Origin of the sequence: Phenylobacterium soli (assembly GCF_003254475.1) — a bacterium.
Taxonomy (GTDB): domain Bacteria; phylum Pseudomonadota; class Alphaproteobacteria; order Caulobacterales; family Caulobacteraceae; genus Phenylobacterium; species Phenylobacterium soli.
The window spans coordinates 3,414,104-3,517,688 of sequence record NZ_QFYQ01000001.1 but is presented as its reverse complement, the minus strand read 5'-3'; the positions used below and the strand labels follow the sequence as shown (position 1 = coordinate 3,517,688).

Sequence of the window (103,585 nt, the reverse complement as noted above, 5' to 3'; positions counted from 1 at the left end):
CCACGTCGACACCCATGGCATCGGCGTCTCCGGCGCGATCACCGTCTTCAACGACGAAGGCGCGGGGAACGACACCCTCGACGGCGGCGCCGGCAATGACCTGATCAAGGGCGAGGCCGGCGACGACAAGCTGATCAGCGGCAGCGGCAACGACACCCTGGACGGCGGCACCGGCGCCGACACGATCACGGCGCAGGCCGGGGTTGGCGAAGTCGACCGGGTGACGCTCGGCGGGGGCGTCGACAAGCTGGTGCTCGACTCCGCCTTCGGCGGCTCGCTCACCGTCACGGACTTCCAGGCCGGGGCCAGTGGCGACGTGCTGGACCTCTCAGGCTATCTCACCGCCAAGCTCAGCGGCTGGAACGGCTCGGACAACCCGTTCACCGGCGGGTTCCTGCGCCTCCTGCAGGACGGCGCCTCGACCCTGGTGCAGATCGACGCCAACGGCGGCGGCGACAGCTTCGCCACCGTGGCCACCCTGCAGAACACCTCGAGCCTGCTGCTGACCAGCGCCAACCTCGGCTACACCCCGGCGCCGATGGTGATCGGCGGTCCCAACCCGAACACCTTCACCTACGAGCCGGGCAGCGCAGTCTCCACCGTGCTGGGCGGGTCGGCCTCCGACGTGCTCAACATCACCGCGCCGGCGCCGGCCGTCGGCCATTCGGCCACCATCGCGCCCAGCCCCGACGGCTCGGCCCTGCTGTTCGACCTGGACGGCGACGGGACGACCGATCTGACCGTGAGCAACGTCGAGGACATCGTCCTCAACGGCCAGCGGGTGGTGATCAGCGGCGACCTCTCCGGCACCGGCCTGGCGCCGCACACCATCCACTACACCGGGACCAGCGCCGGGGACGTGCTCGACGCCAGCGGCCTGACCTCGCTGGAGAGCGTGCGCGCCCAGGGCCTGGGCGGCAACGACACCCTGACCAGCGCCGGCAGCGACGACACCGTCGACGGCGGCGATGGCGACGACCTGCTGTCGAGCCTAGCCGGACCCGACCTGCTGATCGGCGGGGCCGGCAACGACACCCTGAGCGGCGGGACCGGCAATGATGTCGCCGAGTTCTCTGGCCTGCATTCCGACTACACGATCACCGACCTCGGCGGCGGCGACCTGCAGGTCTCCGGCCCCGATGGCACGGACAAGCTGAGCGGCATCGAGCAGCTGCAGTTCGACGACGGCCTCTTCGGCCAGAACCATGCGCCGGACGGAACCGATCGGACGCTGTCCATCTACATCTCGTCCGCCCGGACCCTTTCGGCCTCCGACTTCGGCTTCACCGATCCCGACGGCGACAGCCTGGGGGCGGTCAAGATCGCCACCCTGCCGGGCAGCGGCTCGCTGACCAACAGCGGCGTGGCGGTCACCGCCGGCCAGGTGGTCACCGCCGCCGATATCGCGGCCGGCCACCTCGTCTACACCCCCGCGGCCCTGGGCCAGGCGACCTTCACCTTCCAGGTGCAGGACGCGGGCCTGGTCGGCTGGGGGACGAACCTCGACGCGACGCCGAACACGCTCACCCTGAGCGTCTCCAACGCGCCGCCGCCCTCGCCGCCGCCGCCGCCCACCGTGATCACCAGCGGGACGTCGGGCACCGGCGGCAACGACACGGCCAATCTCGGCGACGCCGGCAACCACTTCGCCGCCGGCGACGGCTTCGACTCGGTCACCAGCGGCTCGGGTGACGACTACCTGCAGGGCAACGCCGGCGACGACACCATCTTCGGCGGCGCCGGCAATGACGTGATCCTCGGCGGTCGCGACAACGACAGGCTGTCCGGCGACGACGGAAACGACTGGGTCTCCGGCGATCTCGGCGACGACACCCTGGCCGGCGGGATCGGCAACGACACCCTGATGGGCGGGGCCGGCAACGACAGCCTCGACGGCGGCACGGGCGACAGCTACCTGCGCGGCGGCGAGGGCGACGACCAGATCCTCGGCGGCTCGGCCTTCGACAACATCAACGGCAACCAGGGCGCCGACACGGTGGCCGCCGGCGGTGGCAACGACTGGGTGAGCGGCGGCCAGAACGAGGACAAGATCGACGGCCAGGACGGCGACGACCTCGTCTTCGGCAACATGGGGGCGGACACCTGCGACGGCGGGGCCGGCGACGACGTGGTGCGCGGCGGACAGGACAACGACCTGGTGCGCGGTGGCGACGGCAAGGACTGGCTTTCGGGCGACCGCGGCGACGACACCCTCGTCGGCGGGGCCGGCGCGGACACCTTCTTCACCTTCGATGGAGCGGGGGTCGATCGCGTGACCGACTTCAACGCGGCCGAGGGCGACCGCGTGCAGGTCGATCCGGGGAGCCACTACACGGTCAGCCAGGTCGGCTCCGACACGGTCATCGACCTGGGCGGCGGCACGCAGATGATCCTCGTCGGCGTCCAGTCGGCGACCCTTCCGGCTGGCTGGATCGTCGGGGCGTAGCCGGCGTCGACGCCTCAGCGCCGGCGGTAGGGCTCGCAGGCGACGCCATCGTGGTCGCCGTCCAGGTGCGGCGAATAGCCGGGCTGGCCACGGTAGAGCGGCGCGGCGCCTGCCGCCCGCGCCTGGGCGCAACTGCGGAAGGCGCGCGGGGCCGACCCGCCTGCCGTCGCGCCGGAGAGGGTTCGGGCGCTTGCCTGGTAGGCGCCCGCTACCGCGTCCGACAAGGACCGGGAAGCTGACGACCGGCGTGGCGCGGCCAGTCCGCGGCCGCCGCTGGGCGCACCGGCGGTCCTCAGCAGACGGCCGATCGGCGTTCCGCCGATGCGGCAGGCGGCGACGACGCGGTCGTAGGACTGGCTCCCCGCCCGGCAGTCCGCGACCTGTCCCAAGGCCACCCGCGACAGGGCGGAACGGCCGGACGGACCGGCCGCCTCGGAGAGCTCCGGGGCGTAGAAGTCCGCCAGGCGGACCTCCACCCACTCGCTCGGCGCGCCGAGCGCGACGCAGAGGCTGTCGCCGTCGATGACCTGGACCACGCGGCCGGAGAAGTGCGCCCCGTTCGCCAGATAGGCGGGCAGCGGCCCGTGGTCGGGAATGGCCTTGCAGGGATCGGCCAGGGCGAGCCCGGGCGCGAGGAAGAGAAGGCAGGCCGCGGCGGCGGACAGGGTCGAGCGCATGGGCGTGGAGCCTCCATGCCGGTTGGCGAGGGGTGCTGGGAAAACCTCGGCGCGCCTGAAACGGGCGAGCGGCCGAAACAAAAAGGCCGACCTCCTCGCCGGCTCGCGCGTGGGGAGGTCGGCTTCTCGGCGACGTCGAGCGCGGCTGGCCTCAGCCGTCCCGCGCCCGACCCGCGCCCGTCAGACGGCCAGTCCGTTGAACAGGCCGTCGTGGTTGCCGTCGATGTAGACCTTGAACGTCGAGGTCGCCGGATCCAGGTCGCCGTCCTTGATCTGGGCGGTGAAGTCGAGCTCCTGGTCGGGCGTCACCTGGGCCTGCTCGAGACCGAAGCCGCCGATGTCGAACTTGCCCGCGAGATCGTGGACCAACACCTGGTTGTGGGTCCCGTTGGTGTCCCAGGCCACCTTGTAGCCGGCCTGCAGGCCCGAGACCGTGGCGATGCCGTTGACGATGCTGACCTCGATGTTCGGGTCGTTCGGCGCGGCCGTTCCGCTCGTTCCCTGCTCCTCGAGCAAGGTTCCGGTGCTCGAGTAGACGCGCACATCGGTGATATCGACGTGCGTCCCGTTGCCCAGGTTGCTCGTGAAGTTGCGGGCCTGATAGGCCGTGGACCAGTCGAAGGCGCTGATCTCGGCGGTGCCGCCGGTATTGCCCTGCACCTGGGAGACCACGAAGAAGGCGCCGTTCTCCTCCTTCAGCGAGCCGTAGAGGATGTTGTCGGCGTCGTCGGCCTCGTTCTGGGTCAGGCCGCCGCTGACGCCCGAAAGATATCGCGCGTCGATGTTCTGCACGTAGGTGAAGTAGGCGCCGTCGCCGACGTCGAACATCTGGTTGTCGACGCCGATGGTGGTCGGGCCGCCGCCCTTGGATGTGTTGATCGTGTCGCTGGTGTTGGAATAGGTGCCGTCGGCGTTCAGCACGGGCAGTTCGCCGATGACGATGATGCCCGGCGCCGTCGAGCTGGCGGCCACGGTCCCGAACAGGTTCTGGCCGGACGGCAGGCTGTCGAAGCCGAACGTCAGCGGCGGGGCCGCTGGCGCGTTGTTGACGGTGAAGGTGTAGGCGCCGGCGCCGGTCTGATCGAGCGAGAGGGTGTAGTAGAGCGTGTCGACGCCGGGGTCGTAGGTCCCGGCCGTGCCGCCCGTCTCGTCGTGGAAATAGTACACCGTGGTCCCGGTGTTCTGGCCCACGAGGCTGACCCCGTTCACCGTCAGGGAGGTGGTGAACGAGGTGATGCGGTAGACCGCGCTCCCGTCCGTGTTGGCGTCGCCATTCAAGGTCACCGCGGGGTTGGTCGTCGCGCCCGCCGCATAGTCGACAAGGCTGTTGGCGATCGGGCCGATCGTCGGGCCGTCGTCGTCCACCAGGACCTTGCCGGTGAGGGCCTTGGTGCTGACGTCCGCCTCGTTCACACCGAAGCGCCCGACGTCGAACTTGCCCTCGAGGTCATGGATCAGGGTCTGGTTGTGATTGCCGTCGGTGTCCCACTCGACCCGATAGCCGGCCTGCAGGCCCGAGACGGTGGCGACCCCGCCACTGTAGGTCACCGCGATGCCCGCCGTGTCGGTCGAGGGCGCGCCGCCGCCGGCGGCCTGTTCCTCAAGAAGCACGCCGGTGCTCGACAGGACGCGCACGTCGGTGATGTTCACCGCCGTCCCGTCGCCGAGGTGGCTGACGAAGTTGCGGCCCGTGTAGGCGGTCGACCATTCGAAGGTGCTGATCTGGGCCGTGCCGCCGGTGTTGCCCTGCACCTGCGAGACCTGGAAGAAGCCGCCGGTCGAGTCCACCAGACCGCCCGTGTACTGGATGTTGTCGGCGTCGTCGGCTTCGTTCTGGGTCAGGCCGCCGCTGGCGCCGGACAGGTAGTTGTTCACGATGTCGCTGACGTAGGTGAAGTAGGCGCCGTCGCCCGGGTCGAACATCTGGTTGTCAATCCCGATGGTCGTCGGCCCGCCGCCCTTCGAGGTGTTGATGGTGTCGCTGACGTTGGAATAGGTGCCGTCGGCGTTGAGGACGGGCAGTTCGCCGATCACGATGATGCCGGCGCTGTTGGAATCCTTGGCGACCGTGCCGAACAGATTCTGCCCCGAGGGCAGGGTGTTGAAGTCGAAGCTCAGCGCCCCCGTCGCCGTCACCGCCACGTACTTGAGGAGGTCGACCTGGTCGTCGGGGTTGGTGGCGTCGGGATGCTTCAGCGGCTCGAACGTCACCGACCAGAGCTGCAGGCCCGTCGTGCCGTCGGAATTGGCGGAGCTCTGCATATAGACCGCGAAGACGATCTCGTCCGACGCCGTCTTGCCGAGCACGATCTGATTGTTGGAATCGGACCACAGGTAGACCGCCTCGTTCTCCGTGGTGGTGATCCCGCTGGCCTCACCGTCGAGCGCCCCGCCCGTCAGGTCGCTGAAACCGATAGTGTCGAGCGGCCCGGTGTTGGCGATGTTGATCATGTTGACGGCGCTCTGACCCACCCCGATGTCCGTCGGGTACGTCATGCTGACGCCGAGGTCGGTGAGCCGCGTCGAGAAGGCGCTCGGCAGGCTGCTGACGGCGACGTCGTTGCCGGTGTCGGTGAGCGTCGAAGGAGTCTGCAGCCCCGAGCTTTCGTCGAGCGCGAAGGAACTGTTCAGCGTGATGGTGATCGTCATGTTTCCTCTCCACCGCCGCAGGGGCGGAAAACGCCGGGTGGCTCCCCGGCACTGACGGGAGGTCAGACGTCGTCGAGAGAGGTCAATATTGGCGCGTCATGTCGCGGCGCGCGGCAGGTGTTGTCGTCATATATGATTAGTAACTTCTGTATTCCAATCCGGCGAACAACAAACTTAGCCTTATTGATCGTCTCCAAGATGGCGTCATAGACCTAAGTCTTTCGACCATGGTCCGATATTCTACTCGCTCAGGAGTCCGTCAACTCGCCATCATTGGGGAGCGGAAATGTCGAAAGACAGAGTGAAAACCGCCCCTTAGCGCGCGGGCGAGCCGGGCCAGCGCCAGCGCGCCCGCCACCGCTCGCGGGCGTGATGGGCGTGCGCCGCCGCCGCCGCCTTGGGCCGGCGGTCGGCGACCTCGGTGAACAGCAGGGTCTCTCCCTCGAGCACCTCGAAGGCGGCGAATTCGGGGTGGGCGACGAGTTCGCGCCTGGCGAGCTCGCACGCGCGATCCGGCTGGTCCGTCAGATAGAAGGCGATCGTCGGCGGCTCGTGCCGACGGGCCGTGAAGCGGCAGGTGAAGGTCCGCAGAGGGGCGCCCATGCTCGGTCCGTCTTCAGGGGCGCACCTCGAGCACGAGGTTGAACGGTGTCTCCGCGGCCCGGCGGAAGCGGGTGAAGCCCGCCGTCGAGGTGACGCTCTTCAGCCGCGCCTCGCCGGCCTGCGCCCCCAAGGCGAGCCCGACCTCCTGGCTGAGCGAGGCCGGCGTGCAGATCATCGTCGAGGCCGAATAGAACAGCCGCCCGATGGGATTGAGGTTGTCCTGCAGGCGGTCGTTGGCGAAGGGCTCGACCAGCATCCACACCCCGTCGGGCGCCAGGCTCTGGCGGATGTGCCGCGCCGCGCCCACCGGATCGCCCATGTCGTGCAGGGCGTCGAAGATGGTCACCAGGTCGTAGTTGTCGCCCGGGAACGTCTTGGCCGAGGCGACCTCGAAGGTCACGCGGTCGTCGACGCCGGCTTCGGCGGCCGCCTCGCGCGCCCGGGTGACGGACGCGGCGTGATAGTCGAAGCCGGTGAAGCGCGAGTTCGGGTAGGCCTTGGCCATGAGGATGGTCGAGGCGCCGTGGCCGCAGCCCACATCGGCGACCTTTGCCCCTTTGACGAGGCGGGCTTCGACGCCGTCAAGCGACGGGATCCACTCGGTGACCAGGTGGGCGTTGTAGCCCGGTCGGAAGAACCGCTCGGTGCCGCGGAAGAGGCACTCGTGGTGCTCGTGCCAGCCGACGCCGTCACCGGTGCGGAAGGCCTTGCTGATGCGCGGCTCGTCGCGGAACATCGCCGCGACCACGTCGAAGCCGCCGGCCATGAAGGTGGGGCTCTCCTCGTTGGCGAACACCATCGCCTGCTCGGGATCGAGGTGGAAGCGGTCGGTGTCTGGGTCGTAGTTGACGTAGCCGGCGCACGCCTGGGCGCTCAGCCATTCGCGCACGTAGCGCTCGGCCGCGCCCGCCTCGCGGGCCAACTCCCCGGCCGTCGAGGGGCCCAGCGCGGCGAGGGTCTTGTAGAGATCGAGGTGGTCGCCCAGGAGCACCAGCGCGGCCGAGACGGCCGCGCCCATGTCCCCGACCATCTTCGACATGAAGGCTTCGAGCTTCTGGGGATCGGGGGGCGTCTGGCGGGCGTCGCGGAGCGGCGGGTGCAGGGTTTCGGAGGCCATCGGTTCAGTCCCTTGGTTGGCCCACGTCAGCCCCGCGGGCCGTGAACGTCCGCAGGCGCGGACGGCGCGCGCAGACCGGGAAAGCCAGATACGAAATCCAAGTAACTCAGGCTGTTGCGACCATAGGCCGGTCCCGCGCGCGTCACATCCGCGAGATTGATGAGGCGCGCGCGAGGGTGTGGCGGCCGCCTCGCCGGACAAAAGTTCCGGCCTCCCCAAAGATGGCGAGGATGAGGTTAAGGACAGCGGTGCGCACCGGGCGCAGCCTTTCCTCAGGTCGCTCGCCGAGCGGCCCGCCAATCGAAGGGACTGGGACTATGCAACGCAAGCTTCTCGCGCTCGTGTCGGCATCCGCGTGCCTTGCCGCGGGCCTGCTGCCTACCGCCGCTGCCGCCCAGGATGTGGGGACGATGAAGGTCGTCGTCGGCGGGCTCGATCTGCGCTCCGACGCCGGCGCCAAGCTCGCGCTGGATCGCATCCGCATCGCCGCCGACCGCTTCTGCGACGACGGCTCGCGCGAGCTCAGCCGGCGCGCCGAGATCGCCAAGTGCCGGGCGGCGATGACCTATCGTGGCGTCACCAAGCTCGACGCTCCGCTGGTCACCGCGCGATACGAAGGCACCGGCGCGAGCCCCGCCATCCAGCTGGCGCGCCGCTGACACCATCCAGAGAATGACCTGGGCGGCGGCCGCACCGCCGTCCGGTCCATCTTCCTGAGGATCTGGCCATGAAGCTTGTCCTCTCGATCTCGCTCGCCGGGGCTATGCTCCTCGCGGGCTTTCCCGCACGGGCCGAACAGCACCTGATGCGGGTCGATCTCCGAACCCTGAGGCTCGACACCCTCGCAGGCGCGGCGCTCGCGGCGCAGCGGATCAGCGATGCGGCGACGGTGTTCTGCCGCACGCCGGCTCCCGCGACCGGCTCTGGAAGCCGCGCGGCCCACACCAGCGTGGCCCTCGACGTGACCACGCTCAAGTGTCGGCGCGACATGACGCGGCGCGCGCTCAGCCAGCTCGGCGACCACCAGGTCAGCGCCGCCTTCCTTACCTCTTCAGAATCCTGGTGACCTCAGGGCGTCCTGGTGACGTCCGGGCCGGGTGACCGGCGGGCCTGCCGCGCTGAGCGGAGATGGCGACCGCCGGCGCCTGGCCGCGTCGTCACGCGCCCCGCTCGCCGGTGTCCTGATCCCCCGACGCCGAGCCGGACCGGCGGCCGCCGGGCTTGCGGGGCAGGCCGGCCTGCAGCACGTCGAGAGCTTCGCTGACCAGCTTCAGCGCTTCCATCGTGAGCTCGGGATCCGCCAGGGCAGCGCGGATGCGGGCCATGGCCTCGGCCTCCGTCGGATCGCGCGGGTCGAGGCGCGTCACGGCCGTTTCCCCGGAGGCGGTGGATCGCGGCGCGAAGCTGCGGGTTTCGCCCGCCAGGCGCTCGGCAGGCTGACGGCGGTCGCTGCGCCCTTTCGACATCCGGATAACCTCCGTCGTGAACCTGCGGGCCGCCCTTTTATCACGGAGCGACCGGCAGATAATCCCTTGTGCCGAGAAAATATCCGACCCTGCACGTCATCATTGTGGCGGGCGGTGGCGGCAGAGCGCCGGCCCAACCGCCACGGCCGAGACGGGAGACGGGGCTGGACGTTTGGAGCTTTGGACACTGAACGGTCCTCCTAGGCATTCACTCCAACCCCAAGAGCCGCGCTTCACACGTGCGGCGAAATCCCCAGCAAGCCTCCCCACAACATGACGCAGGCGCCCGCCGCGATGGCGACACCGTAGGGAATCCCCCGTCCAAGATCGCCGGCGCCGCGCATCTGCAGCACGGTCAGCGTCCGCGTCGGCCGCGATGCGAGCGTCGCCACCGCGAGGACGCCGCCCGCCATCGCCGTGGCGAAGGCGAGGCCGGGGAGGCCGGTCATCCCGGCGAACAGCGCCAGCGCCGCGAACAGCTTGGCGTCGCCAGCCCCCATCAGGGCGAATTGCACCAGCAGGAAACCTGCGACCAGGGCGATGGCGCCGGCCGCCAACGACGAGCCGAGCGCGGCCCGCCCCACGGCGGCCCACGCCACGAACAGCAACAGCACCGCCAACACCGCGCGATTGGGGATCCGGCGGTCGCGGATGTCGGTGATCGCCGCCCAGGCGAGCACAGCCGTCAGCAGGCTGCCGATCAGAACCGCGGGTGGATCAATGGGCGTCATGCGTTGCGACCTTCACGCGGCTCTGCAGCTCGCGCACGAGCGTCAGGTTCTCCGACGCGCGCGGATAGAATTCGCCCTTCGTGGCCATGGCCTGCTGCAGCAGGGCCTCGGCCTTGCCGAAGTCGCCGCGCGCGCCTGCGGCCAGACCGGCGTTGTTCAGCAGGGCGGCCCGATCGGCGGCGCCCACGCCGTCGGTGGCCCGGTCGTAGTCCCCGCGCAGGGCCAGCGTCAGGCGCAGGTTGGCCCGCGCCTCGGCGAGGTCGGGCTTGCGTTGCAGGGCCGCCACGAAGTCGGACGCGGCCGCGTCCAGACGCCCCTGCAGGAGATAGGAATAGCCCCGGTTGTTGTAGGGCGCGGCCGCGCCGGGCGCCGCCTCGATGGCGTGCTGGTAGGCGGCCTCGGCGTCGGCCCAGGCGCTGGAGCGATCGTACATGGCCCCGAGGGCGCTCCACGCGCGCCAGGCGCTCGGCTGCTCGGCCACGACCTTCTTCAGGAGCGGCAGGGCCTCGTCGACGCGGCCCATGTGCGCCAGGGCCAGCGCCTGGCCCTGGCGAGCCTTGGCGCCGAGGTCCGCCTCGCCGGCGGCCGACCGGAAGGCGTCGATGGCGGCGGCGTATTCGCCGCGAGCCAGACCCAGCTCCCCGACCATCAGCTTCAGCCGCGGCGTCGCCCCGCCGGCGAGCGCCTGCTGGTCGATCAACTGCCCGGCGTCCACGAGACGCCCCTCCTCGAGGGCGCGCTCGATCGGCTCCAGGTCCTGCTCCGGCGCCGGCGCCGCGGCGGGCGCACTGCGCTTCCAGAACGAGGCGGCGTGCGCCGGGGTCATCGGCGCGCAGGTCGCAGCGAAGATCACGAGGGCCGCGAGCCCGTGCAAGGGAAGGGGGGACGTCGCCATGGGTCAGCCTCGCCGCAGGGTGGAAGGAGGAGCGCTCGTCGATGTCCGCCAGAGGCGGGCGTCGGCGCCGAGCACGATCAGAAGCGTGTCGCAGCGGCCCAGGCAGGCGCTCAGCGTCACCGGCCCCGGAAGACTGCGAGCCAGGGCGCGGGCCAGGCGCGCGCGGGCTTCCGGATAGCGGATGACCGTGCGCGCGACGGCGGGGCCGACGCGGGTGACCACCGGCCCGGCGCTCCATTTCAGCGCACTCAGGTGGCGGCGAACGCGCTGAGCCGGAGCGCCGAGCCCGGCCGCGTCGATCAGCCCGACGCCGGAGGCGATGCGGACCGGGGGAGGCGCGGCCGAGGGGGGCTGCGGCGGCTGACGCGGCGCTGCATTCGCCGCCGGCTCGGGGGCGGGGGGAGCGGGGGGCGGCGCGACCAGGGTTCCGACGCGGATCAACGACGCCGGCAGCTCGGAGCGATCGGCGCGCAGCGGCCTCGGCGTGGACCCGGGGTCCGGCGCGGGAAGCGCCGCGACCTGGGCCGTCATCGGCGACCACGCCGCCGACGTGGCGACCGCGACCGGGGACGGGACGGCGACCGGGGCCGACGCCGCGGGCGACGGTTGCGGCCCCGGCGCTGCGGTCTTCGAGGCCGTCCCGGCCACCTGGAGCGGCGCGCTCCAATGGCCCTGGAGCTCCTGCGAATAGGCGAGGTTGGCCCGCACCAGGGGCGAGGCGGGCTCCAGGGCGAGGGCCTGCTCATAGTAGCGGGCGCTCAGGTCGAAGCGTCCGAGCTTGTCGTAGACGACGGCGAAGGCGTTCAGCACCCGCACGTCGCGGCGTTCCCGGCCGGCCAGCTGCAGCAGGTCGAGGGCGCGGCCATAGTCGCGCCTGTCGATCGCGGCCACGGCGTCAGCATAGTAGCCGTCGGTCTCCGTGGCCGAGGACGCGCCGACCTGCACCGGCTTCATGGACGCCCACTTGGCGTGGGGTGCGGTGGCGCAGCCGGCGGCGGCGACGCTCGCAACGGCGAGGCCCAGTCCGGCCCGCATGGCGATCTCGACGCTGCTCATGGGTGGATCCCCTTCAGGGCCGGAGCCACGCGGCGGATCATGTCGATCGCGGAGGGCAGCAGCAGGGCTTCGACGATGACGGGCAGGAAGCAGATGACCAGCGGAATGCTGATCAGCACCGGCACGCGCATCGCCTTCTCCTCGGCGCGCATGGCGCGGGCGCCGCGCATCTCGTTGGCGTAGGTCTTCAGCCCCTGGGCGACGCTGGCCCCGAGGGTCTGGCTCTGCACCAGCAGGGAGACGAAGCCGCGGATCGCCGGGATATCCAGGCGCTCGGACATCGCCCGCAGGGTGTCGGCGCGGCTGCGGCCGGCGGCGAGCTCCTCGGACACGCGCGCGAACTCCTTGGCGATCTCCGGATGGGAGCGCCGCATCTCGCGGTTGATGCGCAGGATTGCCGCCTCGAGGCTCAGGCCGGCGTCCATGCAGATGACCATCAGGTCCAGCGCGTCGGGGAACTGCTGCTCCAGCGTCGAGCGCCGGCTGCTGATCCGTTGGCGAACGAAGGTCCGCGGCAGCAGGAGGCCGATCATGCAGAGGGCCAGGGGGAGGGTGAAGGCGGGAAGGCCGCTGGCCGGCCGCCCGATCAATTGCCGCGTGAGGATCAGCAGCAGCGGCAGGGCGAGCGCCAGCCCGTAACGGGCGACCACGTACCAGACCGGGGCGGACGGGTGGTCGAAGCCGGCCTTGCTGAGCTCGGCGGCCAGGCGCTCGCGCTCCTCGGGCTTGTTGATCGAGGTCGCCGATTGGACCCAGCGCAGGAAGCTGCCGGAAACGCCGCTGTGGCGAAGGAGCGAGGTGGCGGCGCGCGGCGCATCGGCCGCTCCCAGCCGCTGGCGAAGGACCGTCTGGCGGCGCAGCTCGCGCAAGGTCGCGTAGGACAGGAAGGTGACGGCGCTGAAGATCGCGAGTTCGAGGAGTATGTCGTACCAGGTCTCCATCACGCGCCCCTAGTATTTGAAGTTGATGATCCGCCGGATCACGAGCCATCCGACGAAATAGAGAGCGGCGGTGAAGCCCACCGCGGGCCAGAAGATCGGGTCGCTGAACTTCTCGGTGTAGACGTGCGGGTGGATCGCCAGCTGGGCGCCGATCACCAGCGCCGGAAGCACCGTCAGGAACAGGGCCGAGGCGCGGCCTTCGCTGGACAGCGCGCGCACCTTCTGGGTGAGGCTGGTGCGGCTGCGGATCACGCCCGCCAGGCCTTCCAGGATCTCGGCCAGGTTGCCGCCGGTCTCGGTCTGCACGGCGATGCTCACGGCCAGGAAGTAGATGTCGGGCGAGCCGGAACGCTCGGCGAAGTTGGCCAGCGCTTCCTGAAGGTCCGAGCCGTAGGTGGTCTCGTCCACCACGATGCCGAACTCCGAGCCGAGCGGGTCGCCCATCTCTTCGGCCGCCAGCTGGATGGCCGAGATGACCGGGTGGCCGGCGCGTAGCGCGCGGGTCATCACGTCCAGGGCGATCGGCAGCTGCACCTCGATCTTCTTCAGCCGGATGCGCTGCAGCCGACGCAGCCAGAGCCAGCCCGCCAGCCCCGTGATCGCCACGCAGGCCAGCAGCGAGATCACGGCGTTGACCGCCACGCCGAGACCGCCGGTGTTGATCCAGAACGAGAGGCTGAGCAGCCACAGCCCGGCGATGGCCGCCAGCGCGCCCGCCACCAGCTGGCTGGTCGGCGTGGTCACGCCCGCGCGCCGCAGGGTGCGGCTGAAGTCCAGCTCGAGCACGCGGAGCAGGGCAGGGGCCCAGCCGGAGCCGGCGCCCGGGCGAGTGAAGCGCTGGTAGATCTCCCGACGCGAGAAGCCGGCGCCCAGCATGGTCAGTCGCCGATTGAGCCGGGCGGCCTGGTCCCGCCGCACGAACAGCAGGCCGGCGCTGGTCTGGACGAGGAGGACGACGCTCAGGAACGCGAACAGCAGCGCCGCGGGCAGGAGGAACTGGGTCATCGCATCACCCGAAGGCCTGGTTGGCGAACAGGGAGGCGGGCAGGTCGATGCCGCGCGCGGCCAGGACCGGCGCGAACCGGGGCCGCAGCCCTGTCGCCTGGTAGACGCCGCGCACCTGGCCGCCCTCGGTGCGGCCGAGGCGTTTGAACTGGTAGATCTCCTGCATGGTGATGATGTCGCCTTCCATGCCGACGATCTCGGAGATCGAGACCACACGGCGGGCGCCGTCTTCCATCCGCTCGGCCTGGATGACGATGTGGATGGCCGAGGCGATCTGCTGGCGAACGGCGCGGGGCGAGAGCTCGAGCCCGGCCATGCCGATCATCTGTTCGAGACGCGAGATGGCGTCGCGGGGGGTGTTGGCGTGGACGGTCGTCATCGAGCCTTCGTGACCGGAGTTCATCGCCTGCAGCATGTCGAAGGCCTCGCCGCCACGGACCTCGCCGACGACGATGCGGTCGGGCCGCATCCGCAGGGCGTTGCGCACCAGCTCGCGCTGCGGGATCTCGCCCTTGCCCTCGATGTTCGGCGGCCGGGTCTCCAGCCGCCCCACGTGGCTCTGCTGAAGCTGCAGCTCCGCGGAGTCTTCGATCGTGATGATCCGCTCTTCGTCGGGGATGTAGGCCGAGAGGGCGTTGAGCAGCGTCGTCTTGCCCGCGCCGGTACCGCCGGAGATCACCACGTTGCGCCGGCCGGCGACCACCGCCGCCAGCAGCTTGGCCATGTCCTCGTCGAGGGAGCCGAGCTCCACCAGTCGGCCCATGTGGATGGGCATGGCGGCGAACTTGCGGATCGAGACCAGCGGGCCGTCCACCGCCAGCGGCGGGATGATGGCGTTGACGCGCGAGCCGTCGGCTAGGCGCGCGTCGACCATGGGCTGGGATTCGTCGATCCGCCGCCCGACGGCCGAGACGATCTTGTTGATGATGCGCACCAGGTGGCGCGTGTCCTGGAAGGCGGTGTCAGTGAGCTGCAGTCGGCCGTTGCGCTCGACGTACACGGTGGTGTGGGTGTTGATCAGGATGTCGTTGACCGTGTCGTCCTTGAGGAGGGGCTCCAGCGGCCCGAGTCCCAGGAGTTCATCGAGCACATCCTCGACGAGCTGATCGGTCTGGGCCGGCGACAACAGCCGCTTCTCCTCGTCGAGGAGGGACGCGACGGCCCCGCGGATCTCGGCGCGGAGCGTCTCGCGCGGGGTCTTGTCGAGCGCCGAGAGGTTGAGGATCTCCACGAGCCGCTGGTGGATCTTGACCTTCAGGGCGATGAAATCCTCCGCCTGCCCGGTCGAGATCACGGTCCCGAAGCGGGGCTCGGCGGTTCCTGTCTGTTCAGTCGATTTCCACAGCATCGCCTCACCTCGTCGCCACGCCGGCGGTGGCTGCGGGACGCATCGCCCCGGCCAGGCTGTTCACCGACTTCAAGAGCTTGCCCCCGCGCGGAGTGGCGCTGAGTTCGACGCCCTGATTGAGCGCCTCGCGCATCGCGCGCCCCTCGTCCGGGATCACCAGGTCGAAGGCGCGGCCGAGCGCCCGCTCGGCGGCCTTGATCGGCAGCGCCTGCTGCTGCTCGGAGGTGACCGCATTGCACACCAGCGTCAGCGGCGTGCCGTCCAGGTGCTGGTTGCTCAGCATCCGCAGCTGGCGCTTGGTCAGCTGGACGTTGCCGACCGTCAGCCGGGTGACCAGCACCACGCGGTCGGCCATGTGCAGCAGGTGATCGGTCCACGCGGTCCAGTCGGCGGGCAGGTCGATCAGCACCAGGTCCATCTGGTGGCGCAAGGCCGTGACGATGGCCTCGGCACGGCGCGGGTCGAGCATCTCGAGGGGCGCCACCTCGTTCGGCGCCGCCAGGACGCGGGCGCCGCAGCGGTGCGTCGCCAGGCGCTCGATGAAGGCGGTCTCGCCGAGCGAGTCGCCGGCGGCGAGGCAATCGGCGACGTTCAGGGCGTCCGGCAGGTCGAGGTAGAGGGCCGCGGCGCCCCACTGAAGGTCGAGGTCGGCGTAGCAGACCTTCAGCCCGCCCGCGCTGAGCACGGTCAGGGCCTGGACGCCCAGCGAGGTGGCGCCGACTCCACCCCCGGCCTTGAGAAGGGCGACGACCTCGCCGCTCCGCGACGTCGGGGCCGCCCGCTCCGGCCGGCTCGCAAGCGCGCGCTCCAGAGACAGCGCCAGATCGACGTCATTCAGCGGCTCGTGCAGCACGTCGGCCACGCCGCTGGAGAGCAGCATGCGGCTGAGCTTGAGGTTCGGGGCTTCGAGCACCATCACGACGCGACAGGACTCGCCGCAGCGGCCCGATGTCGCCAGGGGCTCGGCGCCCGGCCGCGAGCGAGTGACCAAGACGTCGAGCTGGGGCGCGACCCCATGGGCCTCGATGACCTGCAGGTCAGCGTCGGGGAATTGCGCGGCCAGGGCGTGGAGCTGGTCGGGGCGCAGCCCCAGTTCGCTCGACAGGCCGACCCGCGCCCGCTCGCCGGCGCTCTGCGCCGGCGCCGGACTCCATCGCTTCAGGGAAATGGCCCCCATGTGAAACCCTCCAGGATCTCCGCTTGCGGCCAGGCTCACGGCGTGGGCCCTGCTGTGGGGGCGGCGACCACCCCGATCTTCGATGCGGTGGCCGGCGTCGGCTTGATGACCTTGCCCGTCCGGTAGCGCTCCTGGGCGAGGGCCGCGCGGGCCCCGTCGGAAGGCGGCGGCGGCCCGACGGGCGTGGCGTCGGGATCGGCGATCTGCGCCAGCAGGTCCTCGTGCAGGGCGCGCCCGAAATCCTCCGACAGCGTCGTCCTTGGCGTGGTGCAGGCGCTGAGGCCTGCGGCGCACAGGGCGAGGCCCGCGAGCGCGGTCGCGCGCATGCGAGAGCTAGTAAAGGACATGACCGTGCGGGCCATCGACCCCTCCTTTGCTGGGATCCGCCGACAGCAGCGCGCGGTCCTCGGGTTTCAGGTTGCGGCCGACGCCCTCCTGCCAGCCGAACAGGAAGCGCTCGAGGTCGGAGGGCGGGGTGAAGCGGTCGCTCGGCAGGGCCGCGACGGCGCGCCGGGCGGTGACCAGGTGCGGGGTGACGACGATCACCAGCTCGGTCTGGTCGTGGGTGAAGCCGTTCGAGCGGAACAGCGCGCCGAGCACCGGAACGTCGCCGATGAAGGGGTACTGTCGGATCTCGCTGCGGTAATCGTCCTTCAGCAGGCCGGCGATCGTGAAGGACTCGCCTTCGCGCAGCTCGACGGTGGTGTGGGCCCGCCGCACCTTGATGCCGGGCACCTTGATCAGGCCGAGGTCCACAGACACCGTCGGGTCAATGCTCGACACCTCGGGGTCGACGGAGATGTTGATCATCCCGTCGCGCAGGATCGTCGGGGTGAAGGCCAGGCCGACGCCGAATTGCTTGAACTCGATGGTGATCGTGGGCGTCGAGCCGGCGGCGTTGTTCTGCGCCACCGGGATCGGGAATTCGCCGCCCGCCAGGAAGTTGGCGGTGTCGCCCGACATGGCCATCAGGTTCGGCTCGGCGAGGGTGCGCACCACGCCCTTGTCCTCCAGCGCATCGAGGAGGATCTCGAGGTTGTGGTTGAACAGCAGGGACACCGACCCGAAGCTGTCGATCAGCGCGCCGCCGTTGCGCACCAGGGTGTCGCCGGTGAACACCGAGACCTGCGGGTTGCCGCCGGACAGCGACCGGTTGACGTTCAGGCGCAGGTTCTTGGCGACGCTGCGCTGCATCTCGACGAAGCGCACGGAGAGCATCACCTGCTGGGTGCCTTCGACCCCCAGCATGTTGACGACTTTGGTGGGCGCGTAGGTCTCGGCGAGGGCGAGCGCCTGGCTGAGGGCGGCGGGGCTGCTGACCACGCCGGACAGCACCAGCGACTGGTTGGCCGGCCGCACGCTGATGTCCCGCTCGCGCGGCAGCAGGTCGGCGAGGCGCGCCTTCAGGCCGTCGACGTCGGCCGAGACGACCACGTTCGTGGCCGAGATCAGGCGTTTGCCGGGGCCGTAGAGGCTGAGCGCCGTCGAGCCGGCCGTCTTGCCCACCACATAGACCGAGTGCGCATTGAGCGGCAGCACGTCGGCGATCTTCGGGTCGGCGACCATCACGTCGGTGTAGGTCTCGGGGATCTGCAGGACGCGGGACTTGCCCGCCGGCACGATCAGTTCCGAAACCGGCGCCTGAGCGGCCGACACCGCGGAGCCGTCGACCGTCTGGGCGCGAGCGCCCGACGGCGGAGTGGCTGCGATGAGGGCGCCGAGCACAACGAGCCCGCTACTCATACGCAGACCAGAAAGCATCGAAGCAGCCATGGGGCGTTCCCTTTGCTGGCGGGTTGGAGCGAGCGGTCGCGGCGGCAGGCCGCGCCCGCGGTCGCGTCAATCGAAGGTGGTGTAGGTCGCGACCTCGAGGCCGCGGGTGACGCGGACGTCGTTGCCGGCGGGCCGAGCGGCGTGCGCGATCCGGACCCGCGGCCGCGCCGGACGGGCGTGGTGATCGCCGGGCGCCAGGTCGGCCACGGTCATGGTGCGACGGGAAAGGGGGAGGCCATCGCTCGTTTCGCGCAGCGCCAGCGTCACCGAGCCGACCGCCTGGGCGAGCGAGATCGCCTGCGCCTCTTCGGGGCTGACCTGCAGGGTGACGGCCTTGGCGACCACCGGCTTGTTCGCGTCGCTGGACTGGTCGACGCCGAGCACCAGCACGTTGTCGGCCAGAACCTGGACGATCGAGCTCGCGCTCATGCCCGTGCCGGTCTGGCGCGTGACGAGCACGTCGACGCGATCGCCGGGCAGGACGAAGCCGCCGACGCCCGAGACGTCGCTGGACTTGACGCTCACGGCGCGCATGCCGGGCTGCAAGGCGCTGGCGAGCGTGGCGTGCACGCCGGGGACCGAAACCTTGGAGGCCACGACGGGCTCGTCGAGGCCGATGTCGCGCAGGGCGCTGCGCGAGGCGCCGGCGCCGCCCGGAGCGAGCGCGGCAGGCGTCGAGAAGGCGCCTTGGGGCACGCTCTCGCGCGGATAGCGCACGACCTTGAGCATGCTGGCGTTGAGGGTCGCGCCGCGGGCGATCGGGGCCGCGGCCACGACCACGGGAACCGTGGACTGGGTCGGGCCCGCCTCGGCGGCGGCGTGCGAGACGAGGAAGTTCCTCACCAGGAGGAGGGCGATCAGGCCCAGGAAGATCGCGACGGCGAAGGACGCCATTGACCGGATAGGCATTTGACCCGTCCCCAGTGAGGTTGGCGCCTACAGCGCCGGTTACGTGGGATAGAATTGGTCGAGCGCGGATTTTGTGCTGCCCGGCGAGCCAAGAAAGCGACGGACGCTCTCCCAGCTCGCCAGGACCGCGCCCGTCGTCAGCCGGAAATGGCCGTGCTGGCGGTATCGATCGCGCCGCTGATCGCGGTCTGCAGTCCGCCGAGCGCGGTCACGATGCCGACGCCGATAATGGCCAGGATGAGGGCGTACTCGGCAGCCGCCGCGCCGGACTCGTCCCGAACGAAGGTCATGAACTTCGACATTTTCCGTCTCCTCAGTGTGCTGGCGCGCCCAAATGACGTCGCCGTTGGGTCGGACCGGCACGAGAGGCCGTCCTGATCAGAAGAGGACCAACGGAAAGCGCTATTGTAAACGGAAGTAAAAGAGCATCAACGCATATGTCAAATTCGGAACAAAATCGTCATGGCGGTCGACGCACGGCGAATTACTCGCCGGTTATAGAGTAACGCCGGTACGGAGATATTTATCTGATGTTGGGAATGGCGACGGATTTGTCGCAAGTCTACTGCAGCGGATAGCAGCCCGAGGCCGATATCGAAACGGACGGATTGACCAGCCCGGTGATCACTGTGAACGCGCCGGAGCCGGTCACCGTGTTGCCGCAGCCTGCGGTGCTGTGGGTGAAGCTCGCGCCCATGCTGGGGCCGAAGTAGAGGGTCGGCGCCTGGTCCAGGCAGTTGGTCACCGCGGTTCCGCTTCCGCCGCCGACCGCGATGCAGCGGGCCGTCCGCTGCGCCGCGTAATGCAGATCGTTCACGCCATACAGCAGCATGCCGAGATTGATCGTCGCGAGCGTCAGGACGATGAACACCGGAAACACCAGGGCGAACTCCACGAGGCTGGCGCCCTTGGTGGAGCATGCGAAGCGGACGAGGGAGCGACGCAACCGGTTCATGGCTCAGCCCACTCGATACCAGGCGGTGCGGACCACCGGCGTCGGCAGCAGAGTCGCCACGCTCACGCTCGAGAACACCGGCGTGTAGGCGTAGGTGACCGCGACCTGGACATAGTCGCCCGGCGCCGCGCTGCTGCCATAGGCCGAGCAGTTGAAGGTGTTCGGCTTGACCGGCGGCGAGCCGATCTGGCCCAGCGTGCCGACGAGCTGCAGGTTGTTGTTGCCGTCGACGCAGTAGTAGCCCTCCACGGGGCTCGGGGTCTGCAGGCTCACCGAGGCGCCGAGCGAGGTGCTCTGCACGGCGGAGGTGATCTGGCCCAGGACGCCCGGACAATTGGCCGTGACCGGGGACTGCAAGGGCGTGCAGTAGCTGCGCACCGCCTGCGCGCCCGCTTCCGCCGCCAGTTCCACCTGGACCTTGCGGAAGCTGTAGACCGCCAGGTCGATGACGTTGAGCAGCGGCACGACCAGGATCGAGACGATCAGGGCGAACTCGGCCGCGGCCGCGCCGCGCGAGCCGAACAGGAAGCCGCGGAGGGAGCGGGCGTCGGTCATTGGACCAGCACCACCTGCTGGAGCGTCGAGACCGAGCCCGGATCGAGCCCGGCGCGCGGGCAGTCGATGGTCGGCGTGGCGAAGATCGCCGCGGTGCCGTTGATCTGCACCTGGTAGACGAAGAACGCCAGGCAGGCGAGGCCGGCGGTCGCGTGGTTGATCGCGCCCGACAGGGTGATCGTCGCCTTCGGCGCGTAGATCAGGCCGCTGATGTCGAATTGCGGCGTCGATCCGGACACCGTGAAATCGACGCCCGAGGTCAGCACCGGATCCTGATAGATCGCGACGCCCGACCAGGGGCCGGAGGTGGGGGCGGCGAAGTCCAGCACGCTGCCCTGGGCGCCCTTGGGGAAGTGATCATAGCCGTTGGCCGTGGTGCCGGAGAACACCAGCGTCAGGCTCGCGTTGGTGGCGGTGCGCATCGTGTGGCCGTTGAGATCGAGGTGGCCGTTCTCGATGATCAGGGTGCTGTCGCCGGTGACCGTCACGTCGGACACGAGCTTCACGTCGCCGCACAGCGCCGATCCGCCAGAGAAGCTCATCGTGCCGCCGAGCTGATTGCTGGCGGGCAATGTCACCTTGTTGCCGTCCTTCGGGAACACGCCTCCGCAGTTTTGAACAAGGGTCGAGGGGAGGTTGGCCGAGGCGAGCCCGGCGTAGGGGTCGAGGAGCGGCAGGGTGTTGGCCACCTCCGTCCCGCAGTTGTCGTTGCTTCCGCCGGTGGAGCCCACATAGGTGTAGCTGATCGTGCTGCCGGTCTGGCCGTTGCAGCTCGTGCCGCCGTTCGGGGCGAAGATCGAGCAGCCCGTCAGGTTGAGCTGGGCGCCGCCGTTCACTCGGAACGAATTGCCCGAGCTGCTGAGGGTGGTGATGCAGAACTCGCTCGTCGAGTTGGTGCGTTTGGCCCAGGCCGTCGCATAGATGTTCTGGGCATCGAGCCCGCCCGCGGTGGTCGTGGTGCCGGTGAAACCCAGGACCTTGAGCAGGTACACCGGCACCTTGCGTTGGATGGTCACCACGTAGCAGACGTCGGAGCTGGTGCAGGGCGCCGGCGCCGTGGCGGTGCTCGCCGCGACCGTCGTGTCGTTCGCGCCGTTGACGAAGGTGTAGCGGGCGGCCACGGCCCTGGCCTCCGACACATAGGTCGTGCCGCCGGTGGCGCAGCTCGCGCCCGGCGCACAGGCGTTGACCGCGGCTGCGAGCGCGGCCTGGTCGGCGACGTTCTGCGCGGACCGCTGCAGCATGAACCAGCTGGAGCCTTCCCCCGCCATGCCGAGCGCCGCGACGAGCGGCACAAGCATCAGAGCGAACAGGGGAGCGACGTTGCCGGTGCGGTTTCGCCACAGGCGAACACAGTAGGCTGCGCAGGCGGCGACGCCCGATCGAATAGCTCCGGAAGTCGAATGCATGAGGTGAGGGGACATAGTCTGCTCTTGCGCATGCGAGACCTGCCGAGAGCAGGCCGACGACTACAAAAGCCGAGCTATGGGAAAGTGGGTGCGCGGCGAAAATAAATAGTCTCGTCGAACCGAACCTTCCGGCGCGGGGGCCGATTTGTGGCCGCCGAGAGGAAGATCGTATGCCAGTAGCCGAACCACCCCCCGCATCGAACCCTCCGGCCCGTCCGGAACCCTTCGCATGGCCTGCGCCCGAGGACGCGCTACGTCTCGCGCGCGGCCCGGCCTGCCGGTCCTTGCTGCGCGCGCTGACCTCCGCCGACGAGGCGGACGGATTGGACGACGCGACGGAATTGTCGCCGGTGCTGATGCTCGATGCGTTGCTGGTCATCCTCGACCTGCTTCATCGGTCGCCTTGCGGCGCGCCGGTGAGCGCGCGCACGGTGCTCATGCGCAAGGGCTACCGCCGGTGGGGCAACGAACGACGGGCCTTCGAGCGGCGGGTCAACGCCCAGCTCATCGGCCTGGACGGCCTGGTTCGCCGGCTCGCCGGCGACGGGGAGCCGCTGCTCGCCTTCGCGCCGCGCAACGTTGCGCGCACCGACTTCATGGTCCGGCCCGGCGGAGCCCTCGTGGCCGAACTCGCGGCGCCCGATTGCGTGGAGCTCGGCGCCGCCGTCCTGCGCTTCGACCATCGGAAGAACCGGGGAGCCGACGCGCTCGCCAAGAAGCTGGCCGTGGCGCTCGCCCACAGTCCAGAGAGCGAGGTGCTGCGCGTCCGCGACATCCTGGCCGCCACGGGCGAGTGGAGCCGCTATGACAACGGCGGCCGCTGCGATCGGCTCGCCGCCCGGTTCGAGGCCGCCCTCGGCCTGCTGCGCGCCGCGGGCCTTTGTCGCCTCGAACTCGAGCCGCCCTGCGAGCGTCCCTACGGCTGGTTCCGCACCTGGTGCGGGACCGAGGTGCGGGTGACCTCGTGGCCGCGCCCGGTTCCGCTTCCGCGCACCGACGGGACGCCCAGCCCGCGTGGACGCGCCCTGACGGGCCGCCGCGGCCGGCCGCCGTTCTCGCCGACGGCAGATCAGCGTGCGCTCGTCGCTGCACTCAGCGCCGACGGGTGCAGCCGCACCCTCATCGCCGGACGGGTCGGCGTCAGCCTGCCCACGCTACGGCGCTACTTCGCCGTCGAGCTCGCCGCCGCCGAGCGGCGCGCCGCTGGGCCCCTCGAGGCGCGCGGCCGGTCCGGCGGAGACTTCCTGCAGATCTTCGACGCCCTGCTTCGCAGCGCCCGCGCCGGCGCGGGCGCGGTGCCGGCGGGGTCGCAGCCATGAGCGATCCGGTCTTGGTGCGCGTTCGCCGGGCGACGCGTCCGGGGCGGCCGGGTGAACTCAGCCGCCGCCGTTCCGCCGCGCCGGCCTCCGCGGCCCTGCTCGACGCGATCGAACGCATCGGAGTGCTCGCCGCCTTCGCCCTCTTCTATGCGGCCAACGCGGGCGCCCACCGTCCGCTGAACCTGCTGGTCGTGGCGACCGACGGCTTGACGGTGCTCTTCATCCTCGTGCGCCGGCCAGCCCGGGCCGTCAGTCGCTCGCCGGCGGACTGGATCATCGCGGCGCTCGGCACCCTGTGCACGCTCTTCATGCGGCCCGGCGGGGAGTCCTTGCTCGCGCCCGCCGTCGCCGGCGGCCTCGTGGCCGCCGCCGCGCTGCTCAACATCGCCGCCAAGTTCAGCCTCAACCTGAGCTTCGGGATCGCCCCGGCCAATCGCGGCGTCCAGACCGGCGGCGTGTACGCCTTCGTCCGTCATCCCATGTACCTGGGGTACCTGATCCTCACCGCCGTCTTCGCGCTGATGAACCCCACCGGATTCAACCTGGCCCTGATGGCGGTCGGCGTCGCCGCGCAGTTCGAGCGGATCCGGCGCGAGGAACGGTTCCTGCTCACGGACCCGGACTATCGGCGCTACGCTCAACAGGTCCGCTTCCGCCTGCTGCCCGGGCTCTATTAGGGCGCTTCCCGGGGGACGGAGACGCCGCGCTCATCAGTCTTGGCGGTGTGCGCCCGGGGGCGCGCCGTCATAGTGGGGCGCATGACCGAACGGCTCGTGCGGAAGTTCGCCAACGCCGGGAAGCTGCCCCGGCTCGCCGAGGTCGCCCTGTCCGAGGCGGCGGCCGACCAGCGCGTCCTGGAACCGGACCAACTGATCGTCGCCGAGCGCGACTTTCCGGACTGCGTGCACGTCGTCCTCGAAGGCTTCGCCTGCCGCTACAAGATCCTGGCGGCCAGCGGCCGGCGGCCCATCCTCGACTTCCTCCTGCCGGGCGACCTATGCGACGCCCACCCCGATGTCGGCGCGGCCATGGATCACAGCATCGGGACGCTCACCACCTGCCGGGTCGCCTTCATTCCACGGGAGGCGCTCTGGGATCTCGCACGGCGCTTCCCGGCCATCGCCCGGGCCCTGTCCTGGTCCGCCCTCGTGGAAGAAAGCGTCGCCCGCGAATGGCTGGTGAACATCGCGGCGCGCCCGGCCGACCAGCGGATCGCCCATCTGCTGTGCGAGATCTGCGCGCGGCTGCAGGCTGTCGGGCTCTCCGATCGCGGACGATACCCCCTGCCGATCACCCAGCTGGACCTCGCCGATGCGACGGGCCTGTCCCTGGTCCACGCCAACCGCATGCTCCAGCGGCTGCGGGCGGCGAAGCTGGTCGTCTGGCGCAGCGATGAGTTGACGCTGCCGCAGCCGGCGCAGCTCGCCCGGTACTGCGGGTTCGAGAGCGACTATCTGCATCTGGATGCGCTGACCTGAGGCCAGTAACCCAAGCCCCCGGCCGCGCGGCCGAGGGCTCGGGGCGCCGTGCTGGGGGCTCGATGCTCTCTTGGGGGGAGGGCAATCTCGGCGCACTTCTAAGATCGGCCCTCGCGGCGAATGTTCCGGCGAAACGGCCGCTTCCGGCGACGACCCCCAATCATGGTGATCAGGTTTGGCGAGATGCTAGATGTTGGGGCGCGGCTCCTCCGTGGGCCGGGCAAGCCCTTCGATCTTGCGCCGCACGCTCTCGTGCGAAAGCGGCTCTCGCTCCGGATCGGGCGCATAGAGGGGCGCGGAGATGCAACAGGACAGGCCCGCCGGGTCGAAGTCCAGGTGCGCCTTGCCGCCGATCTCTCCGGTGACGCCGCGCTCGATCAGGCGGGAGCCGAAGCCGCGCCGCTTGGGAGGCGAGACCGGCGGCCCGCCCCGTTCGCGCCACTCGAGCACCAGCCACTCCTCGCCATGCCGATCCTCGACCTCCCAATGGATGCTGACGGTGCCGTGAGCGCCCCGCAGGGCGCCGTACTTCACCGCATTGGTGGCCAGCTCGTGCAGCGCCAGGGAAAAGGCGATGGCCAGTTTCGGGTCCAGAACCACGTGCGGCCCGTCCGCCGTGATGCGGTCGGCGCCCTTGCGTCGGTGCGGCGCGAGCGTGCCGTCGATGAGCCGGTCCAGAGTGGCGCCGGCCCAGCGCTGGTCCACGAGGATGTCGTGGGTCCAGGCCAGCGCCATGAGGCGATCCTCGAAATTCTCCAGCTCGGCGCTGCGCGCGTTGCCGAAGCTTTGGCGCGCGAGCGACTGGACCACCGCCAGCATGTTCTTCACGCGGTGATTGAGCTCGCCGACGACGAGCTGCAGGTGCGTCTTCGCCTGGTTGAGCTCGGCGGTCTCGTGGCGCAGCGCCGCCTCTGCGGCCTTGCGGCTGGTGATGTCGCTGGTGACGCCGGTCAGTCGCCTGGGGACGCCGCTGGCGTCGCGGTCGCTGGCGGTCGCGTGGCTCTCCACCCAGTGGCGACGCCCGTCCGCCCCGATCACCCGGAATTCGTAAACGCTCTCGTCTTCGGTGGCGAGGCGTGCGAGGCCGGCGTTGACGGTGTCGATATCCTCCGGATCCACGAAGTTGATCCAGTCGCGCAGCTTCTCGTGCTCGGTCCATTGACGGGGCAGGCCGATCAGGGCGCGCGCCGCAGCGAGGTCCAACCAGCGCAGCGCTTCTCCCGCCCGCCATTCCCAGCTCGCGGCGCGGGCGGCCCGATGGGCCAGCCGAAGACTCTCGTTGGCGAGACGGAGCCTGTGCTCCTTGCGCCTCAACCCCAGCGTCGCCTGCGCTTCCTGGGTCGCATCGCGAAGGAAGAAGGCCAGGGATCCCCTTCCCACCGGCAGCACGCGCACCCGCAGGAAGCAGCCGGCAGCCCCGGGGCGCGGCATGACGAACTCACGCTCGCGCCCCTGATCCAGCGCCGCGGCCAGCATCCGCGCGGAGCGTCGATCGGGCAGCTCGGCCAGCACGTCCTGGATCGGTCGGCGGATGACCTGGCCGCGAGGCCGCGCCAGATAGTCCGCGGCGGCCTCGTTGCAGAAGATCACCCGGCCGTCGCGGCGGCAGGCGAACAGGCCCTGGATGTGGCTGCTCTGGACGATGGCCCGGCCGATCTGCGCGGCGAGGACCTTGTCTTGTTCGGCCGTGATCCAGGCTCGAAAGAACATGAAGCGCCCGACCGGTTCAGGTCGACCATCTCAGAGCGTCCGGGCCAGACGAACAGCTTAGCCCCAGCCTGTCCTTAATCGGGCGAGGGGCGCTGCTGTTCGCCCCTTGAGGATCGTTTTCTTTCGCTCAATCCAGGTCGCCAAGCGCGGCGGGCCCGACCTCGGCGGACGCGCCCTCGCGCCCCGTCCGAGGGGGCTTGCGGCCGAGCCGTTCCTCACTGCTCGCGAGGGCCAGCCAGCGCTCGGCGCAGGCTCGTTGCCTGGCCTGCACCGAGTCCAGATCGGCCACCTCCGCCAAGGCCAGGGCGGCGGCGGCAAGGTCGCGGTAGCGGGCGGCCTTCGCCTCGTGGGAGGTGTCCGTCGCCGCGACCTTCGTCCCAGCGGGCGGCAGGGTCATGCGTGCCGCTCCAGATGACGCTCCATCCTCGCCGGGCGGGGATCGTCGTGATCATCGAGCGCGTCCAGCAGGCTCTGCCGGGCGCGGGCGATGCGGCTCTTCACCGTGCCGACCGCGCAGCCCCAGATCTCAGCGAGTTCCTCGTAGCTGTTCCCGGCGGCGACGAGCACCAGCGCATCCCGGGATTTCGGCGTCAGCGTCTGCAGGGCGCGCAGCGTCTGGTCGCACTGCAGCCGCAGCTCCGGATCGCCCGGCGCCACCAGGGTGGCGGCCAGCTCGCCGTCGTAGTCCTGGACGGGCCGCGGTCGCCCGGCGCGCGTCAGGAACTCGTTGCGCAGGATCCTGAAGAGCCACGCTTTGAGGTTCGTGTTCGGCTGGAAGGTGTGCCGATACCGCCAGGCTCGCAGGAGCGTGTCCTGCACCAGGTCATCCGCCTCGTCGATCGACCCGAGAAGCAGAGCCGCGTAGGCCCTTAGCTTCGGGGTGAAGACGTGCAGATTCTCCAGCAATGTCACACTTAGGGTCTTTTCAAGAGGCGGGCCCTGCTCAGACTGAGCCCCAGCACAGTTCTGTTGGCCGGCTTGCTTGCCGGTTTCTCCGGTCAGCCCCATTTGAATTCTCCGGTTCCCAGTCACGGACCGTAAGGACCCGTCGGGAGGCGTGCGTTATACTGTTATATAAATTTTCACATAGGTTGGTCGGGTGGGCCCGATGCGAACGCCGGCGGCGCCCGTCAGGCGGTGAGCTCGAGGCCGCGCGACGGTCCCAGGGGGATCGGCGCGCCGGCGAGCGGAAAGCGGATCTCGTGACGGGTGCCGCCCGGTCCGGTCTGTCGGCTCAGATCCCCGCGCAGCTGCCGGGCGAAGGCGACGACATAGCGTGACCCAAGCCCACTGCGGGCTTCGGCCGGGATGCCGCGGCCATTGTCCGAGACCTCCAGCACGATGTCCGGACCTTCGCGGCGCAGGCCGAGCCGGATCTGTCCGCACCCTTCGGGGAAGGCATGCTTGATGGCGTTGGTGGCCAGTTCATTGACCATCAGCCCCACCGCCTCGACCTGCTCGGGCGCCAGCCAGACGGGTTCGGCCTCCACCGAGATCGCGATGCAGGACGTCTCGCCGAGCAGGGCCCGGCGCAACGCCTCGGCCAGGCCATCGAGGAGGCGGTCGCCTTCGAGAGTCGCGCAGTTCCCGCTGCGGGAAAGAAGGTCATAGAGGGTGCTGACGGCGACGATGCGCGAGCCGATCGCCGCATAGGAGGCTCGGCTCGGGCCGCCGACGCGGCGCTGCTCTGCCGCGACGAACGCGGCGATGATCTGCAGCGAGTTCTTCACCCGATGACCGAGTTCGGCGTCGCGGTGCGGCTCGAGCGGGTCCGCCGCGCCGGCGTCCTCGAACACCAGCAGATAGGCTTCCCTGCGGCCGCCGCTGATCCGCCGGGCGGTGCAGTGCAAGGTCCGGCTGCGCGCCCGACCCGGGGCGGCGAGCTGCAGCCAGGTTTCGGACTGGCCCTTCGCCTTGACCTCGGCGAGCAGGCCGGAAAGGTCGGCGTCGCCTTCGAACAGCCGGCCCAGGCGGTCCATCGCAAGGCCGGCGAGCGCGGCCGGAGCCTGGCTGGTCATCGCCCGAAACGCTGCGTTCGCCCGGGCGACGCGGCCCTGGGAATCCAGCACGAGAACCGCGCACCCGAGGCTTTCGATCACCAGGTTGGCGGATGCCTCGTCCAGGCCTGCCGCATGGTTTCGCTTGACGCGCACCATTGTCGTTTCTCCCCAGCCAAGGAGCCTGCGGGACGAGTTCCGCGGGCTTCCAGATGGGGCAAGTTTTGCGGCTTAACCACAACGGCTCATTATACTGGTATAGTAATCCGCGCCGAAGCCGTCAGTTTTGGTTGTGGCAATTTCGCAAGCATGACCATTCGCGCCGCGGCGCCCGGTTGTCGGGCGGCCGACGTCAGTCGGGATGGATCGCTTGTTCTATCCGGTCGAAGTACTTGGCCGTCTCCGACGAGGCGCCTTCCAGATGGAGGTAGTCGCTGTTGAACTCGCCCACTTCCTGAAGCGCGTCGAGATCAAGCACGGTCAGCAGTCGATGTGACAGGTTGATGATCCCGCTGTCGCGCAGGCTCATCAGAATGCGGTTCACGTGCGCGGGCGTGAGGCCGATGGAGTCGGCCAGCTCGAGCTGAGTGATCGGCAGGGTCAGGGTCTGGCCCTGGGTCAGGCCGACGGAGTGATGGCGCCACCACAGTTCGCAGAGCAGATAGGCGACGCGCCCGCGGGCCCGACGTCGGCCGAGCGCAACGATGCGCTCGCGCAGGATCGCCTTGTCCTGGAGTGAATTCCACCAGAGGGCGGCGGCGATCCGCGGATGCTGGAAGAAGGTGTCCACCATCTTGTCGCGCGGGATGGTGGCGAGCTTCAGCCGCGTCAGCGCCGCGATCGAGTGGTCCATCGATTTGGTCAGGAACACGTGGACGTCCGAGATGTCGCCGGGCAGCAGGAAGGCGATGATCTGCCGGCGGCCGTCCTGCATGTTGCGGTAGGCGCAGGCCAGCCCCTCGGTGACCACGAAGGCCGATCGCGGCGTCTCGCCCTCGATCACCACGTCGCTGTCGGGGCGGTAGGTCTCGGTGTGATCGCACAGCGAATTCAGCACTTCGATGTCCGCTCCGGAGAAGGGGATGAAGTTGCTCAATTTGCGCACGAGGCGGCTCTGCTGCGGCAGCGGGTCCATGGCGATATGGGTGCGCATCATGTTCATCGGCGCGGCGTCATTCAGCGCGCGCCGGCGCGACTGGGCGGCGAACCGGACAACCCGGCGTGGCGTCGCCATGGCCGCAAGAAGAGCCCATCGCGGGCGTTTGGCGTCGATCGTCTCCTGCGTACATCAGCTCGCCCTGTGTCAGGTCTCACCTAATCGCGGATCGGCACTGTCTAGACCTCGCCGCAATCAACCCCGAAAGTGAGGACGCCGACCGTGATGTTTGGCGGCTTTCCCTCAAGGTCAACGTCGGCGTTACCCAAGTTGGGTAAAGCTGAGGCGAAAATGTAAGGTGAAGCTTGGGGTTCCGTTTCTCACCAATATTGGGGTGCAGGCTTACCGTCGACTTCGGAATATTGCTAAATGATTTGGATGTGCAATCGCGTGGGTTGCATACCAGTATATCGAAAAAAAGCCTGCGAGGCGTCGCTTTGCGTCCAGGAATTCGCCTCTAGGGCGTCATACCGAAATTAGGAGAAATGGCAGAATAGGCGGTTTGTCGACCTGAACGCCTACCTCCGATTGAGGAAAGGCGCCGATCAAGCGGGGCCCTTGGCCCGGCAGGACTGCTCAGGAGACGAGCTGCGTCGCGAGGCGGATGGCGTTGGCCAGGCCGCGGACGTTCAACTTTGCGTAGATAGCCCGCAGGTGCGAGCGGACGGTGTGTTCCGAAACGTCGAGCTGCTGGGCGATCTCCTTCGGGCAGGAGCCGGTGCAGAGCGCCTGCAGCACCCGCGCCTCGCCGCGGGTCAGCTCGAAGGCGTCGGCCAGGGCCGCGAAGGCTTGCGGCTGCAGGTCCTCGTCGGTGGCGAACAGCAGCAGCAGGGTCGGCAGGTGGGGGGAGCTGTGCAGCTCGGCCGAGCGCCAGGCCCCATCCATGCGGCGAAGGATGAGCTTCTGGCGCGGATGCTGGCGAGACAGGGCGATCGCCCGTTCCAGGCGACGATTGCTGCTCGCGGCGCCGAACCGCAGGCGCCCGCCGCTCAGGCCGATCGAGCGGTTGGCGATCAGGAGTTGGCCCGCGGCGTTGGCGGCGCGGACCTGGCCCTCCGTGTCGATCTCGAAGCGGGGTCCGGGGTGGAAGCGGTCCCAGCCCGTCTCGCCGGGCGGCATGTCCAGCTCATCGAGGCGCTCGCCGAAGGCGTCGCCAGGGGCGAGACGTCGCTCCATGCCCATGGACGACGGGCCGAGTTGACCCGGCCCATTGGGGGCGGCGGCTCTGCTCAGCGGCTCCATGGCGATCTCCCTGCCAAGAAGGAGGCCGGCGACACGCTGCGGGCCTCAGGCCGTCGGCGAAACACCGCCGACCCAAGCAGATCAAATCGGCGGTTCTGCAAAATGTTCGGCGCGGGCATTGGCGGCGCGTCGCGCAGGTCCCTCGGTCGGGCCGCCGATCGGACCACCGACCGGGCCGGGGCCCTGCCGTCGCGGCGCGCCGGCTAGTCACTTGCATTACAATACGCACTGTGACACCTCTCGCAGCGGCGGGGCCAGCCACGATGTGGCGGCCGGCGAACGTCGAGCGGAGGGATCTGAAGTGCGTCCAAGCCCACCTGAACGCGTGGCGGAATATCGCCGTCGGGGCTGGTGGCGGGGCCAGACCATCGATGCGCTGTTCCGAGCCGCGGTCGCGGTCCGCGCCGACGCCGAGGCCCTGGTCGACGCGCCCAATCGCCAAGCCTTGGCCGGCACGCCGCCGCAGAGGCTGACCTATGCCGAACTCGACCGCCGGGTCGACGCGCTCTGCCACGTGCTGGCCGGACTCGGCGTCGGGCGCGGGGACGTTGTGGCGACTCAACTGCCCAACCTGGTGGAGGGCGTCGTCGCCTTCCTCGCCTGCGCGCGCATGGGGGCGATCCTCAGTCCCGTGGCCATGGCCTATCGCGGCCACGAGCTCCGCCAGATCCTGCCGAGCGTCGAGCCCAAGGCCTACATCACCGTGGGCGAGTTCCACGGCTGCGATCACGCCGCCATGCTGGTCGAGCTGAAAGCCGAAGGCGTGACCGCGGCCGAGATCGTCAGCCTCGGCGCCGCGCCGCCAGCCGGCGCCATGGCCCTGGACGTCCTGATGGCCGAAGCGCCGGCGGCGCCGTTCGACACGCCCGCCGACCTCGACGCCGCGGAGGCGCTGACGATCTGCTGGACCTCCGGCACCGAGGCCATGCCCAAGGGCGTGCCGCGTCACCACGATCACTGGGTGGTCAATGGCGAGGCCCTGGTCGAGGCGGCGGGTCTTCAGGTGGGCGACACCATCCTCAACCCCTTCCCGCTGATCAACATCGCCGCGATCGGCGGCATGGTGATGACCTGGCTGCTGGCGCAGGGCCGGCTCGTCCAGCACCACCCGTTCGACCTGCCGATCTTCCTTGGGCAGATGCAGGACGAAGGCGTCGCCTACACCGTCGCCCCGCCGGCGGTTCTGAACATGCTGCTGCAGAACGAGGCGCTGCTCGATGGGACGGATCTGTCCAAGCTGCGCTGCCTCGGCTCCGGCTCGGCGCCGCTGTCGCCCTGGATGGTGAAGGGCTGGCAGGAGCGCCACGGCGTCACGGTGATGAACGTCTTCGGCTCGAACGAAGGGACCTCGCTGTTCTCCACCGGGGAGGCGATCCCGGACCCGGAGCTGCGCGCCCGCTACTTCCCACGCTTCGGGGCGCAGGGCGTGAATTGGCCCGCCGCGTTCCCCGCCAAGATCCGCACCCGGCTGGTGGACGTGGACAGCGGCGAGGAGATCACCGAGCCCGGCCGGGAAGGCGAGCTGCGCATCGCCGGAGCCATGACCTTCGACGGCTACTGGAAGGCGCCGGAGATCACCGCCCAGGCCTTCGACGACGACGGCTACTTCCGCACCGGCGACCTGTTCGAGATCGCCCCCGACGGCGGCGGCCGCTACTACCGCTTCGTCGGCCGCTGCAAGGAGATCATCATCCGCGGCGGGCTCAACATCTCGCCGGCCGAGCTCGACGTGCTGATCGAGGGCCATCCCAAGGTGCGGGAGGCGAGCTGCGCCGCCTATCCCGACGAGCGGCTGGGCGAGCGGGTCTGCGCGGTGGTGGCCCTGAGGCCCGGCGAGAGCCTCACCCTGGAGGAGCTCAACGCGCACCTGAAGGCGCACGACATCGCCACCTTCAAGCTGCCGGAGCGCCTGAGGATCGTCGACGCCCTGCCGCGCAATGCGCTCGGCAAGGTGCTGCGGCGCGAGCTGTCGGGGGTGGTCGCCGCCTGATGGCGGAATCCGACTTGCATAGCAGCACCCGGTCGGCGAGTTTCCCGGCGGTCCTTGTCATCCGGGGCCGCTGAGGACAACTTCGCCGTCATGACCGCCCCGAAGTTCATCCGCACCTGCTCGATCTGGCGGGCGCTGGAGGTGGTGGGCGACACCTCGGTCCTGCTGATCCTCGAGGCGAGCTGGATCGGCGCGCGGCGGTTCGACGAGTTCCGCACCCGAACCGGCCTGCTGCAGACCCTGCTCAGCGACCGGCTGAAGCGGCTGGTCGCGGCCGGCGTCATGGAGAAGCGGCTCTATTCCGAGGCCCCGCCGCGCTTCGAATACCGCATGACCCAGAAGGGGCGGGACCTCTACTGGCCGGCGCTGATGATGCTGCGCTGGGAGCGGCGGTGGGCGACCACCGAAGGCAAGCTGCAACTGCGGCTGCGCCACCGCACCTGCGGCCACATCTTCGATCCCGTACCCACGTGCCTGAAGTGCGGCGACGAGATCGGCGCCCGCGACGTCGACTGGACCGAGGGGCCCGGCGTTGGCTGGATGGCGGCCCGCTACAGCCGCCGGCGCCAGCAGCGCCACGCGGCCGAGGCGGCCTCAAGCCTGATGGTGGACGTCGCCCAGATCACGGGCGACCGCTGGGCGAGCCTCGTCCTGCGCTCGATCTTCACCGGTCTGCGCCGTTTCGACGAAATCCTCGGCGATACGGCCATGGCCACCAACATCCTCTCCGAGCGGCTGTCCTGGCTCACTGCTCAGGGCGTGATCCGCACCCACGAGGTCGGCGGCCGGCGCTTCGAGTACCGGCTGACGGAGAAGGGGATCGACTACTACCCGGTCCTGCTGATGCTGCTGCAATGGGGCGACAAGTACTACGTCTCGCCGGAGGGGCCGCCCCTCCTGCTGCGCCACAAGTCCCACGGCCACGACCTCGAGCCGGCGGTCACCTGCTCCTGCTGCAGCCAGCCGGTGGAGCCGCACGACGTCACCTTCGAGGTTATCGAAGCGCCCGCCCCGGCGCTGCAACCCGCGGGCTGACCCTCGTCCGGGGGCCGGGTCTCCCGGATAGTCGCTTTCATAACGATACTAAGTCGGCTAGGCTCGTCCCCGTTCGGGGAGGGGCCATGACCTATCGCGTGATCCAGTGGGCCACCGGCGCCATGGGGAAGAGCTGCCTGCGCGCGGTGATCGACCATCCGGCCATGGAGCTGGTCGGGCTCTACGTCTACGGCGACGACAAGGCGGGACGCGACGCCGGCGACATCGCCCGACGCCCGGCGACGGGGGTGATCGCCACCCGGGAGGTTGACGAGATCCTGGCGCTGGACGGGGACGTGGTGATCCACTGCGCGCGGCTGGCGCCGCCGTACGGCTCGCACGACGCCGACCTTCTCAAGCTGCTGGCGAGCGGCAAGAACGTGATCAGCATCAACGGCTACAGCGATCCTGGCCATTGGGGGGGCGAGCGGCTGAAGGCCTTGGAGGCCGCCTGCGCCGCGGGGGGCTCGAGCCTGATGGCCGCCGGGCTGAACCCCGGCTTCGCCGGCGAGCAGCTCGCGGTGGTCGCCACCGGCGTCTGCTCCGCGCTCGACCACATCGAGGTGGTCGAGAGCGTCGACTGTCGGGCGGTGCGCAATCCGGACTACATCTTCAAAGTCCTCGGGTTCGGGTCCGATTCGACCGAAGTCGATCCGAACGACCCGGCCTGGGGCCCGGCGTCCTCGCTGAACGGCATGTACGCCGAGGTGCTGGCGGCCATGGCCGAGCACCTCCACCTGAAGCTGGAGCGGGTGGAGACCGACCACCGGGTGTTCGGCGCCACCGAAGACCTGTCCGTCGCCGCCGGAGCTATTCGCCGCGGCGGCGTGAGCCACCTCAATTGGCGCTGGCACGGCCTGGTGGCGGATGAGCCCAAGCTCACGATGTCGATCCACTGGTACATGGAGCCGGCCCACCTCGACGAGGCGGAGCCGCCGCTGTGGCGGATGCGGATCCGCGGGCAGCCCGGTGTGCGCATCGCCGTCGACCTGGAGAAGCGGGAGGGCGATACCACCCCCACCTCGGCCGAGCAGATCGCCGTGGCCGGGGCTGTGATCAACACCATTCCGGTGGTCTGCGCCGCGCCGCCGGGCGTCCTCGTCCGGCCCTTGGCCACGCCCTTCCGCGGCGACCTCGCGCAGGCCTGACCGGCTCCGCGGCATCAGTCGCGGATGTCACTTGCATAACGATACGATCTATGGATGATCGCCGGCGTTCAGGGGAGAAAGCGATGCCGATCGGGGAGAGCGCGGGGGCGGACCTGCGGGATCGGGTGGTGATCGTCACCGGCGCGGGCAAGGGCCTGGGCCGGGCCTACGCCCTTGAACTGGCGCGGCGCGGGGCGGCGGTGATCGTCAACAACCGCTGGGTCGACCAGACGCAGCCGTCCAGCGCCGACGCCGTGGTGGCCGAGATCCGGGCGGTCGGCGGGCGCGCGGCCTCAAACTACGACGCCGCCGAGGCGCCGGAGACCGGGGCGGCGCTGGTCGCGCAGGCCATCGCCGAGTTCGGCCGGCTGGACGCGGTGGTCTCAAATGCGGGGGTGCCCGAGACCAAGCGCCTGCATCGCCAGACCCCCGAAGGCTTCCAGAAGATCTTCGACATCAACTTCTTCGGGGCCTTCCATCTGGTTCAGGCGGCCTGGCCGGTGCTGTCGGAGGCGCCCGCGGGGCGCATCGTGCTCAGCGCCTCCTCGGCCGGCCTGCACGGCGGCGACGGCATGGCGGCCTACGCCTCGTCCAAGGCGGCGCTCATCGGCCTCGTCCGGGGCCTGGCGGTGGAAGGGCGGCCGCGCAACCTGCTGATCAACGCCATCGCGCCCTATGCGGTGACCGCCATGACCGAGGCGCACCTGGCGCCGGGCCTGGCCGAGCGGATGGACCCCGCGGCGGTGGCGCCGCTGGTCGCCTGGCTGGTGAGCGAGGCCTGCGACGTCTCCGGCCAGACCCTGGTCTCCGGCGGCGGGCGGGTGCGCGCGGCGTTCGCGGTGGAGGGGCCGCCGGTGACGCTGGATGGAGACGTCGGGGCCGCGGTGCACACCGCCATGGCGTCCGAACCGCGCGAGACCTACGGCGACGCCCACCAGGCGTTCGCCGCCTTCATGGACGGCCGTCCCGCCTTGGTGGCGGCGCGATAGCTTGTATAATCGAACCTACTAGAGGCGGCCGGCGCGGCCGAGCGAGGAAACCCCCATGGTCTATATTCTCGGCGGCTGGCAGAGCGACTTCTCGAAGAACTGGGCGCGTCAGCAGATGGACTTCGCCGACGCCTTCGCCGAGGTGGTGGGCGAGGGGCTGGCGGCCACGGGTCTCGAACCCAAGGACATCGACTGCGGCCACGTCGGCAACTTCGTGGGCGACCTGTTCGCCGGCCAGGGCCTGCTCGGCGGCTTCTTCGGCCTGGTGCATCCGGAGTTCGACGGCATGCCCACGGCGCGCCACGAGGCGGCCTGCGCCTCCGGCAGCGTCGCGATCCTCGCGGCGACCGCGGAGATCGAGGCCGGGCGCTACGACACCGCCTGCGTGGTCGGTCTCGAGATGATGCGCAACGTCCCCGGCCAGCAGGCGGCGCAGAACCTCGGCGCGGCGGCGTGGACCGGCCATGAGTTCCAGGACGCCACCTACCTCTGGCCCCGCGCCTTCTCCGATCTCGGCGAGGAGTACGACCGCCGCTACGGCCTGAAGTACGAGCACCTGATGCGCATCGCGGAGATCAACTTCGCCAACGCCAAGAAGAACCCGAACTCCCAGACCCGGAGCTGGGGTTTCAACGAGCGCAGCTTCACCGCCGACGACGAGGCCAACCCGGTGGTCGAGGGCATGATCCGCAAGAACGACTGCGGCCAGGTCACCGACGGCTCGGCCGTGATCTTCCTCGCCAGCGAGGCCAGGGCCGCCGAATACGCCGCCAAGCGCGGCATCGCCCTGGAGAGCCTGCCGCAGATCAAGGGCTGGGGACATCGGTCTTCGCCCATCAGCTACGAGCGCAAGATCCGCGCCTCGGCCGGCGAGCCCTATGTCTTCCCGCAGGTGAAGCGGGCGATCGACGATGCGCGGGCGCGGGCCGGCGTCGCCGACATCTCCCAGCTCGACGCGGTGGAGACGCACGACTGCTTCACCACCACCGAATACATGGCCATCGAGCACCTCGGCCTCACCGCCCCGGGCGAGGCCTGGAAGGCCGTGGAGGCCGGGGACATCGAGATCGGCGGCCGCTTGCCCATCAACCCGTCCGGCGGCCTGATCGGCGGCGGCCATCCGGTCGGCGCCACCGGCGTGCGGATGGCCCTGGACGCCTTCAAGCAGGTGACCGGCCAGGCCGGCGACTACCAGGTCGAAGGCGCCAAGACCGTCCAGACCCTCAACATCGGCGGCTCGACCACCACCACGGTCAGCCTGGTGGTGGGCGTCTGAGGATGTCCGACGCGGCCCTGGCGAAGCCCGCCCCCGCGCCGTTCCGTGAAGCCCGCCTGATGCCGGTCGACCTCGACGTCGAGCGGCGGGCGAACGGCGCGATCCTGATCACCTCGCGGGTGCCGCTGCGCGCCTACGACGCCAACATTCCCGCCGCCTTCGCGCGACGGGCGGCGCTCACGCCCGACAAGCCGGCGATCGCCCAGCGCGGGGCGGATGGGGCGTGGGCCTACACCACCTTCGCCCAGCTCAAGCGCGACATGGACGCGGCCACCCAGTGGCTGCTCGACCGCCCACAGCCGGGCCCGGTGCTGATCCTCGCGGGCAACACCCCGGCCTTCGCAGTGATGAGCTTCGCGGCCCAGGCCAGCGGCCGCGCCGCCTGTCCGGTCAGCACCACCTACGCCGCGCTCGGCGGCGACTTCGGCCGCCTGGCGCACGTCATCGCCAAGGTGAAGCCCGGCGTCATCTTCGCCGAGGACAGCGCCGCCTGCGCCCGCGCGCTCGAGACCCTTGAGCTCGGCGGGGCCGAGATCGTCACCACCGATCCGTCCGCGATCACCATGCCGGCCACCGCCTATGCCGAAGTGCTGGCGACGCCGGTCACCGCGGCGGTCGAGGCGGAGATCGCGGCGCTGCAGCCGGGTGACCGCGCGGCCCTGATGCTGACCTCCGGATCCACGGGCCTGCCCAAGGTGGTGCCGATCACCTTCGACAACCTCGCGGCCAACACCGCCCAGTGCCAGCAGACCATCGGCGAGGCCGCGGGCTGGCACGAGGTCATGCTCGACTGGCTGCCCTGGCACCACGCCGCCGGCGCCTTCGTGCTGCGCGCCACCCTGCTCGAAGGCGGCGTCCTCTACATCGACGACGGCAAGCCGGCGCCGGGCCTCTTCGAAACCTCGATCCGCAATCTGCGCGAGATCCCGGTCAGCTACTTCAACAACGTGCCGCTCGGCTACGCCATGCTGGTCGACGCCCTGGAGAAGGACCCGGTCCTGCGGGCGACCTTCTTCCAGAAGATGCGCCTGATGCTCTACGGCGGGGCAGGGCTGTCCCAGGCGGTCTACGACCGGCTGCAGGCGCTGGCCGTGGCCGAGACCGGCTGCCGGATCATGATGACCAGCGGCTATGGCATGACCGAGACGGTCTCGGCCTTCATGGTCATCCACTTCGAGACCGACAAGGTGGGCATCGGCCTGCCGGCGCCGGGCACGACGATCAAGCTATGGCCGGTGGGCGAGCGCTACGAGGTGCGCGCCAAGGGCCCCAACGTCACCGCCGGCTATCTCGACGAACCGGAGAAGACCGCGGCCGCCTTCGACGAGGAGGGCTTCTACCGCACCGGCGACCTCGCCGTGTTCCACGACCCGAACGATCCGGGCCAGGGGCTCGCCTTCGCCGGCCGTGCGGCCGAGGAGTTCAAGCTCTCCAGCGGGACCTGGGTCTACGGCGGCGCCCTGCGCGACGGGATCCTGAAGGCGCTGTCGCCGCTGGTGACCGATCTCGTGCTCTGCGACGACGGCCGGCCGTGGCTGGGGGTGATGCTGTGGGCCAACGGCGAGGTCGATCGGGCCGAGATCGTTCGGCGCCTGGCCGCCTTCAACACTAGCCAGCACGGCGGCGCGGCGCGCGTGAAGCGGGCGCTGCTGCTCGCCGAGCCGCCCAGCGCCAACGCCCACGAAATCTCCGACAAGGGCACCATCAATCGCCGCGCCGTCATCGACCGGCGGGCGGGCGAGGTGGAGCGGCTCTACGCGGGGACGCCGGACCCGGACGTCATCGTCCTCGGCTGATCCTCAAGGCTGCGAATGGGGGAGCCAGTCGGCGCCCTCGCGGCTGTAGTCCGCGCTGAACCAGCGTGGGTAGCCGTGCAGCGTTTGGCCGCCATCGATCATCACCTCGGCGCCGGTGACGTAACCGGCCGCCTCGCTGCACAGGAAGACGGCCAGCCGGGCGATGTCCTCGGGCTCCCCGAGCCGGCCGACCGGGGTGTTGGCGAGCGCGTCGGCGCGGACCGCCGGATCGTCGATCAGCGACTTGGTCATCGCCGTCTCGATGACGCCGGGCATGATCAGGTTCACCCGGATCCGCCAGACGCCGAGTTCGGACGCGAGCGACTTGGCGAGCATCCGAACGCCCGCCTTCGAGGCGGCATAGGCGCCGAGCAGGTCGCAGATGTGCGTCGCCGCCGTCGAGGCGTTCATGGCGATCGCCCCGCCGCGCCCGCCTTCGAGCATCAGCCGCGCCGCCCCCTGAGCCATCAGGAAGCCGCCGTTCAGGTTGACGTCCACGTGCTTGCGCCACTGGTCGAAGGGCAGGTCGATCAGCGGCCCGTAGCGGCCGTAGCCGGCGTTGATGAAGGTCGCGTCCAGCCGCCCGGCGCCGGCGCGGATCGCGGCGAACAGGCCGGCGACCGCCTCCGGGTCGGTCTGATCGCAGGCATGGGCCAAGACCTGCGCGCCCTTGGCCCGCAGCCCCTCGGCCACGACATCGAGCGCATCTTCGCGGCGATCGGTGATCACCACGGCCGCGCCCGCCTCGGCGAACGCTGCGGCCGTCGCCGCGCCGATATCGCCCGCCGCCCCGGTGACCAGGGCCGTGCGCCCGCCGAACTGCCCCGTCACATCGCTCATGAGATGTCCTCGCTGTCCTTGCGACGGCAGGTTAACTTGCATAGAAAGACTGTTAAACCGCCGTCGACGGAATCGCTGGCGGGATCGAAAGCTCGGGGGAGCTGAAATGCCTGACTTCGTCGTCGTCCTGGCGGTCAACGCCGGCGTGATCCTGGCCCTGTTCGTGCTCGCATGGGCGGTGTGCGTCGCCCAGCGCGACTGCACGCCGGTCGACAGCCTCTGGGGGCTGGGCATGGGCCTCGTGGCGATCTCCACCTACCTGCAGACTGGAGGCGGCACGCCGCGGCGCATCGTGCTGACCGGGATCTGCGTGGCCTGGGCGCTCAGGCTCGGCGGCTACATGCTCTGGCGCTGGCGCGACCACGGGCCGGACGGCCGCTACGTGCGCATGCTCGACAAGGCCAAGGCCGAGCGTGGCTGGGGCTATGCCTACGCGGCCTTCCGGCTGGTCTTCATGCTGCAGATGCCGCTGCTCTGGCTGGTCTGCCTTCCGGTCCAGCTCGGCCAGGTCTCGCCGGACGCCTCGCCGCTGGGTCCGCTCGGCCTCGCGGGCGCCGTGCTCGCGGTCATCGGCCTGATCTTCGAAAGCCTCGCCGACTTCCAGCTGGTCCGCTTCAAGAAGAACCCGGTCAACGCCGGCCAGGTGATGGACAAGGGCCTGTGGCGCTACACGCGTCACCCGAACTACTTCGGCGACGCCTGCGTCTGGTGGGGGCTGTGGTTGGTGGCGGCCGAGACCCGGCTTGGCCTCTTCGCCGTCGTCGGTCCGATCTACCTCGTCTACACCCTAACCCGCTGGAGCGGCGTGCCCACGGTCGAAGGCCGCATGCGCCGCAAGAAGCCGGGCTACGAGGACTACATGCGCCGCACCTCCGGCTTCTTCCCCTGGCCGCCCAAGCCGCCGAAGGCGGCCTGATGGACGCGACCTGAAGAAAGCGATCTGAGGATGAGCCTTCCCGCCCACATCGCCGAGCGTCTGAGGCTGCCGGCGATCGCCGCGCCGATGTTCCTGGTTTCCGGCGTCGACATGGTGCTGGCCGCCTGCAAGGCCGGCATCATCGGTTCCTTCCCGGCCAACAACGCCCGCTCGCTCGATGAGCTTGACGCCTGGATGGGTCAGATCACGGCGACCCTGCCGGCGGACGCGCCGCCCTGGGCCGTGAACATCATGGTCCATCGCTCCTACGCCCGCTGGGAGGAGGAGCTCGAGCTGGTGATGAAGCATCGGCCGCCGATCGTGATCACCGCGCTCGGCAGCCCGGCGGCCGTGGTGGAGGCCATCCAAGGCTACGGCGGACTCGTCTTCGCCGACGTGAATTCCCTGACCTTCGCGGAGAAGGCCGCCAAGACCGGGGTCGACGGCCTGATCCTGGTGGCGGCCGGCGCCGGCGGGCACACGGGCCAGATCGCCGGCTTCGCCTTCGCCCCCGCCGTCCGGGAGGTGTTCGGCGGTACGATCGTCCTGGGCGGCGGCATCGGCACGGGCCGCGCTATCCGGGCGGCACAGTTGCTCGGCGCGGACCTCGCCTACCTCGGCACGCGCCTGATCGCCTGCGAGGAGAGCCTGGCGGTCCCCGGCTACAAGCAGATGCTGATCGAGGCCAGCGCCGAGGACGTCGTCACATCCGCGGCCCTAACCGGCATCCCGGCCAACTGGTTGAAGGCCAGCCTCGCCGCCGCCGGCTACGACGCCGAGGGGCTGAAGACCCGGGCCGAGGTCAATCTTGGCCGGCCGGAGGACGCCGCCAAGCGCTGGCGCGACGTCTGGTCGGCCGGGCAGGGCGCGGGCGAGGTCCGGGCCATCGAGCCGCTCGCCGACATCGTTGAGGCCCTGGCGGCGGACTACCGGGCCGTGTCCTGACCCCGGGGCCGAAACCTCGTCTCGCGAGGCTTGACATCGCCGGGCGGGAACTGGACGTTCCGCGCGCTCCCAGCATCGAGGCGACATGGCCGAAGAGAGTCGACACGACCCGCCGTCGCCGCCGCTCACCCAGCTCGTACAGGCCAACTCCGCGGCCCGCGCGCTCAACATCCTGGGCGACCGCTGGACCCTGATGATCCTATACCTCGCGTTCCAGCGCGTGCGCCGGTTCGATGAGTTCCAGGGCCGCATCGGCCTGGCGCGCAGCCTGCTCGTCGACCGCCTGCGCCGTCTGCAGACGGCCGGCATCGTCAAGAAGGTCCGCTACCAGGAACGCCCCGCCAGGGACGAATACCGCCTGACCGAGATGGGCCTCGATCTCTACCCGGTCGCGCTCACCATCATCGGCTGGGAGAAGCGCTGGTTCTACGATCCGGCCAACCCGGCGCACCGGCTGAGGCATAGCTGCGGCAGGGAGTTCACGCCCGAGCTGCGCTGCGGCCACTGCCATGGCCTGGTCACCGCCCGCGACGTCTATGTGAAGGAGGGGCCCGGCGCGGAATACGAGCCCTCCGCCCCGCCGCGCGCCCAGCGGCGCTCGATCGTTCCGGCGGACGGCCTCAATCAGGGCAACCCGATGCTCGACCGCGCCTTCCAGGTGCTGGGCGATCGCTGGACGAGCCACGTGATCGCCTCGGCCTTCATGGGCCGGCGCCGCTTCAACGACCTGCAGGCCTCGCTGGGCATCGCGCCCAACATCCTGGCCGACCGCCTCGCCCGGCTGGTGGACCTCGGCATCCTGCGCCGGACGCTTTACCAGGAGCGGCCGGAGCGCTGGGAATACCGGCTCACGGACGAGGGGCGCGATCTCTATCCGCTGATCGTCGAGCTCAATCGCTGGGGCGACCGCTGGCTGGCCAGCGAGAAGGGCGCGCCGCTGATCACCTTCCACCGCGCCTGCGACCACGTGCTGGAGCCGACGATCACCTGCGACCAGTGCGGCAAGCCCGCGACCCTCGAGACCGTGACGCCGGGCCCCTGATCAGCGGGCGACGGGGCGGCCGATCATCTCCTCGACCTCGGGCGTGATCGGCTGTCCGGCCTTCATGGCGGCGCTGATCCGACCGTCGAAGTACTCGCGCCATTCGTGGATCAGGGCGCCGCGGAACTCGAGCACGCCGGCATAGGGAATAGCCACGTGTTGGCCGGTGGTCAGCCAGAACTCGTCGACGCCTTCCATGAACAGGCGCGTCTCGCTCTCGGCATAGTCGAAGATGCGCCACTTGTTGGTCTTGATGACCGGGGCCATGCCCTGCAGCGCCGTGCGCATGGCCGCCTTGCCGCGGATGGCCGGGGCGAAGCCGGAGGAGTTGCGCCAGACGATGTCGTCGGTGACGTGGGCCAGCACGCCCTCCACGTCCTGGCGATGCCAGGCGTCGATGACGGCGAGAAGGACGGGATAGAGGCGCGACATGGAGGAACGCTCCTGGGCAAGGGCGGGGGAGGCCGCCAGCGCGCCGGCGGCGGCCAGCAGGGTGCGGCGGTCGAGGGTGAAGAGGGGGCTCAAGCGGCGGCCTCGCCCAGCAGTTCGAGGACCTGGGCGCTGAGCGGTTCGCCGGACTTCTGGGCGGCGATGACACCCAGATCGACGTAGTCGCGCCAGCCGACGATCAGGCCGTCGCGGAATTCCAGCACGCCGGCGTAGGGTACGGCCACGCGGCGCCCCTCGCTCGTGCGGTAGTCGTCGACGCCCTCGATGAACAGGCGGTCGTACGTCTCGGACCAGTTGAAGATCCGCCACTCGATGCCGTGCATGTCGGCATGGAAGCGCGCCAGCAGCTTGGCGGCGGTCGCCTTGCCGCGGATCGGCGGCAGGCCAGGGGCGGCGTAGTGCCAGACGATGTCGTCGGCCAGGTGGGAGAGCACGGCGTCGAGATCCTTCGCCTGCCATGCGGCGATGACCTTGGAGAGGGTGTCGAAGTGGCGACCCATGAGCGTACGCGCCCTTTGAAGAAAGAAGTCGCCGGGCGGCTTGCGGCCGCCCGGCGAGTGAGGAGGCTTAGAACTTGGTCGAGAGTTCCACGCCGAAGGTGCGCGGCGGGCCGAACGAAGAGACGGCGTCGCCGAGGATGTCGATGATGTTGGTGCGGTATTCCTGGTCGGCCAGGTTGCGGCCCCACACCGACACCGACCACGGCTTGTCCGCCGGGGCGAGGGTGATGCGGCCGTCGAGCAGGCCGTAGGGCTTCTCGGACTGAACGTTGTCGGGCGCCCAGCTCATCTTGCCCTGGTACTTGTAGCTCAGCTTCACGTGGAGAGCGTCCTCCATGCCAAGCGCGCTGGTCGTCAGTTCGGCGCCGGCGGAGACCTGGTAGCGGGGCGTCCGCTGCAGGAACTTGCCGTTGTAGGACACCTTGGTCACCGGATCGACGTAGTCGGTGTACTTGGCGTCCAGGGTGCTGCCGCCGAGGAACAGGCGCACCGCGTGGACCGGCGCGAACTGGAACTCGGTCTCGACGCCTTTGATCTCGGCGGCGCCGGCGTTGGCGATGACGTTGCACAGGCAGGTGCCGTCGGTCCGCTGAACCTGCAGGTCCGTGTAGTCCATGAAGAACACCGAGGTGTTCCACCGGGCCCGGTGGTCCAGGAACTCCCACTTGTAGCCGGCCTCGTAGTTGGTCAGCGATTCAGGCCGGTAGGGCTGACGGGCGGCGAAGGCGTTCGGCGCGTCGTTCTGGAAGCCGCCGCCCTTGAAGCCGGCCGAGACGGTCGCATAGGCCATCAGGTCGGCGGTGGGCGTCCAGGTAAGGGTGACCTGCGGGGTCACCTTCGACCACTTGGCGCCGTAGGCGGTGCTGAAGCCCGGCACGGCGGTCAGCGGGGTGAGCGGGGCCGTGTCGTTGGGCTTCAGGCGATCGCCCAGGGCCACGGCGACGCCCGTCTGGACGCCGTCCTTCTTGTCCTTGGTGTAGCGGACGCCGGCCTCGACCTTGAGGGTGTCGGTCAGCTTGTAGCCGAGCTGGGCGAAGACGGCCTCGTCCTCGTTGGCGCCGTAGTCGTCCCAGTGGCTCTCGCCCGAGAGGGTCGGGAGCACGGTGCTCTCGCCCCAGAACCGGTTGAACTGGTGCACCTTGGTGTGGAGGTAGTAGGCGCCCAGGATCCAGTCGAAGCGGCTGTTCGGATAGTGCGAGGTGAGGCGCACCTCCTCCGAGATCTGCTGCACGTGCTCGATGAAGTTCACCGGCTCGGCGAAGAGCAGCGGCGTCACCACGTTGTAGGGGTTCGTCGGGCCGATGCCGGACTGATCGTAGAGGGTGTAGGCCTGGCCGTGCCGATAGCCGCTGACCGAGGTCAGGGTGATGTTCGGCAGGACGTCCTTCTCCATCTTCAGGATGTAGCTGGTGGACTCGTGCTCGATCCGCTGCGGGCTCGGCGTGGCCGTGCCGGCGAACAGCGGCCAGGTCGGATAGCTCTCGCGGATCGACAGCCCGCCGCGCAGGGCGGCGATCGCCAGGCGGGCCTTGTACCAGGGGGCGAAGCACTGCGACGGCGTGGTGCAGGTCGTCTCGCCCATGCCGACGCGGTTCGGGCCGTTGCTGGTGTCCTTGTCGTAGTCGACGGTCAGGTGGGCGCGGAAGTCGGTGCCTTCCGGCTTGTAGAGCAGCTGGCCGCGGATCTGGGTCGAGTCCAGGTTCTCCAGGTCGACGTTGTGCTCGAGGTCCTTGGCGTAGCCGGAGTGGTTGATCGTCTGGAACGACAGACGCCCGGCCAGGCCGCTCATCAGCGGGCCGGTGACATGGCCGCTGACCTGCTTCAGGTCGTAGTTGCCGAGAGTGACCGCGACCTCGCCCGAATAGTCGAACTGCGGCGGGGCGGAGATGACGCTGATCGCGCCGCCGGTCACGTTCTTGCCGAGCAGCACGCCCTGCGGACCGCGGACCAGCTCGATGCGCTCCAGGTCATAGAAGGCGGTGTTCAGGTTCCCCGAGCGGCTGACGTAGACCTCGTCCACGAAGGTGGAGACCGACTGGTCGGCGGTGGGCGCCGTCAGGCGGGTGTTGACCACGCCGCGGATGTTCAGCTCCAGGGCCTGCGGCGAGTTCTGGGTGAACGTCAGGCCGACTGTCGAATGGCCGAGGTCCTCCGAGTTCAGGATCTTGTCCTTGGCCAGGGTCTCGCCGCTGACCGCGGTGATCGAAAGCGGCGCCTGCTGCAGGTTCATCTCGCGCTTCTGCGCGGTGACGACGAGTTCCTCGAGCTGGTTGCTCGCGCTGGCCGAGGTCGCGGGGCTCGCGGCCAGCGCCGGCGCGGCGAGGCTGACGCCTGCGATCAGGGCGATGATGGATGTGGTGTGGTGCAGCTTCACTGGTCTCCCCCGGGAAGCCCTCGGCGGCTCGCCGGGGCCTTTGTTGTGCTTCCGCGCGCGCTCGTGTGTTCACGGGCGGAAGGGTTGGCGACGCGTGGGGGATTTTCGGGCCGAGCAGTCCCGCTCCGACGCCGAGGTGTGCTCCGCGCCAGCTTGCATAACTTCAGATACTTGGAACGCGCCTTGGACAGCGCTCAGGAGCGCGGTTCGTCGCGGCCTTGCCCGACTACGAAGTTTCCCCCGACAGGTTTTTCGTTGGTCTTAGCCTCCAACGGCAGGATTACGCTTTTAGTCTCGTAACGCAAGTCACACACTGTGCCGATCGCACCGGGCCAGATCCGGCGGACCAGGGCCACGGACTCGCGCTCCGCAGAAAGGTCTTGCCAATCGTCAGTACCGTTATGCAAGTTAAATCTCATGACGTGGCGCAACAGCCGCGCCGAGATCAGGGGAGTGAGGAATGGGCGCCACGCTGTCGGACGAACAGAAGATCGCCAAGGGGCGCGAGATGGCCGAGGCCTGGCGCGTCATGGACTGGCGCAAGGTCGCCGACATGTTCACGCCGGACGGGGTGCTTCACTCGATGATGGTCGAGCCGGTGGTCGGCCGCGAGGCCGTCTACAAGCGCGTGTCGGGGCTCGGCGACGGGCTGGAGTCCATCACCCTCAACATCCACCACATGGGGGTGATCGACGGGGTGCTCTACATGGAGCGCACGGACGAATTCGTGATCCGCGGCCGGCCGGGCTCGGCCCCGGTGGTCGGGGTGCTCGAGTTCGAGGGCGAGCTGATCAAGGTCTGGCGCGAGTACTACGACCGCGCCCACCTGCTGAAGGCCATGGGCCTGACCGAAGACTTCGACGCCAAGACCCGCTGACCGCCCATGGACGCCGAGATTAGGGCCCTGCTCGACAAGCAGGCGATCACCGAGGTTATCCTTCGCTACAGCCGCGCCGTCGACCGCGGCGACGAGGCGCTGCTGCGCGCCTGCTACCACGACGACGCGGTGGAGGATCATGGCGGCTCCTTCCTCGGTCCGGCGAACGACTACATCGCCGCCATCCTGCCGGCGCTTCACAGCGACCGTCTGATGACCCACACGGTGACCAATATCCTGGTGGAGCTGGAGGGTGCGGACCGGGCGCTGGCGGAGAGCTACTACCTGTCCTTCGCCCGCTATCCCGCCGCCGAGCCGCCCTTCGAGACCTTGACCCTGGCCCGCGCCATCGACCGGTTCGAGCGGCGCGACGGCGTCTGGCGCATCGCCCGGCGGCAGCTGCGCTGGGAGTGGAACCGCGAGCAGCCGATCGCCGAGACCTGGGCGCGCGGCGGCATCGGCGATCCGGCCATCCTGCTGCATGGCGGCAAGAAGCCGAACGACCCGCTCTACGCCCGCGACTAGCGGCCGAACTTGCGCAGCGCGGCCGACTTGGCGGAGTCGATGTACTCGTCGAGACGGGTGATCTTGCCGTCCTTCATCCGCACCACGACACAGGCGTCCATGGCCCACTTCTCGCCGTCGGGCAGGGTCGCCTCGAGCACGTGCTGCTGCACGAAGCCGTCCGGCAGGGCCTCGACCCGCTGGACCCGGTAGTTGCGGTCGGGCAGGGCGCGGATGAACCAGTCGAGGACCTTCATGTTCTGGTCCACGGTCTGCTCGACGCCGTCGTTGTTGTGCCAGATCTTGGCGTCAGGCGCGTAGCAGTCGCGCACCGTGGCGGTGTCGCCGGCCTGGATGGCCCCTACGAAGCGCCTGGCGAAATCCACATAGTCCTGGGCGGTCATGGCGGCTCCCCTCAGCGGCCGGTGGTGACGCGCTCGCCCGACAGCGAGCGCCGCATCTGCAGTTCGAAGCCGGCGGGATCGCGGGCCAGGTTGGCGCGGACGTCCACCGCCATGAAGTCGGTGTCGATCTCGGTGGCGCCGCGGCGGATCGCCTTCAGCGCGGCGTCGGCGATGGTCGCCGGGCTCTCCTTGAAGCCTTCCACGTGGCTGGCCATGCGGGTGTCCACCGAGCCGACGATAAGGGCGGTCACGCTGGTGTTCTGCGGCGCGAGCTCGGCCCGCAGGCAGGTGCTCATGGCGCGGCCGGCGAACTTGGAGGGGCTGTAGCCGCCCATCCCCGGAACCGCCACGATGCCGCCGGCCGACAGGACGTTGGCGATGGCGCTCTCCTTGTGCCGCGCCAGGATCGGCGCGAACGCCCGGCACATGGCCAGCGGGCCGAAGTAGTTGACCTCCATCTCCATCCGCGCGGCGGAAAGGTCCGGCGCCTTCAGGAGCGTCTGCATTGAGAACTGGCCGGCGTTGTTCACCAGGATGCTGACGTCCTGGCACTTGGCCGCCGCGGCCTCGATCTGCTCGGGCTTCGAGACGTCGAGCTCGACCGCCACGACGCGGCCCTGCCCCTCGTCGACGAGGTGCTGTGCGTTCTTCACGTCCCGCGCGCCGACGTAGACCTTGGCCGCGCCGGCGGCGAGGAAGGCGCGCACGAAGGCTTCGCCGATGCCACGGTTGCCGCCCGTGACGAGGACGACACTATCCTGGATTTCCATGGAGTCTCTGCTGCTGAAGGTTAGCCGGCGATCAGGCCGTCGCGGATGAAGGCGCGATCGGCCCAGACGCTGTGGGTGCCGCTCGAAATCTTGTGCGGCAGGGCGATGCGGACGACGGGGCCCTCAGAGAAGCGCTTGCAGTCCACCAGGATGCACTCCGAGGTCTGGGTGTTCTCGTCGATGATGAAGCTGATCAGGTAGCCGTCGTCCTCGTCCTTGGCGCCGATGCGCGGCACGAAGGGAGACTCGCTGGCGTAGCGGCCCTCCGGCAGGTCCAGCGCCCAGGACTCCCCGGTCTCCAGGTCGTGCTTCACGTAGCCGTTGAACAGGAACCAGCCCGGCTTGGTCTTGGTGGAATAGGCGTAGCGGTAGGGCTTGCCGGCGTAGCGCTGGTTGAACATCCCGAACTCCAGGATGCGGTCGTCCATGTGGTGCTCGCGCGTCTCGCCGGTCTTCAGGTTGAACCGCCAGCGGTGCAGCTTGGGCCGGAAGGAGTGTTCGTCGAGGAACGCCATCATGTGGCCGAAGCCGTCCGGCGCGTCGGCCAGCGGGCGCGGCGTCGGGTTCTCCTGGAAGTAGCCGTCCATGACGATCTCGTCGCCGTCCTCGTAGGCGTTGAGGAAGTGCAGAACGTAGGTCGGCTCGGCCTCGAACCAGCGCAGGTCCTTGGTGTCGCCGTAGCGCGGGATGATCCCGAACCGCGACGGGATCCCCGGATGCGCGCGCACCGCATGGACGCCCTTGCGCAGCAGGTCCTGGTCCCAGAACACCGGCAGGTCGTTGAGGATCGAGTAGTTGGTCGTGAAGACCATGTCGTGCGGCAGGCGCGGGCCCGGCGTCGGCGTCGGCACGTAGTGGACGAGCTTCCCGTGCCTGTCGACCACGCCGTAGTGCATGTGGGGCGCGGACTTCGAGTAGTTGAAGAACAGCAGCTCGCCGGTCGCCTCGTCGATCTTGGTGTGGGCCGAGACGCCGTCCAGCGGGCCCCAGCTCGCCACGCCGCCCTGCTCCAGGGTGTCCGGATCCAGCCAGTAGGCTTCGCCGCACTGGTAGAAGGTCGAGACGATCTTGCCGCCGTGCACGACCACGTCGGTCGACGACGAGTCCTTCAGTCCGCCGTGACAGCCGTATCCCGGCCGCAGCGAGACGTCCGGGCCGTCCATCAGCCCGCCCCAGAGCGCCTGGCCCGCCTCCTGCTCGGCCTGGAAACCGCGGGTGCGCACGAAGCGGTTGCGGTAGTCGGCGCGGCCGTTCTGGATGCTGATCATGTGCAGCATGCCGTCGCCGTCGAACGGGTGGTAGCGGCCGAGCGCCTGGTGGACGGGATTCTCCGTGTTGCGCACGTAGATGCCGTCGATGTCGGTGGGGATGGTCCCCTCGATGACCTGCAGGTCGGTCGCGTCCACCTCCTCGTGGAGCGGCGTCCAGGGTCCCGTCATGTAGGGATGGTTGCTGGGCCCGAGCGAGGTCCGCACCGGCGGTAGGCGCTCCATCTTCATCACCGATCTCCGAGCATGTGCGGCGCGCCTCGGCGCGGCCCTTGCGTTCAACCTAGCACCATGGTCTTGTTATGCAAGTGATGTCGGCGACCAAATCCGCACGACCGACGGGGAGCGAAACCAGATGAGAAGATTGACCGCCGCCTTGGTCGCGGGCGCCATCCTGATGGGCGCGGCCTCTCCCGCGCTGGCCGGTGACACGGACGCCAGCCGCATCGCCGTGGCCCGCGAGATGATCGCCGCCTGGAAGTCCGCCGACTGGCGCAAGGTCGCCGACCTGTTCGCCGAAGACGGCGTGCTGCGCTCCATGATGCTGGAGCCGGTGGCCGGCCGGCCGGCGATCTATGCGCGCATCGCCGCGCTCGGGAAGGGCGCGCCCGACGGCGTCACCCTCGACGTCGCCCACATCGGCGTGATCGACGGCCTGGTGTTCATCGAGCGCACCGACCGCTTCGTCTACAACGGCCATCCCGGGGCCGTGCCGGTGGTCGGCGTCCTCGACATCCGCGACGGCAAGGTCCGCGAATGGCGGGAATATTACGACCGGGCCAGCCTCGAGAAGGCGCTGCGCGGCCAGTAAGGCCGCCCGGCCTCTGGCGCGCCGCACGCTTGGGGCTTTCCGCGGGCTGGTCACTTGCTTTACAAGACTCAATCCGGGGGCTTCAGATCTAGAGGTGGGGATGGACGTCTATGTCTTCGACGCGGCGCGGACGCCGCGCGGCAAAGGACGCCCCGGCGGCGCGCTCGCCGCGATCCCGCCCGTCGCGCTGGTCGAGCAGCTTGTCCGCGCGCTCGAGCGGCGCAATGGCGCCGAGGCCGTGCGCGCCGCGGGCCACTTCACCCTCGGCTGCGTGACCCAGGTCGGCGGGCAGGGCGGGCACGTCGCCCTGGCGGCCAGGATCCGCGCCGGCCTGCCCGACAGCGTGGCCTGCCTGACGATCAACAACTTCTGCGTCTCGGGCCTCTCGGCCGTGGCCGATGCGGCCCGGCGCGTGGCCACAGGGCAGGTGGATCTCGCTCTCGCCGGGGGCGTGGAGAGCATGTCCCAGGCGCCCTTCCTGGCCGACCGCGCCGACTACTACAGCGACATGGCCCTGGCGGCGCAGATGGGCTGGGCCCCGGTCGGGCTCGCCGCGGACCTGATGGCCACGCGCGAGGGCCTGCCGCGCGAGGCGCTCGACGCCATGGTGCTGCGCTCGCACGCACGGGCCGCGGCCGCCTGGCGCGACGGCCGCTACGACGGCCGGGTGATCCCGGTGCTCGGCGCCGACGGGACCGTGGCCCTGGCCAATGACGAGAACATCCGCGACTTCGGCGACGGCGCCACCCTGGCGCGCCTGGAGCCGGTGTTCGCCGCCGCCGGCGCCCAGGGCTACGACGAGATCCTGGTCGGCAACACGCCGGGGCTGAACAAGGTGGAGCACGTCCACACCGTCGCCCACTGTCCGCCGATCGCCGACGGCGCCGCCCTCGTGCTGGTAGGCTCGGCCGAGGCCGGCCAGCGTTACGGCCTCACGCCACTGGCCCGCGTCCGGGCCGTGGCCGAATGCGCCGACGACCACGTGCTCCAGCTGACCGCCGGCTTCCGGGCCATGGAGCAGGTTGTCGCGCGCGCCGGCCTCGCCCTCGACCAGGTGGGCGCGGTGGAGTTCATGGAGGCCTTCGCCGCGGCGCCGGCCCTTTTCGAGCGCGACTACCCGTGCGACCCGGCGCGGGTGAACCCGAACGGCGGGCACCTGGCCATGGGCCACCCGATGGGCGCGACCGGCGCGGTCCTGACCACCACCTTGCTGGACGACATGGTTCAGTTGGAGGCGGAAACGGGGCTGGTCGTGGCCACCGGTGGCGTGGGGGTCGGCGCCGCCATGGTTCTGGAGCGGACCGCCTAGGTAACTGCGGCCAGGGGCAGGACGATGCGGCAGGCCAGCCCCTCGGGTTGGAAGAGGACCTCCACCTCGGCGCGGAGCTGCCGCGCAACACCTTGCTCGATAAGGCGCAGGCCGAACCCCCGGCGGCTGGGCTTGGCCACCGGCGGGCCGCCGCGCTCGCGCCAGAGGAGTTCGAGAGTCCCCCCGCTGGCGGCGCTCTGGTGCGTCCAGGTGAGGCTGAGAGCGCCGGCCGCTGTCGACAGGGCGCCGTACTTGGCGGCGTTGGTCGTGAGCTCGTGCAGGGCCATGGCGAGGGCGACGCACTGGTCGGGGCTGAGGCTCGTCGCCGGCCCCTCGATGACGACGTTGCGGCCGCGCCGATAAGGGGCGAGCTCCAGGGCCGCCAACTCCATAAGCTGCGCCCCCTGCCAGCGCTCGCGGGTGAGCAGGTCATGGGCGTGGCTGAGGGCCAGGAGGCGCGCCTCGAACGCCGCCCGCGCGGCGCGCGGGTCGCCGTCGCGGCCGATGGTCTGGGCGGCGATCGCCTGGACGGCGGAAAGTGTGTTCTTCACCCGGTGATTGAGCTCGGCGATCAGCAGCTGGCGCTGGTCCTCCAGCGCCTGCCGCGCGGCGACCTCCTGCTCGGCGGCGCGCCGGGCGCGGGTCTCGCGCGCCGTGGCGGCCGCCACCAGCAGGGTGGCCACGAGGCCGCCGACGATGAACGGCCAGATCAGGCCGCGGCTCGAACCGAGTTCGAAGTCCGGGCGGGCGTAGAACACGAGGGTCCAGTTGCGGTCGGCCAGGCGCAGGGTGCGACGCGTGGTGTGCGAGGCCCGCCGCGCCAGCTCCGCCTCCGACCCGCTGAACGAGCGGTGCAGCAGGTTCTCGGGCGTCACCGGCCCGTCGTAGATCGCGAAGTCCAGGCGCGGGTGCGGCTGGCCGCGGAAGATCCCGGCCAACAGGTCGTCCGCGCGGAAGGGGGCGTAGACGAAGCCCTGCAGCCGCTCGCGGCGGCTGGCCACGTCGGGCGGGACTGCGCCGCCGCGGTAGACGGGCTGGTAGAGCAGGAAGCCGGCCTGGGCGCCGCCGGTGATCTCCTGCACCAGCCGCACCTTGCCGGACATCACCGCCCGGCCCGTGTCGCGGGCCTCCGCCATCGCGGCCCGGCGCACCGGATCGGCGAACATGTCGAAGCCCAGAGCCGTCTGGTTGCGGCGATCGAGGGGCTCGAGGAAGACGATGGCGTGGACCTCCTCGCCCGGCGCGGCGGCGGTCCTCAAGGTCAGACCGGGCACGCCCATCTGGGCCAGCAGCCGCTGCGTCGCCGGCCCGCCCCGGTCCGGCGTCCGCAGGCTGAACCCCAGGCCCTGGATGCCCGGGTAGACGCCCGGCAGATCGAGTCGGTCGGCGAAGGCGCGGAACTCCGCCTGGGTGACCGGCTCCGGCCGCGCCGCGAAGAGGCCCGCTCCGGCGCGCAGAACTGCGCGGTAGGTATCGAGCCGTCCGGTGATCTGCTCGCTCGACTGCGCGACGACGTTGTCGAAGCGCTCCTGGTCCTTGGCTGCGGCAAGCCGCGTCAGGGTCACATCGGCCCCGAGCGTCGCGGCCAGGCCGAGCGCCAGCACAAGCAGGGCGGCGCGATGGGCCGCCAGACGCGCCAGCCACCGCGCCGCCAACGACCGGGCGGCAGGCCGCCGAACGCCGGCTCCGTTCCTCGCCATCCCGGGGGCCGCGCCTGAGAAGGAGGCGCCCGTCGAGGGTCGGCTGGCCGCCGCTTCGGCGCCCGGGTCGGACGAGTTGGAATCAGTGAGGGCGCGGCCCGGCGGCGAGGTGTCCATCTGCCTGCAACAACGCGGTTTGCCGTCGGTTCGGCTGCGTTTGCCGGACAAAAGCCCTCCGACCCTGGCCGCCAGCCTGAGGCGCTGTTCAGCGGAGCGCGTAGGGTAAAGGGCGATGCACCATGCCCGTGCAGGGCTTTGTAAGCCGTCCGGCGGAGCGTGTGGATGTCTGTTTTGCAGACTCCATGGCTGGACGCTCCGCGCCTTCCCGTCCCTCGGCGCGGAGCGTCCACTTCGGCGGGCCCTCACCTGGAGTGGCAAGGATGCGGCGGCTGAACGGCGAGCGACAGGCAGGCGAGCGCGTGCTGCTGCTCAGCGACGATGACCGGCGCGGCGAGCTCCTGCGACGGTTGCTGTTCGCGGCGGGGCTGCGCGTCCTGCCGGACGCGGCGCGCGCGAGCCCGGCCCTGCGATCCGCGCCTGTGACCCTGGTCGCGCTGGACGCCACCGCCGGCGCCGCCCGGGCGCGGGGCTTGATCGGCGGGCTTGGCCGTGCCTCCGGGCGCCCGATCCTTGTGTTCGCCGCCCGCGGCGAGCGCGCGATGGTCCGCACCCTGCTGCCGGCCGGCCCGGCCGCCATCCTCGAGATGCCGGCCTCGCCGGACCAGGTGCGCGCCGGCCTGCGCCGCCTGACGCAACCTGCGCTTCTGCTCTAGGCGACGCGCGGCGCCGCGGCCTCAAGCCTTGACGACGTTGGCCCCGGCGAGGCCCCGGGCCGCCATGGCGTTGCGGGTGTCGACGACGAGAGCGGCCTCGGCGACCAGCGTATAGTCGACGGCGTCGTGGTCCGTGGCGATCAGCACCGCGTCGTAGGTCTTCAGGGTGTCGGTGGTCAGCGGCGCCGAGACGCGGCCGGTGAACTCGGCGTGCTCGCGGGTCGGCGGAACCTGGTCGACGTGCGGGTCGTGGAAGTCGACCTTGGCGCCGCGATCCTCCAGCAGGTGCATCAGCTTGAACGACGGGCTCTCGCGCACGTCGCGGACGTTCTTCTTGTAGGCGAGGCCGAGCACCAGCACGCGGGCCGCGCTGAGCGCCTTCTGGTGGCGCTGGTCCAGCGCGCGGGCCAGCACCTCGACGACCCGGGCGGGCATGGCGGTGTTGATCTCGCCGGCCAGCTCGATGAACCGCGTCGCGACCTCGAACTCGCGCGAGCGCCAGCTCAGGTAAAAAGGGTCGATCGGGATGCAGTGCCCGCCGAGGCCCGGGCCCGGATAGAAGGGCATGAAGCCGAAGGGCTTGGTCTTGGCGGCCTCGATCACCTCCCAGACGTCGATGCCCATGGCCTCGTAGATCACCTTCAGCTCGTTCACGAGGGCGATGTTGACCGCCCGGAAGACGTTCTCGGTGATCTTCACCGCCTCGGCCACGTCCGGCGACGAGACCGGCACCACCTCCTTGACCACCGCGCCGTAGAAGGCCTGGACGAGGGCGGAGGCCTCCGGCCCGTCGCCGGCCACCACCTTGGGGATGGTGACGGTCTCGAACCGGGAGTTGCCGGGATCCTCGCGCTCCGGCGAGAAGCCGAGGAAGAAGTCGCGGCCCCCGACGAGGCCCGTCGCCTCGAGGATCGGCTTCAACACCTCGCGGGTGGTGCCGGGGTAGGTGGTCGATTCCAGCACCACCAGCTGGCCGGGCCGCAGGGCCGCGGCGATGTCCCGCCCGGTCGCCTCGATGTAGGACAGGTCCGGCTCCCGGTGCCGGTCGAGCGGCGTCGGCACGCAGATGACCACCACGTCGCAGTCGGACAGGCGCGCGAAGTCCGCGGTCGCCTCGAACCGGCCGGCCTCGACGAGGCCCTTCAGCTCGTGGGCGCTCACCGCCTCGATGTAGGACCGTCCGGCGTTCAGCTCGACCGTCTTGGCCGGATCGATGTCGAACCCCAGCGTCCGGAACCCCCCCCGCCCCGCGGCCGCCGCCAGCGGCAGGCCGACATAGCCCAGGCCGATGATCCCGGCGGTGGCGGTCTTCTCGGCAAGGGCCGCCCGCAGGCGGTCGAAGGCGCTCGGCTCAGTCATGGGCTGTAGGTAGCCAAGTCCGCGGGCGCGATCCAGCGCGGCGCGCGGCGCCCCGAGCCACAGCTCAACAATGGCGGCCTGGTGCGCATCTGTCTGTATCTCAGCAGTGGCAGTTGAGCGAGCCTGCGAACCTGATCATCGCGCAGCCGCGCCGCCGCCATTCAAGGCGCTTTGCTGGTTGCCGTGTGTTCGGCAACCTTGAGTTTGGTGCTGGTGACCGGATCTGTGTTAAAGCGGCGTTGAGGGGGCCGCGCGTATCCCCATCCAAGTCCATCGGGAATGAGCATCGATCTTGGCGCTGACGTCGCCGGTCCGGTCGTGCTGGGGGTAGTTCGCCGTGTGCGGGATTGTTGGATTCGTCGATCACTGTCCCGATTGGTCGCCCGGACGCAGCGAAGAACTCGTTCGTGGCATGGCGACCGCCATCGCCCATCGGGGCCCGGATGGGCAGGGCGTCTATGTGGACCCCGCGTGCCCTGTCGCTCTCGGGCATCGGCGGCTGTCCATCATCGACCTGTCGCCTGCGGGCGCGCAGCCGATGCATTCGACCGATCAGCGCTGGGTGATCAGCTACAACGGCGAGATCTACAATTTCGAGGAAATGCGTCAGAGCCTCGAACAGGCGTTCGGCCGCCGCGACTGGCGCGGCCACTCCGACACCGAGGTCCTGGTCGAGACCATCGCCGCGCTCGGCGTGGAAGAGGCTCTCCGGCGAACGAACGGCATGTTCGCCCTGGCGGTCTGGGATCGCCAGGAACGCGCGCTTTACCTGGCGCGCGACCGTATGGGCGAGAAGCCGCTCTACTACGGCTGGTCGGGCCGGACCTTCCTGTTCGGCTCCGAACTCAAGGCGCTCGCCGTGCATCCCCGGTTCTCGCGGGAGATGGATCGGGGCGCCATGTCGCTCTTCCTGCAGTACGGTTACGTTCCGAACCCGCTGTGCATCTACAAGGGCCTGGCCCAGCTGGAGCCCGGCCACTTCGTGAGGCTTGCCCTGGACGATCCGCCGGGCGCGAAGCCGCAGCCCAGTCCCTACTGGACGCTCCCGCGGCCGCATCCGGAGGCGATCGACGAGGGGGCGGCGACGGACGAACTCGACCGCCTGCTGCGTGACGCGACCCGCCTGCGCATGCGGGCCGATGTTCCCATGGGGGCCTTCCTCTCCGGCGGCATCGATTCCTCGACCATCGTCGGGATGATGCAGGCGCAGTCGGCCGCGCCGGTGCGCACCTATTCGATCGGCTTCGAAGAAGCGGCCTACAACGAGGCGCGCTACGCCAAGGACGTCGCCGACCATCTCGGCACCGTGCACACCGAGATGTACGTCACGTCCGACGACGCGCGCGACCTGATCCCCCAAATCCCCACGCTGTACGACGAGCCGTTCGCCGACTCTTCGCAGCTTCCGACCTACCTGCTCTGCAAGCTGACCCGGCAGCACGTCACGGTGTCGCTCTCCGGCGACGCCGGCGACGAGCTGTTCGGCGGCTACGAGCGCTACTTCACTTTCGAGCGGAAGTGGGCCCAGCGGCGGGAGTGGCTCAATCCCTTCCGGTCCGCGGTCGCCGGCGCGATCGACGCGACGCCAGGGTTCGCCTGGCGGGCCGCCGCCGCCGCCGCGCCTCCGGGCCTGCGCCAGAAGCTGAGGCCTCAACGGATGAAGCGGCACGCCGCCTCGATCCGTGCGCGCTCCGGGCACGACTACTACCGTCACCTGATGGAGCAGTGGTCGCCCAACATGCTCCGCCGGCCCGGGGCGCCGAGGTCCACGGCCTTCCTCGACAGGATGGATATCGCCGAGGGCGGCGACCTTTTCCTCGGCATGACCTACGCCGACATGGGCAGCTACCTGCCCGACGATATCCTGGTGAAACTGGATCGGGCGTCCATGGCGGTGGCGCTGGAATCGCGCGTGCCGCTGCTGGACCATCGCGTCGTCGAGTTCGCGTCGGGCCTGCCGACCGACCTGAAACGGCGTGGCGATACCGGCAAATGGGTGCTGCGGCGGGTGCTCGACCGCTACGTCCCGTCCGCCCTAATCGACCGGCCGAAACAGGGGTTCGGCGTTCCCATCAAGGAGTGGCTGCGGGGCCCCCTGCGCGAGTGGGGCGAGGACCTGCTGAACGATCGTCAGACGGTGATCGGCGACCTGGTGGACCTTGAGGACGCCCGCGCGGTCTGGCGCGAGCATCAGACGAGCGATGTCGATCACAGCTATCGCCTCTGGACGGTGCTGATGCTGATGGCCTGGGCGCGGGAATGGCGGCCCCAGTGATCCCTGCCACACTCGAGGCGTCGGCCTGACCAATGGCCCGGGCCGCATTCCAGGACGTGTCGAAGCTGCTGTCGGGCAGCGTGATCGCGAAGCTGTTCGGCGTCGCGTCGACGATGCTGTTCGCGCGGCTGCTCACCAAGGATCAGATGGCGATCTTTCCGGTGTTCCTGATGCTCGCCGGAATCCCCAATCTGGTGCTGACGTTCGGCATCTTCTCGACCTTCATGCGCGAGCTGCCCCGCCTGTTCCGCGAGGACGAGGCGCGGGCGCGGGGCCTGGTGATGACGGGCTCGCTGGTGGTGATCGCCTGCACGATCACGGCGGCGGTCTCCGCCGCCGTGTTCAGCGGCGAGATCGCGCGGCTGGTGTTCCGCAACGCGGCTCAGGGCTGGATCATCCAGGGGCTGGCGCCGGGCTTCGTCGCCTACGTGATCGCCAAGATTGGCGAAAGCGTCGTTTCCGGGCGCGGCCAGTTCGGCCGGATTTCCGCGGTGCAGATCGTGGACTCGGTGTTCCGGCCGCTGGTGACGATCGGGGCCTTCTTCGCCTTCGGCGTGAAGGGCGTGGTCATCGGCATCGTGGCCGCCCAGTTCCTGATCGCGGCGCAGTATCTCTTCTACATGCGGGACATTCTGTTCGTCGCCGGAACGCCATTCTATCCGGTGCGGGCGCTGTTCGCGGAGTCGATGCCCTACTACGTCGGCAACTTCCTCTCCTATCTGAGGGGCGATGGTGACACGCTTCTGGTCACCACCTTCCTCGGGCCCGCGGCGGTGGCCGAGTATTACGTCGCCAAGAACCTCTATGCGAACGTCGTGCTCATCCAGAACGCGGTCGACTGGGTCGCCGTCGAGCGGCTGGCGCGCTTCGCCCGCACGCCGAGCTTCCAGGAGAAGCTCAGCGAGCTGAACGAGCGGATCGCCCAGCTCATGGTGCCGTTCACCCTGCTGGTGGTCGCCCTGGCGCCGCACGCCATCGCCATCCTCGCCGGCCCGCGCTACGCCAGCTCGACCTGGCCGGCCGTGGTGCTGCTGTTCGCCGCCCTGGCGCAGTTCATCGCCATCCCGGTGGAGCGGGCCGTCTTCGTCGCCGCGCCGGGGATCCTGCGGGTGTATTTCGCGGTGTTCGAGGTGCTGACGGTGCTGGCGTCGGCGGCCTTGCTGGTCCCCCAGGTCGGCATCCTCGGAGTCGCCGCCGCGCGGGTCATCTCGCCGGTCACCGGCTGGCTCTTCGGCCTCGTCCTGCTGAAGCGCCGCTTCAACCTCGTCCTGTCGCTGGACGCGGTCGCCCGCGTGCTGCTGGCCGGCGTTCCCGTCAGCGCCGTGATCCTCTGGCTCGCGCCGAGACCGACCGGCTTTGCGGACGCCGTGATCGGCGCGGCCGTCGCTGGCGCGTTCTGGGTCGCCAGCTTCGCCGCTCTCACCTTGCTCGTGAATCGCCCGATGTTCCTGGCGGCGCGCGAGATTGTCTCCCACCGCTTGAAGTTGCTCGGTTGATGGCCACTCCCAACAGACTCCACGCGTCGCACCCGCGCGCCGCATCGGCGCCAGGCCGGGTTTCGGCCTCGGCGGTCGTGAACTGGCCGTACTACGCCTATTTCGCGGCGGCCGCGGTCATGGCGCTGCCGATCCTGCAGGTCGCCGTTCCGGGGGCCCCCGCCCTTCGTCCGTCCAGCATCCTGGCGGCCCTGCCTCTGGTCGCCTTCGCCGTGCAGCCCAGCAACTGGCGCCGTCCCTCTCCGCTCGAGTTCCGGGTGCTCGTGGCCTTCGGCGTCTACATCGCGGTCTTCGCGCTGGAATTCGCCCGCTCGATCCCCAACCTCGGCATCTTCCAGGCGATCGACCCGACGGCGTTCCCGGCGCAGCGCTCGACCTACATCAACTCCTACTTCTTCCTGCACGTAATGTGGGCGTTGCCGCTGGTCTATGTGGTCTGGCGGTTCCGTACGCCAGCCGACCTGGTCCGGCTGTTCGGCGCGATCTCGATCGGGCTCGTGGCCCTGTCGCTGTTCATCATCGTCAATGTCGCGGCCCATCCGGAGGTGCTGTTCAGCTACAACCGCACCGCCATGTCCGCCCTCAGCGCGTCGACCTTCGGCATGCACTACAACGAGGTGGCGGAGATCTTCGTGATCGTCGGTCCGCTGCTCTTCTACCTGGCGATGACACGGGGCATTTATTGGATCTGTGTCTACGCCGTGTCCCTGCTCGCGATCGTCCTTCTGGAGTCGCGGACCGGCCTGCTGATCTTCCTCGCCTCCAACGCCGCGGTCCTGCTGACGACCGGGCGCGTGCACCTGATCCTGCGCTTCGCGATCGCGATGGCCGGCATCCTCGCGGTGGTGGTCGGCGGGCCGCTGCTCGCCGCCCGCGCCACGGCAGGCCTCTACCAGGGCGGCAACTCGACCTTCGACATGATCCTGAACGGGCGCGCGTCGGGCATCTGGGGGCCGCTCCTCTCGGAGTGGACGAGCGATCCCGGCCGCTTCTGGTTCGGCGCGGGCGAATATTCGATCCTGACCAGCCACAACCGGATGATCGGCGGGATCTTCCGGGTGTCCCAGGCGCACAACGCCTTCCTGGAATTCTTCCTGGACTGCGGGATCCTGCTCTCCGTCGTCGGAGCGGCGGTCGCTGTTATGCTGCTGTTCCGCGGGTGGAAGGTGGCTCGCAAGATCCACGACGAGCTCTACTGGGCGCTCTTCCTGTGCGTCCTCGCCTTCGCGATCAGCTGCTTCACAGGCCGCCGCTTCTTCCCCCACCCCGACGCGGCGCTGATGTTTCCGCTGATCGGCGCGCTCATCAACGTCGCGCGACTGCACCTGGGCGAGGGGCACGTGCGCGAGACGAAGCGTGCGGGGCCCGCCTTCCGAGCGACCGCCGGCCGCGTGGAGCGATAGGGTGCGCGTCCTCTTCAGCGATCTCACGCTGCCCTATCTGCTCAAGGACGCGGAATACCCCGTCGGGGGCTGGGCGGTGCAGTTGCGACAGCTCGCCATCGCATTGCGCGAGGCCGGGCATGAGGTCGGGGTCCTGACGTGGGCGGGCGCCAACGCCTTCGTGGGCCCCCAGTCCGAGGTCCAGCTCCTCGAGACCTATGACCGCAACCGAGGCATTCGGAAGCTCAGGTTCTTCTACTATTTCCTGCCTTCGATGATCGCCGCCGCGCGGAGGTTCCGCCCCGATGTCGTCGTTCAGTCCTGCGCGTCCACCGAGACGGGCACGATGGCCTTCATCGCGAGCCTGCTTGGCGTTCCGTTTGTCCACCGCATCGCGGCCGACACCGACGCGGACGGGCAATATGTCACGCGCCTGAAGCAGCATGAGCGGGTCGCGTTCCAATTTGGCATGCGGCGGGCCAAGCTGGTGATCTGCCAGAACAGCTACCAGTCTGAAAACATCGCCATAAGCTTCCCGAAGAAGGGCAGGCTCCTTCTTCACAATTCCATCCTGGTTCCGCCGGGGATCGGCGACATCAATCCGAGGGGCGCTCGCTCCTATGTCGCGTGGCTCAACGTATTCCGCAGGCAGAAGAACCTTCCCCTCCTGATCAAGATCGCTGCGGCTCTGCCGGCGGTGAAGTTCCGCGTCGCCGGCTCAGCCATGCCGCAGCACATGGACGAGGAAATGCGGGCCAACATCGCCGCGCTCGAGGCCCTGCCGAATGTCGAATTAGTCGGCTATCTGACAAGGGATCGTGTCCCCGAATTCCTGGCCGGCGCGATCGCCCTGCTGAGCACGTCCGACTTCGAGGGGTTCTCGAACACCTATCTCGAGGCGCTCCTCGCCGGAACGCCGATCGTCACCCGCTCGATCGTCGATCCGGATTCCATCGTGAGGCGGAACGCGTTGGGCGGCGTGGCGGACTCGGGCGACGAGCTTGCAGGGGAACTGGCGAAGGTTGTCGGCCTGCCGCCGGCTCGGTTCGACCAACTTGCCATGCGCTGCCGCGACTACGTCCTGGCCAACCATCGGCCGAGCGCGGCCGTGGAGAAGCTGGTCGCGGCGTTCCAGCAAGTCGCGGGCTAGGCGCTCGGGGCGGCGATGAGAATCCTGTTCGCCATCGAAGCCTTCCGTTCCGGCGGGAAGGAACGCCAGCTCATCGAGCTCCTGAAGGGGCTTCGCCGGCATCCGGATGTCGAGGTCGAGGTCGTCACCTTCGATGACGAGGTCGCCTACGAGGAATTCCATGCGCTTGGGTTCAGGCACAGGATCCTGCCGCGGCGCCTGAAGCGCGACCCGTCGATGTTCCTGTCGATGTGGCGGGTGCTTCGCGACTTCCGACCCGACATCATCCATTCCTGGAGCTCGCTGTCCTCGGTCTATCTCGCGCCCTTGGCGCCGCTGGCCGGGGCCAAGCTGGTGAATGGCTTCCTGCGCAACGCGCCGCCCAAGGTGAGGGTCTGGGAGCCGCTCTATCTCCGGAACGTGCTGACGGCGCCCTTCGCCTCGGCGATCGTCGCCAATTCGCGAGCAGGGCTTCGCGCCTTCCGCGTCTCGCCGGCCCAGGGCCGCTGCATCCACAACGGCTTCGACGCGAGCCGACTGGCCCGACGGCGGCCCACCGCTGCGGTCCGGGAGGAACTGGGGATCACGACGCGGTTCGTGGTCGGCATGGTCGCCGCTTTCGCGGATCGCAAGGACTACGACTGCTTCCTGGAGGCGGCGCGCCGTGTCTGCGACCAGCGGGACGACGTGACCTTCCTCGCCATCGGTGGCGGTCCCACCCTGTCGCGCTACCAGCAGGTCATCGGGGCGAAGTACGCAGCTCGCATCCGTCTGTTGGGCCGTCGCGGCGATGTGGAGAGCCTCGCGGGCGCCTTCGACGTCGGCGTGCTCTGCTCACTGGGCGGCGAGGGCATTCCCAACGCGGTGATGGAGTACATGGCGCTCGGCAAGCCGGTGGTCGCGACGGACCTCGGCGGCACCAATGAGCTGGTTCAGGAAGGCGTCACCGGCTTCCTGACCGCGCCGCAAGACGCCGCCCAGGTGACCGATCGGGTGCTTCGCCTGATCGACGATCCCGACCTCGCAAAATCCATGGGAGAGGCGGGTAAGGCGCGGCTGGCGAGCGAGTTCAGCCTCGAGCGCCTGATCGAGGACCATCTGGCGCTTTATCGCGAGGTGCTCGCGCGCGCCTGATCCCCGGCCGGGGGCGACTTCACGAGCCGCAGGCCGAGGGCGCGGACGACCATGGGGTCGATGTCGTAGCCCCTCGTGGCCTCGGCGATGCCCATTCCGCCGGTGCCCCGGTACTGCCAGATCGCCCAGGAATAACCGCGCCGCTCCGCCTCCCGGCGGACGTCCGTCAGCCAGGCCTCACGGTCCGGATCCGCCGCACCGGCGTAGGGTCCGTCGTTTCGGACCACGCCGAATTCGCCAAGCAGGATCTGGTCCGGGGCCACGCCATTCCGGCGCGCCCAGGCCGCGACCTGCTCGAAGTCACGCGAGATCGTCGCCGGTCCGAAACCGGATCGCCAGTAGGCGGTGGCGATGCGCGCGGCCCGCATCAGCTCGCGCCGCTGGTCCTGCGCGCTCAGTTTCGACCGGGCCAGCCTGCGGCGGCTCTCGTTCAGGCTCTCGACCAGCGAGGTTCTGCGCGCCGGGTAGCGCAGCTCGGCCAGCGGCGCGACCCAAGGCATGGCTGGGTTCGACTGGTTCGTGAACTCGAAGGGGAAGTAGTAGTGGAAGGTGTAGAGCACGTTCCGGTCGGCGCGGAACGGTCGGGGATCCAGCCTGACCAGGCCGGAGATCCAGCCGGCCTGCCCGCCTGGCAGCACCAGCCGAAGCTGCGGAGCCACCGCGCGAACGGCCGAATACTGCGCTTCCAGTTCGGCCTGCCAGTCCGCCGCGCCCTTGGCGTTGGCCGCACTCGGCGGCTCGTTCAGGGGCTCGAGCAGGACATGGCAGCGGTCGAGCGCCGCCAGCCGCGGCGCCAGCCTTTGCAGCATCTGCAGGTGCGCTCTCGGCACATCCGGATCGCCGCGTCCGACGAAGGCGTCCGGGGCATAGGCCTTGACCTGCGGGTTGGGGTGGAAGTCGACGATCACCGTCAGGTTTGCCCTGAGCAGCTGCTGGACCCGCGCCAGGAGCAGATCGTCGAGGTTGGCGAGGTCCTTGTCGGTCAGCTGCAGGAACGGGCCGGGATCGATCGTCAGTCGCACGAAATCGAATCCTGCGGACCGGATCGCGTTCACATCGACCTCGGAGAGCGCGTGCTGAGGATCGGAGAACGGCTGGGCCGCGTAGCGGTCCGACTGGCCGGGCGCGAGCCTCGCCCAGTTCATGGGCTGATGCAGGTTCACGCCTCGATGCAGGGCGATGGCCCCACAGTCGGCACGGATGGCCGCGCTTGTGCTGCTCGCCGCCAATATATTTAGCGAGGCCGAAATGAACACGGTGGCGGCTAAGGTAAATCGCATACAGTCGGCTCGGTATTGCGGGAAAGTAGCCCGCTTCGAATGCGCAGCCCGCGCTACATCGCGCGATCAATCAAGACGAAGCCTGTAACCGCAAGATCTTCGTCCCGCTCAGAACGTAGCTTGGAAGTAAACCGCTTCTTGCGAGCCTTTACCCTCTCGACGGCATCATTCCTCAGCTCTTGAGGAAGCTCTTCCCAAGCCATAGGGCGATCCAGCTGGGTCGAACCGACGAGATGGGTGACCTTGATGGTCGCGTCAGGGCAGGCGGCGCGAAAGGCGCTAAGCGGGACGCGATTTGGGCGTCCCATCGCGGCGGTCATCTGTGGATAAATCGCGCTTGGCACTTCGAGGAACTTCAACTCGTCGAAGCCGCACGCGGTGAACATCCCGTGATCCCTTAGATCGACAACATGGATCATTACGCCACCGGGATTTAGGGCTGCGCGCATGCGTTGAAGCGACAATATTGGGTCCGAGACGTGCTCCAAGACAGCACGCGAGACGATGAAATCGTAGCCGCGGTTTTCGATAAAGAAATGCTCGGCCGAGGCAGCTTCGCCGTAGTGACGGGCAATGCCCCGAAAAGCACCTTCTCGATCACATCCTGCGAGATGGTTCAGGCCGCGTTCCCGAGCGATCAGTGCCCGGTAAATTGCAGCGTGCTGGGCAGGGTCTCTATCAGAATAGAAGCGGTCGACGAGGTCGACATGCTTCGCCCCGTCCGCAAGCATTAGCAGGCCCACGCCGCAGTTGTCCCCGGGGCCAATCTCGGCAACTCGGCCGTGAAAACGATCGATGGCCGCTTCTGTCAGATACTCGCGATGAACCATGTCGATGTAGGCGAGCGACGCCGCGACGTCGCGCCCCGCATGGGCCATTCCGCTATCGGTCTGGATGTCGCCTCTAGCGAGGCGATACTTCGCCTTTTGATTGTCGAGCACTAGAAGGACGCAGTTGCCCAGCATGGTGCGGCGAACGCGTCGGCGTAACGCGCTTCGCTGTGCTCTTAAGAAGCCAGCCATCGTCGTACCCGCCCCATTATTCCCCACAGGAACCTAGGTAGCTCTCTCGCTCGACACCAGCTGGCGCGTCCGAGATTGCGCGATAACCACGCGTCCGAGGATGACGGACCATCCGTCAAATTCGGCGGAGTACAAATTCGTCACAGCCGGAGCCAAGAAGACCTCGCCCACCGGGCTCGACGAACTCTCGCACCAGTTCAAACTGGGGCAGGTGCTGCTTTACCTCTTCGGGCCGGGCGCTCTCGTAGGGATACCCGCCAAGCCAGTCGTGCACATCGTGGTGGAAGTCCATGCCTCGGCTCGACTTATAGTCCTTCACGAGGGCGTCCGGATTCTTACCCGCTCGGCGCTGAATGACATAGAAGGCCGCAATATAGGCTCGCTGCATGAGCGCCTGAATCCACTTCGGCGCGCGTGAGTAAAACCGCTTCTCGATGCGCCAGAACCCGCACATCTTGGTCTTCCGATAGAGCGCGATGGCGAAGAGCCCGCCCGGCTTCACCAGCTTTGAAGCGGCCTCCACGGCTCGCCACATGTCGCCCGTATGGTGCAGGACGCCCCACGAATAGACGACGTCGAACGTGCCGTCGGACTCGGGCGTCATCTCGAAGACGCTCTTGAGGTCGACATTCCACGCTCCGGTCTGGCCGGTCATCTCCCGGAGACGCCGCGTGGCCTCGACGCTGTCCGCATCGATGTCCCTGCTGATGACGTCCTTCGCGCCCAGGCGCAGGGCGGCCAGCGAGGAGAGGCCCGAGCCGCATCCGATGTCGAGGAACCTGGCGTTCTTGAGTTCATCGCCGGGGAAGAGGCGCCGCAGGCCGGCTTCGGCCTCGGCGATCCTTTCGTCGTCGAGCACGCCGAGAAACGATTTCCAGTTCTCGCCGAAGCGAAAGTGGCTCTCTGCCTGCAGCAATTCCGACATAGGCGTCCCCCGAACAATCTATGGTTTGTAGCACAATGACGCCAAATGATTGCCGCGTTGTATCTGGGCTCCCTGCGTGTTCTGGTGGCGCACCGTCGCAATGGTCGGCCGCAACGATTCTTAGATGAGACCGCAGTTCCCGTTCTTCATTGTCGGCGCGCAGAGATCCGGAACGACGCTCCTGAGGCTCCTGCTGAACGCGCACTCGCAGATCGCCGTGCCGGAAGAGGCGCGCTTCCTGACGCCCCTGCTGACCGCCGAGCACGCCGCCACCGACTTCCGCCGGCCGCACCTCCAGAAGATCGCGCGCTATCTCGAGCTTTCCGAGGAGTTCGAGCTGTGGAACTTCGACCACTCGGAGGTGGTGGCGCGCATCCGCGACCGAGACCGGATGTCGCTCGCGGAGCTGGTCGCCGCGCTGTACGCGGCGTTCGCCGCGAGCGAGCGCAAGGCGCATTGGGGCGACAAGAGCCTGTTCATCCAGCAGATCGACCTGCTCGCTGAGATCTTCCCGAACGCCGCCTTCATCCACATCGTCCGCGACGGCCGGGACGTGTTCGACAGCTGGCGCCAGCTCGACCCGAGCCGCGATTGCGCGCCGGTCACGGCGCTCGACTGGAAGCTGAAGCTGGCGCTCGTGAGCCGGGCCTTCGCGAAGCTGGATCCGCATCGCGTGGTGACCGTGCGCTACGAGGACCTGATCGCGGATCCGGAGGCGGTGGGCCGCGCCGTGTGCGCGTTCCTGCGCATTCCCTACGAGCCGGCGATGCTCGACTATCACAAGAGCAGCGACCGCTACATCGGGGCCCATCATTCGCGGCTGATCTTCAGCAAGATCGACGCCCAGAACCAAGCGAAATGGAAGGAGCGTCTCAAGCCGCGCGAGGTGCTCGCCTACGACCTGGTCGCAGGCGGTGAGCTGCGCCAGTTCGGCTACGAGCAGATCCCTCACCGCTACCGGCCCGGCGACTACCTGTGGGTCGCGGCGCAGTTCGTGCTGGGATTTCCGCCGCGCGCCTGGGCGCTGGCCGCCGACCGCGTTCGCCGCCGCCTGGCCGTCGCCTTCGGAACCTCGGCGAAACTGGCCTCCGTGGGGGTCAAGCCCGCCGGCGGCTGATCGCCGCCCGGTAGACCGCGATCGTCTCGCTCGCGATCCTCGACCAGTCGTAGCGCGTCAGCACCGTCTCCTGCAGCTTCGCGCGCTCGTCGGCGGAGGGCGGACGGCTGGCGATGCGCTTCAGCCCGCCGGCCAGGGCCGCCACATCGCCGAGCGGGAAGTAATGGTCTGCCGGCAGCTCCACCTCCAGGTTCGCGGGTATGTCGCTGGCGAGCACGGGCAGGGCGTGGCTGACCGCTTCGAGCAGGGCGATCGGAAGCCCCTCGTGCGAGGAGGGCAGGACGAAGACGCCGGCGTGGGCGTAGAGCGCCTGCAGGGCCTCGCCGCGCTGCACGCCCAGCATCTGGACGCCGGGCGTCGCGCGGGCGACCTCTTCGACCCGCTCGGCATAGCTGTCGTGATGGTCCGCCCCGCCGACCAGGGCGAGATCCCAGTCCCGTAGGCCCGCCTGGGCGAAGGCCTCGATGAGGTCGAGGTGGCGCTTCTCCGGGACGATGCGGCCGACCGAGATCACGTATCGCCCCGGCGAAAGGCCGAAGGCGCGGACGAGATCCGGCCCGGGGGGCGCCGCGGGGCGGTCGACGCCATTGGGGATGACGGCGGCTTCGGCGCCGTACTTGTGGCGGACCAGGTCGGCGATCCCGCGCGAGATGGCGATCTGGGCATGGCTGAGCGTCATGCCGAAACGTTCGCCCAGCTCGAGCAGGCGCGCGGCGAACCGGCCCCACTTCTCGCGGGCGTAGTCCGGTCCGTGGTGCGTCACCACCACTCGCAGTCCCAGCGCGCGGGCGAGGGGCGCGGCGAGCGCCGGTCCGATGGCGTGGATGTGCAGCACGTCGGGCCGCCGGACGCCGGCGACCAGGGCGCCCAGGATGCTGTGGGTGATCGCCTCGAGGCTCCGCATCCGCGGCGACCAGAGCCTGACGAGGCGCACCTGGCCGACGTGGCGCCCCTGAACGTGCCGCACATAGGGCGCGCGGGCCAGGACCTCCACCTCGCAGCCGAGCCGGACGAGTTCGCGGGCGAGGTTCTCGGCATGCTTCTCCACGCCGCCCTGCACGTCAGGGAAGCCGCGCAGGCCCAGCATGGTGACGCGCAGGGGCCGCTCCATGCGACTAGCGATTGAAGAAGGACCTCAGCGGGTACCGCTGGTCGGTCGTCGATCGGTCCGGCGCCCAGTTCGCCTTCATCCGCGCGCCGAGGAACGAACTCCGCGCCACCTGCGGCGACTGGCGGATGTCGCCGTAGTCGATGTAGCGGTCGAAATCGACCTTCCCGCCCAGGCTGACCTTCGCCTTGTTGTAGAGCACCCAGGCCAGCGGCCCGAGCTTCGGGGCCTGGGGGATGACGTTCGAGCGCATCGCCGTCCGCGCCGTGGTCACCATCCAGCAGTTCTGGTCGCAGTCGTGGACCTTCCCCAGGGTCGCCCGGGTGGTGTCGCTGGCGACGATCTCGTCCCAGCTCTGCCGGGCGAGGTTGCCCATGGGGAGGTCGGAACGCACGTTGCAGGCCCAGACGTCGGACCACGGGTCGATGAAGGCGAAGTCCTTGCCCGCCGTGCAGCGGATCAGGCGGTCGTGTCCAAGGATCTTCTCGATCAGGCCGAGATTCAGATAGGCCCGGAACCAGTTCTTGGGCTTGCCGCTCTTCAGCTGGGCGGTGACCAGGCCCTCGACCTTCCTCGCCACCCTCAGGCGGTCGTAGAAGTAGTTGTCGTTCTTGTAGAACTGCCAGGCGTTGTGCAGCGTCGAGGTGGCGAGCTCCACGCCCATGGCGCGGGCCTTCTCATAGACGGCGACCAGCTGGTCGACGTTCTCGTCCTGGATAACGAAGGCGAAGCCGAGGTCGCGGCCTCCGGCCTCCTGCAGCATCTTCAGGCCCGCCACCTTCCGCGCGTAGCCGTTCTTCTCGCCGCGAATGGTGTTGTTGGTGATCTCGTCGCCTTCGAGGCTGAAGCGCACCTTGATGTCGGGATACTTCTTGATGATCGGCAGCAGCCGGTGGGGATTGAGCCCGTTCGAGCTGATCTCCATGATCCGAGCCTTGGGGTAGAGGATGTCCACCACCTGGGCCAGGTCCTTGCGGAGGGTCGGCTCGCCGCCGGAGACGTTCAGGTTGTCGAAGCCGCCCGGCAGCTTGGCCAGGGTCTCAAGGCTGACTTCCTGACGCGGATCGGTCGGGTTCTGCCAGATGTAGCACATCTGGCACTTGGAATTGCATCGGAAGGTGAGGATGACCGTGAGGTCCATGGTGTGTTCCGAACCCCGAGTTCAAGACTGTAGGACTGAATTGTAGATCTCGAGCAGGCCTTGGTTGTGCCGCTCGTCCGAGAAGCGCTGTCGCGCACGCTCGTAGGCCGCCCGGCCCAGTCGCTGGCGACGCTCGGCGTCCTCCATCAGTGAGGCCATCGCCTGGGCGAGCGCGTCGGCGTCGCCGGCCGGGACCAGCAGGCCCGTCTCGTCATGAGCCACCAACTCCGGGATCCCCCCGATCCTGCTCGCGATGACCGGCTTGCCGGCGGCCATCGCCTCGAGCACCGACATCGGGCAATTCTCGTACCACTCGGAAGGGATCACGACGACGGCGGCCTGGCGCAGCGCCTCGCGGAGCGCTTCTCCCGAAAGGTGCCCGTCGAAGCGCGCTTGGGGGAACGCCGCGCGGAGTTCCGCTTCCAGCGGCCCCGTGCCCACGACGCGCACGGGCCAGCGAAAGGCGGACCGCTCGGCCGCGCGCAGCAGCGTTCCAACGCCCTTCTCCGCCGAGAGCCGACCGAAATAGAGAATGTAGCCGGCGTCGCCGGTGCTCGGCGGGGCGCTGACGTCCACGCCGTTCGGCAGGACCGCGATGCGGTCGAGCGGCGCGCGGGCGGCGATGGCGTCGCGCATGAAGGCGCTCGGCGCGACGTACCGGTCGACCTGCTCGTAGCTGCCCATCCAGCGCTGCACGACCGCTTCGGCGAAGAGCAGTCCGCTCTTGAAGGCCGAACCGTCCGCGCATCGGTTCTTCAACACCCTGCTGAAGGCGCCGTCGGCGCATTCGGAGCACGGCTTGCCATCGCGCAGGCGGGTGTAGACGGGGCACACGGGCTTGAAGTCGTGCAGCGTCAGCACGACCGGAACACCGCGCCGCTTGGCTGCGCCGATGATGCCAGGCGTGAGCTGGTGGTAGATGTTGTGACAGTGCACGAGGTCCGGGCGCGTCTCGTCGAGCAGCGCGCCGAACTTCGAGACGGCCTCCGGCGAGTGGACCATCGACAGCCCGCTCGCCAGCCTCGCGAGCGGCGAGCCTGCCCCGTAGTCGCGGGTCTCGACGAAACGCCCCGAATGGTCGGAAGGCAGGTTCCGCTCGTGCTTCATGGAGAAGTCGATGACCTCGCCATGGCCGCGAAGGAAGTCGCGCTCCTTGAACATGACGGCCTCGGAGCCGCCGTTCAGAAAGAAGAACTTGTTGGCTTGCAGGACGCGCAAGGCCATGGCGTCAACCGGGACGCTGAGCGGATCTGAGCTTCAGGACCCGACGGCCGGCATCCCTCGACCTAGCTGACATAGTACTTCTTGTACTCGGCGTAGTAGTAGCCCGGATCGCCGTACCCGTACTTGGTCTGCTGCTTCATATCGACCTGGGTGAGGGCGACGCCGCCGAGGTGCGAGCCGGTGCCGGCGAGCAGGCGGAAGGCGGCTTCGATGGCGTGTTGCGGGGTCTTCCGCCAGCGGGCCAGGAACACCACGGTGTCGGCCTTGGGTGCGAGCACACGGGTGTCGGCCACCGGCAGCACCGGCGCGGTGTCGAGGATCACCAGGTCATAGCGGCTGCGCAGGTCCTCCAGGAGCCGGTCCATCGCGGAGGTGCCGAACACGTCCTTCGGCGTGAAGGCGCTCTTGGCGAGCGGCAGGATGTGCGCGCCGCTGCCCTCGTCGACGGCGATCGCCTGCTGCAGGGTCGCCGCGCCGCTGAGGATCTCCAGGAGCCCGAGCTTGGGCTCGGCGCCCAGCAGACGGTTCACGGTGCGTCGGCGCAGGTCGCAGTCGACGATGATCACCTTGGCGCCCTGGAGCGCGGCAGTGCGGCCGAGGCAGAGCGAGGTCGTCGTCTTGCCCTCGCCGGGAAGCGAAGAGGTGACGGCGACGATGCGCACCGGCTCGCCCAGACGTGAGTAGAGGATCGAGGCGCGGAGGTTGCGGAAGGCTTCGGAGAAGCTCGACAGCGGCTTGGCCACCACCTGGTCGATCGGCGACAGCTGGCTGTCCTCCGCCACTGAAGAGAGCAGGGGGATCGCGCCCAGGTAGGAGGTCTCCAGCCGGCGCTCCACATCCTCCGCCGTGGCGAGGCCCGCATCGAGCATCTCGGCCACGATGATGGCGCCGGCGCCGGACCCGAGGGCCAGGAGCAGGCCGAGGGCAAGGTTGAGGGGGACCTTCGGCGAGCTCTGGCCCGTCGGGATCTTGGCCTTTGACACCACGCGCGCGTCGGACTGCTCGATGCCCTGCTGGCTGCTCGTTTCCTTGTAGCGGTTCAGGTAGCTCTCGTAGAGGGTCCGGGAGGCTTCCGCCTTCCGCTCGAGCTCGTTGAGGCCGACCATCGCCCGGCTGTTGGCGGCCAGCGTGCCCTTGGCGCCGCCGAGGCTGCCGCCGATCGCGCCGGCGCGTTCGCGGGAGACCTGCACCTTCGCCTGCAGGTTCGAGACGATGCGCTGGATCTCCGCCTTGATCTGCGCGTCGATGTCCGAGAGCTGGCGCTTGGCCTTCATCATCTCGGGGTGGCGCTCGCCGTAGCGGCCGGCCAGGTCCGCCACCTGGGCGCTCACCTGCGACCGCTGGGCGCGGAGCTGCTGGATCACGGGCGAGTCGAGCGCCTCGCCGACGTCCTCGCCGGTGGAGCCGCGGGCCAGCTGCTGCTTGGCCGTGTTGAGGCGCGCCTCGTCCTCGGCGACCTGGGCCCGGGCCTGGGCCAGGGTCTGGTTGTAGTTCGAGATTTCCGCCTCGGTCAGGCTTGTGCCGGAGGCGCTGAGCAGGTTGTTGGCGATCTTGTACTGCTGGACGGCGGCCTCGTCGGCCAGCACCTGGTTGCGCAGCCCGGCGAGCCGATCGTTCAACCAAGTGGTCGCCTGCTGGGTGGCCTCGAACTTGGCTTCCAGCTGCTCGAGCAGATAGAGCTCGGCGAACTTGTTGGCGATCGTCGCGGCCTTGGCGGCCTCGGTCGACTCGTAGCTGACGTTGATCACGTAGGTCAGGCCCGCGCGCTTGATCGACAGCCCCCGGAGGACGTTGTCGACGACCCGCTCCTGGTGCTTCTGCTGCTCGAGCGCGCTCAGCCGCACCTGATCGGGCGCCGTCGCGCCAAAGAGCGACTTGATCCCGGCGGTGACCGCGCCCAACCCGCTGGGCGCGCGAACGTCCGGATTGAACTCGGGATCCTGGTCCAGCTTCAAGGCCGTGACCACGCGCTCGGCGAGGTGGCGCGACTTGAGCACCTCGACCTCGGTGTCGACCGTGCTGGAGTCGGCGGGAAGGCCGGACAGCACGTCCTGGACGTTGGTCACCTTCTCCTTGCGGGGGTCCAACATGACGTTGGCGGTGGCCGTGTACTTCGGCGTCGCCTGCAGGGTGATGAGGATCGTCGCCAGCAGCACCGCCGCCGCCACCGCCCCGAACAGACGCAGTCGCCGGCGCAAGGTGGTCACCAGGCGCCGCAGATCCAGCTGGCCGGGAAGCATGGCGGGAAGGACCGTCATGCCGCTCGGCGGCAAGCCGCCGGCCTCAGGGTCGATCGGCGAGGCGGAGGTGTGCACGTTCATGGGAAGTCCCGAACTGGGCCGCGGAATGCGCGGAACGGTAGAGTTCGGTACCAGCCTTCAAGAACCGCGCCAGCCCCTCCGTCCCACCGCGCGACGATATGTCAGTACTGAAGGGTGAGGGTGGCGCCGACCTTGTCGACGTTGAAGTTGCCGCTGCCGTTCGCGCCGCTCGAGTCCTGCTTGAAGTGGTTGTAGCCCACCGTCACGCCGACCGCGCGATTGAACAGATAGGTGGCGCTGACGCCCGCGGCGTAGCGCTTGTCCTTGCGGTCCGCGCCCCGATAGTCGTCGTTGCCGTAGCTGGCGTTGGCCGACAGCACGACGTTGCGCAGCAGCTCGTGATCCACCTGGGCGCCCACGTTGGTCGACAGGTAACCTGAGGCGCCGAGGATGCCGGCGTCCTCGATGGTCCGCGAGCCGGTGAAGGTCACCGTGGTCAGCTGGGTGGGGAACCACTCCAGCTGGGCGTTGGCGCCGAGGCCCGAGATCTTGTTGAACCGCGGGTTGTCGTAGTCCTGCTTCATGTAGCCGATGCCGATCTCGCCGCGCATCAGGGCCGAGATCTCGAAGTTGGCGCCGGTCAGCACCTGGACGCCCTTGGAATCCCGGTTCTCGAAGAACGGATAGGTGACAAGGACCCCCGGCGTAGCGGCGAGGCGGTAGTCACGCTTGTTCTCGGAGACCTGCACGAACCAGGCCGTGTCGGGCGAGATCGCGTAATCGGCGCGCTCGGTCGCGATATAGAGCGCATGGTCGCGGTCGTGCTGCTGCGGATTGCCCGAGCGGTTCAGGTAGATGAAGTTCTGGGCGTCGAGGCGGCCGGAGAGGCGCAGGCGGTTGAATTCCCGGGCGCCGGACAGATAGGCCGTCGTCAGATCGTACTGGGTCGGGTGGGCGAGGCCCTGCGAGGTCGGCGCCGTGCGCGGCTCGGTGGCCCGGATGTAGTCCGCGCCGGCGTTGATCTGCGCGTTGCGCATCACGTCGAGGCGGCCTTGCGTACCGACCTCAACGTCGTTGGTGTTCTCCGACGAGAAGTCCGAGTAGCGGTTGATCGTGGCGCGCGCCCAGGCGTCGAGCTCGTGGCGGCTCCAGTTGGAGCTGATGTCCAGCTCGGGGGCGATGTGCCAGACGGTGTCGCTCTGGGCGTTGCTGTCCTGGGCGAAGACGTTGCTGTTGTATTCGACCGTGGTGTTCAGCTTCGGCCACACCATGAACGCGCCTTCGCGCAGACCAAGGGCCTCGTAGCCGGGGTGCGGACGCTGGCGGACGCTGATGTTCCGATCGCGCTGGAAGTTGGAATAGCCCGTGTTGGCGGGCTGCCCCCGCAACGCCTGCTGGGCGAATGCAGGTTCAAAACTCGCCGCGCAGGCGAGGGCCACGCCGCAGAACAGGCTACGCTTGGTCGCGTTCACGAAAGTCATCCCCCAAATGATGTGGCCGCGGACGGGCCGCGGCCGAAAATGCCGTGGATCAGGGCGGCGCGCGCCGCCCTGCCGCCCTAGAAGATGGTCCCGTACGGACCGACGTGGATGTTGCCGCCGCCATGGGTCTGGAATTGGTTTTGCTGCTGGAATTGGTTCGGCAGCTGGAATTGGTTTGGCAGCTGGATGCTGAACCTCACCGCGTTGACGATGCTGTTTCCTCGGAAGCCATTTCCTTGGCCGAATGAGGCGGTGGTGAAGCTCGAGAAGTTGTGGCTGGAGCCGACGTTGTTGATGGCCACGAGGACCGTGGCGGCGCCGTTCGGGTTCGTGGCCGATAGCTTGCGCCCGAGCGCCGCCTGAGCGTTCGACAGCGCCTGGTCCGCGACGTTGTCGGTTTGGCCGCGGATCGCGTTTTCAATGGCTTGCTGGACGTCGGCGCCGTCCCTCAGCGCCTGTTCCACCGCGTTCTGGATCGCCGTGGAGAGCTGCGAAACCTGCGTCGGGTCGGCCGACTGGGGTTGCGGGTTGCCGAACAGCCCCCCGAAGAACGGAATGGTGACGGCCTGGGCGACGCCCGACATCGCGACGGTCGCGACGCCGACGACCGCCAGGGTCCGCGCGGTGTTCGAGAAGTTCTTGAGGCCCATCTTTAGCCCCCCCATCGATTGCATTTCGGCCTTTGCGCCGGCCATAGCTAAAGCCACAACGGCGAAGCTTTCTCAACCAGAAATTGGCAACGATTTAGTAACCGACCGATTTTTCGCTGGGTTTTCAGCGGCTGTGTTGCTTCGGTGACGCTGTTTTGAGCGCGCTATGCTTAATTCCCGTGTGAAGGGAGCGCCTGCGCCCCGAGAGGCGAGGTCTTGCCCTCAACCTTACCGGTTGCGGAGAGTGGGACGAGCCAAAGCAGCAGCGCCAGCCGGCCTTCCCCGTTTGTGATCGTGGCGGGCAGGTTCATCACCGCGCCGCGGACGCCCGGCATGCCGCACAGCAGGCGGACTTCCTGCTCAACCCGGCGCCGCAGGTCGGGATCGAGCCCCTGCCAGTGTTCCAGGGCGAGACGGACGCGAAGCGGACCCCAGTCACGATCGACTGCGACGAGGTCATAGGACTTGCGCAGGTTGGCGAGCGACGTCGGCGACAGCGCCCCGGACTGAGGCGAGTCGAGCCAGGCCAGGCGCAGCCAGGCCTCGGTGTCGTAGGGCCACTCGCCGATGGCCTCCCGGCTGAGTCGTGCGGCGGTCTCGGCGTCGACCTTCGAGATCGCCGGCTGGCTGACGATGGCGTCGGCGCGGCGGTCCAGTCCCCCTGCCAGGGTCAGGAGGCGTACTGGTCCGAGGGACGCGGCGCCGCCGGCGTTGAGTGCGACGAGGGTGGCGATCGAGCCGGCGAGGGTCGCGGCCGCAAGGCCGCCGAGCGCCGAGACCCGGAGGGCGGGGCTTGGGCTCATCGCCGGCTGCTCCCCTGGGCGAGACTGACCTGCAGGCCGAGGAGCCAGGCCCAGAACCCGGCGAGGGAAGGGACCTGGAGACCGACGTCGGTCGTCCCGTGCAGCAGGACCAGGACGTCGGCGGCCAGGAGGGCGCTGAGCAGGGCGGTCATCCGGCTGCGCCGCAGGAGGCCGCGCAGGGTCAGGAGCATCAGGGCGCCGAGGCAGGCGAACATCGGCGCGCTGCCGAGGATGCCAGCCTCCTCGAGCCACTGCAGGTAGACGTTGTGGACCGAGTGGATGTCCCAGAGCGCGTCGAGGTTGCCGGCGTCCATGATCAGCTTGTTGACGGTGTCGAAGGCGCCGAGGCCGTAACCGAGAAGCGGCGAGTCAAGGAACGCGCTCCAGTGCGCGCGCCACATACTGGTGCGCACGAGCGCCGCTTCGTGGCTCTGGAAGACGCGGTCCAGCAGCCGTTCGCCGGCCAACAGGATCAGGACGGCGACGACGGCGAGGCCGCCGAGGCCGGCGAGGACCCCGCGCGTCAGTCTCAGGCGCCCGGTCCAGAGTTGGAGCCCAAGGAACACGGCCATGGCGCCCAGAAAGGCGAGGGCTCCGCCGCGCGAGGCGGTGTCGAGCAGGCAAGTGGCGAACACCAGGATGGCGAGGCTCGGCGCGGCGAGACGGACCGGGTCACGGCGTCCGCCACGGGTGCGCAGCGTCATCAGGGCCTCGGCGACCGCCAGCGTCAGCAACATGCCGAACAGGGTGGCGGCGGTGTTGGGCGACAGGAAGTGCGCCTCGAGGCGCCGGCCCTGGCTCTGGTAGATCTGGCCGGTGACCGCGCCGAAGAAGGCCCAGAGCCCGAAGGCCACGCCGGCGGCGAGCGTCAGGCGCACCGCATAGCGCGCGCGCTCGTCGCGCGCGCCGGTCGCCAGGCCGATGACGAAGAGGCAGGCCAGCCCCAGCAGCCGGACAATTTCGACCGCGGTGGAGGACTTGTCGACCGTCGAGGCTCCCGGCGCCTGGCCGACGAAGGCCCACACCGGATGCGGTCCGCCCGGCACCCAGGGGGTGAGGGTCAAGAGGGCGATCGCCACCGTGGCGGCGAACAGGGCTGCGGGGACGGCGAGGCCGCGAAGGCGGGCGAGCTCGGCGCGCACCCGCGGGGCCAGCAGCAGGGCGCCCACGAGCAGGGCCGCGCCGATGTTGAGAAGCATCACCCACGGCGTGCTCTGGGCGCCGTAGAGCCAATGGGCGCCGTACAGCAGCGCCACGCCGGCGACGGCGATCCACCCGCCGGCGGGAAGCGGCCATAGGAACACCCCGGCGTGATGCCGGTGTGCGGGCGCGCGCGCCTCGGCGACGCCTTCAGCGGCGGGAATCGTCACGGTCGGCCCCCCTCGATCGGCGGAACAGACCCTAACGCAGCCAGGCGATCAAGAGCCGGCCCGAGGTCGGGGGCGGCACGCTCGCGGACGGGCTCACCGCGCGCCAATCGAACGGATTGCCGTTCACCTGGCGCTTGACCCAGACGTAGGGTGTCTCGCGCCACGGCGAGATCCAGGGGGAGAGGCTGTCGAGGACGTACTCGCCTGCCTCGGTCGAGACCAGCAGGACGGCATGGGACTGGCCGTAGGGCGTCACGACCACGGCGATGTCGAGGGCCGACCGAGGAACGCCGGCCGCGACGAGCGCGCGCTCCTTCTCCAGGACGTAATCCTCGCAGTCGCCGGCCCGCAGGCCGTCCTCGAGGGGCGTGTTCCAGTAGTCGGCCCGGCCATAGAGCTGCTGATCGCCCTCGGGCGCGAGGGCGTCGTTGATCTGCCGGTTGACCCGCGTCAGCGTTCGCCACAGATCGTGGGTCATCGCCGGGCGCGCGCCCTCGGCGGCCTCGGCTTGCGTCGCGCCGGGCTCGATGAAATGGACGTGGGTCACGATCTCGGCGCGGATCGGCGCCGCCCCGGCGATCTGCAGCGGCAGAGACTCAAGGGTCTCCGAAGAGGCCGTGGCCCGCAGGCTGTCGGGACGGGGGGCGAGGCCGAGCGCGGCGGTTTCCGTGGGCTCCGCGCGAGCGTGAGCCCCGCCGCTGCCGGCCAGGCTTGCCTGTTGCGCCGCGACGAGCACGGTCTGGACGTCGTCGCCGCAATCGCGCGGCTTGCGCCCGCAAAAGGCGATATAGCCCTCCGGCGCCGAGGCTTCAGGTCCGAGCGGCATGTCCTGCCCCGGCTGAGGCGCCGCCGTTGCGGCGGAGGCCATCAGCCAGAGCCCTGCGGCGAGGCAGAGCTCGCCCAGGGTCTTCTTCTGCAACACCACACCATCACCCAATTTGTTTTATTGGGCGTGACTTAGAGGTGCGGGTATTAAGGACGGACTTAGCGACGTGGTTTGCTGGGCGTTAGCTAATATTTCCCCGCATTAACCATCTGACGTCGCGCGGTTTAGAATTTATTTACACAATGTGGCCGCCGGTTACTGCGCATTAAGATCGATTTCTTGCTGTTAACCGTGGTGCTCCACCTGTGGCGGATCGTTGCGGCGTATTCCACCCGTCATCCGGCTGAGCTATGAGGGGGCAGGGGATATTGTCCGGAGTTTCGGGGATGCGACGGCTTTTGACGCTGGCGGCGCTTGTGGTCGCCAGCCTTGTGATGGTGGTCGGTGCGGGGGCGACGCGCGCCTGGGCTGCCGGTGAGGCGGACGCCACCCGCGTGGTCCCGGAATATCGCCTGGGGGCCAACGACAAGATCCGGGTGATAACCTTCGGCGAGGATTCCCTGACGGGCGAGTTCTTCATCGGCGGCGGCGGCAACGTCGCCCTGCCGCTGATCGGCGACGTGCCGGCCGCGGGCCTCACCATTCCGGAGTTCAGCCGGAAGGTCGAGCAGGCGCTGAAGGACGGCGACATCCTCAAGGACCCGCACGTCAGCGTCGAAGTCCTGACCTATCGGCCCTTCTATATCCTGGGCGAAGTCCAGAGGCCGGGTGAGTACCCCTACACCAACGGCCTGACGGTCATGAACGCCGTCGCCACGGCCAATGGCTTCACCTACCGCGCCAACACCAAGCGGGTGTTCATCAAGCGGCAGGACAGTCAGGAGGAGCAGGAATTCCCGCTCAGCAGCACCCTTCCGGTGGCGCCGGGCGACACGATCCGCATCTCGGAACGCTTCTTCTAAAGAGGCGAGAATACCAGGGGGATCTGACGACCGGCTGGCCGGCGTCTAGGCGGGGGTGAGTTCGGCTCCCGTCATTCCCACCGCTTGCGCAGGATGGAAGCGCAGAGCGCGCGCGACCGGCAGGGCCAGCGTCAGGCTCGTCAGGGTCCATCCCGAAATCACCAGCAGCCACATCACGGCGAGCGCCCTTTCTAGGCGACTAACGGCTCAACTGGGCAGGATGATCCCATCGCAGGGTGTGGAAAGGCTTAAGTCCTCCAAAGAATTCGCAGCCTCGGCCCGCCCGCCTTGGCACGGCTCTCGCACCCCTGCCACCAAGACGCGCAGGTGTGCTCCAGTCTGGCACAACCAACGCGTTCGCGCGGCGAAGTGGCTAACAAAGTCTTTACAGCTTGGCCGTTCGCCGATTTAAGTCGCGTCGCTTGGGTTGGGGGACCAGAGTGTCAGTACTCGCGGAACAGATCGCAGGCGCTGGGGGCGCGGACGCCGCCAACAGTCGTGCAAAGCGACTGTTCGATGTCGTTACTGCGACAACGCTTATCCTTCTCCTGCTCCCGACCCTTCTGCTCATCGCCGCGGCGATCTTTCTGGAGTCCGGCGGGCCGGTGCTCTTCCGCCAGGTGCGCGGTGGCCTCAACGGTCGTCTGTTCACGATCTACAAGTTCCGCACCATGCGCGTGGACTGCGGCGAGGGCTGGACCCGGCGCGACGACGACCGCATCACCCCGCTGGGCGGCTTCCTGCGCCGCACGAGCCTCGACGAGCTGCCGCAGCTGCTGAACGTGGTGCTCGGCGACATGTCCCTGGTCGGCCCGCGCCCGCACGCGGCGGCCATGGACGACGAATATCGCGCCCAGATCGCCACCTATGACGCGCGACTCCGCACCCGTCCGGGCATCACCGGCCTGGCTCAGGTGAGCGACCTGCGCGGCTCGATCGGGGCGCTCGACGAGATGCACCGCCGGCTGGCGGCCGACGTCGAGTACATCGACAGCTGGTCGCTGTGGCTCGACGTTAAGATCCTGGTCCGCACGGTGCCGCACCTGCTGTTCTCCGGGAACTCCTACTGAGGCGCACCCGCGAGGCCGGTGCAACGGCCTGAAGCGCACGGGCGCAAAAGGCGTGGACTCTGCTAAAGCGCTCTCATGTCTGCGCTGACCTTCGACACCTTGCCCGACGCTGCGCGCGCCTACGACGCCTGGCTGCGCGACGCCGCTCTGCCGCTCTGGGCAAGGGCGGGCGTTGAGCCCGGCAGTCACGCCTTTCGCGACGCCCTGGCCCTCAGTGCGGCGCCTGCCGGCGCGGTGCGCCGCGCGCGGGTGCAGGCCCGGCAGGTGTTCGTCTACGCCGAGGCTGCACGTCACGGGCTCGGCCCGCACTGGCTCGAGTTGGCGCGGTCCGGCTTCGAAGGCTACCGCGCCGGCTTCGCGCGGGCGGACGGTCTCTATTCGGTGCTCGCGGATGACCAGGGCCGGGTGCAAGACGATACGCCTTGTCTTTACGAGCAGGCCTTCACCCTCTTGGCGATGGCCGCCCTTACCCGGGCGGGCGGGGCGGACCTGCGGCCCGACGCCGAGCGCCTGCTGGGGGCGCTGCAGGCGCGACGTCTCCCCGCCGGCGGCTTCGTCGAGCTCACCGACCAGCCCTTTCAGTCCAACGCCCACATGCACCTGCTCGAGGCGGTCATGGCCTGGGAGGCGGTCGGCGGCGAGCCGCTTTGGCGGGGCCTGACGGATGAGATCGTCGCCCTGTGCCTGGCCCATTTCATCGATCCGGATGGCGGCTTCCTGCGCGAATTCTTCGATGGGCAGTGGCGTCCCGCGGCCGGCGACGACGGCCGCTACGTGGAGCCGGGGCATCAGTTCGAATGGGCGTGGCTGCTGACCCGCTGGGCGCGGGCGCGCGGCGAGCCCGAGGTCGAGGCGGCCGCCCGCCGACTCCTCTCGTGCGGCCTGCGCGGCATCGACCGGGAACGCGGCGTCGCCGTCAACGGCCTCTGGGACGACCTCACGCTCCGAGACGCCTCGACCCGCCTCTGGCCCCAGACGGAGTGGCTTAAGGCGGCTCTGATCCTGGGGCGCGAGGACGAGGCGCTGGCCGCCGCGAACGGGCTGGCGAAATACCTCGACGTACCTGTCCGCGGCCTCTGGCGCGACAAGCTGAAGCCCGACGGGACCTGGGTGGAGGAGCCGGCGCCGGCAAGTTCCTTTTACCACATCACCCTAGCCGTGCTCGAGCTCCGCGACTGGGCGGCGGCGCACGGAGTGGCGTGACGCTTTTGCCCTTCGGCTCCGGCTCGCCTATCTAGGCCCGGTGAAGCAGCACCCGCCCCATCGCCTCTCGGTCGCGCCTATGATGGACTGGACCGACCGGCATTGCCGGGTCCTGCACCGGACCCTGACGGGCCGGGCGATGCTCTATACCGAGATGCTGACGACCGGCGCGGTGCTGCATGGCGATCGGGCGCGGCTCCTGGCCTTCGACGCGGCCGAGCATCCCGTGGCCCTGCAGCTCGGCGGCTCGGAACCTGACGATCTCGCCGCCGCCGCCCGGCTCGGCGCGGCCGAGGGCTACGACGAGATCAACCTCAACGTCGGCTGTCCCTCCGACCGGGTGCAGTCGGGCCGCTTCGGCGCCTGCCTGATGAAGGAGCCGGCGTTGGTCGCCGAGTGCATGGCCGCGATCGGCGGGGCGGTGAAGGTCCCGGCGACGGTGAAGTGCCGCATCGGCGTCGACGATCAGGAGCCGGCCGACAGCCTCTTCCGCCTCGTCGACCTCTGCGCCGAGGCGGGGGTCCGCCACTTCGTCGTCCATGCGCGCAAGGCCTGGCTGAAGGGCCTCTCGCCCAAGGAGAACCGGGACATCCCGCCGCTCGACTATCCGCTGGTCTGGCGGCTCAAGGCCGAGCGGCCCGAGCTGAGGATCGTCATCAACGGCGGGATCGCCTCGCTCGACGAGGCCGAGGCGCACCTGCGCCACGTCGACGGGGTCATGCTGGGCCGCGCCGCCTACCATACGCCCGCCATCCTCGGCGAGGTGGACGCGCGACTGTTCGGGGAGGGCCAGGCGGTCTCGCCGGCCGAGGCCGTCGCCCGCTATCGGCCCTACGTGGAGCGCGAGCTCGCCGCGGGCACGCACCTGGCGGCCATGACCCGGCACATGCTGGGCCTGTTCCACGGCGTGCCGGGCGCGCGGGCCTGGCGGCGCATCCTTACGGTCGAGGGAGTGAAGCCGGGCGCCGGGATCGAGGTGATCGACCGCGCCCTGGCCGCAGTGTCAGGGCTCCAGGACGAGCGCGCCGCGCGTCGCCTCGAAGCGGGAGAGGCGGCCTAGGTAGGTCATCCCGAGGAGCGAGGAGTCGAGCCCCTTCTCCATGACCAGCGCGTCCACGTCGTCGAGCCGGGCGCCGGCCACGGTCATGCTGGCCAGCCGCACCGAGGCGGCGCGGATCTGGCCGCCGGCCGTCACCACCCGGTAGCTGTAGTGCAGCTGGGCGGGATCGATGCCCAGCTTGGCGGCGTCGGCGGGGGTCAGGGCCACGGCCGTCGCCCCGGTGTCCACCAGGAAGCGCACGCTGCGGCCGTTGACCTCGCCGTCCGCCCAGAAGTGGCCGTCCCCGGACTTCAGGATCGCCTTGGACGCGTGGGGCGACTTGGCCTGGGGACCGACGGAGACGAACGGCGCCTCGGCGCGGGCGGCGCGCAGCTCGACGGGCTTCGGCGAGAGCACGACCACGGCCCCGGCGGCCATCACCGCCGAGCCGGCGGAGACCACGGCGAAGGCGGCGAGTTTGAAGATGCTGGACACCCGGACCCATCCTGGCGAGCGCCGTTTCCGGCGCGACTCGGCAGGAGACTAGGCCCCGCAGGTTGTTAAGCGGTGAACGCCCACCGGCGGTGGCGGCCCGGCGCCTAGCGCACCATCCCCAGCTTCTCGGGCCGGATGCGCTCGCGCCGCGACGGCAGCTCGGCCATCAGCCGCTCGCGCTCCTCCTCGCTGAAGCGCGCCCAGGCGGCCACTTCGTTCAGCGTTCGGAAGCAGCCCAGGCACAGGCCGCTCTCGCCGTCGACGACGCAGACCTTGATGCAGGGGGTCTTGATCGGGGCGGGGGGCTTGGCGGGCGCGCTCATGCCGGAATGGCGTACGTCACATTGGCCTGCGCCGCCAGCCGGTGCGGCCCCTCGGTCCAGAGCCGGACGTCGCAGACCGCGTTGCGGCGGCCGAGCCGCAGCATTTCGGCCTCGGCGTAAAGGTCGCCCGGCTTGGCGCCGCGCAGGAAGTTCATCAGCAGCGAGGAGGTCACCGCCATCAGCTGGTCCCCCACATGGGCCAGCACCAGGGCGTAGGCCGCCGTGTCGGCGAGCGACATCAGGGTCGGGCCGGAGATCACCCCGCCCGGCCGCAGCAGGCCGTCGCGATAGGGGGCCATCACCTTCACCCGGCCGGGCGCCACCTCCAGCACGTTCGGGAAGGCGGCGGGCTGGGCGTCGGGAAAGGCGCGGCGCAGGAGGGCGTTGACGCCGGCGGCGTCGAGGACGGGCTGCGGATCGGCCATGGATCCTTCATGACGAGCGCGTCCGGACATTACAAGATATTTATGGTTACAAGTAACAACCCTGTATCATGTCCAATATTTAATCCCGAACATGTGAATATTGCCGCCTATTAATTTGAGTTCTGAGGGGGTGGCGCGCAGTTTCGATCTCACGAGATACCTGCAACGGGAGATTGGATATGAAGTTCGCCGCCATCATGCTCGTCGCCGCCGGCCTGGCCGTCGCGGGCTCTGCCTCCGCCGCCGCCTCGTCCGCCATCAAGAGCGACGTGGACTATCTGAAGGCCAGCCGCTGCAAGGGCCTGGCCCAGGGCCTTGGCGGCATCGACACCGCCGCCCTCGACGCCGCCCTGAAGTCCGAGCGCTTCTCCCGCGCCGACGCGATCGTCGACCGGGCCGCCGAAGAGATGGCCCGCGCCAAGCGCCAGGCCGCCAACGCCAACCTGAAGGATCAGCTGAGCGCGGAAGTCGCCGGCGCGTGCATGGCCTACCTCTCGCCCTCCAAGGACATGGCCTCCCGCTGAGGCCGTCACCCGCTCTCTAGAAGCCTCTCCAGAGAGATCCTCGGCCGAACCCCTCGGCCAGCGCGCCGGCGATCACCCCCGCCGGCGCGCGCTTTCTTTTGCCCTTCCGCTCATCGACCGCCTGGAACCAAGCGTCGCCATGGGCTTTCCTGTCGCGCCGCGCAAGCGCGCGAGTCATGTTGGGGCGCGATGACGGTCTTCAGACCCGGGGACACCTGCTGGCGGATGGCGCGCGCCAACCGCGCGGCCTTTCTGATCGACAACGAGGCCTTCTTCACGGCCGCCTTCGCCGCCATCACCCATGCGCGGCGCTCGATCCTGCTGCTCGGCTGGGGGTTCGATCCGCGCACGCGCCTGTTCCCCGACGGCTACGACGGGCCCGACGATCCCGACGAGGTCGGCCGTATCCTGGTCGAGCTCGCCGCCGAACGCCCCGAGCTCGACATCCGCCTGCTGATCTGGAAGTCGGCCCTGCCGATCAGCGCCAGCCAGGAGTTCTTCCCGCACAAGGCGCGGCGCTACTTCCGCCACACCCCGATCCACTTCGTGCTCGACGACGCGGTCCCCTTCGGCGCCTGCCATCACCAGAAGGTGCTGGTGATCGACGACCGTCTCGCCTTCTGCGGCGGCGGCGACATCTCCGTGGACCGGTGGGACAGCCCGGCCCACCTCGACGACGACCGGCGCCGGCTGATGCCCAAGCAGGAGGAGCACGCGCCCCGCCACGAGGTGATGATGATGGTCGACGGACCGGCGGCCAAGGCGCTGGCCGACCTGGCGCGGGAACGCTGGCGGCGGGCCACCGACGAGGTGCTGCCGGAGCCGGACGATGCGGGCGGCGATCCGTGGCCGGATCACGTGCCCGCCCACCTGACAGACGTCGACGTCGCCATCGCCCGGACGGAGCCGGCCTGGAAGAAGCGCCCGATGATCGAGGAGATCCGCCGACTGACGCTCGCCTCCATCGCCGAGGCCAAGGAAACCATCTATCTCGAGAATCAGTACTTCACCTCGCCGCTGGTCACCGAGGCGTTGGCCCAGAGGCTGGCCGAGCCCGACGGGCCGGAGGTGGTGTTGATCTCCACCGCCAGGGCGCCGAGCTGGTTCGACCAGATGACCATGGACCGGGCGCGCGGCACCATGGTCTGGCGGCTCAAGGCCGCCGACGTCTTCGGGCGCTTCCGCGCCTACTGCCCGGTGACCAGCGGGCGCGAGACCATCATCGTCCACTCCAAGGTCTGCGTGATCGACGACCGCATCGCCCGGGTCGGCTCGGCCAACCTCAACAACCGCTCCGGCGGGTTCGACACCGAGTGCGAGCTGGGGCTGGAACGCGACGACGAGGAAGGCCGCCTCGCCGTCGCCGCCTTCCGCGACCGCCTGATCGGGCACTTCATGGGCGTGACCGGCGATGCGGTGGCCAAGGCGCGGGTCGAGTTCGGCGGCCTCGGCGCGGCGATCGATGCGCTCAACCGCGAGGGCCGGCTCTCTCCCCTCGAGCCCCCGAAGCTCACGGCCGTGGGCGAGTTCATCGCCGCCTATCACATGGGCGATCCGTCCGACGTGTCGGACTCCTGGCGGCTGGGCCGCCGGCGCGAGCGGCTGATGCGGCAGGCCCGCGAGATGGCCGAACGGCATCTGCTGCGCCGGTCCCCCGAGCCGGACCTGCTTCCGGCCAGCCGCCGCCGCTGAGCCGGCTCACACCAGCTCGAAATCCATGACCAGCGGCAGGTGATCCGAGGCCAGCCGCGTCAACGGCTCGAAGGGCGCGAAGACGTCGCTCACCCGGATCTCGGGGCTGACGAACAGGTGGTCGATCCGCAGCACCGGCAGTTGCGACGGGAAGGTCGAGGTCGGCGACTTGCGGGGCGAAAGGTTGCGCGCCGCCGCCAGCTTGCCGGTCAGGGTGCGATAGACCACCGACGAGCCCGTGGCGTTGAAGTCGCCCAAGAGGATGGTCGGCCCGCTGCGGTGCGGATGCTCCAGCCAAGCCGGCCCGGCGAGCCAGGTCGCCTGGATCTGCTGCTCGCGCGGCACCAGCCCCAGGTGCGTGTTGATGATCTGGACCGGCGTGCCGCCGATCTCCACCTCCACCCAGAGGGCGCCGCGCGGCTCGAGCGCCTTCATCCGGTCATAGCCGGGCAGGGGGCCCACCTGCACCAGCCGCTCGGGGAAGCAGGTCAGGATGGCGTCGCCATAGCGCTCCTCCTCGACCGTCAGGGCGGCGTGGAAGTGGCAGGCCATGTCCAGGCCCTTGGCGATGGCGTGCGCCTGGTCGACGTGGCCGGTGCGCTTGCGGCCGACGTCCAGCTCCTGCAGGGCCACGATGTCGGGACGCAGCTTCGCCAGCACCTCGACCACGCGGTCCACGTTGAGGCGGCGGTCGTTCCCGACGCAGCGATGGACATTGTAGGTGACGATCCGGGGCATGGACGAGCGAAGCGGTGCACCTCAAAGACGGCCCTGGCAAGGCTCCCTAACGCTGAAGCCGGCGGGCCGGTTCGCCGCGGCGCCGATCGCCGAGGCGCTCCAAGATCATGAGCAATATTTAATCGGGCGGACCGCATCCGCAGCGCGTCCCAAAACCCTCTTTCCCAAGAGGTCGGACCCAGAGTGGGAAACGGGGGAGGTTGTCGTGAAGCGTGTGTCTTGGATCGTCTGGATCGCCGCGGGGCTGTTCTGCATCGAGGTCGGGCTGAACGCCCTTCGATATCTTCTTCCGGGCTTCACCGGTCCCGAATTCATCATGCACAACCCCATGGCCTATCCATGGCTGTTCGTGCACGCCGGCTGCGGCGCCGTCGCCCTGCTGATCGGGCCGCTTCAATTCCTGCCCCTCCTCAGGGCCCGTGGGCCGCGGCTGCACCGCTGGCTGGGGCGCGGCTACATGGTCGCCTGCCTGGCGAGCGGCGCGGCGGGCGTGATCCTGGCGCCCGGCTCGACGGCCGGGCCGGTCGCCGTCGCCGGGTTCGGCAGCGCCGCGGTGATCTCGCTGTTCTGCGCCGTCCAGGCCTGGCGCATGGCCATGGCCCGCCGATTCGACGAGCATCGCGAGTGGGTGATCCGCTCCTTCGCCCTGATCTTCGCCGCCGTCACCCTGCGCATCTGGCTTCCGGCGTCCCAGTTCGCCCACCTCGACTTCATGGAGAGCTACCGCGCGATCTCCTTCCTCGGCTGGGTCCCCAACCTCATCGTCGCCGAGTTCTACATCGACCGCGCCGCGACCCGCCGGGGGCGCAGGGTGGTCCGCGAGCCGATCAGCGCCTGATCGTGGGCGTTGACGTAAACCCTTCCGTTTACGTCAGCGTCATCTTTCAAAGGCCTGACGCCGCGCGTATAGGGTCGGCCTCCGCCGAATACGGTGTAAGCCAGGCCCTTAGGAGCGCGCCATGAACCTCGACTTCACGCCCGAAGAGAACGCCTTCCGCGAAGAGGTTCGCGCCTTCATCGCCGAGAACTATCCGGCCGATCTGCGCAAGGCGCAGGAGAGCGGCCAGCCGCTCACCAAGGAGCAGTACCTCTCCTGGCATAAGATCCTGGCGAAGAAGGGCTGGGTCGCCCCGTCGTGGCCGAAGGAGCTGGGCGGCACGGGCTGGACCCCCACCCAGAAGTACATCTTCTCCGAGGAGCTGGCGAAGGCCGACACCCTCGGCATCCTGCCCTTCGGCATCTCCATGCTGGCGCCGGTGCTCTATACGTTCGGCACCGACGAGCAGAAGAAGAAGTTCCTGCCGGGCATCTACAACGGTGAAGTCTGGTGGTGCCAGGGCTACTCCGAGCCGGGCTCCGGCTCCGACCTCGCCTCCTTGAAGACCCGCGCCGAGCGGATCACCGGCGACGACGGCAAGGAGTACTACCTCGTTAACGGCCAAAAGACGTGGACGACGCTCGGCCAGTTCGCCGACTGGGGCTTCTTCCTGGTCCGCACCGACCAGAACGCCAAGCCGCAGTCGGGCATCTCCTTCCTGCTGATCGACATGAAGACGCCCGGCATCACCGTGCGCCCGATCATCACCCTGGAGGGCGGCCACGAGGTCAACGACGTCTTCCTCGACAACGTGAAGGTGCCGGTCGAGAACCGCGTGTTCCACGAGAACCAGGGCTGGACCTGCGCCAAGGCGCTGCTGGCGCACGAGCGCTCCGGCATCGCCGGGGTCGCGCGCTCCAAGCGCAACCTCCAGAAGCTGCGCCAGATCGCCGGCACCGAGCGTTCCGACGCCGGCGGCTCGCTGATGGGCGACGCCTTCTTCCGCCGCAAGGTGGCCGAGCTTGAGATCGACCTGACCGCCCTGGAGTTCACCGAGCTGCGCACCCTGGCCGGCGAGAGCAGCGGCAAGGGCCCCGGCCCGGAGAGCTCGATCCTCAAGATCAAGGGCACCGAGATCCAGCAGCGGATCCAGGAGCTGGCGCTCGAGGCGGTCGGCCACTACGGCGCGCCCTTCCTGCGCGACATCGGGCACAACGCCGGCATCGGCCCGGACGACGCCCGCGGGCTCGCCGGCGAGTACTTCAACGGCCGCAAGACCTCGATCTACGGCGGCTCCAATGAGATCCAGCGCAACATCATCTCTAAGGCCGTGCTCGGTCTCTGATCGCAAATCCGGGTTGGTTGACGTCGCGGCGCGGGTCTAACACCTGAGCTGCGCGCGCCGGCCCGCAGGACAACCGACTTTTTCGAACGACACCCGATCCCGGAGTAGGCTCCACATGGACTTCAGCTTCACCGACGAACAGTCGATGCTCCGCGACACGGTCGCGAGCTACCTGTCCGACAACTACACCTTCGACCAGCGCCGCGCGGTGGTCACCAAGGAGCCGGGCTGGAACCCGGGGGTCTGGAAGGCCTTCGCCGAGGAGCTCGGCATCCTGGGCGCGCCGTTCTCGGAAGAGCTCGGCGGCCTCGGCGGCGGCGCCATCGAGAACATGATCGTCATGGAGGAGTTCGGTAAGGCGCTGGTCGTCGAGCCCTACCTCGGGACGGTGGTCATCGGCGGCGGCTTCCTGAAGCACTCCGGCCATGCCCAGGCGGCCGACCTGATCGGCAAGATCATCGGCGGCGAGGCGATCTTCGCCTTCGCCTACGCCGAGCCCAAGGGCCGCTACAACCTGGCCGCGGTCTCCACCACGGCCAAGAAGGAGGGCGGCTCCTACGTCCTCAACGGCCACAAGGCGGTGGTCGTCGGCGGGCCGTTCGCCACCCACTTCATCGTCACCGCCCGAACGGCGGGCGGCGAGCGCGACGCGCAGGGCGTCTCGGTGTTCATCGTGCCGAAGAACGCGCCGGGCGTGACCACCCGCGACTACCCTACCGTCGACGGCGGCCGCGCCTCCGAGGTCATCCTGGAGAACGTCAAGGTCGACGCCGGCGCCCTCGTGGGTCCGGAAAGCCAGGCCATGCCGCTGATCGAGAAGGTCGTCGACGAGGCCCTCGCCGCCACCTGCGCCGAGGCCTGCGGCGTGCTGCGCAAGCTGCACGAAGGCACCCTCGAGTACACCAAGCAGCGCAAGCAGTTCGGCGTGCCGATCTCGTCCTTCCAGGTGCTGCAGCACCGGATGGTCGACATGTTCATCCAGCTCGAACAGTCGATCTCCATGACCTACATGGCGACCATCAAGCTGGGCGACGACGCCGAGCGCTCCAAGGCCGCCTCGGCCGCCAAGGTGCAGATCGGCAAGGCCTGCAAGTTCGTCGGCCAGAACGCCATCCAGCTGCACGGCGGCATGGGCATGACCGACGAGATGGCTATCGGCCACTACTTCAAGCGCGCCACCCTGATCGAGAGCGCCTTCGGCAACACCGATCACCACCTGGCCCGCTACGAGTTCCTGAGCCTCGGCCAGGCGGCCTAAGGCCGGGAATTTGGACGACCACGAAGTCGAGGACCTCGCGCGGCTCCTGCCGCCGCTCCTTCGGAGCCTGGAGGCCCTCGGCTTCGTCTCTCGCTACCTCTATCCGCCCGAACTCGGGGCGGTGCTCGACACGGTCGGCGCGCCGGACGCCGAGCTGCGCGGCGTCTATGACGGCCTCTCGCCCTGGCGGGGCGATCTCGCTGACATCCGCGCCGCGATCGACGAGGCGGCCCGGCAGGCCCTGACCGGCTTCGAGACCCTACGCGTGGCGGTCGCCGCGGGCGGCGACATGGGCCAGGTCTACCGCGCGCTCCGCGCCCTGCCGCGGGCCCAGGAGGCGCTCTATCCCCTCGCCGCCGGCCTGCCGCCGATCAGCCGGTTCTTCCTGCCGCCCGAACGGCGCGAGGACGAAGCGCTGCTGGCGCGGCTTTCAAAGGCCCCGCAACGCCCCGACACCGGCGTGATCCACGTGGGCGAGCAGCCCGGCGAGCGAGGCGGCCTGTCGCTCTACATCCCCGAGGACGACATCGGCGATCGGCCCCGGCCGCTGATCGTCGCCCTGCATGGCGGCGCCGGCAGCGGCCGCTCGTTCCTGTGGAGCTGGCTTCGCGACGCCCGCGCCGCCGGCGCGATCCTCGCCGCGCCGACCGCCATCGGCGACACCTGGGCCCTCATGGGACCAGACCGCGACAGTCCCAACCTCGCCCGCATGGTCGAGGCGATCTGCGCCCGCTGGCGCGTCGATCCGGCCCGCATCCTCCTGACCGGCATGAGCGACGGCGGCACCTTCGCCTATGTCTCGGGGCTCGAGCCCGGCTCACCTTTCACGCACCTCGCGCCGATCGCGGCGGCCTTCCATCCGATGCTGGCGGGGATGGCCGATCCGGGCCGGGTGCAAGGCCTGCCGGTGCACATCGCCCACGGCGCCCTGGACTGGATGTTCTCCGTGGACATGGCCCGGGAGGCGCGCGACGCCCTCGCCGCGGCCGGCGCGGCGGTCACCTACCGCGAGCTGCCCGACCTCAGCCACACCTACCCACGCGAGCTCAACGCCGAGATCCTCGCCTGGCTCGACGCGACCGCGGGTCAGGCGTCCCCCGATCAGGCCTCCTCGTAGACCGCCTGCCGGAACTCCGGCGAATGGGTCCAGTCGCGGAAGGCGGCCATGGCCGGGGTCGGCGGCCGCGACTTCAGGCGGGTGAGCCAGTAGCTGCCGGCCTCCACCTCGATCGGGAACGGCTGGACGAGCTGGCGGCCGTGCAGTTCGCGGCCGAACATCTTCGGCGGCGCCAGGGCCACGCCCGCGCCCTGGACGGCGGCCTGCACCATCAGGCTGGATGAATCGAACACCGGCCCGGAGAGCCGCGGCGCCTCCACCCCGGCGGCGGCGAACCAGGCCAGCCAGTCCTGGTTCCGGTAGGGGCGCAGGAGGGGCACGCTCGCCAGGTCCCGCGGGCTCTCCAGCCGGGCCGCCAGCTTCGGCGTGCACAGCGGCGACAGCGGCGCGGTCATGATCTCCTCGGCCAGGGTCCCGTGCCAGGCGCCGTCGCCGAAGCGCACCGCCAGGTCCAGCCCCTCGGCCGCCAGGTCGACCTTGTTGTTGTGGGTGAGGAGCCGCAGCTCGATCAGCGGGTGCGTCTCCTGGAACTGGCCGAGCCTTGGCAGCAGCCAGCGCACCGCGAAGGTGCCCACGACGCCGAGCGTCAGCACCTCGCGCACCGCGCCGCCCTGGAAACGCTGCATGGTGTGGCCGATCCGGTCGAAGCTGTCGGTGACCACCGGCAGCAGGGCCGGGCCCTCGTCGGTCAGCACCAGGCCGCGCGGCAGCCGGCGGAAGAGGGTGACGCCGAGCCGCTGCTCCAGCGCCTTCACCTGATGGCTCACCGCCGCCTGGGTGACGAACAGCTCCGCCGCCGCGCGGGTGAAGGAGAGATGCCGCGCCGAAGCCTCGAAGGCGCGGAGGGCGTTGAGCGGCAGCTGCGCGCGGGACATGGCTTATGACCAAGATTTCCTAATGGCTCGGTCGAGGTAACATCGTTTGTCGCCGGCCGCCAAACCGTGGCGTCCTGCCGCGCGGAAGAGGGCGGTGGGGGAGGGTGCGGGTGACCCGGCTGGTGGTGAACGGCGGACGGCCGCTCTCGGGGCGGATCACGCCCTCGGCGAACAAGAACGCGGTGCTGCCGGTGCTCTGCGCCACCCTGCTGACCCGTCAGCCCGTGACCCTCCGCCGCGTGCCCGACGTCACCGACGTCGGCAAGCTCCTGGACTTCTTCCGCTCCCTCGGAAGCCGGGTCGAGGCCGACCTGAATTCGGGTGAGGTGACGATCGAGCACGGCCCGGACCTCGATCCTGCGGGCGCCCGCCTGCCGGCCGGCATGCGCTCGGTGGTGATGCTCATCCCCGGCCTCCTGCACCGCTTCGGGCGGGCGCTGATCGAGGACGAGGCCAAGGGCTGCACCCTCGGGATTCGCGAGATCGATCCGCACCTGGAGGTGTTCCGGGCCTTCGGCTCGCGCGTGCAGCCGGCCGCCGGCGGCATCCTCGTCACCGCGCCGCGCGTCTTCGCCCCCGCCCGGCACTGGCTCGACTACGCCTCGGTCACCACGACCGAGAACTTCCTCATGTGCGCCGCCCTGGCCGGCGGATCCTCACGCCTGGTCAACGCCGCCTGCGAGCCGCACGTCCAGGAGTTCAGCCGCTTCCTGCAGCGGATGGGCGGCGCCATCGGCGGCCTCGGGACCTCCACCCTCGAGGTCGAGGGCCGGCCGGAGCTCACGGGGGCCGACTACGCTTTCGAGGACGACTTCCACGAGGTGGCCACGTTCCTGGCGCTCGGCGCCATCACCGGCGGCCAGGTGGAGGTGCGCAACGACGCCCCCGACCAGTTCGCCCTGATCGACCGCACCTTCGCCAAGTTCGGCGTCGAGGTCCGGCACCTGGGCGGCTGGTCCCGGGTCCTGGCCGGCGAGCCGCTCAAGGTCCGCGCCCCCTTCACCGGCCATCTCCTGCAGAAGGTCGAGGCCGCGCCTTGGCCCTACATCCCGGCCGACCTGCTGCCGATCTTCGTGGCGCTCGGGGCCCGGGCCGAGGGCTCGGTCCTCTACTGGAACAAGGTCTATGAGGGGGCGCTCGGCTGGACCTCCGAGCTCGCCAAGTTCGGCGCCCACGCCGTCACCTGCGACCCGCACCGGATCATCACCTTCGGCGGTCACCGCCTGACGCCCGCCGAGGTCGAGAGCCCCTACATCATCCGCGTCGCCATCGCCCTCTTGATGATCGCCGCCTCGATCCCCGGCCGCTCGGTGATCCGCAACGCCGACCCGATCCGCCGCGCCCATCCCAACTTCGTCGAAAACCTGGTGAGCCTCGGCGCCGACGTCGCCTGGGAGGAGGAACCGTGAGCCCGCTTGTCGACCTCGACGCCTATTGCGAGCGCATCGGCTACGCCGGCCCGCGGGAGCCGACGATCGAGGTGCTGCGCGCGCTCTGCCGGCTGCACCCAGCCGCCATCCCCTTCGAGGCCATCGACGTGCTAACCGGCCAGGGCGTGGACCTCAGGCCCGAGGCCGTCGACGCCAAGCTGATCGGGGCCCGGCGGGGCGGCTACTGTTTCGAGCAGAACAGCCTCCTCGCGCGTGTGCTGCGCAGCATGGGGTTCGAGGTCGAGGCGCTGATCGCCCGCTCGCGATGGGGCCGGCCGCTCGACGACGTGCGGCCGCGCACCCACATGGCGCTGCGGGTCCTGATCGACGGGACGCCGTGGCTGGCCGATGTGGGGCTCGGCGTCTGCACCCTGACCGCGCCGGTGCGGCTCGACCTGGCCGGACCGCAGCCGACCCTCTTCGACCCTGTCCGTCTCGTGCCGGCCGGGGAGGAGCTGCGGTTGGAGACCTTGCTCTCCGGCGAATGGCGCCCGGTCGTCGACCTCGACCTGCGGCCCCAACTCGAGGCCGATTTCGTCGGACCGAACTGGTATGTCTCGACCCATCCGGAATCGCAGTTCCGCCGCCACCTGATCGTCTCGCGCGCGACCCGCACGGCGCGCTACGGCCTGCTCGACAATCGGCTCGCCATCCGCCCGCGCGGCGCCCCGGCCGAGGTCCGCCTGCTCGGCGTCGACGAGCTGATCCGCTGCCTGTCACGGGATTTCGGCCTGCCGGTCTCGCCCGCCTGGGAGCCGGCGCTGGCCCGGGCCGCGACCGTGGCCGTCTGAACCCGTCCGCACGCTTTTCGCCGCTTGACCCTAGGGCCGAGGTTGCGGCCCCCGCGCATTGCGCCCTATGGCCTGCACGAAATGTCTTTCCGCGACTTCGGCGCCCTCTGCCTCGTCTGCCTGGTCTGGGCCTCGAACAACATCCTGTCGAAGTATGTCGTCAGCGGACTGGGCGTGCCGCCGATGTTCTACGCCGCCGTGCGCTTCGCGGTGGTGGCGCTGGCGGTCTTTCCCTGGCTCCTGCCCGCGCCGCGGCCGCGCTGGCGGCTGATCGCCGTCGCGCTCCTGATGGGCGGCGGCAACTTCGCCCTGCTGTTCATCGGCTTCAAGACGGCGACGCCCTCGGCCGCCGCGGTGGTCGGCCAGCTCGGCGTGCCGATGACCACCCTGCTGTCCATGGTCCTGCTGAGCGAGAAGGTGCGGTGGCGGCGCGGCGTCGGCATCGCGCTGACCTTCCTGGGGGCCATCGCGGTCATGTACGACCCGCACGGCTTCAAGGTCTCGCCGGGCCTGCTCTATGTCGTGGCCGCCGCCTTCCTGGGCTCGCTGGGCGCGGTGATGATGAAGCAGATGGACGGGGTGAAGCCGCTGCAGTTCCAGGCCTGGGTGGGCTTCGCCTCCTTCTGGCCGCTGGCGGCGCTCTCGGCCCTCTTCGAGCCCGGCGCCATCGGCCTGGCGACTCACGCGGGCTGGGTGTTCGTCGGCGCGGTGCTCTACTCGGCGCTCGTCGTCTCGGTCACCGCCCACACGGTCTATTACGCGCTCATCCAGCGCTACGAGGCCAACCTCATCTCGCCGTTGACCCTGATGACGCCGCTCGCCACCATCGGCCTCGGCGTCCTCATCATGCACGATCCCTTCGATATCCGGATGGCCGTCGGGACCGTGGTGGCGCTCGCCGGGGTGCTGATCATCGCGCTCCGCCGCAACCAGGTCGCCGCCGTCCTCCTGGCCTTGAGGTCCCGCGGCCAATGACCGCCGAAGCCCAATGACGCTCCAGTTCATCGAGGCGCCGTCGCCCAACTTCGGCCCGCGCACCGCGCCGCCGTCGATGATCGTGCTGCACTACACCGGCATGCCGACCGGGGAGGGGGCGCTCGCCCGGCTGCGCGAGGAGGCCTCCCAGGTCTCCGCCCACTACCTCGTCGAGGAGGATGGCCGGATTTTCCGCCTGGTGGCCGAGGAGCGCCGCGCCTGGCACGCCGGCAAGTCGTTCTGGCGCGGCGTCACCGACGTCAACACCGCCTCCATCGGGATCGAGATCGTCAACCCGGGCCACGAGTTCGGCTACCGGCCGTTCCCCGAAGCGCAGATCGCGGCCGTGATCGACCTCGTCGGCGACATCCGCACCCGCTGGCAGGTCGAGGACGTCGACATCGTCGGCCACGCCGACGTCGCGCCCGACCGCAAGGAGGATCCGGGCGAGCTCTTCCCGTGGAAGCGGCTGGCCGAAGCGGGGCACGGCCTCTGGGCCGAGCCGGCCGCCGCGCCCGGCGCGGCCCTCAAGGAAGGCGAGGAGAGCGCCGCGGTCTTCGCCCTGCAGGCCGGCTTCACCCGGCTCGGCTACGACAGCGCCCCGTCCGGCAAGTTCGACGACCACACCGCCGCCGTGGTCCGCGCCTTCCAGCGGCACTGGCGGCCCGAGCGCGTCGACGGCGTCGCTGACGGCGAAACCCGCGCCCGCCTCATCGCCCTGCTCCGCCTGATGGCCTGAGCGGGAACCACGAAAGACACGAAAAGCACGAAAGACACGAAAGGGCGGCCACGGCGCCGCCCTTCTTCTTTTGAACCATGGCTTTCACGGATCCTCGCGGATGGCGCGCCGCGAGCGGCAGCGAGCGATCTTGTCCTGCAGGGGTTCAGGATCGAGCGCGCCTTCGGTGCACGACCCATCCGCGCCATCCGGGGTTCCCCCTTTTGTGCCTTTCGTGTTTTTCGTGGTCCCCCTGCCTGCTTCTCATGGTCCTCGTCCCGAGCCCGCGTTGACCCGCCGCGCCCGATCGCCCATCTATGCGCGCGGACCAGACGGCCGGGCGATCGCGGGCGCAAGCTCGAGGAAAGTCCGGGCTCCACGACGACATGGCGGCGGGTAACGCCCGCCGGGGGCGACCCCAGGGATAGCGCCACAGAAAGCAAACCGCCCTCCGAAGTCTCGGCGGAGGAGGGTAAGGGTGAAAGGGTGCGGTAAGAGCGCACCGCGTGCCTGGTGACAGGGACGGCACGGCAAGCCCCGCCAGGAGCAAGACCGAATAGGGATCCCGCGTCCCCAGCAATGGGGGCAAGGCTGTCGCCGGCCCAGGGATCCGGGTAGGTCGCGAGAACCGGCCCGCGAGGGTCGGTCCAGAGGAATGATCGCCGCGCCGAGGCAACTCGGTTGGCACAGAACCCGGCTTACAGGCCGTCTGGTCCGTTCATCCGCCCCGGCTCAGCGGGCGACGACGATGTCGCCGCCCTGGATCGCCCGCGGGCCGTCGGCGTAGGGCAGCTCGACGTTGCCGAAGGCCAGCGGCACGCCGGCGCAGTGCAGCGGGCTCGCCCCGTCGCAGACCTGGAAGTGCAGGTGCGGCTCGGTGACGTTGCCCGAGGCGCCGAGCTGGGCGATCGGCTGGCCGGCGCTGACCTTCTCGCCGGCCTTCACCTTGATGCTGCCAGGCCTGAGGTGGGCGTAGAGCGAGTACTCACCGTTGCCGTGGTCGATGATCACCGCGTTGCCGGCGATCGCCCGGTCGCCCTTGGCCACCAGGGCCATCTGGATAGCGCCGGCCCGGTCGCCATAGGCCTCGAAGCTCTCGCCCGGCCGGCGCAGGACGTCGGGGTTCTCCGGCTGGTCGGCGACCACGTCGACCACCGTGCCGTCGCCGGCCGCCAGGACCGGCTCGCCATAGGCGTAGTAGTCCGCGAACTTCGCGCCCTCGCCGCGGAAGGATTTGTCGTCGGCGCCGATCCGGGCGACGTCGTAGGCGAAGGCCTCGGGCAGGGCCCAGCGGTGGCCGCCGTGCGGCGTGCCCGCCACGGCCACGAACCAGCGACCCTTCAGCGGGAACACCATCTTGGTCTTCACCGTGTCGGCGCGGACCGGGATCGTCAGCGTCGCGGTCTCCGGCTTGCCGGCGCGCATCGCCGTGGCGGTGATCCGCAGGGCGTCGCGCGAGCCCTTCCAGCCGAACACCTGGTTGGTGACGAGGCCGGCGGCGGCGGGCGCGAGGCTAGGGGCGGGGGAGAGCGCCGGCTTCTCGCCCAGCAGGCGCCCGTCGCAGAACTGCCAGCCGAACATCTGCAGCATGCCGCCCTGGACGGCCGCGCCGCTCTTCAGGCCCGCGGCCAGCGCCTCGCCGGAGAGGCGGCGGCTGTCCACCGCCACGCCCTTGTCGAGCAGCTCCAGGGTCACCTCGGTCAGCTCGGCCGGCGTCTGGCCGGTGTTGGCCACGGCGAGGCTCGGCACGATCAGAGACTGGAAGCGGGTCCCGGCGGCCAGCGGGTAGGCGTGCAGGGCCTCGGCCGGGCAGACCTTCACCGTCAGGTCGGCGGCTTCCGCGGCGCTGGCGGCGGTGGCGGCGGCCGCAGCCAACAGGCCGGCGGCGAGAGCGGTCGAGAGTTTCATCGGGGTCCCCCAGGTTCGGGGCGCCCCTTAACCGCACAGCGTTCTTCGAAGCCAATTAAATGTCGGCAATGCGACGGAGGCCGATGGGCTCAGGCCGCGACGGTGGCCCGGCGATGCGCCTGCCGCGCCTCGCGGAACGACACCAGCCGGCCCGACATCTCGTCCCACAGCGCCAGGCGGGCGGTCTTCATCGCGTCCCACAGGGTGATGCGGCTGATCTCGCGCAGCTCCGGGTGGTCCTTCATCACCTGCGGCAGGCGGTAGAAGGGGATCTTGGCGGCTGCGTGGTGGATGTGGTGGGCGCCGATGTTGGCGGTCAGCCAGCGCAGGGGCAGGGGCAGGTCCAGGTGCGAGGAGCCGAGCAGGGCGGCTTCCGGCGCCTTCCAGTCCTCGTTGCGGGCCCAGTAGGCGCCCTCGAACTGGTGCTGGACGTAGAACAGCCAGACGCCGATCGAGGCGGCGACCAGCACGATCGGCAGGTGGACGAGCAGCAGGCCCTTCACCCCGCCGAGCCAGAGCTGGACGGTCACGAGCACGGCCAGGCCAGCGGTGTTGGCGAGCACGCTGCGCCAGGCCGGCGCCTCGCGCATCAGCCCGATCGGCAGGCGGTGCTGCAGCACGAACATGTAGCCGGGCCCGAGGCCGAACATCACCAGCGGGTTGCGGTAGAGCCGGTAGCCCAGCCGGCCGATCCACGACTTGGCCCGATATTCCTCGACCGTCAGCGTCTCGACCGCGCCAAGGGTGCGGCGGTCGAGGTTGCCGGAGGTGGCGTGGTGGATGGCGTGGGTCCGGCGCCAGTAGCCGTAGGGCGTCATGGTGAAGACGCCGATCAGGCGGCCGGTCCAGGCGTTGGCGGTCGGCGAGCGGAAGAAGGAGGCGTGGCCGCAGTCGTGCTGGATCATGAACAGCCGCACCAGGAACAGGGCCGCCGGGATCGTCAGGGCTACCGCCCACCACCAGCCGTGGCCGACCATCCACACCGCCGCGCCCCAAAGGCTCAGCAGCGGCAGGGCGGTCACCAGGATCTCGCGGACACTGCGTCCGTGGCTGGGGCGCTGGTAACGGGCGAGGCGTTCACGGAGGCCGCGCAGCAGGTCGGTCGACAGGGTCATCAAGTCTCACTTGGGCGGGCGTTTGGCCGCGCCGTCTAGATGGCGTTCGTGACGCAAGTTTGAAGGGTGCGCCACCTGTTCCTGCGGTGGGGCGAAATGACACCGCAACTCGCCCGCGCCGCCGGCTCAGCCTCTCCAATCAAGATGTTCAAGGTATGTTCTGTGGATAACTAATTTCCGTTAACCATACTTGGCGCGGAAGGTCTCGTTGGCCTTTGTTTTCGCCGGGAATAGTCATCCAGAGTCATTGTGTCCCAATTAATCCCATGGTACCCCAGTCATCATTCGCTAACCAAACCGCGGCGCTCGGGGTGACGTGCGGTTCCAGGGAGGCGGAGCGGCCGGATGTCCCGGCCGGTGTCAGGGGCTGGGCGAGATGTTTCTCTCGACCTTCGAGAAGCAGCTGGACGCCAAGCGGCGCATCGTCGTGCCGCAGGAATTCCGCGCGCTCGCGGCCGGTCCCTTCGACGGCGTCTTCTGCTTCCCTTCCATCGAGGCCGACTGCATCGAAGGCGGCGGCAAGCCCCTGTTCGACCGCTACATGGGCGTGATCGAGGAGCTGGAGTTCGGCGACCCCCTGCGCACGGCGCTGGAGACCTCGGTGCTCGGCGGCATGGCCAAGCTCAGCTTCGACACCGCCGGCCGCATCACCCTGCCCGAAACCCTGTGCGACATGTTCGGCCTGACCGACTGGGTCGTGATCGTCGGCCTCGGCGACCGCTTCCAGATCTGGTCCAAGGACGCCTTCCAGGCCCACCGCGCCGCCCAGCGCGAGATGGCCCGCGAGGGTCTGGCGGCGCTGCGCGCCCAGCAGCGCGTCGCGCGGATCGGGGGGCAGCAGTGAGCGGGGCGCCCCACACCCCCGTCCTGCTCACCGAGGTCCTCGACGCCCTGCAGCCTGCCCCGGGCCAGACCATCGTCGACGGCACCTTCGGCGCGGGCGGCTACGCCCGCGGCATCCTGGCGACCGGCGCCAAGGTCGTCGCCTTCGATCGCGATCCGACCGCCCGCCGCTTCGCCGAGGGCCTCGATCCCGACCGCTTCCGCTTCGTCGGCGCCCGCTTCTCCGAGATGGCGGAGGTGCTCGGCGAGGCGTCGGTGGACGGCGTCGCGCTCGACCTCGGCGTCTCCTCCATGCAGCTCGACGAGGCCGAGCGCGGCTTCTCCTTCATGCGCGACGGTCCGCTCGACATGCGCATGGGCGACGCGGGGCAGACCGCCGCGGACCTGGTCAACACCGCCGATCCGGCCGAGCTCGCGCGCATCTTCTTCGTCTATGGCGAGGAGCGGCAGAGCCGGCGCATCGCCGCGGCCATCGCCCGCCGCCGCGCCGAGCAGCCCTTCACCCGCACCCTCGAACTCGCCGAGTTCATCGAGAAGGCGCTGGGCGGGCGCCGCGGCGCCAAGGTCCATCCGGCGACCCGCGCCTTCCAGGGGCTGCGGATCGCGGTCAACGAGGAGCTGTCGGAGCTCGAGGCCGGCCTCGTCGCCGCCGAGCGCGCGCTGAAGCCGCAGGGCCGGCTCTGCGTCGTTACGTTCCACTCGCTGGAAGACAGAATCGTGAAGACCTTCCTCGCCGTGCGGGCGGGGCGGACGCCCTCGGGGTCGCGGCATGCGCCGCCGAGGGAAATCCAGGCTGAACCGAGCTTCCAGCTCCTCTTCAACGGCGCCCAGGCGCCGTCGGAGGCGGAAGTCGCGGCCAATCCCCGGGCCCGCTCGGCGAAGCTGCGGGCGGCGGTCAGGACGTCCGCGCCTGTCTGGAGGGAGGCGGCATGAGCCTGATGGCGCGCAGGGTCCGGGGGTTCCGGCTGGTGGACATCGTGGCGCTCGGCGTTCTGGTGCTGCTGATCCTGGGCGTCTACCTGGCCAAGACCATCGCCGGCCGCGAGCGCGCTGAGATCGCCTCGGCCGAGCGCCAGATCGCTGCCGAGAAGACCCGCATCCGCCTGCTGCAGGCCGAGGTCACCCACCTCGAGCAGCCGGCCCGCATCGAGCATCTCTCCGAGACCTACCTCGGCATGGCGCCGGTCTCGATCAAACACGAGGCCACCGCCGACCTGCTGCCCGAGATCGCCCTGCATCCCGAGCCCGCGCCCAAGGTCGCGGCCCTGCCGGAGCCCGGCGCGGCCGCGCAAGCTCAAGCCGGGATCGCCCGATGAGCCTTGGCCAGCAGACCTTCGGCGGCTCCCCCCTCTACCGCTGGTTCCTGCGGCGGATGTGGGGGCTTGAGCACGCCTTCGAGCGCACCCGCGCCTCCGGCCGCGCCGAGGACGACACCCGCATCCGCATCTTCGTGGTCCTGGCGCTGTTCTCGCTGGGCTTCATCGTGCTCGCCTTCGGGGCGACGCGGGCGGCGCTGTTCTCCGACGCCGGCAAGGGCGACGCGGCCGCCGCGGCCGCCGGCTCGGCGCGCGCCGACCTCGTCGACCGCAACGGGCAGCTCCTGGCGGTCGACCTGCTGCACTACGGCCTCTACGTCGATCCCCGCGAAATCTGGGATGTCCCCGAGGTGCGCCGCGCGCTCGCCGCCAACCTCACCGACCTGCCCGCCGAGCGGATCGAGCGGGCCCTGCGCGCCAACCGCCGGACTTTCCTGGTCGGCGGCCTGACCCCCGACGTCCGCGCCAAGATCAACGACCTCGGCCTGCCGGGCGTCTCCTTCGAGCCGGAGTCCAAGCGCGTCTATCCGCTGGGCTCCACGGCCGCCCACCTGGTCGGGTTCGCCGACAGCGGCGGCGAGGGCCTCTCGGGCGCCGAGCTCGCCTTCAACGAGGACATTCGCAGCGGCGCGGCCTCCGGCGGCGCCGTGCCGCTGGCCATCGACCTGCGCGTCCAGGCCGCGCTCGAGGACGAGCTCAACAAGGCGGCCATGGTCTACCAGCCCAAGGGCGCGGTCGGCATCGTCACCAATGTCCACACCGGCGAGATCCTGGGCTTGGCCTCCTGGCCGACCTTCGATCCGAACAATCCGGGCGGCTCCAGCCCGGACGCGCGGCTCAACCGCGCCGCCTCCTCGGTCTTCGAGATGGGCTCGGTGTTCAAGGCCTTCACCATGGCCATCGGTCTCGACGCCGGCGTGGCCACGCCCCAGACCACCTTCGACGCCCGCACGCCCTTCCAGATCGGCTACCGGACGATCCACGACTACCACGCGACCCACGCCGTCCTGACCATGGTCGAGGTGTTCCAGCACTCCTCCAACATCGGCACGGCCAAGCTCGCCGTGGCGATCGGCGCCGAACGCCTGGAGCGCTACTTCAACGCCCTCGGCCTCACCAAGCCGGCCAAGGTGGAGCTGGTCGAGAGCGCCCGCCCGCTGACGCCGAAGAAGTGGGACGAGGACGCCATCGCCTCGACCTCCTTCGGCCACGGCATCAACGTCTCGCCGCTCGCCCTGGCGCGCGCCTACGGCGCCCTGCTCAACGGCGGCTATCTCCTGCCGCTGACGATCAAGAAGCTGGAACCGGGGACCAAGGTCGCCGGTCCCAGAGTCCTGTCGGAAAAGACCAGCCTGGAGGTCCTCCAGCTGATGCGCGCCAACGTCACCGGCGGCTCGGGCAAGTCGGCCAACGTCCCCGGCCTCAACGTCGGCGGCAAGACCGGCACGGGCGACAAGTACGACCCCGAGATCCGCACCTATTCGCACACGAAGCAGGTGTCGTCCTTCGCCGCCGCCTTCCCGACCGACGGCCCGCCGAGCGCGCCGCGCTATTTCGTGCTGATCCTCATGGACGAGCCGCACGCCGACAAGACCGGCGCTGACCCCACCGGCGGCATCGTCGCGGCGCCCGCCGTCGGCAAGATCGCCGAGCGCATCGCCCCGTTCCTGGGGGTCAAGCGCCGGCCCGAGCTGATCCCGTTCGAGCCCGCCGCCCCCACCGCCGAAGACGCCGGGGAGGAGCGATGAGACTCTCCGAGATCGTCCGCCGGGACGTCAGCCCCGATCCCGAGATCACCGGCGTCACCGCCGACAGCCGCAAGGTGAAGCCCGGCGCGCTGTTCGCCGCCCTGTCGGGCAGCAAGGTGGACGGCCGCACCTTCGTGCCCGGAGCCATCGCGGCCGGCGCGGCCGCCATCCTCTGCGGCGACGACATTCCGGGCTGCACCGTTCCCGTGGTCACCGCCTGGGACCCGCGGCGCGCCTACGCCCTCGCCGCCGCCAACTTCTGGCGCGCCCAGCCGCAGACCTGCGTCGCGGTCACCGGCACCAACGGCAAGACCTCGGTGGCCAACTTCTGCCGCCAGATGTTCGCCAGCGCCGGCCGCACCTCGGCCAGCATGGGCACGCTCGGCCTCACCGTGACGCGGCCGGACGGATCCTTCGACCAGCTCACGCCGGCCGGTCTGACCACGCCCGACGCGGCAGACATCGCCGAGCTGCTGGCCAGGATCACGGGCATGGGGGTGAGCCACTTCGCGATGGAGGCCTCTTCGCACGGCGTCGACCAGCG

99 protein-coding genes and 1 other RNA gene (1 of these 100 only partly in view) are annotated in these 103,585 nt (G+C 69.5%); 46 read left to right on the top strand and 54 right to left on the bottom strand.

All coding sequences use genetic code 11. The features are described 5' to 3' along the window. The coding region (locus tag DJ017_RS17310) for a calcium-binding protein (RefSeq protein WP_133255480.1) at positions 1-2,446 on the top strand (2,446 nt) is incomplete at its 5' end. A gap of 14 nt (positions 2,447-2,460) precedes the next feature. Here DJ017_RS17310 and DJ017_RS20875 read toward each other — a convergent pair. The 4 genes from DJ017_RS20875 to DJ017_RS17290 all read right to left on the bottom strand — a co-directional run bounded on the left by DJ017_RS20875 (position 2,461) and on the right by DJ017_RS17290 (position 7,492). Next, positions 2,461-3,123 carry an excalibur calcium-binding domain-containing protein gene (locus tag DJ017_RS20875; protein ID WP_227000186.1) on the bottom strand — a complete coding sequence of 221 codons (663 nt, stop codon included), beginning with the start codon at positions 3,121-3,123 and terminating at the stop codon, positions 2,461-2,463. A gap of 180 nt (positions 3,124-3,303) precedes the next feature. Continuing rightward, the gene (locus DJ017_RS17300; RefSeq protein WP_111529892.1) at positions 3,304-5,772 is read right to left on the bottom strand and encodes a hypothetical protein; all 2,469 of its coding nucleotides are present in this window, start codon (positions 5,770-5,772) and stop codon (positions 3,304-3,306) included. Between the two features lie 315 nt (positions 5,773-6,087). After that, positions 6,088-6,375, bottom strand: a complete 288-nt coding sequence (locus DJ017_RS17295; protein ID WP_111529891.1) for a hypothetical protein — start codon at positions 6,373-6,375, stop codon at positions 6,088-6,090. 13 nt (positions 6,376-6,388) lie between these two features. After that, positions 6,389-7,492 carry a class I SAM-dependent methyltransferase gene (locus DJ017_RS17290; RefSeq protein ID WP_111529890.1) on the bottom strand — a complete coding sequence of 368 codons (1,104 nt, stop codon included), beginning with the start codon at positions 7,490-7,492 and terminating at the stop codon, positions 6,389-6,391. A 221-nt stretch (positions 7,493-7,713) separates the two neighbouring features. On the opposite strand from DJ017_RS17290, the gene DJ017_RS17285 reads away from it, so the two are divergent. Together DJ017_RS17285 and DJ017_RS17280 are read left to right on the top strand one after the other, a co-directional pair. After that, positions 7,714-8,151, top strand: a complete 438-nt coding sequence (locus DJ017_RS17285; RefSeq protein WP_111529889.1) for a UrcA family protein — start codon at positions 7,714-7,716, stop codon at positions 8,149-8,151. Positions 8,152-8,219: 68 nt separating this feature from the next. Then, positions 8,220-8,558 carry a UrcA family protein gene (locus DJ017_RS17280; RefSeq protein WP_111529888.1) on the top strand — a complete coding sequence of 113 codons (339 nt, stop codon included), beginning with the start codon at positions 8,220-8,222 and terminating at the stop codon, positions 8,556-8,558. A gap of 91 nt (positions 8,559-8,649) precedes the next feature. On the opposite strand, the gene DJ017_RS17275 is transcribed toward DJ017_RS17280, so the two are convergent. The 15 genes from DJ017_RS17275 to DJ017_RS17205 form a co-directional block, all read right to left on the bottom strand. Beyond that, positions 8,650-8,958, bottom strand: coding sequence for a hypothetical protein (locus tag DJ017_RS17275; protein WP_111529887.1), 309 nt, complete (start codon positions 8,956-8,958; stop codon positions 8,650-8,652). A gap of 233 nt (positions 8,959-9,191) precedes the next feature. Beyond that, the gene (locus DJ017_RS17270; protein WP_111529886.1) at positions 9,192-9,689 is read right to left on the bottom strand and encodes an A24 family peptidase; all 498 of its coding nucleotides are present in this window, start codon (positions 9,687-9,689) and stop codon (positions 9,192-9,194) included. Continuing rightward, positions 9,676-10,584: a tetratricopeptide repeat protein gene (locus DJ017_RS17265; RefSeq protein ID WP_133255479.1), complete on the bottom strand. Its 909-nt coding sequence runs from the start codon at positions 10,582-10,584 to the stop codon at positions 9,676-9,678. The genes DJ017_RS17270 and DJ017_RS17265 overlap by 14 nt, the downstream gene beginning before the upstream one ends. A gap of 3 nt (positions 10,585-10,587) precedes the next feature. Then, the gene (locus DJ017_RS17260) at positions 10,588-11,640 is read right to left on the bottom strand and encodes a tetratricopeptide repeat protein (RefSeq protein WP_111529884.1); all 1,053 of its coding nucleotides are present in this window, start codon (positions 11,638-11,640) and stop codon (positions 10,588-10,590) included. Beyond that, complete coding sequence (locus DJ017_RS17255; RefSeq protein ID WP_111529883.1) at positions 11,637-12,581, bottom strand: type II secretion system F family protein; 945 nt, start codon at positions 12,579-12,581, stop codon at positions 11,637-11,639. The genes DJ017_RS17260 and DJ017_RS17255 overlap by 4 nt, the downstream gene beginning before the upstream one ends. Before the next feature lie 9 nt (positions 12,582-12,590). Next, the gene (locus DJ017_RS17250) at positions 12,591-13,586 is read right to left on the bottom strand and encodes a type II secretion system F family protein (RefSeq protein ID WP_111529882.1); all 996 of its coding nucleotides are present in this window, start codon (positions 13,584-13,586) and stop codon (positions 12,591-12,593) included. 4 nt (positions 13,587-13,590) lie between these two features. Continuing rightward, positions 13,591-14,934: a CpaF family protein gene (locus DJ017_RS17245; protein ID WP_111529881.1), complete on the bottom strand. Its 1,344-nt coding sequence runs from the start codon at positions 14,932-14,934 to the stop codon at positions 13,591-13,593. Between the two features lie 4 nt (positions 14,935-14,938). Beyond that, entirely contained in the window at positions 14,939-16,111 is a 1,173-nt protein-coding gene (locus DJ017_RS17240) for an AAA family ATPase (RefSeq protein WP_111529880.1), read from the bottom strand. A 35-nt stretch (positions 16,112-16,146) separates the two neighbouring features. Further along, positions 16,147-16,437: a hypothetical protein gene (locus tag DJ017_RS17235; RefSeq protein WP_111529879.1), complete on the bottom strand. Its 291-nt coding sequence runs from the start codon at positions 16,435-16,437 to the stop codon at positions 16,147-16,149. A gap of 7 nt (positions 16,438-16,444) precedes the next feature. Then, positions 16,445-17,854 (bottom strand): type II and III secretion system protein family protein, encoded by a 1,410-nt coding sequence (locus DJ017_RS17230; RefSeq protein WP_165830674.1) that lies wholly within the window; start codon positions 17,852-17,854, stop codon positions 16,445-16,447. 96 nt (positions 17,855-17,950) lie between these two features. Next, complete coding sequence (gene cpaB / locus DJ017_RS17225) at positions 17,951-18,778, bottom strand: Flp pilus assembly protein CpaB (protein ID WP_165830673.1); 828 nt, start codon at positions 18,776-18,778, stop codon at positions 17,951-17,953. A gap of 152 nt (positions 18,779-18,930) precedes the next feature. Continuing rightward, on the bottom strand, positions 18,931-19,095 hold the full coding sequence (locus DJ017_RS17220) for a Flp family type IVb pilin (protein WP_227000185.1): 165 nt from the start codon (positions 19,093-19,095) through the stop codon (positions 18,931-18,933). A 260-nt stretch (positions 19,096-19,355) separates the two neighbouring features. Beyond that, the gene (locus DJ017_RS17215) at positions 19,356-19,748 is read right to left on the bottom strand and encodes a TadE/TadG family type IV pilus assembly protein (RefSeq protein WP_111529876.1); all 393 of its coding nucleotides are present in this window, start codon (positions 19,746-19,748) and stop codon (positions 19,356-19,358) included. Positions 19,749-19,751: 3 nt separating this feature from the next. Further along, a complete protein-coding gene (locus DJ017_RS17210) occupies positions 19,752-20,303 on the bottom strand; it encodes a TadE/TadG family type IV pilus assembly protein (protein WP_111529875.1) in 552 nt (183 codons plus the stop codon). Beyond that, complete coding sequence (locus DJ017_RS17205) at positions 20,300-21,712, bottom strand: TadE/TadG family type IV pilus assembly protein (RefSeq protein ID WP_227000184.1); 1,413 nt, start codon at positions 21,710-21,712, stop codon at positions 20,300-20,302. The genes DJ017_RS17210 and DJ017_RS17205 overlap by 4 nt, the downstream gene beginning before the upstream one ends. A 284-nt stretch (positions 21,713-21,996) precedes the next feature. Between DJ017_RS17205 and DJ017_RS17200 the strand changes: the two genes are divergently transcribed. From DJ017_RS17200 to DJ017_RS17190, 3 genes are all read left to right on the top strand, one after another. Then, a complete protein-coding gene (locus tag DJ017_RS17200) occupies positions 21,997-23,031 on the top strand; it encodes a helix-turn-helix domain-containing protein (RefSeq protein ID WP_111529873.1) in 1,035 nt (344 codons plus the stop codon). Beyond that, positions 23,028-23,708 carry a methyltransferase family protein gene (locus DJ017_RS17195; protein ID WP_111529872.1) on the top strand — a complete coding sequence of 227 codons (681 nt, stop codon included), beginning with the start codon at positions 23,028-23,030 and terminating at the stop codon, positions 23,706-23,708. Before DJ017_RS17200 ends, DJ017_RS17195 begins: the two co-directional genes overlap by 4 nt. An 81-nt stretch (positions 23,709-23,789) precedes the next feature. Continuing rightward, positions 23,790-24,509 (top strand): Crp/Fnr family transcriptional regulator, encoded by a 720-nt coding sequence (locus tag DJ017_RS17190; protein WP_111529871.1) that lies wholly within the window; start codon positions 23,790-23,792, stop codon positions 24,507-24,509. A 186-nt stretch (positions 24,510-24,695) separates the two neighbouring features. On the opposite strand, the gene DJ017_RS17185 is transcribed toward DJ017_RS17190, so the two are convergent. The 6 genes from DJ017_RS17185 to DJ017_RS17160 form a co-directional block, all read right to left on the bottom strand. Beyond that, positions 24,696-26,219, bottom strand: coding sequence for a sensor histidine kinase (locus tag DJ017_RS17185; RefSeq protein WP_111529870.1), 1,524 nt, complete (start codon positions 26,217-26,219; stop codon positions 24,696-24,698). 127 nt (positions 26,220-26,346) lie between these two features. Continuing rightward, positions 26,347-26,616: a hypothetical protein gene (locus tag DJ017_RS17180; RefSeq protein ID WP_111529869.1), complete on the bottom strand. Its 270-nt coding sequence runs from the start codon at positions 26,614-26,616 to the stop codon at positions 26,347-26,349. After that, positions 26,613-27,227, bottom strand: a complete 615-nt coding sequence (locus DJ017_RS17175; protein ID WP_111529868.1) for a sigma-70 family RNA polymerase sigma factor — start codon at positions 27,225-27,227, stop codon at positions 26,613-26,615. The genes DJ017_RS17180 and DJ017_RS17175 overlap by 4 nt, the downstream gene beginning before the upstream one ends. 122 nt (positions 27,228-27,349) lie before the next feature. After that, positions 27,350-28,375: a sensor histidine kinase gene (locus tag DJ017_RS17170; RefSeq protein WP_111529867.1), complete on the bottom strand. Its 1,026-nt coding sequence runs from the start codon at positions 28,373-28,375 to the stop codon at positions 27,350-27,352. 193 nt (positions 28,376-28,568) lie between these two features. Beyond that, on the bottom strand, positions 28,569-29,450 hold the full coding sequence (locus DJ017_RS17165; protein WP_111529866.1) for a Crp/Fnr family transcriptional regulator: 882 nt from the start codon (positions 29,448-29,450) through the stop codon (positions 28,569-28,571). A gap of 498 nt (positions 29,451-29,948) precedes the next feature. Then, entirely contained in the window at positions 29,949-30,614 is a 666-nt protein-coding gene (locus tag DJ017_RS17160) for a helix-turn-helix transcriptional regulator (RefSeq protein ID WP_111529865.1), read from the bottom strand. A gap of 325 nt (positions 30,615-30,939) precedes the next feature. Between DJ017_RS17160 and DJ017_RS17155 the strand changes: the two genes are divergently transcribed. From DJ017_RS17155 to DJ017_RS17130, 6 genes are all read left to right on the top strand, one after another. Beyond that, positions 30,940-32,604, top strand: coding sequence for a class I adenylate-forming enzyme family protein (locus tag DJ017_RS17155; RefSeq protein ID WP_227000183.1), 1,665 nt, complete (start codon positions 30,940-30,942; stop codon positions 32,602-32,604). Positions 32,605-32,694: 90 nt separating this feature from the next. Continuing rightward, positions 32,695-33,639, top strand: a complete 945-nt coding sequence (locus DJ017_RS17150) for a winged helix-turn-helix transcriptional regulator (protein WP_111529863.1) — start codon at positions 32,695-32,697, stop codon at positions 33,637-33,639. Between the two features lie 86 nt (positions 33,640-33,725). Next, positions 33,726-34,787 (top strand): NAD(P)H-dependent amine dehydrogenase family protein, encoded by a 1,062-nt coding sequence (locus tag DJ017_RS17145; protein WP_111529862.1) that lies wholly within the window; start codon positions 33,726-33,728, stop codon positions 34,785-34,787. Positions 34,788-34,870: 83 nt separating this feature from the next. Beyond that, positions 34,871-35,776 carry an SDR family NAD(P)-dependent oxidoreductase gene (locus DJ017_RS17140; RefSeq protein ID WP_111529861.1) on the top strand — a complete coding sequence of 302 codons (906 nt, stop codon included), beginning with the start codon at positions 34,871-34,873 and terminating at the stop codon, positions 35,774-35,776. 55 nt (positions 35,777-35,831) lie between these two features. Next, complete coding sequence (locus tag DJ017_RS17135; RefSeq protein WP_111529860.1) at positions 35,832-37,052, top strand: acetyl-CoA acetyltransferase; 1,221 nt, start codon at positions 35,832-35,834, stop codon at positions 37,050-37,052. 2 nt (positions 37,053-37,054) lie between these two features. Further along, positions 37,055-38,848: an AMP-binding protein gene (locus DJ017_RS17130; RefSeq protein ID WP_111529859.1), complete on the top strand. Its 1,794-nt coding sequence runs from the start codon at positions 37,055-37,057 to the stop codon at positions 38,846-38,848. Between the two features lie 3 nt (positions 38,849-38,851). Here DJ017_RS17130 and DJ017_RS17125 read toward each other — a convergent pair whose 3' ends face one another. Then, the gene (locus DJ017_RS17125) at positions 38,852-39,688 is read right to left on the bottom strand and encodes an SDR family NAD(P)-dependent oxidoreductase (RefSeq protein WP_165830671.1); all 837 of its coding nucleotides are present in this window, start codon (positions 39,686-39,688) and stop codon (positions 38,852-38,854) included. A 106-nt stretch (positions 39,689-39,794) separates the two neighbouring features. Here DJ017_RS17125 and DJ017_RS17120 point away from each other — a divergent pair, with 106 nt between their 5' ends. From DJ017_RS17120 to DJ017_RS17110, 3 genes are all read left to right on the top strand, one after another. Next, on the top strand, positions 39,795-40,604 hold the full coding sequence (locus tag DJ017_RS17120; RefSeq protein ID WP_111529857.1) for a DUF1295 domain-containing protein: 810 nt from the start codon (positions 39,795-39,797) through the stop codon (positions 40,602-40,604). Positions 40,605-40,634: 30 nt separating this feature from the next. Continuing rightward, positions 40,635-41,549 (top strand): NAD(P)H-dependent flavin oxidoreductase, encoded by a 915-nt coding sequence (locus DJ017_RS17115; protein ID WP_111529856.1) that lies wholly within the window; start codon positions 40,635-40,637, stop codon positions 41,547-41,549. An 85-nt stretch (positions 41,550-41,634) separates the two neighbouring features. Continuing rightward, positions 41,635-42,591: a winged helix-turn-helix transcriptional regulator gene (locus tag DJ017_RS17110; RefSeq protein WP_111529855.1), complete on the top strand. Its 957-nt coding sequence runs from the start codon at positions 41,635-41,637 to the stop codon at positions 42,589-42,591. Here the strand turns inward: DJ017_RS17110 and DJ017_RS17105 are convergent, their stop codons facing one another. From DJ017_RS17105 to DJ017_RS17095, 3 genes are all read right to left on the bottom strand, one after another. Continuing rightward, positions 42,592-43,116, bottom strand: coding sequence for a nuclear transport factor 2 family protein (locus DJ017_RS17105; RefSeq protein WP_111529854.1), 525 nt, complete (start codon positions 43,114-43,116; stop codon positions 42,592-42,594). Further along, on the bottom strand, positions 43,113-43,541 hold the full coding sequence (locus DJ017_RS17100; RefSeq protein ID WP_111529853.1) for a nuclear transport factor 2 family protein: 429 nt from the start codon (positions 43,539-43,541) through the stop codon (positions 43,113-43,115). The genes DJ017_RS17105 and DJ017_RS17100 overlap by 4 nt, the downstream gene beginning before the upstream one ends. Positions 43,542-43,608: 67 nt before the next feature. Continuing rightward, positions 43,609-45,915 carry a TonB-dependent receptor gene (locus DJ017_RS17095; protein ID WP_111529852.1) on the bottom strand — a complete coding sequence of 769 codons (2,307 nt, stop codon included), beginning with the start codon at positions 45,913-45,915 and terminating at the stop codon, positions 43,609-43,611. 460 nt (positions 45,916-46,375) lie between these two features. Here DJ017_RS17095 and DJ017_RS17090 point away from each other — a divergent pair, with 460 nt between their 5' ends. Continuing rightward, a complete protein-coding gene (locus DJ017_RS17090) occupies positions 46,376-46,792 on the top strand; it encodes a nuclear transport factor 2 family protein (protein ID WP_111529851.1) in 417 nt (138 codons plus the stop codon). Positions 46,793-46,798: 6 nt separating this feature from the next. Further along, positions 46,799-47,317, top strand: coding sequence for a nuclear transport factor 2 family protein (locus tag DJ017_RS17085; RefSeq protein ID WP_111529850.1), 519 nt, complete (start codon positions 46,799-46,801; stop codon positions 47,315-47,317). Here the strand turns inward: DJ017_RS17085 and DJ017_RS17080 are convergent. The 3 genes from DJ017_RS17080 to DJ017_RS17070 are packed head-to-tail and all read right to left on the bottom strand — an operon-like array spanning position 47,314 to position 49,969. After that, on the bottom strand, positions 47,314-47,700 hold the full coding sequence (locus tag DJ017_RS17080) for a nuclear transport factor 2 family protein (RefSeq protein WP_111529849.1): 387 nt from the start codon (positions 47,698-47,700) through the stop codon (positions 47,314-47,316). The genes DJ017_RS17085 and DJ017_RS17080 overlap by 4 nt on opposite strands. Positions 47,701-47,711: 11 nt before the next feature. After that, positions 47,712-48,470: an SDR family oxidoreductase gene (locus DJ017_RS17075; RefSeq protein ID WP_111529848.1), complete on the bottom strand. Its 759-nt coding sequence runs from the start codon at positions 48,468-48,470 to the stop codon at positions 47,712-47,714. A gap of 20 nt (positions 48,471-48,490) precedes the next feature. Beyond that, the gene (locus DJ017_RS17070) at positions 48,491-49,969 is read right to left on the bottom strand and encodes a carotenoid oxygenase family protein (RefSeq protein ID WP_111529847.1); all 1,479 of its coding nucleotides are present in this window, start codon (positions 49,967-49,969) and stop codon (positions 48,491-48,493) included. Between the two features lie 124 nt (positions 49,970-50,093). Between DJ017_RS17070 and DJ017_RS17065 the strand changes: the two genes are divergently transcribed. Next, entirely contained in the window at positions 50,094-50,549 is a 456-nt protein-coding gene (locus DJ017_RS17065; protein WP_111529846.1) for an SgcJ/EcaC family oxidoreductase, read from the top strand. Between the two features lie 100 nt (positions 50,550-50,649). Next, positions 50,650-51,858 (top strand): acetyl-CoA C-acyltransferase, encoded by a 1,209-nt coding sequence (locus tag DJ017_RS17060; RefSeq protein ID WP_111529845.1) that lies wholly within the window; start codon positions 50,650-50,652, stop codon positions 51,856-51,858. On the opposite strand, the gene DJ017_RS17055 is transcribed toward DJ017_RS17060, so the two are convergent. Next, positions 51,855-53,513: a CHASE domain-containing protein gene (locus DJ017_RS17055; RefSeq protein ID WP_165830670.1), complete on the bottom strand. Its 1,659-nt coding sequence runs from the start codon at positions 53,511-53,513 to the stop codon at positions 51,855-51,857. The two genes, DJ017_RS17060 and DJ017_RS17055, sit on opposite strands and share 4 nt — an antisense overlap. A gap of 425 nt (positions 53,514-53,938) precedes the next feature. Between DJ017_RS17055 and DJ017_RS17050 the strand changes: the two genes are divergently transcribed. Beyond that, on the top strand, positions 53,939-54,331 hold the full coding sequence (locus tag DJ017_RS17050) for a hypothetical protein (protein WP_111529843.1): 393 nt from the start codon (positions 53,939-53,941) through the stop codon (positions 54,329-54,331). A gap of 21 nt (positions 54,332-54,352) precedes the next feature. Here DJ017_RS17050 and DJ017_RS17045 read toward each other — a convergent pair whose 3' ends face one another. Beyond that, positions 54,353-55,690 (bottom strand): nucleotide sugar dehydrogenase, encoded by a 1,338-nt coding sequence (locus DJ017_RS17045; RefSeq protein ID WP_111529842.1) that lies wholly within the window; start codon positions 55,688-55,690, stop codon positions 54,353-54,355. 337 nt (positions 55,691-56,027) lie between these two features. Between DJ017_RS17045 and asnB the strand changes: the two genes are divergently transcribed. The 5 genes from asnB (at position 56,028) to DJ017_RS17020 (ending at position 63,106) form a co-directional block, all read left to right on the top strand. Beyond that, complete coding sequence (asnB, locus tag DJ017_RS17040; RefSeq protein WP_111529841.1) at positions 56,028-57,965, top strand: asparagine synthase (glutamine-hydrolyzing); 1,938 nt, start codon at positions 56,028-56,030, stop codon at positions 57,963-57,965. A 32-nt stretch (positions 57,966-57,997) separates the two neighbouring features. Beyond that, a complete protein-coding gene (locus tag DJ017_RS17035; RefSeq protein ID WP_111529840.1) occupies positions 57,998-59,461 on the top strand; it encodes an oligosaccharide flippase family protein in 1,464 nt (487 codons plus the stop codon). Positions 59,462-59,538: 77 nt separating this feature from the next. Continuing rightward, the gene (locus DJ017_RS17030) at positions 59,539-60,864 is read left to right on the top strand and encodes an O-antigen ligase family protein (RefSeq protein ID WP_133255478.1); all 1,326 of its coding nucleotides are present in this window, start codon (positions 59,539-59,541) and stop codon (positions 60,862-60,864) included. Between the two features lies 1 nt (position 60,865). After that, the gene (locus DJ017_RS17025) at positions 60,866-61,993 is read left to right on the top strand and encodes a glycosyltransferase family 4 protein (protein WP_165830669.1); all 1,128 of its coding nucleotides are present in this window, start codon (positions 60,866-60,868) and stop codon (positions 61,991-61,993) included. A gap of 15 nt (positions 61,994-62,008) precedes the next feature. Beyond that, entirely contained in the window at positions 62,009-63,106 is a 1,098-nt protein-coding gene (locus DJ017_RS17020) for a glycosyltransferase (protein ID WP_111529837.1), read from the top strand. Here DJ017_RS17020 and DJ017_RS17015 read toward each other — a convergent pair. From DJ017_RS17015 to DJ017_RS17005, 3 genes are all read right to left on the bottom strand, one after another. Continuing rightward, positions 63,079-64,269 (bottom strand): glycoside hydrolase family 5 protein, encoded by a 1,191-nt coding sequence (locus DJ017_RS17015; RefSeq protein WP_165830668.1) that lies wholly within the window; start codon positions 64,267-64,269, stop codon positions 63,079-63,081. The genes DJ017_RS17020 and DJ017_RS17015 overlap by 28 nt on opposite strands. Before the next feature lie 170 nt (positions 64,270-64,439). Beyond that, entirely contained in the window at positions 64,440-65,351 is a 912-nt protein-coding gene (locus tag DJ017_RS17010) for a class I SAM-dependent methyltransferase (protein WP_165830667.1), read from the bottom strand. 172 nt (positions 65,352-65,523) lie between these two features. Beyond that, complete coding sequence (locus DJ017_RS17005) at positions 65,524-66,333, bottom strand: class I SAM-dependent methyltransferase (RefSeq protein WP_111529834.1); 810 nt, start codon at positions 66,331-66,333, stop codon at positions 65,524-65,526. Between the two features lie 124 nt (positions 66,334-66,457). On the opposite strand from DJ017_RS17005, the gene DJ017_RS17000 reads away from it, so the two are divergent. Next, positions 66,458-67,450, top strand: a complete 993-nt coding sequence (locus DJ017_RS17000) for a sulfotransferase family protein (protein WP_111529833.1) — start codon at positions 66,458-66,460, stop codon at positions 67,448-67,450. On the opposite strand, the gene DJ017_RS16995 is transcribed toward DJ017_RS17000, so the two are convergent. The 9 genes from DJ017_RS16995 to DJ017_RS16955 form a co-directional block, all read right to left on the bottom strand. Beyond that, a complete protein-coding gene (locus tag DJ017_RS16995; RefSeq protein ID WP_227000182.1) occupies positions 67,431-68,561 on the bottom strand; it encodes a glycosyltransferase family 4 protein in 1,131 nt (376 codons plus the stop codon). The two genes, DJ017_RS17000 and DJ017_RS16995, sit on opposite strands and share 20 nt — an antisense overlap. A 4-nt stretch (positions 68,562-68,565) precedes the next feature. Beyond that, positions 68,566-69,699, bottom strand: coding sequence for a radical SAM protein (locus DJ017_RS16990; protein WP_111529832.1), 1,134 nt, complete (start codon positions 69,697-69,699; stop codon positions 68,566-68,568). 21 nt (positions 69,700-69,720) lie between these two features. Further along, the gene (locus DJ017_RS16985; protein ID WP_227000181.1) at positions 69,721-70,923 is read right to left on the bottom strand and encodes a glycosyltransferase family 4 protein; all 1,203 of its coding nucleotides are present in this window, start codon (positions 70,921-70,923) and stop codon (positions 69,721-69,723) included. Between the two features lie 62 nt (positions 70,924-70,985). Continuing rightward, the gene (locus DJ017_RS16980; protein WP_227000180.1) at positions 70,986-73,244 is read right to left on the bottom strand and encodes a GumC family protein; all 2,259 of its coding nucleotides are present in this window, start codon (positions 73,242-73,244) and stop codon (positions 70,986-70,988) included. Between the two features lie 101 nt (positions 73,245-73,345). Next, positions 73,346-74,665 (bottom strand): outer membrane beta-barrel protein, encoded by a 1,320-nt coding sequence (locus DJ017_RS16975; RefSeq protein WP_111529831.1) that lies wholly within the window; start codon positions 74,663-74,665, stop codon positions 73,346-73,348. A gap of 77 nt (positions 74,666-74,742) precedes the next feature. Then, positions 74,743-75,315, bottom strand: a complete 573-nt coding sequence (locus tag DJ017_RS16970) for a hypothetical protein (protein ID WP_111529830.1) — start codon at positions 75,313-75,315, stop codon at positions 74,743-74,745. Positions 75,316-75,485: 170 nt separating this feature from the next. Then, positions 75,486-76,118, bottom strand: a complete 633-nt coding sequence (locus tag DJ017_RS16965) for a hypothetical protein (RefSeq protein ID WP_111529829.1) — start codon at positions 76,116-76,118, stop codon at positions 75,486-75,488. After that, on the bottom strand, positions 76,115-77,488 hold the full coding sequence (locus DJ017_RS16960) for an O-antigen ligase family protein (RefSeq protein ID WP_133255477.1): 1,374 nt from the start codon (positions 77,486-77,488) through the stop codon (positions 76,115-76,117). The genes DJ017_RS16965 and DJ017_RS16960 overlap by 4 nt, the downstream gene beginning before the upstream one ends. A gap of 31 nt (positions 77,489-77,519) precedes the next feature. After that, complete coding sequence (locus DJ017_RS16955; protein WP_111529827.1) at positions 77,520-78,407, bottom strand: transglutaminase-like cysteine peptidase; 888 nt, start codon at positions 78,405-78,407, stop codon at positions 77,520-77,522. A gap of 293 nt (positions 78,408-78,700) precedes the next feature. Here DJ017_RS16955 and DJ017_RS16950 point away from each other — a divergent pair, with 293 nt between their 5' ends. Beyond that, on the top strand, positions 78,701-79,276 hold the full coding sequence (locus tag DJ017_RS16950) for a polysaccharide biosynthesis/export family protein (protein WP_111529826.1): 576 nt from the start codon (positions 78,701-78,703) through the stop codon (positions 79,274-79,276). A gap of 45 nt (positions 79,277-79,321) precedes the next feature. Here the strand turns inward: DJ017_RS16950 and DJ017_RS20970 are convergent, their stop codons facing one another. Beyond that, positions 79,322-79,450, bottom strand: coding sequence for a hypothetical protein (locus DJ017_RS20970; protein ID WP_264371500.1), 129 nt, complete (start codon positions 79,448-79,450; stop codon positions 79,322-79,324). A gap of 266 nt (positions 79,451-79,716) precedes the next feature. Here DJ017_RS20970 and DJ017_RS16945 point away from each other — a divergent pair, with 266 nt between their 5' ends. The 3 genes from DJ017_RS16945 to dusA all read left to right on the top strand — a co-directional run bounded on the left by DJ017_RS16945 (position 79,717) and on the right by dusA (position 82,609). Continuing rightward, positions 79,717-80,346: a sugar transferase gene (locus tag DJ017_RS16945; RefSeq protein ID WP_319417995.1), complete on the top strand. Its 630-nt coding sequence runs from the start codon at positions 79,717-79,719 to the stop codon at positions 80,344-80,346. 75 nt (positions 80,347-80,421) lie between these two features. Then, positions 80,422-81,549 (top strand): AGE family epimerase/isomerase, encoded by a 1,128-nt coding sequence (locus tag DJ017_RS16940; protein WP_111529824.1) that lies wholly within the window; start codon positions 80,422-80,424, stop codon positions 81,547-81,549. Between the two features lie 40 nt (positions 81,550-81,589). Then, positions 81,590-82,609, top strand: a complete 1,020-nt coding sequence (dusA, locus tag DJ017_RS16935) for a tRNA dihydrouridine(20/20a) synthase DusA (protein WP_111529823.1) — start codon at positions 81,590-81,592, stop codon at positions 82,607-82,609. On the opposite strand, the gene DJ017_RS16930 is transcribed toward dusA, so the two are convergent. From DJ017_RS16930 to DJ017_RS16920, 3 genes are all read right to left on the bottom strand, one after another. Then, on the bottom strand, positions 82,553-83,083 hold the full coding sequence (locus DJ017_RS16930; protein WP_111529822.1) for a TIGR02281 family clan AA aspartic protease: 531 nt from the start codon (positions 83,081-83,083) through the stop codon (positions 82,553-82,555). The two genes, dusA and DJ017_RS16930, sit on opposite strands and share 57 nt — an antisense overlap. A 104-nt stretch (positions 83,084-83,187) precedes the next feature. Continuing rightward, positions 83,188-83,406, bottom strand: coding sequence for a DUF1289 domain-containing protein (locus tag DJ017_RS16925; RefSeq protein WP_111529821.1), 219 nt, complete (start codon positions 83,404-83,406; stop codon positions 83,188-83,190). Continuing rightward, positions 83,403-83,831 (bottom strand): PaaI family thioesterase, encoded by a 429-nt coding sequence (locus DJ017_RS16920; RefSeq protein ID WP_111529820.1) that lies wholly within the window; start codon positions 83,829-83,831, stop codon positions 83,403-83,405. Before DJ017_RS16920 ends, DJ017_RS16925 begins: the two co-directional genes overlap by 4 nt. Before the next feature lie 179 nt (positions 83,832-84,010). Between DJ017_RS16920 and DJ017_RS16915 the strand changes: the two genes are divergently transcribed. Both DJ017_RS16915 and DJ017_RS16910 read left to right on the top strand, forming a co-directional pair. Beyond that, positions 84,011-84,355 carry a hypothetical protein gene (locus DJ017_RS16915; protein WP_111529819.1) on the top strand — a complete coding sequence of 115 codons (345 nt, stop codon included), beginning with the start codon at positions 84,011-84,013 and terminating at the stop codon, positions 84,353-84,355. Between the two features lie 189 nt (positions 84,356-84,544). Then, a complete protein-coding gene (locus DJ017_RS16910; RefSeq protein WP_111529818.1) occupies positions 84,545-86,047 on the top strand; it encodes a phospholipase D-like domain-containing protein in 1,503 nt (500 codons plus the stop codon). Positions 86,048-86,053: 6 nt separating this feature from the next. On the opposite strand, the gene DJ017_RS16905 is transcribed toward DJ017_RS16910, so the two are convergent. Beyond that, positions 86,054-86,785 carry an endonuclease/exonuclease/phosphatase family protein gene (locus tag DJ017_RS16905; RefSeq protein ID WP_111529817.1) on the bottom strand — a complete coding sequence of 244 codons (732 nt, stop codon included), beginning with the start codon at positions 86,783-86,785 and terminating at the stop codon, positions 86,054-86,056. Between the two features lie 205 nt (positions 86,786-86,990). On the opposite strand from DJ017_RS16905, the gene DJ017_RS16900 reads away from it, so the two are divergent. The 4 genes from DJ017_RS16900 (at position 86,991) to DJ017_RS16885 (ending at position 91,322) form a co-directional block, all read left to right on the top strand. Next, positions 86,991-87,623, top strand: coding sequence for a DUF2306 domain-containing protein (locus DJ017_RS16900; RefSeq protein ID WP_165830666.1), 633 nt, complete (start codon positions 86,991-86,993; stop codon positions 87,621-87,623). A 121-nt stretch (positions 87,624-87,744) separates the two neighbouring features. Next, complete coding sequence (locus DJ017_RS16895; RefSeq protein ID WP_111529815.1) at positions 87,745-88,947, top strand: acyl-CoA dehydrogenase family protein; 1,203 nt, start codon at positions 87,745-87,747, stop codon at positions 88,945-88,947. 115 nt (positions 88,948-89,062) lie between these two features. Further along, on the top strand, positions 89,063-90,205 hold the full coding sequence (locus tag DJ017_RS16890) for an acyl-CoA dehydrogenase family protein (RefSeq protein WP_111529814.1): 1,143 nt from the start codon (positions 89,063-89,065) through the stop codon (positions 90,203-90,205). Between the two features lie 10 nt (positions 90,206-90,215). After that, entirely contained in the window at positions 90,216-91,322 is a 1,107-nt protein-coding gene (locus tag DJ017_RS16885; RefSeq protein WP_111529813.1) for an alpha/beta hydrolase, read from the top strand. Here DJ017_RS16885 and gcvA read toward each other — a convergent pair. Further along, complete coding sequence (gene gcvA, locus DJ017_RS16880) at positions 91,307-92,197, bottom strand: LysR family transcriptional regulator (RefSeq protein WP_111529812.1); 891 nt, start codon at positions 92,195-92,197, stop codon at positions 91,307-91,309. The two genes, DJ017_RS16885 and gcvA, sit on opposite strands and share 16 nt — an antisense overlap. Before the next feature lie 110 nt (positions 92,198-92,307). Here gcvA and DJ017_RS16875 point away from each other — a divergent pair, with 110 nt between their 5' ends. The 5 genes from DJ017_RS16875 to rnpB all read left to right on the top strand — a co-directional run bounded on the left by DJ017_RS16875 (position 92,308) and on the right by rnpB (position 96,828). Then, positions 92,308-93,606 (top strand): UDP-N-acetylglucosamine 1-carboxyvinyltransferase, encoded by a 1,299-nt coding sequence (locus tag DJ017_RS16875; protein ID WP_111529811.1) that lies wholly within the window; start codon positions 92,308-92,310, stop codon positions 93,604-93,606. Next, entirely contained in the window at positions 93,603-94,418 is an 816-nt protein-coding gene (locus DJ017_RS16870) for an arylamine N-acetyltransferase family protein (RefSeq protein WP_111529810.1), read from the top strand. The genes DJ017_RS16875 and DJ017_RS16870 overlap by 4 nt, the downstream gene beginning before the upstream one ends. An 81-nt stretch (positions 94,419-94,499) precedes the next feature. Continuing rightward, positions 94,500-95,393, top strand: coding sequence for a DMT family transporter (locus DJ017_RS16865; protein ID WP_111529809.1), 894 nt, complete (start codon positions 94,500-94,502; stop codon positions 95,391-95,393). Between the two features lie 13 nt (positions 95,394-95,406). Then, entirely contained in the window at positions 95,407-96,132 is a 726-nt protein-coding gene (locus DJ017_RS16860; RefSeq protein WP_111529808.1) for an N-acetylmuramoyl-L-alanine amidase, read from the top strand. A 307-nt stretch (positions 96,133-96,439) separates the two neighbouring features. Beyond that, positions 96,440-96,828: RNase P RNA component class A (gene rnpB / locus DJ017_RS16855), an RNA gene on the top strand. 15 nt (positions 96,829-96,843) lie between these two features. On the opposite strand, the gene DJ017_RS16850 is transcribed toward rnpB, so the two are convergent. Together DJ017_RS16850 and DJ017_RS16845 are read right to left on the bottom strand one after the other, a co-directional pair. Then, on the bottom strand, positions 96,844-98,019 hold the full coding sequence (locus DJ017_RS16850; RefSeq protein ID WP_111529807.1) for a M23 family metallopeptidase: 1,176 nt from the start codon (positions 98,017-98,019) through the stop codon (positions 96,844-96,846). An 89-nt stretch (positions 98,020-98,108) separates the two neighbouring features. Continuing rightward, positions 98,109-99,134 carry a fatty acid desaturase gene (locus tag DJ017_RS16845; protein ID WP_111529806.1) on the bottom strand — a complete coding sequence of 342 codons (1,026 nt, stop codon included), beginning with the start codon at positions 99,132-99,134 and terminating at the stop codon, positions 98,109-98,111. Between the two features lie 376 nt (positions 99,135-99,510). On the opposite strand from DJ017_RS16845, the gene DJ017_RS16840 reads away from it, so the two are divergent. The 5 genes in view from DJ017_RS16840 to DJ017_RS16820 are tightly spaced (each overlapping or abutting the next) and all read left to right on the top strand, a layout consistent with a single transcriptional unit that may run on beyond the window. After that, positions 99,511-99,978 carry a division/cell wall cluster transcriptional repressor MraZ gene (locus DJ017_RS16840; protein WP_111529805.1) on the top strand — a complete coding sequence of 156 codons (468 nt, stop codon included), beginning with the start codon at positions 99,511-99,513 and terminating at the stop codon, positions 99,976-99,978. Then, the gene (gene rsmH, locus DJ017_RS16835) at positions 99,975-100,910 is read left to right on the top strand and encodes a 16S rRNA (cytosine(1402)-N(4))-methyltransferase RsmH (protein ID WP_111529804.1); all 936 of its coding nucleotides are present in this window, start codon (positions 99,975-99,977) and stop codon (positions 100,908-100,910) included. Before DJ017_RS16840 ends, rsmH begins: the two co-directional genes overlap by 4 nt. Continuing rightward, positions 100,907-101,293, top strand: a complete 387-nt coding sequence (ftsL, locus tag DJ017_RS16830) for a cell division protein FtsL (protein WP_111529803.1) — start codon at positions 100,907-100,909, stop codon at positions 101,291-101,293. The genes rsmH and ftsL overlap by 4 nt, the downstream gene beginning before the upstream one ends. Further along, positions 101,290-103,041, top strand: coding sequence for a peptidoglycan D,D-transpeptidase FtsI family protein (locus DJ017_RS16825; RefSeq protein ID WP_111529802.1), 1,752 nt, complete (start codon positions 101,290-101,292; stop codon positions 103,039-103,041). Before ftsL ends, DJ017_RS16825 begins: the two co-directional genes overlap by 4 nt. Continuing rightward, a protein-coding gene (locus DJ017_RS16820; RefSeq protein ID WP_111529801.1) for a UDP-N-acetylmuramoyl-L-alanyl-D-glutamate--2,6-diaminopimelate ligase crosses the window boundary here: on the top strand, positions 103,038-103,585 show its beginning. Its footprint extends 916 nt past the window's final position; the window shows 548 of its 1,464 coding nt (coding positions 1-548); it begins with the start codon at positions 103,038-103,040; its stop codon lies off the right edge, out of view. Before DJ017_RS16825 ends, DJ017_RS16820 begins: the two co-directional genes overlap by 4 nt.

Coding starts and splice junctions, on each gene's coding strand:
- DJ017_RS16985 (WP_227000181.1), bottom strand. CDS start 70,923: ATGGCCTTGCGCGTCCTGCAAGCCAACAAGTTCTTCTTTCTGAACGGC.
- DJ017_RS17065 (WP_111529846.1), top strand. CDS start 50,094: ATGAGAAGATTGACCGCCGCCTTGGTCGCGGGCGCCATCCTGATGGGC.
- DJ017_RS16905 (WP_111529817.1), bottom strand. CDS start 86,785: ATGCCCCGGATCGTCACCTACAATGTCCATCGCTGCGTCGGGAACGAC.
- DJ017_RS16965 (WP_111529829.1), bottom strand. CDS start 76,118: ATGAGCCCAAGCCCCGCCCTCCGGGTCTCGGCGCTCGGCGGCCTTGCG.
- DJ017_RS17215 (WP_111529876.1), bottom strand. CDS start 19,748: ATGAACCGGTTGCGTCGCTCCCTCGTCCGCTTCGCATGCTCCACCAAG.
- DJ017_RS17175 (WP_111529868.1), bottom strand. CDS start 27,227: ATGGGGCTGACCGGAGAAACCGGCAAGCAAGCCGGCCAACAGAACTGT.
- DJ017_RS16920 (WP_111529820.1), bottom strand. CDS start 83,831: ATGGCCGATCCGCAGCCCGTCCTCGACGCCGCCGGCGTCAACGCCCTC.
- DJ017_RS17005 (WP_111529834.1), bottom strand. CDS start 66,333: ATGTCGGAATTGCTGCAGGCAGAGAGCCACTTTCGCTTCGGCGAGAAC.
- DJ017_RS17085 (WP_111529850.1), top strand. CDS start 46,799: ATGGACGCCGAGATTAGGGCCCTGCTCGACAAGCAGGCGATCACCGAG.
- DJ017_RS16840 (WP_111529805.1), top strand. CDS start 99,511: ATGTTTCTCTCGACCTTCGAGAAGCAGCTGGACGCCAAGCGGCGCATC.
- DJ017_RS16970 (WP_111529830.1), bottom strand. CDS start 75,315: ATGGGCCTCAAGAACTTCTCGAACACCGCGCGGACCCTGGCGGTCGTC.
- DJ017_RS17120 (WP_111529857.1), top strand. CDS start 39,795: ATGCCTGACTTCGTCGTCGTCCTGGCGGTCAACGCCGGCGTGATCCTG.
- DJ017_RS17020 (WP_111529837.1), top strand. CDS start 62,009: ATGAGAATCCTGTTCGCCATCGAAGCCTTCCGTTCCGGCGGGAAGGAA.
- DJ017_RS17270 (WP_111529886.1), bottom strand. CDS start 9,689: ATGACGCCCATTGATCCACCCGCGGTTCTGATCGGCAGCCTGCTGACG.
- DJ017_RS16940 (WP_111529824.1), top strand. CDS start 80,422: ATGTCTGCGCTGACCTTCGACACCTTGCCCGACGCTGCGCGCGCCTAC.
- DJ017_RS17260 (WP_111529884.1), bottom strand. CDS start 11,640: ATGAGCAGCGTCGAGATCGCCATGCGGGCCGGACTGGGCCTCGCCGTT.
- DJ017_RS17240 (WP_111529880.1), bottom strand. CDS start 16,111: ATGGGGGCCATTTCCCTGAAGCGATGGAGTCCGGCGCCGGCGCAGAGC.
- DJ017_RS17285 (WP_111529889.1), top strand. CDS start 7,714: ATGGCGAGGATGAGGTTAAGGACAGCGGTGCGCACCGGGCGCAGCCTT.
- DJ017_RS17290 (WP_111529890.1), bottom strand. CDS start 7,492: ATGGCCTCCGAAACCCTGCACCCGCCGCTCCGCGACGCCCGCCAGACG.
- DJ017_RS16825 (WP_111529802.1), top strand. CDS start 101,290: ATGAGCCTTGGCCAGCAGACCTTCGGCGGCTCCCCCCTCTACCGCTGG.
- DJ017_RS16915 (WP_111529819.1), top strand. CDS start 84,011: ATGAAGTTCGCCGCCATCATGCTCGTCGCCGCCGGCCTGGCCGTCGCG.
- DJ017_RS17160 (WP_111529865.1), bottom strand. CDS start 30,614: ATGGAGCCGCTGAGCAGAGCCGCCGCCCCCAATGGGCCGGGTCAACTC.
- DJ017_RS17045 (WP_111529842.1), bottom strand. CDS start 55,690: ATGACTGAGCCGAGCGCCTTCGACCGCCTGCGGGCGGCCCTTGCCGAG.
- DJ017_RS17245 (WP_111529881.1), bottom strand. CDS start 14,934: ATGCTGTGGAAATCGACTGAACAGACAGGAACCGCCGAGCCCCGCTTC.
- DJ017_RS17115 (WP_111529856.1), top strand. CDS start 40,635: ATGAGCCTTCCCGCCCACATCGCCGAGCGTCTGAGGCTGCCGGCGATC.
- DJ017_RS16950 (WP_111529826.1), top strand. CDS start 78,701: ATGCGACGGCTTTTGACGCTGGCGGCGCTTGTGGTCGCCAGCCTTGTG.
- DJ017_RS16865 (WP_111529809.1), top strand. CDS start 94,500: ATGTCTTTCCGCGACTTCGGCGCCCTCTGCCTCGTCTGCCTGGTCTGG.
- DJ017_RS17140 (WP_111529861.1), top strand. CDS start 34,871: ATGCCGATCGGGGAGAGCGCGGGGGCGGACCTGCGGGATCGGGTGGTG.
- DJ017_RS17050 (WP_111529843.1), top strand. CDS start 53,939: ATGCGGCGGCTGAACGGCGAGCGACAGGCAGGCGAGCGCGTGCTGCTG.
- DJ017_RS17125 (WP_165830671.1), bottom strand. CDS start 39,688: ATGAGCGATGTGACGGGGCAGTTCGGCGGGCGCACGGCCCTGGTCACC.
- DJ017_RS17230 (WP_165830674.1), bottom strand. CDS start 17,854: ATGAGTAGCGGGCTCGTTGTGCTCGGCGCCCTCATCGCAGCCACTCCG.
- DJ017_RS17295 (WP_111529891.1), bottom strand. CDS start 6,375: ATGGGCGCCCCTCTGCGGACCTTCACCTGCCGCTTCACGGCCCGTCGG.
- DJ017_RS17000 (WP_111529833.1), top strand. CDS start 66,458: ATGAGACCGCAGTTCCCGTTCTTCATTGTCGGCGCGCAGAGATCCGGA.
- DJ017_RS17255 (WP_111529883.1), bottom strand. CDS start 12,581: ATGGAGACCTGGTACGACATACTCCTCGAACTCGCGATCTTCAGCGCC.
- DJ017_RS17250 (WP_111529882.1), bottom strand. CDS start 13,586: ATGACCCAGTTCCTCCTGCCCGCGGCGCTGCTGTTCGCGTTCCTGAGC.
- DJ017_RS16910 (WP_111529818.1), top strand. CDS start 84,545: ATGACGGTCTTCAGACCCGGGGACACCTGCTGGCGGATGGCGCGCGCC.
- DJ017_RS17090 (WP_111529851.1), top strand. CDS start 46,376: ATGGGCGCCACGCTGTCGGACGAACAGAAGATCGCCAAGGGGCGCGAG.
- DJ017_RS17130 (WP_111529859.1), top strand. CDS start 37,055: ATGTCCGACGCGGCCCTGGCGAAGCCCGCCCCCGCGCCGTTCCGTGAA.
- DJ017_RS16890 (WP_111529814.1), top strand. CDS start 89,063: ATGGACTTCAGCTTCACCGACGAACAGTCGATGCTCCGCGACACGGTC.
- DJ017_RS17210 (WP_111529875.1), bottom strand. CDS start 20,303: ATGACCGACGCCCGCTCCCTCCGCGGCTTCCTGTTCGGCTCGCGCGGC.
- DJ017_RS17110 (WP_111529855.1), top strand. CDS start 41,635: ATGGCCGAAGAGAGTCGACACGACCCGCCGTCGCCGCCGCTCACCCAG.
- DJ017_RS17060 (WP_111529845.1), top strand. CDS start 50,650: ATGGACGTCTATGTCTTCGACGCGGCGCGGACGCCGCGCGGCAAAGGA.
- gcvA (WP_111529812.1), bottom strand. CDS start 92,197: ATGTCCCGCGCGCAGCTGCCGCTCAACGCCCTCCGCGCCTTCGAGGCT.
- DJ017_RS17100 (WP_111529853.1), bottom strand. CDS start 43,541: ATGGGTCGCCACTTCGACACCCTCTCCAAGGTCATCGCCGCATGGCAG.
- DJ017_RS16925 (WP_111529821.1), bottom strand. CDS start 83,406: ATGAGCGCGCCCGCCAAGCCCCCCGCCCCGATCAAGACCCCCTGCATC.
- DJ017_RS17080 (WP_111529849.1), bottom strand. CDS start 47,700: ATGACCGCCCAGGACTATGTGGATTTCGCCAGGCGCTTCGTAGGGGCC.
- DJ017_RS17070 (WP_111529847.1), bottom strand. CDS start 49,969: ATGAAGATGGAGCGCCTACCGCCGGTGCGGACCTCGCTCGGGCCCAGC.
- DJ017_RS20875 (WP_227000186.1), bottom strand. CDS start 3,123: ATGCGCTCGACCCTGTCCGCCGCCGCGGCCTGCCTTCTCTTCCTCGCG.
- DJ017_RS16860 (WP_111529808.1), top strand. CDS start 95,407: ATGACGCTCCAGTTCATCGAGGCGCCGTCGCCCAACTTCGGCCCGCGC.
- DJ017_RS17235 (WP_111529879.1), bottom strand. CDS start 16,437: ATGCGCGCGACCGCGCTCGCGGGCCTCGCCCTGTGCGCCGCAGGCCTC.
- DJ017_RS17275 (WP_111529887.1), bottom strand. CDS start 8,958: ATGTCGAAAGGGCGCAGCGACCGCCGTCAGCCTGCCGAGCGCCTGGCG.
- DJ017_RS16850 (WP_111529807.1), bottom strand. CDS start 98,019: ATGAAACTCTCGACCGCTCTCGCCGCCGGCCTGTTGGCTGCGGCCGCC.
- DJ017_RS17145 (WP_111529862.1), top strand. CDS start 33,726: ATGACCTATCGCGTGATCCAGTGGGCCACCGGCGCCATGGGGAAGAGC.
- DJ017_RS17135 (WP_111529860.1), top strand. CDS start 35,832: ATGGTCTATATTCTCGGCGGCTGGCAGAGCGACTTCTCGAAGAACTGG.
- DJ017_RS17010 (WP_165830667.1), bottom strand. CDS start 65,351: ATGCTGGGCAACTGCGTCCTTCTAGTGCTCGACAATCAAAAGGCGAAG.
- DJ017_RS16975 (WP_111529831.1), bottom strand. CDS start 74,665: ATGACTTTCGTGAACGCGACCAAGCGTAGCCTGTTCTGCGGCGTGGCC.
- DJ017_RS17185 (WP_111529870.1), bottom strand. CDS start 26,219: ATGTTCTTTCGAGCCTGGATCACGGCCGAACAAGACAAGGTCCTCGCC.
- DJ017_RS17035 (WP_111529840.1), top strand. CDS start 57,998: ATGGCCCGGGCCGCATTCCAGGACGTGTCGAAGCTGCTGTCGGGCAGC.
- DJ017_RS16990 (WP_111529832.1), bottom strand. CDS start 69,699: ATGGACCTCACGGTCATCCTCACCTTCCGATGCAATTCCAAGTGCCAG.
- DJ017_RS16980 (WP_227000180.1), bottom strand. CDS start 73,244: ATGAACGTGCACACCTCCGCCTCGCCGATCGACCCTGAGGCCGGCGGC.
- DJ017_RS17205 (WP_227000184.1), bottom strand. CDS start 21,712: ATGCATTCGACTTCCGGAGCTATTCGATCGGGCGTCGCCGCCTGCGCA.
- DJ017_RS17300 (WP_111529892.1), bottom strand. CDS start 5,772: ATGACGATCACCATCACGCTGAACAGTTCCTTCGCGCTCGACGAAAGC.
- DJ017_RS17265 (WP_133255479.1), bottom strand. CDS start 10,584: ATGGCGACGTCCCCCCTTCCCTTGCACGGGCTCGCGGCCCTCGTGATC.
- DJ017_RS17150 (WP_111529863.1), top strand. CDS start 32,695: ATGACCGCCCCGAAGTTCATCCGCACCTGCTCGATCTGGCGGGCGCTG.
- DJ017_RS17195 (WP_111529872.1), top strand. CDS start 23,028: ATGAGCGATCCGGTCTTGGTGCGCGTTCGCCGGGCGACGCGTCCGGGG.
- DJ017_RS17165 (WP_111529866.1), bottom strand. CDS start 29,450: ATGGCGACGCCACGCCGGGTTGTCCGGTTCGCCGCCCAGTCGCGCCGG.
- ftsL (WP_111529803.1), top strand. CDS start 100,907: ATGAGCCTGATGGCGCGCAGGGTCCGGGGGTTCCGGCTGGTGGACATC.
- DJ017_RS17220 (WP_227000185.1), bottom strand. CDS start 19,095: ATGTCGAAGTTCATGACCTTCGTTCGGGACGAGTCCGGCGCGGCGGCT.
- DJ017_RS17190 (WP_111529871.1), top strand. CDS start 23,790: ATGACCGAACGGCTCGTGCGGAAGTTCGCCAACGCCGGGAAGCTGCCC.
- DJ017_RS20970 (WP_264371500.1), bottom strand. CDS start 79,450: ATGTGGCTGCTGGTGATTTCGGGATGGACCCTGACGAGCCTGACGCTG.
- DJ017_RS16895 (WP_111529815.1), top strand. CDS start 87,745: ATGAACCTCGACTTCACGCCCGAAGAGAACGCCTTCCGCGAAGAGGTT.
- cpaB (WP_165830673.1), bottom strand. CDS start 18,778: ATGGCGTCCTTCGCCGTCGCGATCTTCCTGGGCCTGATCGCCCTCCTC.
- DJ017_RS17280 (WP_111529888.1), top strand. CDS start 8,220: ATGAAGCTTGTCCTCTCGATCTCGCTCGCCGGGGCTATGCTCCTCGCG.
- DJ017_RS17075 (WP_111529848.1), bottom strand. CDS start 48,470: ATGGAAATCCAGGATAGTGTCGTCCTCGTCACGGGCGGCAACCGTGGC.
- DJ017_RS17170 (WP_111529867.1), bottom strand. CDS start 28,375: ATGGTGCGCGTCAAGCGAAACCATGCGGCAGGCCTGGACGAGGCATCC.
- DJ017_RS17180 (WP_111529869.1), bottom strand. CDS start 26,616: ATGACCCTGCCGCCCGCTGGGACGAAGGTCGCGGCGACGGACACCTCC.
- DJ017_RS16845 (WP_111529806.1), bottom strand. CDS start 99,134: ATGACCCTGTCGACCGACCTGCTGCGCGGCCTCCGTGAACGCCTCGCC.
- DJ017_RS16995 (WP_227000182.1), bottom strand. CDS start 68,561: ATGGAGCGGCCCCTGCGCGTCACCATGCTGGGCCTGCGCGGCTTCCCT.